This is a genomic window from Candidatus Paceibacterota bacterium (assembly GCA_036517255.1).
Lineage (GTDB): Bacteria > Patescibacteriota > Minisyncoccia > Phycocordibacterales > WO2-35-19 > DATDXE01.
Genome location: DATDXE010000006.1, coordinates 1 through 100,816, shown reverse-complemented (window position 1 = coordinate 100,816; position 100,816 = coordinate 1). Strand labels below are relative to the sequence as shown.

Genomic DNA, 100,816 nt, shown 5'->3' with positions numbered 1-100,816 from the left:
ACGAATACCCTCCCTTTATCCCCTCCCTTATTTTTTACTGCTTGACTTTTCATACTCAATTATGCTATAATACACTCGGATTTCAATTCGGGCAACTAGCCCCACACGGAGAGCAATATGAGAAAAGCTTGTGCAATTCGTGATCTTGAGATACTGAAGCAGGAAGTATCTCAAGCCCCCGGTGGAAGTGAAGGGGTTTCGAGGGTGCAAACCCTCATTCAGAATCTTCGAGAAGACTGCATCGGGGCAACTGCAGCCCTGCGAGCAGGTCTCGAGATTCGCCGCGAATTTTGCGGCTCCTACTAGTCTGTGCCACGAGCACACCGGCCCCGAGCAATCGGGGCCGTTTCCTATTTTAGATAAAGCTCGCGGTTTCTTTTGTGCCCATCGAAGTCCACAGCATAGTGCATTGTTCCGTTACTATCAGAGAGAAAATATAAATAATCAGTATTAGTCGGAGCGATGGCCGCTCGTATCGAATCAAGTCCTGGGTTTGAGATAGGTGTCGGAGGCAAACCTTTATTGGCATAAGTGTTGTAAGGATTATCCTCATCCTCCAAATCTTCTTTTGTCAAAGTAAAACTATTTTTGCCGTTATAATATTTAAATGTCGCATCAGCCTGCAAAGGCATTTCTAGTCGTAATCGTTTCCACAATATCCCGGCCACTACCCTCCTGGTATTTATCTGTCTCGCTTCTCCTTCTACGATCGAAGCCATAGTTACTATCTCATCCAAGCTTTTACCGAATTTTTCCATATCAGGTACCAGGTCGTTTATTTGTCTAGCAAAATTTTCTCTCATCTGTGCAGCTATGTCCTCTGGCTTTTGATTTGGCATGAAAAAGTAAGTGTCAGGAAAAAGGAAACCTTCGTATTTTTTAGCGATAGAGATAAATTCTTTTTTATTAAATTTTGGAAGTTGTTCCCATAGTATCTCTGCCATTTCCGAAGAGTTTAAGCCTTCGTGGATGACGATGCGTATGGGGGAAAGGCCATACTCACCATTGGTCACAATATTCGACACTTCGAAGACACTTTTTTCTTTTGGAAAATAATAATCCCCCGCGATCACTTTCCTCTCCCCTCCTTGTAGCATGACAAAAAATTTGAGCCAAAAAGAAGAGGTCACTACTCCCTGACGCTTGAAGGTGTTTGAAATGGTGTCCAGGTGCTCTCCTTGTTCTATGGTTACTATAGTATGCTCTGGAAAATATCGTGGAGCTTTCCACAGGAAACCGTACATCAGGATCCAAACTGAAAGTAATACGAAGAGTACTTCTCCTATCCTCCAAAAGTATCGACCGAGTAAAGGATGTGTTTCGACTGCTTTCTCTCGCACTTTTTTTACACGTGCTATATTCTCCCATTCTTTTTCTAGGGAATGTAGTTTTTGGATATAATTTCCAATCAGCCCGAAAGATTCGTTCTGGCGGGTTTTTAATTTTTTAAATATATTCATTTGAATTATGTAGGTAAATTGGCTGGAGCTTCCGATTTCTTAGATGGTATACGCTCAAATGTCGGTGTAGTCACTGTTTGTCCTGGGAAATGGAAGATGGTAGCCAGCTCCTCGCTATTTAATACAAATGTCGCCTTGCCCTTATATGGTGGGTAAAATATTTGCCTCGATTTGTAGGCTTCTAGGACATGTTTCTTTAAAAACTCTCTAGTTTTTCCTCTAAAATCTTGCCATGGATAATTGAAACCGGTCAGTCCTCCAGTAGGAGAAAAGCCATTCAAAGCAGGAGAACTATATTGTTTGAATGAGCCGAGCATACCTCCTATATTTGATCCGTTAAATTTATCCTTCTCTGCTATATAGAGGCTGCGTATACCGACATCGAAAGGAGTCTTTGATAAACTTCTTTCTAAAGCTGATATCACATCTTTTTCCCCTTCTGTTGCTTGACGACTTTGTTTTTCCTTATCTTCTGGTCTAAATTTTTCTATTATTTTTTTGATTTCTTTGTCGGAATTATCTTTCCACGAATCATCCTGCTCTGAAAATACCTCCCAACGTCTATTCTTAGTGTGTGACCTGACTATTATTTGTATCCACACTCTATGCCCCTCTGTGAGTGACCCCATAAACTCGATCATTGTGGATAAAGGGTCAATCTTGAACTCCTCTTTTGGATCTTTATCTAGTCCGTAATCTACGTATGTTTTTATGGGGTATGCGTCAGCTTTTTTTAATTTCCATTCGCATCCCCAAACGACATTTTTCTCTTTGTTATATGATACAGGTAAAGTGTAATCCTCGACTTCATAAATTTCTATACCAGGGTATTGGGAATAAATTTGCGACTCTATGGCGTTTTTATATTTCGGCCTCGTCCACACGAAAAAACGTATTTTGCCTCCCTCGGAAACAAGTTCCAAGGAAAACCAATCACGAGTACTGCATTTCCACATTCTTTCTATCCAAGTTTGTTCCCCTCCCGCTTGGGAAAAAACTCCCATGATCACCTCCATAGCTACCGGTGATTTGAATATTTCTTTAGGAAGTTTTATTTCAAGAAGTACTGAGCCAAGTCCGGCCCAATACACTCCCCTACGATACGAAACCCACATATTAAAAATAGCGATACCCGTAACAATAGGTAACCAAATAAAAGCGCTTTGATAGACGATGTTAAAAGCTATTTGCAAGCTATCAAAAATTCCGAAATCTAAAAACCCACTAAACATGCTATTAATAATAGCATGTTTAGGCCAGTGTATATGTGTTATCCTTCAACTTTTTAAAGTTTTTAGGATTTTGAAGGTTGACTACGATGGTATTTTCTTTCACATACCTTTCTTTCAATACTTTTTCTACTACTTTTTCTTTGGAGAGTGGACCATTCTTTTTCAAAATATCTTTGATGACGTCACGCACGATACCCATAGAATATCCCCATTCTTTCAGAGCATAAAGGCCGCGACCAACAAGGACGAAGCGCTCATCTTTTATAAGTTCGTTGTGAGTCGTGGCCACATGAGCTTTTTTATTGAATATTTCACTGATAAGGCGAGCTACTTCACGGAAGTGTATAGGAGAGCCATGCCTACGGATCACGAGGTAAGCATAATCCCTGATACCACGCGCGCTGATGTTTGAGGACTTACTCTTGCCCCATTCGCCGAGAGGGTTTTTACCCAAGGCACGAGACATTTTGAGCCAACGGCCGATTATTTCTTCATCTTTATATTCTTGAGAGACATCTTTTATGTGGTCTAGGAAGGAAGAAACTATCTCTGACTCAGGTACGATTTCGTCGTCCTTCAATCCTGAATAAAGTTTGCGAAGGCCTTCGTGTATTTTGCTTGCAAGCTCTTTGTCGATGTGCCAACGATGTTTAAATTCCTCATCTTCTTTTTCTTTTACGAAATCTTCACCGATGATAAGCATGAAATGGATGTTGTTCTGCAAGCTCTTGTCTTTGGAAATGTGAGTGAGCAAATCCTCCTCAGAGATGATTCCTCCAAGTTTCCTGATTACTGATTTCAATTCTTCAAAATATGATTTTTCCTTTTCGTATACAGAAGAACGTCTGATATTGCCTATCGAATAGTTTTCGATTTGGCGTACTCTTTCTCTAGTGATGCCGTATTTTTTGCCGATGGCTTCCAGAGTCATCTTCTTGTCCCCGTTTAGGCCAAAGCGCCCGGAGATGATGTCTTGAGCCCTAGAAGGCAAGGCAGAAAGAAGCCTCTTTACAATAGGCTTAGGATTGAAATCGATGCTTATTTGTTTGGTTTTTAAGCTTGTTTTCATGCTATTTTTACTGCTAGTTTAGTCTTGGTAATTATACCACATTATTATACAACATTCAGTACTCCTATTTGTATCATATAGGTAGAACTCCGTCAAGCTACTACTAAATTCAGCACTTTGTTCTCTACAAATATGACCTTTTTGACCTCTTTTCCTTCTAGCCACTTAGCTATTTCTGGCATAGCCAAGGCTATTTCCCTCACTTCCTTCTCCCCTGCTTCTGGTCTTATTACCACTACCCCTCTTACTTTCCCATTTATTTGTACGGCAATCTTTACTTCTGTTTCCATAATTTTCTTCGGGTCAAATTCTGGCCACTTTTCCAAATGCACTGATTTTTTATGTCCCAAGCTGTGCCAAATTTCCTCTGTAATATGCGGAGCAAAAGGCGCTAAGAGTTTGAGCAAAATCTCATAATCTTCCCTCGTCACGCCGTATCCTTTGGAGGAGGCGGATTCCATCTCATTCACTAGAATCATCATACTGGAAATAGCGGTGTTGAAAGACATACTCTCTATATCTTCAGCAACTTTCTTAATTGTTTTGTGCACCAAAGTTTCTAATTTAGGATTTAAAAGTCTTTCCTTTTTTTCTTCTTTCCTTCTTTCAATTTTATCTTGCAACTTCCACACTCTTTCCAAAAATCTACGCACTCCTATCATATTGTCCGTATTCCAAGATATGGCGTCTGCAAATGGGCCCATGAACATCTCATACAGACGCAAAGAATCAGCGCCCCAAGTCGCTACTATATTGTCCGGATTGATGACATTGCCGAACCTTTTGCTCATTTTCCTACCATCCTCCCCCATGATCAGTCCCACAGATTGCAATTTCTTGAATGGTTCTCTGGTAGAGACTACCCCAATATCAAATAGAAACTTATGCCAAAAACGAGCGTAGATGAGGTGCCTAGTGGCATGCTCTGCTCCGCCTACATAGTAGTCAACTTGGTTCCAATATTTTTCCATACTCGGATCCACCAATTTTTTACTATTATCCGGATCCATATAGCGCAGGTAATACCAACTCGAACCTGCCCATTGCGGCATGGTATTAGTTTCTCTTCTGAGAATTTTCAATTTAGAATTTCCAATTTTCATGGGGACTTCTACCCATTTTTTAATATCAGCCAAAGGTGACTCACCCGTTCCAGTCGGCTCATAACTTTTCACTTTGGGTAATTTGAGTGGCAAATCTTCTTCTTTCAGAGGTATCACTTTGCCTTCTGCATCTTTCAACACAGGTATCGGCTCCCCCCAATATCTCTGCCTCGAAAAAACCCAATCGCGAAGTTTGTATTTCACAATTTTCTTACCAAATTTCTCAGTAATTTTTTTACGAGCCTCATCGCTTTTCATTCCATCGAATTCTCTAGAGCCTGAGAGCTTACCATCATTTGCATATTGTATATTCCACTCATCTTTATATTCTTGAATATTCCAAGATTCAGTTTCTTCATTACAATATCCAGCAACGCTACCAGAGTTATAGATTACTGTTTTAATTTTAAGTTTATATTTTTTTGCAAAAACAAAGTCGCGCTCATCGTGCGCTGGGACAGCCATTACAGCACCAGTACCATAATCAGCCAAAACGTAATCGGCGATCCAAACTGGTATTTCTTCATTGTTTGCTGGATTTATTGCTTTGATCCCCTTAAGCTCAACACCAGTTTTTTCTTTCGTAGCGTCAGTCCTCTCGATTTCTTTTTTGTTTTTAATTTTTTCAATATATTTTTGCACTTCCTTCCAATTTTCAATCTTTCCATCTTTCCATGATTGAATTATTTTATGCTCTGGTGCCAACACTATATATGTCACTCCAAAAAGTGTGTCAGCTCTAGTAGTGAATACTTTGATTCTTGATTCTTGATTCTTGATTTTAAATTCAATCTCAGCTCCTTCCGAGCGCCCAATCCAGTTCCGCTGACTTTCTTTGATCGATTCCGGCCAATCTAGAAGTGGTTTGGCAAGTTCAATGAAATGGCTCTTCTTTCCAAGAAACAAAGTATCCCAGGCATGTTTTTGAGCAATGGTGGTAACAAACTCAGTTACTCTATCTCTTTCGACCCAAATAACATCATGATTTGAGTCTTCTTCATTAGTTAATTTCTTTCTTTTGCCATCCTTCAGTTCGATATACATTGCTTGATAGTGACCATAACGATTTACTCCTTTTGGCGGATGGTAAAAAGTAGCATCATAATTTCCAAGATTACGTATAAATTTGAAATTCTGATATCCTGTTTCTTCACGAACTTCTTGAAGAGCCGCCTCATCCGCAGTTTGTCCATCTTCGATACCTCCAGTAACAAAAGTTCGCCACGCAACTTTCTTCCATTGTAAAGTGATAAATTTATCTTCCTTCCAATGTTTGACGAAAACCACGACACCATTACGCTCAGCATCTGGTAAACCTTCACGATATGCAGAAACACTGCCAACATCCTTAAAACATGGCACCGTAGGATTTCTTTTATCATAATAGACTTCGACCCCAAGCCGATCGAGCCAAATCGGGAGTTCGGAATTGATCATTTTGCCTGGTACGAAATCCTTTTCATCGATCCATAGAACTTCATTATGATCGACTTCTCCTTGAGTTAACGAATCCGTCACAATGGGGACCCGTTTGTCGCTTCTTAGTTCAAAATACACCGCTTGAGCTATGGCTATGCGATTCTGGCCTTTGTGTACAGTGTAGTAGTGAGCTTCAGTCGGTCCTCCCAGAATACGTTTAAATTCCAAATCAACATATCCTGTTTCTTCTCTCACTTCCCGACGCGCTGTTTCTTCCACGGATTCGCCATCTTCAATACCGCCGATAATAACAGTATCCCAACCAAATTTTTTATTTCGGATAATTAAATATTTTTTATTTTTAGGATCATACACAATTGCATGGGCAACGCTTCGTTTTATAACAGGCTTGCCAGGCTGGTGCGGATTTACTTTATCGATGAGTTTAGGTACCTCATAATCAGTCTGATCAAGATCTTGGAGCAACCGATCGGCGTAATCGGTTATTTTTAAAACCCACTGGCGCATAGGCTTTTTCTCCACCGGAGTGCCACAACGCTCACATTTGCCATCCTCCACATCTTCATTAGCAAGGACAGTCTTGTCTTGGGGACACCAGTTGACGGGCTCATTACTCTCATAAGCAAGATCTTTCTCCAATAACTTAAGAAAAATCCATTGTGTCCATTTATAAAATTTAGGATCAGTTGTATTCACCTCTCGCGACCAATCATAATCGAGCCCCAGAAGTTCAAGCTGCTTCTTATAGCGCGCGACATTTTTCTTGACTGCAATTTCCGGATTAGTCTTAGTTTTAATAGCGTAATTCTCAGCAGGTAGACCGAATGCGTCAAAGCCCATCGGATGCAGTACATTGAAGCCGCGCATCCTTCTCTTCCTGGCCATTATATCCGTCGCTATATAACCTTTAGGATGACCCACATGTAGCCCTTCACCAGAAGGATAAGGGAACATGTCCAGAATGTAGTATTTAGTTTTCTTAGATTTAATTTCTGTCTTGTAAACTCCCTTTTTAGCCCAAAATTTCTGCCACTTACTTTCTATTTTCTTGTGGTCGTAAGATTTCATTTAAGTATTAAAAATATACAACAAAACTGATTTTAAATCACCCCCTCCGCCTTACAGGCACCTCCCTCTTAGTAAGAGGGAGGAAATCTCACTTCGATCTCAAATTCTGCTTTATTGTATCTAAAACATCTTTAATAGACTTCTCAATTTGATCATTAGAGAACCTCAAAACGAGAAACCCCATATTGGCAAAGAAAACATTTCTAATTTTATCGTATTCCCTAACTTCTTTTTTATTATGAATTGCTCCGTCGACTTCTATTCCTAATTTCTTTTTAGGACAATAGAAATCTAAAATATATCCTCCAACACTAAACTGACGCCTGAATCTGTAGCCCAGTTGGTCATTTCTTAGATACCACCAAAGAATTTGCTCTTGAGGGGTTTGGTTCTTCCTAAGTTCTCGTCGGTTATTAAGAAGATTTTTTAAATTATAAACTCTCTCCATACTATAGTTGTGGTACGTATTGCTTCCTCTTACTAAGAGGAAGCAGTCCCGAGGCTTTGCGAGGGGCTGAAGGAGTGAATTATCTTACTGGTTTTGCTACTGGATACAAATTTGGATCAATCGTTCTTTCGAAACAAGTTTTACCTACGCTATGAGTCCAATTTTCTTGCACTGGAGTGTATGGTTTGCTTATGAGGCTATTTTCTTTTGAGTCGAGGTTGAAAGTGGCGCACAATTTAAACTCGTTACCTTTTATGAGCTGATACTCGTATTCATACCCAGAACCTTGAGGATCGACAGGAATTATAAATCCTGAAATAGGGTCAGCCATTTGAGATAGGTTTTGAGGCATTGTGCCTATTCTCTGCCAATAATTTAATACTTGCCACTGGATATTTTGGAGGTCAGATACTTTTTGACTGTCGTATCTCACGAGTCTCTGTGTCTGTGGTGAACCCATAATGGCAAAGCCTAAAATGATGGAAGCCAAAACTAAAACTGCGCTCACGATTGCCCAAACTTTTTTACCGGAAATTAGCCTCTCTCGGATTTCTTGTAAATAGAATCCGAAAACTCCTCCGGCCACTATCAGGACCACGACTGCTTTAAGAATAAAGGCCAGAGTCAAATCTTGCCCATCTAAGAATTTATAAAGCACTGTTACCAAATCCCCTACTAGGATTATTCCACCGACAAAAAGAGTGATATATGTCAGCCACTTCTTGATGCCTGCCTGCTTTTTCATCGGGTCGAGAGTATAGGATTTCTCAAGTAACCAATTAAGTAAAATAAAAATAGGAAAAACTATTATAAGGATGGCTACCTGTAGACTTATGAGTGATCCTGAATAGTAGTAATTATAGGTTTCTATCGCTGGATAGGCTTCATTAATTATTTTGAAAAGTAGATTGGTTAAACTTATAGCGATAGCATACAAACCGACCATCGAACCTAGATGTAAAAAGAAATCTTTTGCTGTAGTCATAATGTATTTTTATGTGGATAAGAACTTACATTGTAGCATATTTGTGCTAGTTTTGTTGAGGAGGTGCTGCTTTGTTTCGAGAAAGAACAGAAGAAGAAATCATTTCAACGGTCAGGCAAATGTTTACCCTGCTTGATCGTGGCGGACACCAGTCGGTGGAATATACCGACGCAAAACAGTCGTTGACGATCTGTGGCCAGCTTACTCCTGGCAACGTGCGGCGCTACAACGCCCTACTCGCTCTAGGTCAAGCGAACTGTGCTTTCGTCCTGTTTTTGAGAGAGCTTACCCAATCCGGAGCTGTCGCCGTCGACCGATGTGATCTCTCTCAAGACCTGATGCACGTGTATAGTCGGATTGCGCCGGCGACTGCCCACACGGTTTCGGCTTGAATTCCTTTCGAAAAAACCACGTCAGGTCGTTTCGGCGGCCTGACGTGTAGTTTTTATATCAAAAATTCGATCACGTCCCCATCTTGCACAATATACTCTTTACCTTCTGTTCTGACCCAACCTTTCTCACGAGCGGCGGCAAAAGAACCAGCTTCAATAAGCTTGTCGTAAGCTACTACTTCAGCTCTTATAAATTTATCTCTAAAATCAGTATGGATGACTCTTCCAGCTTCAGGCGCAGTCGAATCCCTTTTTGTCGTCCAACCCCTTGTCTCATCTTTGCCCGTAGTAAAAAAAGTGATCAAATCTAGAAGTTCATAGCTTTTCTTGATCAAATTATCGAGTCCAGTGCCGAAAATAGGATCTACTTCTACATATTGCGCAGGCTTCCCATCCGATGAAGTAGGCAGTTTTTCTATAATTTCCTTCCTATTTTCCGCAGCTTCCGAAGTATTCAAAACATACAAAATAGGTTTGTGTAAATTAGCCTTCTCTAGTTCCAAATTTATAATTTCAATATCAAAAAGCGGGTCGACTTTACCGGCCACGTGTAAAATATCTTTATCTTCAAAAATTCTCACTACTTCTGCTATAGCATCTACCTCACGAATATGCGAAAGAAATTTGTTGCCTAGGCCCTCCCCTTCCGCCGCTCCTTTTACTAGCCCGGCGATGTCAGTAAACTCGACAATCGCTGGAATTTTTTTAGCCGATGCTGATATTTCAGCTAATTTATCAAGCCTCTCGTCAGGTACAGGTACTATTCCCACACTCGGGTCAATTGTGCAAAAAGGATAATTCTCAGCCGGCACACTTTTCTTCGTAAGCGCGTTAAACAATGTGGACTTCCCCACATTCGGCAAACCGACGATTCCTATACTTAGTGCTGAAGACGACATTTGAATTTGTTATTGTCTGTCCAATTGAGTTCGAGCCACTGCTATACTCAGGGTAGAAGACGACATAAATTTGACTTAATCTGATAGTCCCATAGACTTGCAATTCTTTGCCATTGCCCATTACTTTATCTACAGTGCGTCTAATGATGTCTTGTTTTGCTTGAAAATTCAAGTTCTGAATAAATTGGACTGACTCTTTAGCAAACGCTTCCACCTCGTTTTCATTTGGCAGTTTAGTTTCCTCGGGAGGATTTTCTTCCAGACGGGCTTTCGCTATTTGGTTTTCAAACATGCGAATCTTCTCTCGTACCGGAGCAACGTATTCTTCAAACTTTTCCAGAGAAATAATTTCTTTTGAATATGCGCTGGCGAAACGATCCTCCTGTACTTGTAATCTTGTAATTTCTTTCTTCGTGCTGTTTATGTCAATTGTTGATCCATGAGGCATACGATTTGGGCGGTTTTTTCGGAATCGTTCAATTTGTTTGCTTAATAACTCAGGAGATTTAAAGAGTTCTTCAATATTCTTCCACAAAAGAACGTCAGCAATCTTGGCGTTAATTCCGGGTTCAGCACAAGTAGGAGGTAGCGGGAATGTATGGACTCGATTCTCACAACGATAATATAGATGTTTACCTCTCTGCACACCTTCCCCTGCCCTCCTTGCTCCACAAAGACAATAAATTCTACCTGCTAACAGATACTCATTTACTTTATTCCTGCCCAATGTCTCAAAATTCTTTCTCAACTGCCACCCCACACGATCAAATAAATCTTTATCTATAATGGCTGGAACTTTTATAGGATACCATTGGGTTTTTGGCCTCATTTTTCTACTAGTTTTCTTTACTTTTTTGTATCCTTCCGTTTTATAAGGCCTCTCTGGAATGACGGCATACGATGCGCCCCAATATGTAGTCCCGATAAACACCTCGTGCTTTAACAATGTGCTTAGTGTGCTTGTGTTCCATACTCCTCTTTTACTTTTGCGAGGCTGTATACCAAGCTTCTGGAGTCTCTTAACAACAGCTCGAAGAGTTAACTTCTCATCCCCCACCCAAGTGAATACATCCTTTATGATTTTAGCTTCATACTCATTGACTATATAATGTCCGGCAACATAATCCGCATTTCCACGCTTACCTTTATTCCAAATGTAGGTATACCCGTACGGAGCTTCAGTAGTCAGAACATGTCCATTTTTGACCCGATTAACTTTCCCAATACGAAATCTCTCAGTTATTTTTGCTTTCTCATATTGAGCAAATAGGCCTCGTATACCAAACATAAGTTCATCCGTCTCATTTTTTATAGGAGGCATTGTTACAAATAAGATATCAATTCCCTTCTGCTTCAATTCATCAATGACGATTTGTTGATATAGAAGTCTGCGACCGAGCCTGTCTGGGTCGTATATAAGTACTGCTTCCCAAATCTTATTTCTTGCATCATGCCGGAGCTGATCTAATTCTGGCCGAGCAAGAATATCACCACTCCATCCTTCGTCTTTATATTCTCGAACAATTTTAAAATTGTTTTTCTTAGCAAATTCATTTACTTCAGAAAGCTGCGCCTCAATTGTCTGCTGATCTTCCTGATTTGAGGTGGAGACCCTTGCGTACACAGCAACCAACTTTTCTTCTTTTTGTGCATCCTCATTCATATTGTTTGTTATTATAATAATAATTCTTGTTGAGGGATAGGATCGTTTTGAGCCGCACCTTTGTTTCTATTTTTGAGAACCTCCTCAAAAAAGATATCGAAAATGCTATTTACCTTTTCTTCGACATACTCTAGATCATCTGGCCAGTATGTAATTTGGATTCCCTGGACCAACTCAGAGTCAAAAGTTACCCGGTCTTTCATGTCCATGGTATCGAACACAGAGACGGATAATACCGGCGGACCTAACCCTTCCATATAGTTTTGATCTGTTTTTTCCATAATGTTGTTTTAGTTACTCCCCATACTCTTTTCTTAGTGCTCCTAGCCTATTTAGGAGGATCTAGGCGATATGAAAAATAGAAACACGAAGAAATGGTTGTTGAGAGTAAAATGCTGTTAAGACGAACCTTGTACAAATATTTTGTTAACAAACTATCTCCCTATAAATCTTGGCTTTTAATCCAAAGGTCTCATTGATTCAAGATGCTCTTTTAAGGCCCAATCCACTATCTTAGACATGGTCTCGTGAGTTTTCTTAGAAAGCTCTTTGACTTCCTCTTTTATACCTCTATCAACACGGACTAAAACTGTATCTCTAAACTTATGACGCTTCCTAGGTTTTTTCTCTTTAGTTTCGACTAAAGAGCCCTTCTCCGGGTTATCTTCCATTTATTCTATTGTTAGAACTAATAATTCTTCAGAGAGCTACTATTTCTAGTCTACGAGAGCATAAGCTAGAGATTTTTCCATATACATATTCATATTTTGTCTACATTTTAACACAGCACCAAAAGACACCTAATTTACAGTGTAGATATTATAAAATAGCAAAATACCCTTATAAAATAGGGTTTTCCGGCTCACCTAGAAATATGATCTTGCCATCTACAACTTTAACCTTACCTTCCTTTACAAGCCGGTTATGTATATCACGAAGGGCTTCGCCGTATTCTCTCAAGCTTTCTATGGTCTCGTCAGAAAATATTTGTGGTTTAGGTTCTTCCTTTCTCATTCTTGAGATACTACTCTTGGAATTTTATTTTGTAAATCAGAAATTGATAGTCCTCTGGCCAGTCTCATTTCCATGACTATCTTGGTGTATTTCTCATAATCTGTTCTAGTTATAGGTTTATATATTGCTTTCATCATGGTGACTAAAGCTGTTGCACTAGCCAAAAGTTCTTGTTCGGTCATTTTGCTATACTTTTCTTCCCCAACTTTTTTCCTCATCAGTTCCTTGAACTCCAGTGAAGTTATGACGCCACTTGTCCAAATCCTCATGGGCAACTGGTTGAGCATCAATATCATACTTTTCAATAAGAGGGTGCTTAGTGTTATTGGCTCGGTGGACATCAAACTCTTTCTTCAAAAGATGGTCCACAGCTGAATTAAGTGCAAATGGGAATCCTGGTGGCCTGCCAACTCCAAGCTTACGATCATAATAAAAGCAGCGGGGACATTGCAAAAAGAGGTCAATTTTGGACCTAGATAGCTTAAAAGGCTCTTCCGATTTCGGATCATACATTCCTCTTATTCTTTGTGCATTGTGATATTCGGACATATTTTATGGTGTTAAACTTTGTACTAAGAAATTATAATGTTTTTCATCTTCCACTTTGACCATCTCAAGTATATCGGAGATTACTGATGGGGTTTCAGAGAGAAGGGTCATATCAAAATCCTGCACTCCACTTTCGTATCTTGGATGAGAATGGGTCTCTACAAAACGGTTAATTCTTGTCTTCTTTGTTTCGTCAAAATCTATTTCCTTTAAACGATTAAAGATATTAGGTTCTCTTGTCTTAAGAATTGGAACTCGAAATGCCAAAAAGCTCTCAAGAAATTTGCGAGCAATATTTGGCAAGGGATACAATTTTTCTAAATCAGCCTGTTTCTTATCAGAAAAGTTATATAAAACACTAAAAAGGAAGTGGTACTCAGATTCGTAATCAATAAGTAGCCTATCTATGGGTATTATTTGCGACTTTCTGATGCCACCATCTTCTCTACACACCACCATGAAAAATTCTCTGTCACCTTTCTTGCAATAAGAAAACCAATTCTTAACTTGTCTAAAAAAATCAAAATGATGCGTCAGTATAAAGATTTGGCCTGCATCCTTAATTGATTCTTTTAAGAAACTGAAAGCTTGGAAAATTGCACTAGAATCAAGGCTAGAGACGGGATCGTCAATCACAATAACACTATCACTAAGGTTAAAGCCATCTTCTTTTATTTTTGTAATAAAGTAAACAATCCCAAGTGCTGTTTTTTCACCCTCGCTTAAATTCTTTGCAACAATTCCATTACGAGTAATCTGATACCCATCTTTTGCGTCAGTGGCTTTGAGTTGAATGTCCGCACGTCCCAGAAATTTCTCCAGACCTTCATTAATTTCTTTAGCAGGAACATGATGATTGATCAGACTTTCTTTTAGACCTTTTATTTCCGCTTCTTTCATTTTTACACTTTTATCACAAGTTTTGTGTTCATTTTGTAAAGTTGCGTATTCTGCCTCAGTAGAGTTATGGGTAGGAATAAATTCTGCAATAAAATGAAACTCCAAGGTCTCTTTATCCATGCTAGTTTTCTCTTCAAAATTAGCAGTCTTTTCATTGTTTTTCGCTATTATTGAATTTATTTTAGAGAACGAAGTGGCATTAACAGGTTGCCATTCTTTTAAAGTGGGCTGGGTAAAAAGATTTTTCTCCTTTTGTTCCAAAGCAATAACAATATCTGCTAGTCTTGTGTTGAATTCCTTTATAGTTCTTTCCGCTGCTTCTTTTTCCAGTAAGAAGTCAGGTACAAGATCCTCGTATAAATTTGAGGAGTCTGGAAAAGATAGTATTGGTTCAAGTCCATTACTCTTTTTCTTTAGAAGCTGAATTGTTTCTATAGTCTTCTGGTACTCTTCATTGAAATGGCTTTCTAAAGCATCGAGTCTTGCAGATGGAATTTCTTGATCACAGAACGCACAATTTTTTAGTTTCTTATTTTTATGAATACCTAATCCGTGTTCGACCCATTTGCTAATATCTGTATCAGATTTTAAAGACTCAATAACTTTTGATGTGATAGCCTTTGCAAGAATATCTTTTACCTCATTCTCTAACTCTGATAAATCTAAATTTGGAATTGTTATGGCCGCAAGCTCTTTACCACTAACTTGTGAAATTGATTTCTTTAGAGCTACAACCCTTTCTTCGTCAAGTTTAAGAGCATCTGGGTCTTTTAACTTTTCTTCATTATCCCTAATAGCTTTTTCTAAATTATCTTTCTCGTAATTCCTATATTTATCTGATCTAGCAGTTGTCAGAACATTTTTTATTTCTTTAGCTGTATTGGATAAAGATTTATCACGATGTTCTTTTGTTTTAATTAAAAGTGATCGTTTCAATTCCACATCCTTAACAAGAGGCGCTAATTCTTCTTCAGTCTTTATTATTTTCTCCTTATCCTCTTTATTTTCTTTCCCAAGAAAAAATATCGGCTTTGGACCGCCATGACAAAACACGCTATCTTCAACAAAATCCTTATTAAATACTCTTATCTCTTTGAAAGCAGAAAGATCTTTGTTGCTGATAGAGGAACTATTACTTAATTTGAATTCAAATTCTGGTGGATTGGTTGGGTCATCATATGGATTAATCTCAAGCTCAAAAGCTCTCAAAACTCTTGAGAATGTTGTTTTTCCAGAACCATTCCATCCATATATAAGATTATATTTAGTAAATGCTGGTAGATCGGCTGCTGGACGAAAATTAACAAATGATGGACATTCCTTTATTACCTTTATGCTCTGAAGAGATCTCATGGTGGTTTATCAAGTTAGATCACTTAACCCACCCCTGCACCACTTCACGGAAACCTCGTGGCTTCTGCTCCAGCGCCTCCCAATCTTCCTGCTTGATGTAAAGCATCTGATATTTGGCATTTTTTTGATTGGCGTTTACGTCTTCACACCACTGCTCTAGGCGCTTAATCTTTTCTATATCGTCCAAGTCCTCACGACCTTTTGTCTCCACAATGTAATATTCTTTAGGCGAAACTTTGATTATAAAGTCTGGGTAATAGTTGGAAATATCTCCTGTAGCATTCTTATAATCAATTCTAAAATTGACCGCAAAATAATTCTTTACATACGACACAATGTCCTCGCATCCTTCTAGGAAGTTGGCAAACTGTAGCTCAAAGTGACTGTCTCCCACAATTTTACTGAACACACTCTTCTTAGGAACGATGTAGCCTTGGTCTTTCACTACGAAAGGACGGCTCTTGCTGACCTTAATGTAGTCTCGTATTTCAGCTTCGCCTTTATCTAATACGGTCAATTCATTTATACTTTTCTTGAATGTTTCTTGTATAGTTCTTGACGCTTCGATTTCAGAGAGATTACGGAGAGAGTTTAGATCCTCAAGTTCAATTGGCTTCTCAAAAAGATAGTTTTGAATAAACTCTTTTACCTTGGCATAGAGGATATCGTAGCCACTTACCAGACGAAGATCTTTCATGACAACTTGGGTAAAATATCCAATAACACTCTGATAGTTTGGAATAAAGTTGCTGTCTAACTCTGTCTTGTGAGTTATATCGCCACTTGTGATATCTCTAAAGACGATCTCTCTTTTTTCTTCTTCGCTAAATTCTTTGATAGAGATTTTCGTGTGTTTAAAATCTTTGACTTCAAGATTGGAAAGATTTTTATATTCTCGGTATATGCGAGGAGTAAGGATAGGGATTTCTATATCTAGATTCTCAATATCCTTTTTCATATTCTCTCTATCAATCTCTACAACTAGAGGTGCTTTAGGACCAGAACCTTCACCCATTTTTCGGTGTTCAAGCTCAACACCCTCACTCTTAATAGATTCCACGAAGTCCATAAAAGCATCTGTCCCAACAACACTGACAAGTTCTGCTAAATCTGGGTCACGATACATGCGGCGAAGTCCACGACCAAGTGTTTGTTCTGGTAGAATATTACTCTTTGAGCTGTAGGCTCGAAGACCAACAATCGTAGTCACGTTTCTTACATCCCAACCTTCTTTGAGCATCAGTACGGATACGATTACCTTATATGGGCTGTCGAGGCGATCAATGGTATTGGCATCATGTCGAAGTTTCTTTAATTCTTCTTCTTTTTTACCACTTACGCTCTCTGAGATTTCTCCATTGTCTTTGGTATGGATAACTAGGACCGCACCTCTCAAATCTGAGTATGTATTCTCTAAATATTCAGCAACATCATCACAGTTTATAGTATCGTCTGTCATAACGAACAAAACAGATTTTTTATTGAGTTTTATATGCTCATCATAGACTTTTTTCCACTCCAAATAACCTAAGTGAATGTAGTCTTTATATTTCTCTGTAAAGTTAGAGCTCGTATGCTCCTGCAATTTGGCACGACTGGCTGGGTCTGGTAATACAGGATGTTTGACCACATTTTGATGAATAGCTTCGACAAGTGGGTAATCACTCACTGTTTGGACGAATATAGAGCCATTTGTATGCTTCGGGGTAGCTGTAACGTCAATCTGTAGTGAAAGTTGGCTGCCTTTCATCTTGAGGCGATTATGCATATCTTCAATAGCTTTGAACCATGCCAAACGAGGATCGTGAATATGATGCGCTTCGTCATTTAATACTACGAGCTCATCTACATTGCGGACAATGTCTCCAAGATCTAATTTGGAATCGTTTGTTGCTCCTGTGGGTTTTGTGCCAAGAAAATAATCAGTAGTATCTGCATCTTCAAAACTAGATGCTTCGGTAGCTCCTTCGTAAACACGATGAATATTTGTAAGAAAAATATTTCCTGTTTTTCTGATCGTTCCTATTTCGTCTTGGATATGAAGTGTCAGCTGAAAATCATCCCTCCAATTTTGTCCCATATATCCATTGTCAGGGAGAATAGGATCTTCAAAGAATATTTTAAGACTATCAAAGTCTGTGCGGATACGATCAAGCACAATGATGTTCGGAGTAACTACAAGGAAATTACGAGCCAATTGAGAATCACTTTCATATGTTTTGTGGAAGTAGCTCCATGCCAGAATAAGACTTAAAACTTTAGTCTTTCCAGCGCCTGTTGCCATTTTAATAATGTATCTGGTCCAAGTCTCATCAAACATAGCAGGAGATACAGCCCCAGAGACATCGAAACGAATGAGCTCATACTTATCTCTAGCTTTTATTACTTCGTAAAGCCAAATGATTGTCTCTACTGCTTCACGCTGTGCAAAATAATACTTAAAAAGAATTGTCTCTCCTGTAGCTGCTGTTATTGGGTGATCGGTTAAGAACCACCATTTCAGCAGCGCTTTACTTGTCTCACTTGCTCCTTCATAACCAGATAAACGCCAATCTCTTACTTTCTTGCGAATCTCTACAACTAAAGGCGGCAATAGTTCACCCATTTTCTTATCTCTAAGACTTTCGTCAGCCGGAAACCACCTAATAGCTGGGTCTAGTATTTCGTATGGTGATTTGGGGAATTTAGGGTGAAGAGCCATGGTATTTATTAAACGGTAATATCAATAATTTTCATCGTATCATTGCCGAAAATATCCACGACCTTGATTGCGATTTTTCTTTTACCCGGGACAACTTCCATAGGTGGTGTAGTGAGTATTAAATCTCGTTTCTTTTTAGTACGAAAATCCTGCCATTCATTTTCAAATACATAATCTCCAGTCCAGACTTCTTCTACCTTTCCTTCCTCATTTGTCTTTTGGATAATCTCTTTCTTGCTTTCAAAGTTGAAGTCTACAGCCCAATAGTCAATCCAATCTGTCCATTTCTTAGTTAGGACCTCTCGTGATAAGACGTTTTCTTTGTCTTTAGTAATCTTAATGATCTGTCCGTTGTCGATAATGAGTTTCTTTCCCCCGGCTTTTAGATTTTCTTCGACCTCTTTCAGAGAATCTTGGTTATAAAATACGGAGAAATCTGTAAGCTCTATAGCCACTGACCCTTTCTTCACTATAGGTTTTACTTCGATATATGAGACATCATGAAAAACTATTTGATTCTTCTCTATAGCTCTTTTATCGAAAACATCTCGTGGAATATACTTAAGTCCAAGATCAATACCTTTACTCTGTGCTTCCTCTTGAATATTAGGGAATAGACCCATTTCAAACTCGAAGCCTAGAACATCAATCTTGGTGATCTGCTTTTCAACTGCTTCTTTAATAACTGCATCAACGAATAACCTTGATACAGGAAGATTAATTGGGCCAATAGCTATAAGCCTAGAATTTTTCTTTCCATGGAATGTCTTAAACCCATCAAACGCTTCTGCTTTATATGCAGATAGAATTAAAGCTACAAAATCTCTTTCTTTTTGAGCTATCTGTTGCGCCTTTTCCTCTTCTCGTAGATTAGGATTGATACCTACATAGTGTTGTCTCTCATATTTACCGAGGTTAAGTATTTCAAAAGCACGATAATTCTTATTTTCTTCTTTTAATTGTCTCTGTACTCCGATCATACGCTTACGAGTGGTATGTATAGAGAATTTACCGAGATCGCTACCAATCCATTTTCGTCCAAGTTTTTCAGATACTGCAAGTGTAGTACCAGATCCAATAAAAAAATCTGCTACAATATCACCTTCGTTTGAGGAAGCATTAATTATTCTTTCAATAAGAGCTTCGGGTTTTTGTGTTGGATAATCCTGACTTTGTGATCCTAATTGACCGGTAATGTCATCCCAAATTGTATTAATTGGATTTCCAGGTTGTTCATCCAGATACCTTTTTTTATAAACTTTATTTCCCATAAATATGAGTAGGCCACCCTCATCATATTTTTTCATCGTTTCAATTGGACATCTCCAACCATTTGGTGGAGGAATAGCAGTTTTATAGTTGTAGAAATAACCCCTACTCCCCTTAGGTTTTGTAAAATGATCAAGCCTATATACTCTACCGTCAGGATCTTTTTTATTATAAAAATCGTTTATATATTCCTCTGAGTATTCTTGGTATTGCCTATTATTAGTTCTATTTTCATTTTTTTGATAATGCAAAATTCTATCATCTACCATTCCGAGTCTATTACCGTCATTATGCGAATCACTCCTTTTCCACGTTATTTCATTAATATAATTCTTTTTGCCAAATATCTCATCGAGTATTAATCGCATATAACTGTTCACTCTCCAATCACAGTGCACATAAATACTTCCGTCTTCAGCAAGCAAATCCCGCATTAAACAAAGTCGTTCATAGATCATTGCAATAAAACTATCAGCGCCTTTGCCCCACGTATCTCGATAAGCCAATTCCTCAAGTACATTTGGTCTTTTGGTAAATTCTTCATCACCAATCTCTATATTCATAGAAAAATCAGCGCCTACATCAAATGGAGGGTCTATATAGATAAGTTTTATGCCTCCTTGCTTCTCGATCTCTTGACGCATTGGACCATTCTTCAAACTAGAGAGAATTAGTTTGTTATCTCCCCAGATTAGCTTATTCGTCCAATCTGTAATCTGTCTTCCTCTGTCATCAAAAAGGCTTGTTTGCAGTTTTGTTTCTTTATCGCTTCTAGGTTCATCAACTTGTTCAATGATTTGGAAAGGAAGGACTGTATTAGTTACTTCATCAGTTTTGCCATTCCATACAAGCTCTACTTCCTGTTTGTCTTCAAATAGGAGAAACCGATATTTGTCCGGCAAGGGCTTCCCGGATTCAATATATTTGAGAATATCCCGTTTTTCATTATCTTGAAGCGCCATATCATTTAATAATTTATTTCATATTAAGAAACCCCATTATTCCACAAATTAGGCCATTTTTCCAGTGTTTTTGCTTAAGCTCTAGCTTATGGACAATGTAGCCAAATAAGCGTAGATTCTGACTATTATTGGTAGATTTAAGAATAAGATTATGAAAAAAGCAAAAGTGGTCAAAATAAAGACAAAAGGAAAGAAAAAGGCAACATCTGGCAATCCTGTATGGACAGATGAATGTAGCCTTGTAGAAGTAGAAAAGAATAAGTGCACTATAAACTTTCCTGATGCGGAATATGTAAAAGATGCCTTTGATGAAGATTTAGGTTTAATTGCTGTATTAATAAGAGAAGGAATTTATTTTGGTAAAGTATACAGAAAAAATTCAGGATTTACTTACGAAAATGGTCAGAGGGGTACAGAAATTGTCTACGAATTTAAAAAGAATCAGGCAAAGAAAATAAAGGAGGTTGAGAAGGCATATTTTACTGGCAGAATTAAAATTGAAGCAGTCGAGATGTCCAGACTTCTAATAATAGCTGTAATAAACTACTTTGACCCAAAAGGTTGGAAACCAAAATTTCTTTCTAAAGCGCAAATAGAGGCGAAAAGATAAAATATTTAGGCGATATTTACTCCTTCACTAGCACCTTCCTAGGCTCTTCCATATCGCCATCTTCAACAACATTGTCATCTTCTAGTATATCAATAAGTCTAGCAGATCGAGCATAGCCTATAGCAAATTTTCTTTGGAGCATATCGACAGATACACTACCCAGCTCTATCGTTGCTTGTTTTGCTTTTGCATATAAATCATCCTCGTCTTCTGGATTAAAATTTGGGAAATGATCTTCTGATTTTATTAATACTTTGCGAGGCGTTGCTCCTTCCCCAGGACCTATCACTTTCTCTATTTCCAGTTTATCCATAAGTTCAGCTGCTTTGGCATAACCAATACGCATTTTTCTTTGTAGGAAAGAGGTGGAAGCTTTACCTGCTCTAATTACAGTATCCTTAGCTTCGTCATATATCTCCTCCCATGCCCCTCCATTAACTTTTAGTCTACTGCCAACATGTTCGCTTATCTCTTTCAACTCCAACATTATGTCTGTATATTGCGAATTCTGCCTATCACTCAAGGTTTTGATAGTTTCTGTAAGTTCCTCTACCTTTAATTTAAGCTCATCTGGGTTCATGGGACCATTATAGCAAAAATCTACATATCAATCATAATAGTTTTCTCTCTATAAGTATTTCCACTCACTAAAAATACTTTCGATTTCGAAACTTTGAAATATTCTGCTACAAGTTCTAGTACTCTCGTGTTCGCCTTACCCTTCTCCGGTGGTTCACTCACTCTAATTTTGAAACACCCAGGCAGAACCTCTTCAATCTTTTCAGTCTTTGCCCCGGCAATAACTTTCACTTTTATAATTTTATCAGCCAATTATTAATTTAGGATTTTAACTTCTTTTTCTTTCTTATCGGATTCATCATTTTGTTTTTAACCACACCTTCCATTCTGGGTGGAGTAGTGAGATGGAGATTTCTCTTGAACTCGTCTTTTGAAAGTTTTGTTTTGCCTTTTTTCATAAATAAAAAATTGATGTCAACTATGACTTGAAATTAGGTTCCACAGAAAGCAAAATGTTACTGCTTTTTGATTTGTTTCCAGAGCCAGATGCCAGCAAGAACTAGGTCTATCATTACCACTAACCAAGTGATAACACATAAACCATTGTATGCTCCTCCGTTCATCATGCCTCCGTAATTATATCCGTACATCATATATTTAAATAATAGCACAATTACTCTGTCGTTACTCCGTCAAAATGTTCAGTATCGGCTTCTGCTTCAGTTTTTGTTTTGTGGACTACTTGATCTCGATGATGAGGTGGCATGTAAAGAGTGTAGAGCTTCATTGAGTCAGCCCCGGTATTAATGACATTATGTTTGGTGCCGGCAGGAACAATAATCACATTACCGTCACCAATATCGTGCGAGATGTCAGAAAGAATTGTTTTCCCCACGCCTTTCTCCACTCTTAGGAATTGATCGACATCATGCACCTCTTCGCCGATTTCTTCTCCTGGTAAGAGTGACATGAGGACAAGCTGGCTATTTTTATCGGTATAAAGGACCTTTCTGAAGTTATCATTCTCCAGAGAGAGTTTTTCTATGTTTGCGGTATAACCTTTCATATATTTATCCGAATAATCTGCGTAACTTTGGATACTTTGAACAGAGCGGGAGATTAGAACACCAATTTTCGAGTCCCCAGATACGGCCTGCGCTTATGGAAGAAAGAACCAATAAAGCAGCTGCATAAATGATATGGTCGTCTACAATCAGAGAATGGGCATCTGGATGCAAGATGCCTAGAGGAAGCCAGTATAGGATCATAAGTAGAGCTCCTAATTTACCAGAAAGACGAACACTAATTCCTAAAATAAGAGAGACGCCGAGAAGTGTAAGTCCCCACTCGTTTACAAAGTTAACTATGGGTAGAATGTTGGGACTGGCAAGATAGTGATAGAAGCCGACAAATGTTTTGGCTCCGGCTAGATATCCGGCTGCTGAGAAATTAGGATCTATCACATGACTCCAGCCAGCGTATAGAAACATCCAACCCATTGTTATTCGAAGCAGGATCACCGATACTTTTTGAGATTTTGGCATAGAGTTTTTATTATTTCCTAGAAAGACGATCTTTGATTTTTTCAACCAAGTCGCCGATCTTTAGATCAGCTTTTACTAAATAGTAAGCTGGTTCATTATCTGCAATAGCTTGGTTAATTTTCTCGTCGTCCGGACTAAGATTCGTCAAGAGTATAATCGGGACATTCTTACCCCATTCGTTTGTCTCCCTCAATTTTTTCATCATTGTTATACCATCCATGTCAGGCATTTTGATGTCTAGTAAAATTAGGTCAGGGTGTTCTCGCAAAGCAATCGCCAACCCACTTGCGCCATTTTGCGCATCAAGAACTCTAAAACCTTCAAGGTTAAGTTTGTCGTGAAGCACATTTCGAAGTGAGGCATCATCTTCGATTTCTTCAATTACAAGCACTTTTTTGTCTTGCCCCAAGTTTATTGAGAAGTTATCTTCTGATTCATTTATCATAATAATTATTGTATCATATTAGTTATAATCTATTTCTTTTTCACCCCATCCAAAGGAAGTGTCACATAAAAACTCGTGCCTTTATTTTCTTCTGATTCAAACCATATTTTTCCTCCAGAATTTTCAACAATTGACTTGACAATGTATAGACCTAAACCCGTTCCATCGGTATCTTTGTCTCTGACATTATCAGCTCGAAAAAGCTTAGTGAATATTTGACTTTGCTGACTTTTAGGTATGCCATAGCCCGTGTCCGTTATTTGTATGCAAATTCCTTTATCATTAAGGGAAATAGAAAACTCAATTTTCCCGCCTTCCGGTGTATACTCCAGAGCATTAGTTAAGAGATTTTGGAAAACCATGCGAAGAAGCTTTGGATCAGCCAAGAATGTGGGGACATCTTTACTAAAATTCTCCATAAAATTAAGTTTTTTCTGTTCAATTTTTAGTTTCAATTCATCTAAGACACCCCTAGCAAGCGCAACTATATCAGTTTGTTCTGGTTCGATCTTAAGTGTTCCGAGTTCAATCCGAGAAACATCCAAAAGAGTATTGACCAGATCAATCATCCGTTGGTTGCCCTTATAGACTTCTTCAAGATATTTCTTTTGGTCGGGCATAACATTGCCAACATCACCCTTTAAAATCATTTCGGTGTACCAGCTAATGGTGGTCAAGGGCGTCCGAAGTTGGTGGCTGGCCAGCGAGACGAATTCCGTTTTGGCTTTATCAATATCTTTTTCTTTGGTGATATCACGAAAAACTTCAACAGCGCCGATTATCTTTTGGTTAAGAATAATAGGGGTTGTTACCATTGCAACAGGGAATTTAGTTTTATCTTTGCGTACATACTGGTAGCTCGAACCCGTAGTAGTAGTAGTAGTAGTAGTACCGACAAGCGCAAGATAGATTAGCCGTTTCTCGTATGGTATCACATTCCCTTTTTCATCTTCAATTATAACTGAATCGTAGAACACTCTACCTATCATATCTTCAGCATGTAAACCGAGCGCCTTTTTGGCCGATTGATTTATAAGTATTATTTTCCCTTCGGTGTCAATCGCAATAACGCCATCTCCAATACTTGCAAGAAGCGCTCCTTCTTTCGCTTTTACTATTTCAACTTTGTCTTTTTCAACACCCAAATCGTCAAGAACATTTCTGGCGGCTATTTTGGCGTCTTCCAAATTTTTCTCTATTTGTTTTCGATCGGTGATATTTTGAAATAAAGCTACAAATGAATTTTTTTGAGGGCTAAAAACGGAAATTAAAAACCATCTTGAGAGAGGTGCGACATACGTCTCAAATCTTTCCGGTTTCCCAGTCAAAGAGACTCGGCCGTAAATCTCAAACAATTCCGGATTAGAAGCACCAATGCTCGGAATGAGTTTTGAGACTTTCTTCCCCTCGGCGTTTTTCAATCCCGTCAGCTTTTCAAAATTTTTGTTAACCTTGATGTAAATCCAATCAACTGGGTTTTTCTGCACATCAAAAACCATTTGACAGTAAGCCAAACCGTCAGTCATGTTTTCAAATATTGACTTATAAAAAATCTCGGGAGGTTGAGATGTCATTTTTATCGGGTGTTTTTGTGATTGCCATTGTGATTTTTCCCGTTTCCATTCTTACTGTCACCGTTTTTAACCTGTTTTTTCAAGTTCACGATCTCTTTTTTAAGTTCAACCATTTTTAATTCTCTGTTCACCATGGTTTTGTTAGATTCTTCTAATTCTTTAATCCTGCCTGCCAGCTCTTTTGTCCCTTCGGCCAATTTAACCTCGAGTCCTTTATTATATTCGGCCAATTTTTTCTCAAGATTCTTTCTCTCTGTAATATCTTCCAAGGCTAATATTATCAATTGTACCGAATCTATCTGTCTGGCATTGAGCATTATTGTTTTCTTGCCGATTGTTTCAAAATCATGCGTGACCTCATAATCTTTCACAACTTTTTTCTTTGGCAAAATTTCCTCTAGTAATTTCTTCAGCTCAGGAATATTCCACTGGCCATTTCCTAAGTTATAAAGAAGAATATTTTCCGTTTGCCTTGGTGTAACTTGAAAATTTTTGTAAAAAACCTCGTTCACCGAAATTACCCGAAGATCGGCATCAAGAATTAAGAAAGATTCTCTGGCAACCTCTGCCAGAGTTTCCATATAATGCAGAGCAAGCTTTTTTGATTCTTCTAGCTCATCTTGTTTAACTTTTTTGTTTTCCATTTTTTTATTGCTTTACTTATTAATAATTTATTTGTTTTGTATTTCTAATATCTTTTCGATTTTCTCCACTACATCATGGAGCTTCCAATCTGACTTGATTAAATAATGTATTGGTTTATGTGTCACCATATCTTCTACTAACTGTTCTTTAGTCGCACTTAGGTTCGTCAAGATGATGACCGGAACTTTTTCTCCCCATACATCTTCACGAATCTTTTTAAGAGCCGTCATGCCATCCATCTCCGGCATAATAAGGTCAAGTAATATAAGGTCTGGATGTTTTCCGATCGCAACCTCGACCCCTTCTTTGCCATTTCTCGCTTCAAGGGGGATAAGGTTTTTCAGACGAAGAATATCCACAACAGCGTCACGCAGGCTTTTTTCGTCTTCTACCACTAGTATTGTTTTTTGTGTTTCCATAATGTTTTATTTAGATTAATAAATTATTCTCTTCTTAAAGAAAAACTAACTTTTTTACCAAGTATTTTCTCGTACTTGGACACCAAGACCGCAATGACTTTCGCCGGAGATTCCGTTATGGCAAGCACCCTGCCATTTTTTTTATCGATTTGGAGTCCTGAAATGTTTGATGCGATAAAGAGAGCATCATCACCCACACGCTGACGCATTTGCATAATAGTGTCGCTTAAGATTTCGTAGAAAGTGCGTTCATTATGAGGAATATTTGAATAATCAAATGGAGCAAATCTCGATTTGCGGCGTTTAATTAAGACACGACCGAGCAAAAGCGCAAAGAAGCTTATAATTAAAGTGATGCCTCCGTAAAGAAAGAAGTCGCTTTGAAAAAGACCTAGGATTTTTCGCTCTACTTTGAAAGGAAACTGGGTAATAGCAGGAGCCAATTGACCTCCATAAATGATCGAGGTTTTAGCGGTATAAGTTCCTGAAACTGTCCCGAGAGGAATTTGTATTGACTTTATAAAATTTGCCGTAGTTTCTACAGCTACAGTCTCGCTAATTGAATATATTTCCTTTCCCGTACTTGAAAAAATCGAATACTCAATGAGAACATCTACACGTTTACCCCCGCCAAAGTTTGATAATCTAACCGAGATGGGTAAAATTTCTCCGGGTGCCACCCTAACTTGGACTGGTTCTGAAATAACATCGAATAGCGGCGGATTTTCGATAAAAATTTGATCACTATCATCCGTTACTTCAATTTCAGAGAATGCTCCTGTAGAAGAGGTGGTATTTTCTAGTTCATTGAGCACAACAACAGAAGGAATAAATGGAATAACCGGACCTAATGCATTTGTCCTCCCGCTAGCACTACTACCCTGTGATGTGCCAAGAGAAGCGATTGAAGAGGTAGTGTTCTGCCTCCAATCAGTCTCTACATCACAAAAGTTTGGGCAATCAAATGTGATCGTACCGACCAATTCGCCCGTGGCAGTGCCAGAAAACTTGCCTGTAGATGGGTCAATAGAAACATTATCGAAATCAATCCAACCAAGTTGTTCTCCCCATGCTGAGCCGGCAAGGTTACCGGAGCCGTCGTTCGTTACTCCGCCCTGTGTTGGATTGAAATTTATCCATCCTTTATTTTCTGACCATGCATATCCAGAAAGGATATCGTCTTCCACAGTCACATCTTCAAAATTAATATACCCGACATTGTCACTCCATGCGTATTTATGGGAACTTAAAACCGTACCGGCTTCAACATAAGAGAAAGGCAAGAATAGACCGAAGATAAATATAAAAATTATAAATTTAAATTTTAACATAAGATTATTGTGGGGTATCCAAAGAAGTTGTAGCCTCTGGTAAAGGTTCAGGTATTGGATCGATCGTGACCACCGGTGTACTTGATCCAATTGGTTCAGGATTACTAATATCAGTTCCGTTATTATTTGACGATGATATAGTTATGGGAGTCATATTGGCATTTTGCAAAAGTGAATTCATTTCGTCACCATTCAGACAAACTTCATTTCCATCAGATTTTTTAATACATAGCTCATCAGTATGTACTTTCTTTGAAAATATTTCATCGAAGTATCCTCGGATTATAGACAATGTATTTTCTATAAATCCCTTTTTTTCTGGTAAATAGAAGTTCTTAACGAAGGCCAAAATTATACCGACACTTTCTTGGTTGTAAGCTGAGAGAGATTGGCCGATTACCGGACCAGTACCGGAAGCTTTCATGGCAATACCAGGTAAAGAAGAAGGTGTCAGATAATCACCTGGTAGAATATTGCCATTCTCTGTCGTCACTTTTACAGGAACTCTTCCGGATAATGCTACAGCCACAGCTTTTACTCCTTCCTTGTCTACACCTCCAATTATTGTTCCAGGTCTTGTAGAAACAATGCCTATGACATTTTGATCATAAGCCTCAATGCTCTTTTTTATTCCCGCCTTAAGACTTGAGTCAATCGAGACAACATCTCCCGCTTCCAAACCCTCATCATTAGTAGTATATATTTCTGCTAAGTCAGCACCGGTATCTACCACGATAGCGCTCATATCCCACGCAGAAACATCGGTATCACCCGCTGAAGCAGAGATGCAAAGTGCGTACGCTTGAACAGAAACACCGGGATCAACTGCAATATAGTTGAGCTGTAAATTGGAAAACCTATTCCCCGCACTTGCAGTATTGGCATATAGGGTACTCTGTAAAATAGTACCGGTGCAATTGGTCTCACGGATTGCAAGAGAGACAGGTTGATCAGTGCCGTTACTTGAAGTAAAAGTGACTCCTGCTCGCACAACAACATCTCCCGTAACAGTAGAGGGTGTAATGGAGATGGTGGTGAGAGTTGTAGTACTATTAGTAATATTCGTGAAAGTGTCGTTGAGCTTAAATGAAGTGACGTATTGCAAATCAGATCCTGCACCCCCAATACAAACACCGTTTTTTGCAAAACAACCACCTGTAATATTAATTCCATTGGCAAATGTTGAAGTCGCAGTGGTAGAAGTAGCATTAATATAGCCAAACAATCCGATTAATGTTGTTGTCGCTACCCCACAATTAGGAGAGATTGGAGCACAATCTGGTTCCAGAGTCTCACCCGGCTGGTAAATTGTGGCGCTGGCTATTTGCGGATAATAGACGAGACTAATAAAAAGAAAGCATAGGATCTTTTTTATAGTTTGTTTTTGAGATAATAAATAGCCCATATCTTTTGACAATATGGGCTTCTAGAGCCTCTCTGTTTAAAACACATTAAATTTTCTTGGGAAGTATATGTTCCGCTGAGTGAAAATCCTCTTTAAGCACTGTGAGATCTTCTATTGTTTGAATTTTCCCACACCTCTTGCACTTTATTTGAATTTCACCATCAAAAATAGCCCCCTTGCAAAGGAGTTTGCCGCAGGAACAATGATAATCATGTGACTCCTTCATAAGAATCGAGAGTCCAACAAAATAAGGCGGACTTCCAGAGTCTCATTTGAGTCTATATTGGGCTATCAATAGATATTATACGACAAATAAGAAAATTTGCATACATAAGCTTCTGTGGACAATGACTATATACTGATGGGAGAGTATGGAGCCTCAAGGACTTCAAACTACATCCCACCAGTATACAGGCATCATCTACCCGAATAAAAACCAGCGAAGTATCCCACACTACATGTATAGTGTTGGTAACACAAGTAGGTGTAAATTTGCCAGATATTAAAAATAGTGTTAAAATTTCTTATGGAAATTCGGCTATGAATGACCAGTCAGTAACCCCTTTCGCAACTTTTATTCAACCTTAAACTCGAACATCATTCCATCCTCCAAATGCTCGGCGATATGACAATGGGCCATCCAAGTTCCTAGGTTTGTTGGATTCAATAGAATCTCAATAGTTTGCCCTGCTGGGACAAGGACTGTATCTTTCCATACTAAATCTGTCTGCCTAACACCGTTTACTGAAAGAACTAAGAATTGTTGCCCATGGAAATGGATTGGATGTTGCATCGGATGCATTGATTTTGGATCGTTAAATATTTCAATCTTTACAGGTTCTCCTTTTTTGAAGGTCCAGTTAATATCTTTATTCACTTTTCCAGTACCCCGATCTGTAATCTTCCATTTCACATTATCCATGTTAGACATAGAGCCCATCATATTATTTGTGTCTTCCCATTCGATACCATCGGAGCTGCCACCCATCATCATTCCTCCACCCATCATAGTGCCGTCTGACATCATATGGCCGCCACCCATCTGCATTTGCATTGGAGCTCCACTCATCTCTATGGAAAGAGCTATTCGCTTATCTACTGCCTTGTTAAAATATGAACGAAGAGGATTAATGCTTTGTGTGGTTGCAGTATGCTTTTTAAGCATTCCAAATTCTCCTGCGTAGGAAACACTAACAGGATCACTAGATACATTTATTGAACCTAGTGTGTAAGTTTGGTCTGGTGTTTTATTCTGAATTACAAAGGTACCACTTTTATCAAATAGCACCTCTACAATAGATCTTTCTGACGGACCAATTATCACTGAATCTTTCCATTGATCTTTTTCGTACGATCCACCATCAGCTCCGACTAACTTAAGTTTGGTGCCAGCAATAGCAAAATTGAAAGGTCTGGCATTGGCGGAATTTGTAATGTAAAAACGATCAACTTCTCCCTTCTTAACAGAAAGTGAATAGTTAGTCTCACCATTTACTAGCATCACATTTCCATAGCGACCCATGAGTGTGTGGTCAGCAGTTTGTTTGCTTAAATTTATTTTGTCGTTTTGGATAAGAATGTCGTCTAGGAAAAGTGGAATTTCCTGATTAACGGGAGACCAATAATTCTTGTTCGTCGGAACTACCAAAAAGTTTCCATAAAGACCAAGCTCTTGTTCGTAATCTTCTCGAACGTGAGGATGATACCAATACATACCCGCATCAGGGAATTTTAACTGATAAGTAAATGTTTCCCCGGGCTTTATTTCTTTTTGGGTTGTTTGTGAGCCATCAAAAGCGTTATCCATACGAATACCATGCGAATGAAGCAAGGTATTCATATCGGTATTATTTTTGAAGTTGATCATTACTTCTGATCCTTGGGCGACTTTAATAACTGGTCCAGGAATTGAGCCGTTGTAAGCGAGCATTTTATATTTCACTCCATTAATTTCTTTTTCAACATAGCTCGCTGTGAGGTCATAAGTATCGCCGTTTTTAAGTTCAACCACTTTAGATTCTTTTGCTAAAGATGTGCTAGAAATACTAGTTGAGAAAGATTTGTTTGAGTGAACACTAAAATACCACCAACCTCCAAGTATAACGACTACAATTATGACTAGAATGTATATTATCTTATTCATAGTAATTATTTAATTTTGTTTTCATCTTTCGGGAAATCAGCACGGAATGATATTACTCCTAATGCCAGAAAAAGTAATGCTTCTATCCAGTTATGTTTTTGAAAAGCCTCAATGAGCGCTATTCCAAAGAAGATTATAAATACTGCAAAATTTGTGAATTTAAAATTTTTCATGATTATTTTTTATACTGCTACTAAGTCTCTTTCAACTCGCTTCAACAACACAGCGTTAGTTGCCACAATAATCGAGGATACACTCATAAGAAGTGCTGCAAATTCTGGACGAAGCATAATACCAAAATTGGGGTAGAGAATGCCGCCGGCAACTGGTATGGCAAGGACATTGTAGATTGAAGCCCAAAAGAGATTCTGCTTCATTTTGCGAACCGTTGCCTTGCTCAAGGTGATTGCTCGAAGGATATCTAAAGGATCAGATTTCATAAGAACCACCTTTGCTGTTTCTATGGCAACATCAGTACCTGCCCCAATAGCAATGCCCACATCAGCTTGGGCAAGAGCTGGCGCATCATTAACACCGTCGCCAACCATTGCTGTAAATTTTCCTTCTTCTTGAAGTTTCTTAACATAACTCGCTTTGTCCGCAGGCATCACTTCTGAAAATACTCTTTCTATTCCAATCTGACTAGCAACTTTTTCTGCAGTCAATTTATTGTCTCCAGTAATCATGGCGATTTCTATCTCTAAAGTCTTCAGACGCTCTACCGCTTTTATAGCATTAGGTTTTATCGGATCTTCTGCTCCAATAACAGCTTTGATAGCTCCCTCTACCGCAAGTATCATAATAGTTTCTCCTCTTTCTAAAAACTCATTTATTTTTTGTTCTAATTCACCGAGAGCAACACCGCTATCTTTCATGAGTTTGACTGTGCCAATGAGAACATTTTTACCATCTACTATTGCTCTCACTCCAAGGCCTGAAAGATTTTCAAACTTATCAACTGAGTTTGATAATGCAAGACCTCTATTTTTAAGTTCATCAAGGACCGCACTAGCTAGAGGATGAGATGACTTGGCTTCAGCTGAACCTACTATACGAAGTGCTTCATCAGCGTCATATCCATTAACCGTAGCTACATTAGTTATTTTTGGCTTTCCTTCAGTGAGAGTTCCTGTTTTATCTAATACAATTGCTTGAATTTTTGATACTTGTTCAAGGGTTGGCGCATCTTTTATAAGAATATTATGTTTAGCTCCGAGCCCAGTACCGACAGCTACAGCAGTCGGAGTGGCAAGCCCAAGGGCGTCAGGACAAGCAATCACGACTGTTGCGATGGCAAAAGAAAGAGCGACCATGAGAGTTGAGCCTGCTACAAAGTACCAAATACCAAAGACAAGAAGTCCCGATCCGATTGCCCCAATAACTAAGTACTTTGCAAATTTATCTGCGATTCTTTGTCCGGGAGCTTTTGAATTCTGTGCTTCTTCAACCATCTTCACGATTCTAGCAAGAGCAGTATCCTTACCGATTTTTGTTGCCTTAAATCTAACCGAACCAGCAGTATTAATTGATCCTCCTATTACTTGATCTCCGACTTTTTTAGCGGTAGGGATTGATTCTCCAGTGACTAGGGATTCATCAATAGAAGTTTCGCCGAGAGTAATTTCTCCATCAACAGGAACTTTATCTCCCGGTTTAAGAATGATTATGTCGCCAAGTTGTATATCGGAAGTGGAAACCATTATTTCCTTGCCATCCTTAAAAATCCTAGCTTGAGGTGGCACAAGATTAAAAAGGGCTTGGAGAGCATCTGTTGTGCCTCGCCTCGATTTCATTTCCATCCAGTGGCCGAATAGTACGAAAGTAATGAGCATTGCAGCCGCTTCATAATATGAATCTGCACTTCCGATCAAAGTTAGCAAAACACTGAAGCCATAGGCCGCCGTAATGCCAACAGCAATGAGTACGGCCATATTAAGAGTCTTGTTTTTCAGAGCGACAAAAGTTGAATATAGAAAAATCCAGCCTGAATAGAAAAACACTGGTGTCGTTAAAATGAAAAGAAGCCGTGGAAGTGGTATGGGAGATGGAAGATTGAGCTTAAGAAATTCAGTTCCCAAGGGCGAATATAGAATAATCGGAATTGTTAGGATAAGAGAAAAGAAAAACTTGTTCCGGATATCTATTTCCATTAGGTGGGCCATCTCTCGGCCAGCAAGACCCGTGTGGTCCATACCCATCGTCATAGACATACTCATTTTGAATTTCTGCCAAAAACTCATTTTGGAAGAGCTCGGCATTACATGTCCAGAATGAACACTGTGATCATGGTGGTTGTGATTCATATATTTTTACTTTGGATCTTGATTAGAATCATGATTATGGTGACGGCCATGACCGTGATGCATAAAAAGGTGCATTGAAAAGCAGCCAAGGAGAAATGCGAATGGCAGATATGGAACAAGATGTTGCCCATGATCAATCACAAGATATAAACCGACAATTATTAGGAGGGTAATCAGTATAGAACGAATAGTTTTATGATTCATATTATTTTTTCTTCTGCGCTAGCTTATAAATTTTAAGAATTTCGTCTGTTGCTATCTTCTCTTTTCCTGTTTTCATTTGATGCAACACGTGAGTTTCTAAGTGATTCTGTAATATTAAATTTTCAACACCGGATAACGCTTCTTTAATGGCTCCCGCTTGGGTAATAATATCAATACAATATTTTTCTTCCTCTACCATCCGAGTTAAACCTCTAGTTTGACCTTGGATGATGTTAAGCCTTCTTATTACCTTCTTTTTAATTTGAGCTTTCATGCCTAAAGAATACCCCCATAGGGTATGCTTGTAAAGTTTTATCTTACTGACTTTACTCCAAATTTTCTTTAATTTTAATTCTCACCGCTTCCAGTAGTGCAGGAGAAGTCACAAAGTTTTTGTCAGTCTGATAATTATGTCCATACCTCTCATCTACAAAAGTCACTCCGGCAAATTCTCTAGGAGAAGCGTATCTTGGGACAACATGACCGTGTAGGTGCATAGTCTCATTTCCTAAAAAGGCATAATTAAACCAATCGACTTGAAATGACTTTTTCAGGGCTCTTTTTAACTTTTCTAATATCATAAACAGCTCCTCTTGTTCTCCCTTTCTAGCATCAGCTAGGTCCAGAATATTTTCTCTCTTACACCAAATAATGCACCTACCGAGGTAGCCTTGATTAGTATGTACTTGAACTGACCAATAGTTGTAGTCCCTGATTAAATATCTTGAATAATCTTCCATGAGGCCAGTGTAATGAAGATTTAAGAAAAATGAAAGTCCTATATCAATCTAAAGTAATGATCCAATTATCTCCATTTCCCTTTCTAAAACCATAGTCTACTCCCCTTCTAAGAGGCGGTGGGAGCGGTATTGTTAGTTCAAACGGAATGGCTTTATTACCCTCATGTTGTATTGCATTCGCCCTATTCCTATGGATAGTGACATGTTATTAGAGTATAGAGAATATGTAGAAGAGTCAAAAATAGATGCAAACGCCCCGTGTCACACTCGACACGGGGCAGGCCACTTCCAGCATTAGCAGCCGATAGACCCGACCGAAACTGGCGATATCTTCTGTTCGAGCAAGAGTGCTTGAAGCTCGGCGAAGAGATCTTTTCGATCGCTTTCTTGCAGGAAAAGCTCGACACTGAACCTTCCGCCATTGTCCAGTTGTGCGTGGATGTCAGTATTTTCGGGAAAGGCTTCCTTCACCTTCCCAATAAACGAAGCGGGGTATTCGAACCTTCGATACATGGTGGTGTACTCCTTTTAATACTCTACAACAGAATAAAAAGGAAAGCTAATGCGAAAACTTACAAATTAGTTGTTTTTTGTTTTCTTAGTGGAATTTTTGATTGCTTTTTCGATATCGTCGCTTGAAAAGGTTTTATCTGAAAATAAACCTTTATATATGAGGTCGCCCTTTGCACAAAAGTTGTCGGAAATTTCGCCGGTGAAGTTGGTGTGCATTATTTTTCGGACGAATTCTATTTTATCTCGCCCTTCGATCTTGGCATCCTTCGCAATACCCATAGCGAAACAAAGTTTTTGATAAGCCGCCTCTTTGATCATGTCACCCAACGCTATACCACCTGATTTTATAAAGTCTCCTATTCTGCCTTCTGTAGTTATATCGGCAAAGCCATTATCGCTGTGTGAAATGAAAGCGATTGGTTTATTGTAAGAATTGACTGCTGTCGCGATGTAATATTTGAACTGTGTCGGCATATTGCCTCCATCGTAGCCGCCGATAAGAATAGCGCTAGCATTTGGATCTTCGACGACACTTTCAAATTGCTTCACATTTATGCCGTTGATACATTCGAAATAAGCTACATTTTTGTCAAAGCTAGTAAAAAGTGAGAAGTCCCTTTTCTTCAAATTTTTATAGATGTCATATAGGTCAGTCACCATACTTAATTTACCGGCAAGAGGATGTTTCTCCATCGGAGCAAAAGCGTTGATACCATGTTCGTCCTCTTTGATCACAGTCGAACCATTCATAAGTTTATCCCCGAAGGCTATTTTCACTCCAGCTGATATTCTCTGATTCTTAGGCTTTTCAAGTCTTGCAAATATAGCCTTAATAGATTTTATAAAGTTACGATCAAAGTCTGATGAACTATAACCTGGTTTCTGAGCTCCAGTCAGTATGACGTCTTTTTCAAGACCAATGAGCATAAATGAAAGAGCCGAGGCCGTGTAGGCCATGGTGTCTGTGCCATGCAGCACTACTACCCCATCGTAATCATTTATATGCTTTGAAATTACTTGGGCAAGTTCTGCCCGATGAGGATGTTCTACGTCGGAACTATCAAGATTGAATAATTCGATATAATCCAAGGAAGTAAGTCTCTCTAAATTTTTAAACTTCATATTTAACAGGTCGCCGAGAGGTCTGCGAGTAGGGGCGAGAGAGCCGGCGGCGTTTACCTCCATATAGAAGGTGCCCCCCATACTTATGACTAGTACTTTTTTCTTGGAATTTTTAGACTTGCAATAATTTTGGACCTGATAACGAGGTGAGACAAATTTATTTGGTTTGAAGAACGATTCAAGAGAAGCCGGTAAATTCCTGAATCTATCGCGGATTTGATTTACAGCATTACGAGAAAATCCTTCCGGTATCTCTTCCGCCACTGAAGTAAGTAATAGGCGGGCTACGTCTTGTAAGAATTCTAATTTCTCTTCTCCTTGGGCATTATTCAAGGCATATCGCATTTTTTCGATCGCTGCTGGCTTGGTCATTGGCCCTAGCGATATTGCTCCTGCTCTCACGGCAGCAGCGCCTACATCATAAAGGCCCATGTCAGAACTGCCTTTCTTATTGTTGGTGATTACAGCTACTGCTTTACCCTTTTCATACACAGCTCTGTATATAAGAGGAATCATCTTTGATGGTACATTGCCAGCTCCGAAAGCGCCGATCACAATTCCTTGAATAAATTTATCTTCCACAAGGTTACTGAAAGTGCTCAAGTGAGTCTCTGAAACTAAATCAAAGTAAGCTAAATTTTCATTATTGTTCAAAGAAAAGTTGAGCTGTGAAGGGCGACGAGGCTTAGCCATAGACTCAAGTTTTATAGTCCAACCCACATCACCAAGTTTCGGTACTCGAGGAGTGATCATAGGGTTGTTTGAACGGGTACCTCTATTTACCGTAGCCACTGCTCTTGAGAGGCTGTCATCAAAAAGTATACCGACTTCCCCGAAGCTCGGGGCATTTACATCAGTGGCACCCATGGTAGCTACTTTGATAGCATTGGGCAGGTTCAATCGGAAATCAGTATCCCACTCCTCCACGTTTAGCGTCGAGCCGATAAATAAAATAGGTGTTCCCATACCACGCAGAGCATACGCTGTGGCGGATGCGGTGAAAGGCATAGTGTCAGTACCAGCGATAACTACAAATCCGTCGTAAGTGTTTTGATAACGATGAATGGTGCTTGCGATACTGCCCACCTCGCTTGGTGTAAGGTCTGCACTATCTTTCTGCGCCAGTGAAATATAGTCGATTCGAGCTGCACAGTCAGAGAGATACGGCACCATAAGCAGTCCCTCTTTTAGGTTTTCATTTAAATTCTCGTGCTTTTTAGGTATGCCTGCTCCTCCGACTGCAATAATGAGTACCTTTCCTTTCGCCAGTGAATTTTCAGAAAAATTGTAGGGCTGGTTTATTTGGATGTTCATATCCCAGCATCTTAATCGTGCCAAAAAGTCTTGTCAAATTGATTTAACTATATTTGTACAGTAGACTTATCTTTAGTTAAGTCTAGAATTAAAAAGATGTTAAATAGATACTATTCAACAACCGAAACAGCAGAAATACTCAAGATAACCAGAGTAACTGTTTTTAACTGGATCAAATCAGGCAATCTAAAGGCTAGAAGGTTTGGTCGTAGCTACCTTATACCGGTTATGGAGATAGAGCGCGTACAGAAACCTTCTTTTGTTCCTCCTTCACGTGAAGCCCAACTTCGTCAGTTTTCAAATCTTCTAGCGACAGATTATTCAGAGCTTATAAAGTCACTTAATTAAAATGCAGACCGACTTTTTAAAGGTATATACTTATGTATGTAACGATATCTTGGGAAGATATAAACTACTTTTTGGAGCTGAACTGTCAGACTTACAACCGAAAGAGATCGAGAAGTGTGCCCATAGTATTAATCTAAAACAAAAGAGTAGAGGCCCTATCCCCCACACTACTCTGGAAAAAGCCGCCGTATTGCTCTACGAGTTACTTCATAGGCATATATCAAATTCAAAGAGGGATAGATTCGCCTGCATTGCTTTCTTATTATTCCTGTATGAGAGAGGATTTTGGATAGAACTAAATCACAAAGAGTTCTATGCTCTTATAGAGTGGATAAAATTTTCCCCTGATATTGCCCAGAAAGAAACCGTAGCAGGAATTTTAAAGCTTCTGAAAGCTAGTTGCTATCCTTTAGACAATATCTAATACCACCCCCTACCCCACAACTTCATTTGATTGAGGATTCTTTGTTTTTTGGAGTTGGAAGCATTTTTAAGGCCACCGATTTTTTTGATGGAGGGGTGGAAACCGGCAAACCAAAGGATACCTTTTCTTATTTCATTAGTGGTATCGCCAAAAATAATTCTAGTTAAGAATGCCGGTGAATCGGAGGTGACAAATACACGAGCTGTCCGGCCTTTCAGCAACTTCGTCCATATAAAACCACAACCAAAACCATCTTTTTTAAATTTATAGGCAAATCCTGGCAACCACATCCGGTCAAACAGGCCTTTAAGGAGGGCTGGCATAGTCGACCACCACGATGGATAGATTATTACAAAGTGGTCGCACCACTTTATATCTTCCTGCAGTTTTACTAAGTCAGGCTCAAGTTCCTGTATGACTTTATATCCTTGATGCAAGATCGGATCAAATTTTAAATCAGCCAAATTCACCCTCCTCACTTCCGCACCCTTACTTCTTGCTCCTTCAGCGTAAGTATCCGCGAGCTTTACATTAAAACTTTCGTTATCAGGGTGTCCCACCAGTACTAAAATTTTCTTCATGCATTAATTATACCTCACTCTATTTCATTCAGTCTAACAACTTCCTATACCCACACCACTCGCAATCCTTAGCAGTACATTTTTCGGTGCCGATTTTTCCACTCCAAACTGAATCAATGAGTGATTGGATCATCTCTTTTGTTTTTTTGATATCACTTTCTGTAACCGGTAAAGTTATGGTAGGACACCTACCTTTTGAATCAGGTGAAATGAAAACAAGCGATGGGGTAACCTTTTTTTCTCGCCATTTAGAGCTTTGACTAAGCAAAATTTTATAAAAAACTAATTGTCGAAAATAATTTCCATCAGTATTTTTTGTTTCGCCCCTTATCGCCGCTTCTGACATGGCCTGTCTGGTTTTGTAATCAAAAACACAAACTTCTTTTTCATTATCTACTATAGTGTCCAGCTTTCCGTGGAGTGGAATATGAATTTGTTTCTCAGCATAGTTTCCTTCAAAAACTCCTTCTACCCAATGTTCGGTAAAAATATCGCCTTCCAAGCTGAAATGTTTGGTCAAAGCCAGAGCGACGAGCGGTAAATCCTCTAACAGTTCTTTTTTCAAAGCTTCTTTTTCTAGAACCGGCAAGAGAGAATTTTCTAGGTATTCCAGAGTAGCTTCTTTCAAAGTGCTCTCAATTTTTTTGGCAATATTTTTATTATTTCTATCTTCCAATTTCCACACTTTTGATATGGCTTCGTGCATAGCCGATCCTTTTTCAGCTGAAGTACTTGGGGCTTGGGGCATTTTCAAAACACTTTGATAAAGGAACTCATTCGGACACTTTATAAAATGATTAAGAGCAGTTACGGACAAACCTTTTTCTAACAAAACATGTTTAGCTAAATCAACAAATTTCAAATTACCTACTCTATTATTGTTTTCGTTTTTTAACCCTGTCTCTATCTTAGGTATTTCTGTATCGCTTCTTTTTAAAACAATTTCTTTAGTGTGTTTTTTATCTAACTCTTCGATAAAACGTATGGGTGAGAGTATTTTTCCATCCGATTCCTCACTAGGTACTAAAATAGCAACATGCTTCTTTCCTCGAGTCAGAGCGACATAGAAAAGTCTTCGTAAATCACGGATATCATTATCTCCAGTTTGTTTTTTGGGTAAGACAAAAGAAGAGCCTCTGCTTTTACCTATCCAAGCTTCCTCCGTGGCGTAAGGAATAAAAACATAATCAAATTCTTGACCTTTACTCCCATGAGCTGTCATCGCTTTTATTGGTACGTCAGGTGCACCGACTGTTACTTTCACTGGTCGCGACTCGGCCGAAGCACGGTAAGAGAGCATCAATTTTAAAAGAGAACCTGGGTCCTTTAAATCATTTTCTCGAACCAATGATTCTGAAAGAGCAGTAATTCCCCGCCAAACATGTACATATGAAGGGTCTTTAGCCACAAGTTCGATAAAACCCGATTTTTCTGCTATGTGGATAATAAAACCGGCCGGCGAATCGTCCAGGAGTTTTGATTGAATAAAATTTAAATTGGGGAGGACTTTCTTCAAGTCAATTTTTAAACCACTCTTGAGCGAGCGGATGAGTTTTACTCCACTTTCAAAATGCATATTCCACATCCCAGCAATAACTGTTTTTGCAAGAGCTTCGGTGTGGCTAGGATCGGAGAGGTACTCTATCAAATCAAAAAAGAGTCGACCGACTGGGTGATTAAAAATATCGATACTTCGTTCGGAAGTAACACTTATACCCTCGCTTTCAAGTAGGCGTATTACTTTGTCCAAATCCCTGTTTCTCCTCACGATTATCGCGATTGATGCAGTGGCTTCTTCTTTACTTATTCTTTTTATTTCCTGTACCAAATATTTTTCGATACCTTCTGAATTCTCACTTCTGACGATATCGATCGGCCGAGCCTCCTCACCACTTTTAGAATTTAAGTAAACTCTCAAATCTTTATATTCATCCTCTTCATAATTATTTTCGACCATCGAGAAGCTTGCGTCCAGGATACTTTGATGCGACCTGTAATTGGTATCAAGGGAAATTACTTTCATTTTCTTCCAGCGTTTTTGGAGTAGTAAAAAGTTTTCGACCGAAGCTCCCTGAAAGCGATAGATGGCCTGCTTTTCGTCGCCAACAATAAAAATGTTTGGCGTTTCGAAAAATTCAGCAATGAGAGCGATAATCAAATTTTGAGCATCGTTGGTATCCTGATGTTCATCGACATGGATGTATAAAAATCTTTCTTGAATTAAGCGCAGGAGCAACTCATCTTTCCTAAGGGCTACTAGAAGTTCGATAATAAGGTCACTAAAATCCATTTTCCTCTCTTTCACTTTCTTTTCTTCATACTCTGCGTAAACATCAGCAAAAAGTATCGTCCGTTCACATTTTTCGATAAATTCTTCGGCTTCGGCCTTAAATTTTCCTTTACTTACTCCGCGAGTGGAAATGGAGCCTTCATCATTTTTTATTCTCTCTATCTCTTCCTTCGCGTACTTTACGACATCTCTTGGAGTAAGCGCTTCTCGCTTAGCCTCTTCTATCGCTTTTGTTATTCCGTATAAATAAGCATCAGGTCTCCCCGTCGGCCGAAGTTTTTTGAATTTTGAATTTTCTAAAATAGAAATAATAATCGATTCTTGTTCGATATCAGTCAGTTGTTTCCGATCGCTGATATGAATAAAATGATCGGGATATTCGGCTATCACCGAAGAAGCGAAACTGTGGAAAGTATGGATGCGTACATCGTGGGCGCGGTTACCGATTATTTCATAAAGCTTACTTCTCATAGCTTTCACTCCAGCGTCAGTATAAGTGATGGCCAGAATGCCGTTTGCTGGGGTATCAGTCAGCCGTAAAATATTAGCAATACGCAGAGTCAAAATGGTAGTCTTCCCCGTCCCTGGACCAGCTATGACCATGACAGGCCCATCGATCGTATCCACAGCCTCCCTCTGCTCTTTATTGAGCTTCTTATAAGCCTCCTTAAACTCGTTAGTCCCTACTTCCATAAGAGGATTTTAGCATATCCACACTAGTACACAGTTTAGACACAGTTTCGATGGTTTTGGATGTAAAAACAGATTTGCGACTATGATAAAATGGGCTCATGGATCAGAGCGAGTTTAAGAAAAATAAATATAAGGATGGAGTGAAATCGGGAGTGAAGGCTGGCAACAGTGTTATTTTGGGAAGTGGTTTGCGTATACCACCTCACAATCTTGAAGCCGAGAGAGCTCTCCTTGGTTCTATTATGCTTCGCCCTGACGCGATGTATGAGGTGATGGAAGTTTTAAAACCGGAATCATTTTATTCAACCAAGCATCGCATTATATATGCTTCGATGCTCGACCTTTTTACCAAACGCTCTCCTACCGACATGCTCACTGTAGCTTCGAGGCTAGCAGAAAAAAGTGAACTTGAAGAAATCGGTGGTAACTCTTATCTGGCAGACTTAGTAAATTCAGTTCCTAGCGCCGCAAACGCTCAATACTATGCCGCTATTATTCAGAAAAAGAGTCTGGCTCGCAATCTTATTTCTGCCGCTGACCATATTTCTAATCTTGGTTTCGACGAAGAACAAGAGATAGATGAAATTCTCGATCAAGCACAGAAGCGCGTCTTCGAAGTAGCCGATGTCGGCAGTATTCACAAATTCGTAGAGCTAAAAGGTGAGCTTGATGAAGCCTGGGAAAGACTCGATCGATTGCACAATTCGACTGATGGTTTGCGTGGAGTGCCTTCCGGTTTTAAAGATCTCGACAACAAACTTTCTGGCTTTCAAAAGTCCGATCTTGTTATTATTGCCGCTCGTCCTTCAATGGGTAAAACCTCTCTGGCTCTTGATATTGCCCGCCAAGCCGCCGTACTACACCAAGTACCAGTAGGCATTTTCTCTCTTGAAATGTCCTCTCAGCAACTCGTCGATCGTATGCTTGCCGCTCAAGCAAATGTAAATTCTTGGATGTTACGCACGGGAAAATTATTAAAAGAAGATGACTTTACCTCTATCAGGCATGCTATGGATGAACTTTCCAAAGCACCTATCTATATCGACGACCAGCCAGGAAATAATATTTTGAAAATGAGAGCTGTAGCAAGGAGACTTAAAAGTGAAAAAGGTTTAGGAATGCTCATAGTCGATTACTTACAGCTCATGATGCCAACTCAAACAAGAAATAGTGACAATATGGTACAGCAAGTGACAGAAATTTCGCGCTCGCTAAAGAACCTTGCTCGTGATCTCGATATTCCTGTCATCGCCCTCTCCCAGCTTTCGCGTGCGGCCGCCCAGTCGGGTGAGAAACCGAAACTTCATCACTTACGCGACTCGGGATCCATCGAACAGGATGCTGACGTGGTCATGTTCATACATAGAGAAGATAAAATGAAAGATGATGCGGAAAAAACTAACATCGCCGAAATCCTGATCGAGAAACATCGCAACGGCGAAACCGGTAAAGTAGAACTTTATTTCAATGAAAAGAAGGCTACTTTCCAATCACTTGATAAAGGTGAATTTGGAGGAATAGAAGGAGAGTTTCGAAATTTCTAAATTAATCTGATTATCCTGAATGAACGCAATACAGAAGCTCACAGAAATATTCACTCATTTCCCTGGAATAGGGCCGAGACAAGCGAGGAGATTCGTATACTACTTACTTACTCGCTCACCTTCTACTATGAGTGAATTGGCTGGCTATATTTCGGCACTCAAAAACGAGGTCAGTCAGTGCCTTGATTGCAGGAGGTTTTTTGAGAAACGTCATGGCAAAGCCGAACTTTGTGATATTTGTGCTGATGGCAATAGAGACAGAAGTATCTTAATGCTAGTCCAGCGGGATATTGACCTTGAATCGGTAGAACGGAACGGGGTATTCAATGGAACTTATTTTGTATTAGGTGGTAGTGTACCGATTCTGGAAAAAGAACCAGAAAAAAGAATCAGAGTACAAGAACTGGAAGAAAAGATGGAAAAAAGTAAAGATTTAATTAAAGAAGTTATATTAGGGGTAAATGCAAATCCGGAGGGAGAAAATACTGCTGAATTTGTTATAAAATCATTAGAAAAATTGAGTGCCGAAAATAAAATAAAAATCTCTCATTTGGGTAAAGGCCTTTCCACTGGTACTGAACTCGAGTATACTGATCCTGAAACTCTTAAAAATGCTCTTAAGAATAGAAACTAAATGCAAAAATCTTTTGCCTACATATTAATCGTTTTCGGTGTAGTCGGGCTCTTAGCTTCCTCCCAACTTATGTGGGATACAGTGAAGCTTGCGCAGGATCCAGGCATAGATTTGCCCTGCAACTTATCACCCTTTGTCAGCTGCACTTCCATAAATACTAGTTCTCAATCAAAAGTTTTTGGTTTCCCTAATCCGATTATGGGTATCGCTGGTTTCTCGGCCATCATCACAATTGGTTTACTTTCGCTTTTCGGAGCGATACCTGACAGAAGATTCTGGAAAATATTTACTATCGGCATGACTCTCGCCACAATTTTCATTCACTGGCTGATCATTCAAAGTATCTTCGTTATCGGCAACCTCTGTCTTTACTGCATGATCACCTGGGCAGCTATATGGCCAATCTTTATTTTTACTATTTCTAATTTCTATCCAAATTCTTTAGTATCAAAAAACAAGCCCGCCTTTTTGGCAGGATGGTATTTGCTTATTATTCTTATCATCCTCGTCAAATTCAGGGAATATTTCTTCTAGGGTGGGGTTATCCTATTTTCTCTATCTTCACTTCAAAATAAGGCTGCTTGTGACCGTTTTTCTTAAAATAACGTGATTTTTGTTTGTATTTGATAACTGTAATTTTAGGGTGACGAGCAATTTTAATTATAGAAGCTGTAACAGTGGCGCCCGTTATAAAAGGAGCTCCTATGTTTAGGTTATCACTTTCTACACCTTGGCTTTTTAGTAGGACTTTTTCAAAAACTACAGTATCCCCTACTTTATATAAATCCCTATCGTTTTTATTTACTTCCCCTTTTATTTTCTCAATCTTGATCAAATCCCCTTCACTCACTCTATACTGTTTACCTCCTGTTTCAATAATCGCAAAACGATCACTATCTCTCAAAGATTTAGTGGGTTTGGCTTCAGCTACTTCTTTTGGAGTATCAGCTAATGGAACCTTTTTTGCAGGTTTTTTTATTGCCTTTTTTTCTGCTGTCGCGGTGGCCATAATGGGTAACACTTTAACCTATTTCTCAATTTTATGCAAACGTCTTGAGCGACCCCCAATGAATCAAGGGTCGCTCGGGTAATCCTGCCAGTTCCGGTAGAAGTCCTTCCAATATGAAAAGAAAGTTCTCACCAGACCCAGCTTCCGTATCCTGTATAAAAAACTTTGGCGTTTGGCCATATTTTAGTCACCTCTATAGTTAAGACTACTCCTCGAAATCAGGCTTGTCCAACATGGTGAGATCGGAAGTGAGAGATTCTCCAGTAAGCCGCATCATATCTTTATCTACCTTCTTGAACTCTTTGTTGGAGAAATTGTAGTGGTTTACAACGGTGCCTAAGGCCGAACCCAGTTTCGTATGGTATTCCTCATAAGTTTTCAAGTGTTGCTGGAGTTTTAAGACATTTGCGATAATATCCTGTGCCTTTTCCTCAATTTTCATGGCATTTAAGCCTTGTAATACAGTTTGGAGATAGGCTAAAAAGCTGGTTGGTGAAACTATTATAACTTTGTATTTTGAAGCAGCTCTCTGAATCAGATTTTCGTTATTCTCCTCTTTTAAAGAACCTATTTTATTAATTAAAAGATCGTAGTAGATAGCTTCGTGGGGAATAAACATGAAAGCGAAGTCCATGGTACCTTGGCTGGGTTGAATGTATTTGGAAGTCTCTTGAATTCTGTTTTTCAAATCGTTTACAAAAACTTTTTCCAATCTTTCTTTTTCTGATTCATTCTTTTCTTCTACCAAGCGATTATAATTTTCAAGAGAAAATTTAGAGTCAACCGGAATTATCTTGTCTTTGACGAAGACAGCCGCATCCACAATAGTGCCGTCTGGAAAAGGATACTGCATCTCAAAACTACCAGGCGGAAGGACATTTTTGAGCAAAGTTTCGAGGTAATATTCGCCTAATATTCCTCTTTGTTTGGGGTTTTTTAATATATCTTGCAAGCTCTGAAGTTGGTCAGTAAAAGAAATGACCTGCTTATTAGTTTCATCCAATTTAGTCAATCCTTCCGTAACATCACGGATGATTTTAGCTGATTCAGAAAACTGGGAACGCATGGAGTCATTCATCTGCTTTGTCGTCTCCCCCATTTTCCTATCAACCGTGCGGGAAAGCTCGTTCATTTGCTCCAAGAGAAGCTTCATCGCTCCATCACTGTTGCTAGCACCTTTTCGTCGAAGTAATAAAAATCCAAGTATAACTACCCCAATGCCTAATAAAATTATTAAACTAATTTCCATGTACACATTATACAAATTTTGGGACAGAAGTCTTGGCGGGACGAGCTTGCGCTCGCCCCGTCAGGTAACAAATGCGATCAGGTAGTCGCTACGAATCCCTTTTTCCAGAGGAACCATTTCGATTTTCCAGCGATATCTCCAAAGGAACTTGCTCTTCCTCCGATAGATAACGGGAAAGCTAATAGCCTCACCCTTCTTCACCGGATCGAGAACCACTACCGGTAGATCCTGTTGCCAGATCAGAGGATTAGTCGCGGCACCAGTGTTCAGGTGGTGCACCAGAAGTATCGCGCCAGCGTGACCCAACCGTTTTTCTTGATCAAAATGCATGCTGTGGATTCGAAGCAATGGGTGAAGACCCAAGCTTATGTTTGCGCTACCTGCGCGAAGAACGACGGACGTAGTGTCGGGTAATAGCTTGAGCACTGAAGAAAGACCTCCTGTTTTTGTACATTAAGACCGATCGAGATAAAAATCAAAGAATTGTGGGGATAGAAAATAATTGATAGAATTCTGTAATGCAAGAAAAAATACAAGAACAAATAAAAGATGCTATGCGAGCAAGAGATACACTAAGGCTTACTACCTTACGCGGAGTCTTAGCCGCTTTTACAAACGAGTCAGTGGCTCTAAAACGGACACCGCAAGACAAGCTTTCCGATGACGAAGCGATAGTTGTACTTCGCCGATTAGTCAAACAAAGGAAAGATTCGATAGAACAATTTGAAAAAGGAGGTAGGAATGATTTGGCTGAAAATGAGAGAGCCGAAATGAAGATACTGGAAGAATACCTCCCCGCTCAAATGGGAGAAGATGCTGTCAGGAAAATCGTGATAGAAAAAATGGAGAAATTAGGGATAACCGATAAATCTAAAGCAGGACAACTGATGGGAGCGGTAATGAAAGAAACAGCGGGACAGGCTGATGGAAATGTGGTAAAACGAATAGTGGAGGAAGTCCTTTCATGAAAAAAAGACTCGAAGGCAAAACTGTAATTGTAGTCGGTGCTACAGGTGGCATCGGCAGGGTTTTGTCCCGAGTTTTTCACCAGCTCGGGGCAAACGTGGTGCTCGCAGCACGTGGTATGGATAAGCTGAAACTACTCGAGGGCGAACTTAGTTCCGATAGAGTTCTTGTTGTGCAAGCCGATGCTACACAAATCTCTGATGTTAGGCGCTTATTTCAATTAGCGCAGGATAGATTCAAAGAAGTTCACTGTGTAGTGATATCTGCAGGCACATGGGAGCGGTTGTCGCTCCGTAATTCTGTCGAAGAGGCTCTAGAATCAGCGGAGAAGCTTTTCCGTTCGATATTCCTGCCTTCCTATGTCGTTGGGTTTATGGCCCAGGAATTTTTCCGGCGCCAAGGCTTCGGGCTAATCGCTAACATTTCATCTCACGCGGCGATAAGACCTTGGCTTCTTGGCAACTTGAGCTATGCTGCGATGAAAGCCGCAGCCAGGCAGTTTATCCTCGCACTCAGGCACGAACTTCGAGAAATGGGGGTGACGGTAATCGACATCCAACCAGCGATCGTTAACACTCCGGAAGCAGCTGATCTGCTGAACACGGAAGTGAAAAAACGAAAGGCCGTACAGCCCGAATTAATCGCGGATCTCATCGCAAGTCTAATCGGTCGGAAAAGAGTACCGGCCGAAGTGCTTCTCGACAGCAAACTTAAACTCTAACGGCTCGGGCAGTATGAAAACTGTCCCGAGCCGTGGTCTTATTCATGCTTCCTCCTCGTATATCTTTCGTAGGTGGTCTCGGCTTCTGGTTCCTGACTCCGATTCCATTCAGCGAGAAAGGACTCTTTCCGATCTACTTCCCACTGCTCAAGCTCCTTCCTTTTCTTTTCAGGATTAACTTCTCCTGAAAGAAAAGATAGAAACTTTCGAATCCTGTTTAACATAGTGCATTCCTTCCACTTATACTATCTCATATTTATTCATTGAGAGATAGGCTTTCCTCAATTTTATAATCCCCTACGCGAGTCCTCGTGATACTAAGAGCACAGGCACCACAGCCTAGAGTGTTGCCGAGGTCGTTTACGATACTGCGAATATAAGTACCAGAAGATACATGGGCACTGAAACTTCCCATGTACAAAGAACCATGATAATTTTCTAAAAACTTTTTCCACAACACTAGGGCTACATGCTGACGAAAATCCCCTTTTACTTTTGAAATATCCATGAGGAGGCGGCCTAAAAGTTCTTTCGGTAACAATTTTTGTAAACCTTTGAAATTAATTTTGTGAATAGTAATTTTTCGAGAAGGAATTACTATTTTATCTAGCTCAGCGATCCGTGCCCATTCGTGCAGAGCTCGTCCCCCCACCGTCTTCGACGAAAAGGGAGGATATTTTTGATCTCTCTCGCCCACATAAATCTGTATTACTTTTATTATTTCACTCTCACTTAAATCTATGACTGGCAAAATTTCTTTAATCTCCCCCAATATGTCATAAGTATCACTGGAAAAACCAAAAAGTACGGTGAAGTCGTACTCTTTGTCTAAGCTCAAAAATTCTTCCTTCCTTTTTTGTTCTGTATCCAGGCCTGTAGCAATAAGGAGTACCCCCTCTGCCATAGGGTCGAGTCTGCCTAAATATGTCATCTTCTCCCCCTTTAGTTCTGGCTTGGCCGCCTTGAGCTTTTGGAGAGCTTCCAGAGGGGTTTCCCCTCGTTGTTTATAAATATTAAAAATCATCCCAATTCCTCATGAGAAAGAGCAATCGCGAGTAGTTCTTTGGCCACAGCTCTATCTGCCTCAGGTTTGAAAAAAGCTTTAGCCTTTTCTGCCATTTTACTTCTCAAGACTTGATCGTCTATGATTCTTTTGATCTCACCAAAAAATACGTGAGAAGTGAGATTGGCTTCTTCTATCACACTTGCCGCTCCACTTCCTGCATAGGAGAGCGCGTTGTTTAATTGATGATCACCGTTTGAATCAGTAATAGGTATGATGATCGAAGGTTTGCCCCAAGCAGCGATTTCAAAAATAGTAGAGCCAGCTCGAGAAATGACGAGAGTAGCCGCTCCAGCCGACATTTGTTCTTCCAGTTGGTTGAAATAAGCAAATGGTTTATACCTCTCTCTGTGACGATTATTTAAAAGTATGGCATCGGCTGTTTCTTTTACTACCTTAAAATTATTTTGCCCAGTCTGATGTATTACTTGATAATTTTCTACAAGTTGAGGTAGCGCATCCATGATCACATTGTTTATCATCTCAGCCCCACTTGATCCACCGCGTATCACGATAGTCGGAACACTTTCTTCTAATTCAAAAAACCTATGGGCTCCATTTGTCGCTGGTTCTAAGATAACGTCCCTTATTGGCTGACCCGTGTGTACTACTCGCCCCCTTTTTACTGCTTCGGGAAAATATTTTGCCGCCTCTAGCCAAGAGAGGGCCACTCTAGCGGCAAATTTTCCAGCCCATTTATTGACTCTGCCGGGCACGCTATCTGACTCGTGTATAACTACAGGTATACGTAAAATCCTAGCGGCCAAAAGTGTAGGAAAACTGCCGTACCCGCCTTTGCCAAAAACCACATCGGGATAGACATCAAACACATCAAAAAGAGTAGACACGGCTCCCCATCCCATTTTGAAAAAATCGATTATATTAAGAAAGGAGAAGTACCGGCGTATTTTACCTGAAGTAGTTTTTCTGTAATTAATATCGTTGTCATACAAAAGGCCTGGATTGTATGGGCTGGGAGCAAAAAAATACATATCAGGTTCTAGCAACTTATTCTCTTTGGAAATTTTATGCACTGCTTGAGCGATAGCTATGATCGGATAGAAATGTCCACCTGTTCCCCCACCTGTAAAAATTATTTTCATTGTATTTTTTTTAATGCCATTTTTTTATATCCTCTTGCTGTTTCTTGAAATATTCATAATTATTCCAGCTTCTACAAGGGTGATAAAAAGGGCTGTACCCCCGTGGCTTATAAAAGGTAGCGGGATACCGGTGAGAGGTAGGAGTCCTATCATCCCACCCACATTTACAAACATCTGGGACATGATAAGTATAACAATGCCGACAGCCAAGAGTCCACCGAAAGCATCTGGAGCCCTTGCGGCTATTTTCAGCCCCTTGAAACAGAAAAATACGAACATAATAATGATGATGGAAGCTCCGATAAAGCCAAACTCTTCCGCTGCCACAGCAAAAATAGAATCACCGATAGGTTCGGGTAGATATGAAAATTTTTGAATACTCTTACCAAATCCTTTCCCGACCACTCCTCCCGAGCCTACAGCGATGAGTGATTGTTGAATTTGATAGCCGCTTGTAAGTGAGTTGGCTCCCGGATCAATAAACGTCATGATCCTTTCTTTCACATAAGGCCTCATGTAGGCTACTGTCGCTATACCGAGGACACCTATGAGGCCGACCGCTATAATATGCGACCATTTGCCTCCACCCACGATAAACATAGCGAGACCAGCAAATATCATCACTGCATAAGTATCAGTGTCTGGTTGAGCAAGGAGTACCGCTCCTGCAACAGCCAGTATCGCAAAAAATGGTAGGAGCCCACCATTTAGAGTTTTGATCCTATCTTTAGCTTTAGAAATGAAAGCTGCAAGGTAAATAACGAAACCTATTTTCAAAAGTTCTGAAGGTTGGAAGGATATAAAGCCGAGATCGATCCAACGAGTAGCCCCACCATGGGAAAGGCCAATGCTAGGCACAAATACAAGGAGAGTAAGAACGATAGAAAGAGCGAAAAGGATAAAAGCATTTTTTCTGTATAACTTATAATCGATTTTTGAAAATATGAGACAAGCGATCGAACCCAGGAATATTCCGAAAAAGGTTTGATTGAAAGCGACACTCGAAAATTTTATTTGGTTACTGGCAAGCACTCCCAAACTGGCTGAACTAAATATAAAAAAACCAAGCACTACCAAAAGTGCGGTAATCCCTAAAAAAGATTTGTCTACTTTACCGGCACAAAAATTCATTAACCTATTATAGCAATAGTAACACCCAAAATGGCACAGATGACAGAGAAGACCCAGTAGCGCATGACTACTTTATAGGAAGGCCAGCCGATGGCTTCGAAATGGTGGTGGATAGGAGCCACTAGAAAAACTTTTTTACCGTTCCTTAATTTTTTAGAAAGAATTTGAATGATGTCCGAAGCCACAGTGACTACAAGAGGCAGAGCGATAATAGGCAATACTATGACTCCGTAACCATCGCCAAGAGAATCAGTCATAAAAGCCACAATACCGAGAGTAATGGTAAGTCCCATCATACCAGTGTCCGACATATAATATCTAGCAGGAGGGATATTGAACCAAAGAAAAGCCAAAATCCCTCCTAAAACCGTGGCACAGAAGGCAGCAAGATCGTATTGTTGTTGGTAGAAAGCGATGCCAGCATAAGCAGAAAACATGGCGGCAAATACCCCCCCAGAAAGACCATCAATGCCATCGATCACTCCCCCAGCGTAAATGGCCATTATAACTAATATAAAAAATGGAATGAAAAAGGCACCTAAATAAATAGGTGGAAATATTTCAGGCATTCCAAGAGTACTGACATCAAGTTTGAAATAAAACCACGATGCACAAAGTAAAGCGATGAGCCCTACCACAGAAAGTCTTTTAGTCAGAGAAAGCCCCCCTCCTATATAACTTCCAGCGGGAACCTCTCGAGTTACTAAATAATCATCAATAAGGCCGACAAGAGCACCAAAAATAAGGGCGATAAGAGGTACCCAAGTTTGACTACGAGAAAGGAAGTCTAGATTTATAAAAGTTTCTGTAGCCACAAATCGAGCCAGCAACCAAATAACCATGACCGTAATAAGGGTCGAACCCCACACCACTATGCCACCCATACGAGGAGTCTTTTTCTCTTCATCTTTATGTAGTGAGGCTGATATGGTCGCTTCTCTCCCATCGATAGTTTTCTGAACACTCCTCTTCTTCCACATTTTATGTTTATAGAGAAAATCGGTGAGAGGTGGAGTGATCAAGATGCCTACCACGAAAGCAGAGACTGCTGGTAGAAAAATTTTGACTATATCTATTATCATGGCTTTATTGAATCAAATACTTCTGACTGGCTTCTATTAATTTCAGCATATCACTAAAACGGCCTTCTTGGGTAGAGCCGAGAACGGAGATGACGATAGGGTGCCCCAACCCAGCGTCGTAAGCCATCACCAAGTTTCCTCCAGCCAATTTTGTATATCCAGTCTTCGAGGCGATGGGCGAAGGAACAGAATTTATTATTTCATTCGTATTTTCAGCATTGTAAAAATCATTACTCAAATCGCGAATAGAAAGTAAAGGATAACGAGTAGCCTCGAGCACATGTGGGTATTTTTTTATTGCGTATTCAAATAGTAGCGCTACGTCGCGGGCTGAGCCATATGCCCCGCTTTCATTTTCTCCTATATCCAAACCGTGTTCGTTTTTGAAAGTCATGCTGGATAAGCCGAGTTCTTGAGAGAGCCTATTCATACTACCAATAAAATTCCTCCTCGTGATTTCTCTATTGTCTACCGTTCGTAAATTTCCAATCGCTCCCATGGACGCAGCCAAAGCGTGCGCCCCATCGTTTGATGATACGAGGAGAACGTAGTCGATAAGGCTTCTGATATTCCAAGAACTTGAAACTTTGAGCAAAGAGTCGCCTTCCGGAGAAAGGTCCTCAAGCTCTATGGTAATTTTTTTATCATCTAATGAATTTTGAGCGAGAGTAACAGCTGTCATCACTTTTGTCAGTGATGCTAAAGGTAATGCCTCGTTAGCATTTTTTTCAAAAAGAGATCTACCTGCGAGCACGTCCCACACAAAAGCACTTCTTGCTTCTATTTCCACACCATGAAAATAATCGATAGATACTTTCTCAGAATTTTTGTGTGGAATACTTAAAGATCGGAAACCTATCAAAAGCATGGAATAGAGAGCTATCGATATAAGGCACGCAAGAATAAGAGCCCTTTCAAAAATATTAGTCCTCCAGTTTATATCCAGTATTTTATCTTTCATGTTTATTTTCTATGTTTTATTCTTCCGTGTTTATTGAGTTTTCTTTTTTAGAAACTTCGTCTATTTCTTTTTTTACTTGATCATATTCAGGCAGATCATCTATTTTACTTAATCCCAGGAAAGAAAGAAGCTCGCTTGTGGTTTTATAAAGAGGCCCTCTAGAGCCTTCCCTACTTTCCGTACGTTCGACTAATCCACGAACCATGAGTGAACGCAGGATAAAGGTAGAATTGACTCCTCTTATATAATCGATTTCCTTTCGAGCAATTGGCCCTTTGTATAAAACTATGGAAAGAGTTTCCAGCCCAGCTTTACCTAAGTCCTTACCTATCTCATCCTTGACCATCTTCTCTATTATAGGAGAGGCTTGTTTTGAAGTTACCAGGGAATATTCTGTCGAATTTTCAAGGAGAGTAACGCCTCTGCCTTCCAAATTCTCTTTCAACTTATGAAGCCCATCTATTACCTCATTTTCTTTAACATCCAAAATACTGCAAAGCTCCCGTATCTCCACAGGCCCATTCTTCTTAAACAACACTGCCTCAATTTTTGCCTCTATTTCCATTTCAGAATTCTAAATTAAAAATCGTAAATTTCCTAATGGTATGTAGGAACCCCGATGGATTCCGACTCGATTTCGATGTCAGCGAAGTGGGCTTGTTGATTGACCCGGACTACCCCTTGTTTTACAAGTTCAAGCATAGCGAGGAAGCTTACGATCATTGTCACTTTATCTTCCTTGCCAGCGAAGCTTTTAAAACTCATTCTGATGCTTTTTTGTATCCTGTCAGTAAGGCTAGCTATGGTCTCTTCCAGGCTGATTATTTTCTGCACTATCACTTTCGGGATAAATTCTACTTTCGGGATATTTGAAAGCACACTACGAATCGAAAGTAGCAGGTTATTTGATGTAACTTCTTGAGTCGGATGAAAAACTTTATAAATTAACCTACTTTCATTCGCAAAATAAAGTGGCTCCTCTCCAAAAAGTTTACTTATGTGAATAGATAATTCTTTAAATCTTTTATTTAGCACAAGCCTTCTCTCCAAATCTTCGATATTACCCTTCTCCTCTTGGGTCAGTTCAAGGGTGGGTAAGAGTGATTTTGATTTAATGAGAAGAAGGGTCGAGGCAATCAGTATAAAATCAGCTGAATCAGCAAGAGGAAAATTTTCATATGATTTTGTATGCTCTATAAACTCATCGGCAACTTGCGATAAAGATAAGTCATTTATATGAAATTTCCTTTTTTCTATAAGGTCTAAGAGTAGCTCAAGAGGCCCTTCAAATTCACCCGATTTTATCTTAAATTCAGTCTCCACAGTTTTATTTTACAAGCTTTTTGCTAACTATGCTATAATGATCTAGGAAACTGCTCCCGGTAGAGAGCAGAGGCTCAGGTTGAAGAAGAGAACTTACATCAATTCGCAGTTTCGACGGTGTCACCCCCCAGCGGGGTGGCGGAGGGTTGGGCGGTGTCGGGGATTCGTCCCCTCACCGCCCTTTAGCTTGTATAGAATTTATTCTGAAAGTCTAGTATCAATCCGATTCATATCGCGAGGGAAAGCTGTAGCTTCTCTGATATTTTCTAAGTTAAGCATTTTCATCGTGATTCTTTCGAGGCCAGTGGAAGAACCTCCGTGTGGCGGGAAGCCATATTTATGAGCCTGCAAGTAGTAAGAAAATTTTTCTGGATCGAGTCCTCTGGATTTCATCTTTTCTATCATTTCATTGTAATCGTGAATACGCTGGCTACCACTATTTATTTCTAAACCTCTAAAAATCAAGTCGAAGCTTCTGTTTTGATAAGTATAAAATGCTCTTTTTTCTACTGGATAATCAGTAATAAATACAAAGTCTGAACCGTATTTCTTTTTAGCCCACTCACAAATCTGCCTCTCATCTTCTGGAGACATATCACTTGTATCTTCTATCGTCCGATTAAATTCTTTCGAAATTATTTCTTGTGCTTCAGCCAAGGTGAAAGTAGGAAATTCTTCTGGGGCTTGTGGTATTTCCGCACTGAAATATTTTAAGATATCGGCATGTCTTTCTGCCACCTCTTTCACAACATCAACGATAACGTCATGTAAAATTTTCATCACATCGCGATGATCTTTGATAAAACCCATTTCGAAGTCCATCTGAGTTAGTTCGCTCAAATGCCTTGGAGTAGCATGCTTTTCTGCCCTAAATATTTTTGCAAAAGTAAACGATCTTTCAAAAGCGTTGACCATAATCTCTTTGTAGAACTGAGGACTGGTAGCGAGGTAGGCAGTTTGATCGTAATAATAATTGACCTTAAACGCTGCGGCTCCCCCTTCAGCATCGCCCCCCACTATGGCTGGAGCTTGGAATTCCACGAATCCTTGTTTCTGTAATGAGTTTCGATAAGCTTCGGCAATAGTAGCTTGAAGCCGGAAAATATTTCGGCTGCGTTCATTACGTAACGTAAGAGGTCTATGATCCAGAAGGGTGTCCAAGTTAAGCTCACTTTCAAGTTCAAATGGTAATGTTTGAGCCATGTTTAAAACTTCTATTTTCACAATCTGCAACTCTAAATCACCATTAGCTTTTTCTGCCTGAATATTCTTTTCAGGCCTTTTGTTGACGATACCTTCTATAGAGACAGCGCTTTCAGTACTAATTTCTTTTGCAACCAAAATAGCCTGGCTATCAGGCAAAACGATGCATTGCACTGAACCAGAACCATCCCTAATATCAAAAAATACCATTTTACCCTGATCGCGACGCACTGAAACCCAGCCACAAATCAGTGTCTCACTTCCTATCTTACTTCCCAAATCTTTTATATAAGTTCTTTGCATTGATGTTGAATTACTCAAAAAAGATAGTACCATATTTGTGGGAGACCTCAAATGTTGCACTTGTTTATATGCATTCTCGTGGTTATGTTCGGTCAAAGTTTAGCCCTCGAAGTAATAGGGCCAGTAGTTTACTGGAACTTCTTCACCTTGTGGGCATCATTTTGGTCTCTCTTTTTTTTGATACTGTTCTGGTACAAAAAAGAAGGCCAGCCTAAGTGACCCCGATCGCTCGTTTCACTTCAGCCATCTTGGCCTCCGCGACAGCGGAGGCTTTCTGTTTTCCTTCTTCAAGAACTTTTTTTACGCGATCAATGTCGGAAGCTATTTCTTTGCGTTTTTCGCGGAGAGGCTTGATAAACGATTTGATGTCAGCGGCTAGCATTTCTTTTAAAATTTTATACTTACCTTTATTTTCCGTATAAATTTTATCAAGCTGTTCATTAGTTCTGAAAAGTTGATGGATTTTGAATACATTTTCAGGATATTCAGCATTTGAATCAGTCACAATAGACATTACTTTATCCTCGACCTCATCATCCTCGGCGAAAAGTGGAATATAATTTCCATAACTCTTACTCATTTTTCTACCATCGGTGCCAGGCACAGTTTCAACACTTTCTATAATATGAGCTTCAGGCAATTTGAATAGCGGGCTACTTTCTTTACAGAAAATTCTATTAAATTTTTCCGCAGTATCTCGAGCAAATTCGACATGCTGTTTTTGGTCTTTACCTACTGGAATCAAATCAGGATCGTAAAGTAAAATATCCGCCGCCATGAGCATCGGGTAACTGAATCTACCTATACTTATTTCATCTTCTCCACCTTTAGCAATGGCATCTTTGTAGGCATGAGCACGCTTAAGATAAGGAAGAGTGGTTATGGTATCAAAAATCCAAGCAAGTTCTGTATGTGCAGAAACATCAGATTGTTTAAACAAGACATGTTTTTTTGGATCAAAACCAAGAGCAAGATAATCGATCACTACATCTTTAGTAAACTCTCGCATCTTTTCTGCATCTTGAACAGAATTGAGAGCATGATAATCGACGATGACAGCATAAACCAGACCGTCCTTTTGCATATCGATCATCTGCTTCATCATGCCAAAATAATTTCCAATATGTGGCTTACCACTAGGTTGTATACCTGAAAGTATAGTCTTCATAGATTTATATTACCAAATAATTACTTCTTTGCACTGTGTAGATGGTCATCTTCTACACACTAAAAAACTTCTGGCTAAATTCGAGTCCTTTTTTGAGTGCCTCGATTGAAATATTTTCAGAAGCAGAGTGCATACCGCAATCTTCGTTAGCTAGAGGCACCATCACTTGAGGCACTTTAAGTAGAGTGTCAAAATCACGAACAATAGGCAGAATAGCGCCACAGTTTACATTTACCACCTTTTGCTTGTATACAGATTCTAAGATTTTTCTGGTTTTTTGATTAAATTTATCACTAAGATTTAACATTATACCCGAAGCCGATTCTCCAACCTTAAACCGCACCCGAGCATATCTTGGAGTTTGCTTAAGAATGTATTTTTTAACTTCTTTCACAAAATCATTTGGATCCTCGTTAGGCTTGGACCGTAGATTCAGCTTTGCAACAGCTTTACATGGAATACTATTTCTAAATCCAGTACCAGTGTAACCTGAAGAAAAGCCAGTTACTTCCACAGTTCTATCAAGACCTACCCGTTTATCGTATCTTGTTGTTTTGACTTTGAACCCATTCTTTTTTCCTACAAGATCAGTTAAGCTACCAACAATTTTAGCTAACTCTTCGGCTGCATTGGGAGTGACTCCACCAAAAAGACCTGAATGAACGTCATCAAGAGCCGTTTCCAAAATTACCTCCATATTGGCAACTCCTCTAAAACTACATTCAAGAGCAGGTAAATTCTCTGGCGCCAAAGCACCATCAGAAATCATGACACAATCACACTCAAGTTCTTTTTTATATTTCCGTATAAATTTTGAGAGATTAGGAGATCCAGTTTCCTCATTTCCTTCTATGAAGAAGGTGACATTGTAACTCAATCTATTTTCTTTTATCAGACCAGCTATTGAATACAGGTGAGTAAGTATTTGCCCTTTATTATCTGTAGCGCCTCTACCATACAACCTTCCTTGTTTTTCCGTTAGAATAAAAGGATCAGTCTTCCATCCATCTTCTTTTTGTGCTGGTTGCACATCATAGTGGCCATATATAAGAACAGTTTCTTTACCAACCTTATATGGAGTTTTGGCTATAATTATAGGGTTATCATAACCAGTAATTATTTTGGCTTTCATTCCAGATTTTGAACAATATGAAGCAAGCCACTTTGAGGCCTTTTTTATTGAATCTTTGTAGATTGGATCCGTCGACACACTTGGTATGGCGACAAATTCTTTCAACAATTTCTTGAATTCTTTTGTCATTTGATTTGATTAACTAATAATTTCAAATGTAAGTTTGGGCGCCGCTTTCGCAGCGCCCATGGGTACTACCACTTCTTGTATTCGTGATTCAAGGTAGTAGCCTCCTTTCTTGGGCTATATGAGCCCATGATGATCGGGACCAGAAATTAAAACTTCTCCAGTTCCCGAATCTTTTGAGACTGTGGGCCACTCCGAACCGGAACGCTCCACGTCGACCCCATCAACGCTGATTGAATTGATGGGAATTCTTTCTCCATCCGGACGAACGTCCGGAGCAGTTTCTGGTGTCATGACTGCCTCCTAAAAACAGGAACCCTTCATTTCTGGAGGGTTCCTGTGTATCTTCGAATGATTTAAAGTAGTTAAGAATTATTCAAATGCACAAAGCGACTCCCCAGATTATTTTTTCTGAAGTGATTTAGCCAATAACGCTTTGTGATACAAAAATTCATGTGTGCCCCTAATATACTCTCCACCCAAATTTTTGTCAAATTTTTTAATGTGAACATCTCAATCTACGGAACTGTTCGTACGAACAGTATAATGTAGGACTTAGAGTAAATTTAGGACAAAGGAAACAATTTTTGGTAAATCTTTAGCAATATAATAATGCATTTCATATCCAACCTGCTCTTTATCTAGTATCCCCACCGAATAGAGAACGCTCAAATGTTTAGACGTAGTACGAAAAGAAAGCTTGATATCTGAAGATAATTTTCCAACTGAACTCCTTTTCTTCTTTTTCAAAATTTTTATAATCAAAAGCCTCCTCTTACTAGCAAGTGCTTTTAATACTTTTTCTAATTGAATCTCATCCATCTTTCTATTATACTCTTCGTACGAACAGTTCAATAGGGGTAAGATGTGAATTGATGTTTAGTATAGAGAGGAGAGGGTTCTTATTATTTTTAGGTCATCGAAGGAATAGCGACCAGAGAGCTTGTGGAAGACGGGAGTGAGTTTGTCGGAGCCGAGATCGCGAAGAGTGGAGGTGATAAGGTCGAAGGATTCGGTGGCTTCGGGAGAAAGTTCCCGATAAAGAAGATCATTTTCTATATTTCCTTTTTCAAAAAGTTGGCATATATGAGAAATTATGGTTTGTCTGGTGAGTCCTCGGATGGAAGCCACCTCCTCTGCCCTTTTATCCTCCTTTATCAAATTAAATGTTTCCTCCAGCGTAGTGAGGCCATTATTTATTGCCTTTTGTTTTTTCTTTTTTTTGGAAGTGTTTTCTTTGTTAACTTTGAGGCTTCCGCCGCAAGCCAGGACAAAGTTCGATTGCATTTTCAATAACTCTGACTCAGAGATATTTCCAAAAACTTTCCCTGCTTCTTCCGAAAGAGATTTTAATTCCACATCCTTCCTCAAAATTTCAGGGTGCACCTGAAAAGCTTTTTGGCCCATCTCAATTTCTTCTCCCAAAAGGTAGAGTCCTGAAAGCTTCTTAACTCTAGAAAGGGCTACGTAGCCTTGGCCGTATTCAAAGATGCCCGAAAGATCAATGAGAGCGGCATCTAGGGACATACCTTGGCTTTTATGGATAGTGATGGCCCAGGCCAAACGAAGAGGCACTTGGATGATTTTTGCTTTTATTTTGCCCCCTTCTTCGACTGCCCACTCCATCGGGAAAACCTCTATCCTCTCGCCATCTTTCAATTTAACTATAGGAAAACCAGAGTCCATATCAAAATCGATTATTTCGCCCAAAGTACCATTTACAAAGCCTGAAGCAGGATTATTTTTGGTAAACATAACCACGGCTCCCACCTTCAATTCTAGTTTTTCAGGAGAAAGGCAGCCTCTTTTCAAAGCTTCTACTAAAGAATCTTTTCCTTGGGAAGACATTTCGAATGTTTTCGAATCTTCCCTGTCGATCATATCAAGGTGCTTTTGATTTATTCTGTCGACATCGGCATTGTGAGAAAAAAGTTTTGGAATTTCGTATTGCACCTCCTCATGTAGGCCAAGTCGATTACTTAAAATTTCTATGTGCTCCTGTAGAATAGAATTCTTGCGTATAGCAGAAAGTACTGAAAGAAAATCAACATCATCCTGCCTATGCTGTTCGGTCAAGTAACAAATAATTGGGTTTAGTTCTTGCCATGTTTTTGAGTTGAATGCAAAGTTTACGTTGCCGCTACCCCTCTCAGAATCCCTATTTACCGGAGGTAATTGGAAAAAATCACCCACGAGTACCACCTGTAGGCCCCCAAAGGGCTTACTACTGCGTTTTACCAGCCTACAGACTTGATCAGCCGCCTCCAAAGTCGGAGCGTCAAGCATGGAGATTTCGTCGATAATAAGTACCTTAGCCCTGTCGATTTTTTTAGCCACATATTCTTTGCCTGCGATCGCATCATATTCATACTCGTTTAAATATTTTTTTATACCGATGCCCGACCATGAGTGTATGGTGTAACCACCAACATGAGTGGCTGCAATTCCAGTCGAAGCTGTGGTAGCCGGCTCTACATCATGTTCTCGCAAGTAGGTGACATACTCATTTATGGTGTGCGTTTTACCGCTTCCTGGTTCACCAGTAAGAAAAACATTGGCCCCTGTTTTTAAAATGTTTAGAGTCTCTTCTTGAGTCATAAAGATACGATAACAAAATAGATCTCACCCCGCACTCTTTCCTTATGAAGGAGAGGGAACAAAATCAGGATTTGGGAAGTTCGATGTAGAATGTAGAGCCTTTACCTTGGCCCTGGGAAGAAACAGAAATGGTGCCTCCTTGAGCCTCCATCATTTTCTTTGCTATATAAAGCCCGAGGCCAGTGCCGGTGACATTGGTTTTGTGAGCATCTTTGGTACGGACGAATTTATTAAACAATTTTCCGACCTCGGCAGGATCAATACCTATACCTCCATCTCGTACGCACACTCTGACTTTGTCATCCACCTCATCGATCGAAATTTCTATAAATGCATCTTTCTCATCCTTAGGTGTGTACTTTATGGAATTGTCGAGCAGGTTTCCGATAATCTGTTGTATTTTATTTTTATCACCATAGGCTATACAAGTACTACCAGGTTTTATTTTATCTATAAGTTTGATACCAGCCTTCTCGATATTTGGGAGAATATTTTTTGCTGTTTCTTTTACTAGCGCGCACATATCAAACTTTTCTTTGTTGTATATCATCCTACCCTGCTCAATGCGTGATATATCGAGAAACTCTCCGACAATAGTAATGAGATTTTCAGTTGACTTCATGATTACATCCACCGGCTCCTTCACACGCGGAGAAAGCGCACCATAATCGCCCTCCAGCATAAGTGAAGCATAACCTTTAATAGCAGTAAGTGGACTCCTGATTTGATGTGTAGCCAGCGACAAAAACTCCGACTTCAGTTGATCCAACTCCTTCAACTTTTCATTCGCCACTTCAATTTGAGTATTGAGTTCTTCTAGAGAACCTGCGTACTTCTTCCAAGAGTAGATGATAATAATCTCGAGAATAAAGATGACAGCGGTAAGAAATACGATAAAAATAAGAAAGGGTTGAAGTGTCTGACGTGTAATCGTAAAAAAGTCATCGGCTTTAATATCTGTAGCCAGTACGGCCACAGTATTACCAGAATCATCTTTAATCGGAGCATAGCCTGTAAGTACAGTTCCGTAAGCATCAGTGTAGAGTTCTCGGCTTGTCAGTGGACTATCGTAAGCTTCGAAAGCTTCGGAAATATCAACTGCTTCGGGATAATCTTGTCCAGGCCACTGAAGCTTGTCTGGACCATCTGGCTCTATAAGTCCATCCCGATTTACATCAACAAAGCGTGTGGAGTCGGCACTATCATTGGCGTAAGGGTCAATAGAATCAGCATCAGCTACGAATTGCATTGCATTTGGATCATTAGCTTTCTTTCTAAAAATATACATGAAAACAATATCCTCATTGCTGTATTTTACTTTATTGAGTCTAGTAGTTACACGAGCCCATTCAGGTTTTTGCCAATCCGTTTCTGTTTGAAGAGCCGCTAAGTCATTCGAATCAATATTTGCCGCTGCTGTTATAGATATGGTTAAAATGCGTTGTCTTAAATTATTAGTGAGCAACTCGACTGTTTGTGTATAAAGTACTCTGGAAGCAAAAATCACTATAACAATAGATACGGACAGAACTATAAAACCGCTTAGGACTGGATTTTTTATCTTTCTATGAGAAATCACAATATTTATTGTCTTATATATTGAGAAACTTGTCTATATCATCCTTTCCTAGTTCTTTTAAAAATGGGGCAAGACGTGGACCAAAATTTGTACCAAATAATAATTGGTAGATGTTTTGGAAAAAATATTGTTGCCGGAGTATATTTTGAGCTTTCGTCAAATCAATTAATTTGGGTATTTCATACAAAGTAGTTTCAAATTCTTCTGCGCCAATATCCTGTTTTTTGTTCAACAATTTCTTCAATTTATGGAGTAGTTCGATTTCATCAGACTCAAGGGTAGCTATACGTTCATCATTGCGTTCTTTTAGAAGATAGTGTAAATTCTCTGCTTTAATCTTTACAAATCTTGCATTCTTTGTTATTACTGAATTCACATCTGCATATACTACGTCACCGTACTTATGTAACCCGTCTATATTTTCTGGCTTAGTAGCTTTAACTCTTAATAATTTTTCTACATCTTTGTGCTGTGTACTAGTAAATTCATCTACATCCATTTTATATTTCAGTAAAGTCTTACTTTTTAAAATTGGTTTAGCAACATAATTATAAATGTCACGTTGAGGAAGTGTCGGCATAGCGACCACCTTACCATCGATACTTAAACTTGAGGCACCGTGGCCATACCCACCGTAAGGTTGAGTACCTCTTTCTACGCCTGGTGCATGTAGATGAGTATTATGAATAAATGTTGCTTGACTATGAAGTGTTTTGTTTTTTATTGGTTTGCCCACAATACTTAAAGCATAGTCACTTGTTCCATATAGAGTTAGATACATTGCATTTTGTGCATAATGTGGATTTTCAAAATATAATTTTAATTCTTGATCATCTGTATATTCTTGAACAAATACTAGTGGTGCAAATATCTCTTTAAAATTTCCTCCTTCGATTAATGGTTTAGATATAATCGTTGGTTCCACGATAGAGTTTTGTGTCCGAATAATTCCGGCTGTTGATGGATCGAGCCACAAACGATGTTCAACCAAAAAATCTTGAATTCTCACAAGGTCTTTGGGATCGCTAATCGGACCTACACGACAAGATTTATCTCTATAATCACCGATTTTGATCTCCCGAATATGGATCCGTAGTAATTCGATAAAATCTCGAAAAATATCCTTGTGTACTAAAATAGCATTCGGTGCAGCACAATCTTGTCCTTGGTTATAAAATTGAAGTGTGATCACTGCTTTTACCGCAGAAGATAGATCTGCATCCTTACTTACGATCACCGGATTATGTCCTGAGCCATTCGATATGAATAAGGTTCTTTTATCAAATACGTTGCGCAACTGATCTGCATGAGCGGGTATTCCTGTAAATATTACTACGTCAGTGACAGGGTGACTTTCTTTACTTTTTGGGTTTATTTTTAATGCTGATCTTTCTTTTAAAAATTCTAATCTTTCTTTTGGAGAAATAATAATATTTGGAAACAAGGTTTTAATGTTAAAGAGCTCCAGCATTTGAGAAAAGAAGTGGCGCATACTATGAGGGATACGAAAATATACAGCACTTGCCATTAGTGACGGGATCACAACAAAACAACTGAATGCATAGAGGGGTTGATTCCTAGGTAAAAAGGATGTTACTTCGCCTATACGTAAAAAAAAGAATTTCTTGTTTTCTTCTATGTTTCTGAGTAAATCTAGAGTTCGGTTGATTTCATCATGAACAACCTCATAGCTTTCATACGCAAGCAAAATATCAATGAGTTTATCACGCCGATCCTCGATAAGATCAGCAAACTCTTGAGCCCGTTTATTGATTTCAGAAAAATCGAGAGGAGTGTATGGTCCTTTTGTTGCGCTTAATACTGCAAAAAGTTTCGTAAACCAAGATTTCTGTTTCAACATTTAAAATTATTTATGAAATTGCATCAAAATGATTCCTAGGATAGCGAAAGACATACCAAAATACTGGTATAAAGATACTTGACCCCACTCCTGAAAAATAAATAGGCCCACAAGCACTGTGATTATTGTGAGTAAAGAGTCAATCGTACCTGAGGTAATTGCTAGACCAAACTTTGTGGTGACAAGCCCAAAGGTAATGAATACAAGTGGCGAAACCGCAACAACAGCAAGAAGCCAAAAAGAAAATTTATTATCTTTGGCGGCCCAAACAGTACTTAGATAATTTGCCAACACAGCAAGAAGCACAGAACCTAAGATATAGAACCAGACGTTTACTTTATCCATTGCAATATTATTTTACTACTTTAACAAATATAATACACCCCTCTCTTCCAACTTAATTTCTAGTATCCACACTATATCCACAGGTTGTAGTATACGTAAAGTTATGGTATAGTGGGCATAGAGGTTTTATGTACAAATCTGCGACACTTTTCGTTTTCGTGATCATTTTTTTCTGTGCGACTCACGTGAGCGCGCAGACGGAAATTCAACTCCAGAGGGTACAGGGGACAGTGCTTCCTCTCGATTCCCTCGTAACTGTGCTGGGCACGACTCCTGAGGGAATCGTGTTCACGATTAACGAGGGAGAGACCCTTTACTCGAAGGTGGCAATCTTCGATGAGATCGTGGGCGTAAAAACCATCTGCGATTTCAGGGCACTGGATTCACCAGTGCCGCGGAGTGACTTCCTCCGAGAACCGCAAATGTACGACGACGGGTTTTACTTCCTCTCATCAACCGAGGGGTCGGCGAACCCCACCTCCGCATGGAAATGCGGCTGGGATGGCAAGATCGAGATGTTGGTGAGCAAGGGCTCAAACATTCCGATCCGGCTCATTAACGGTAGCGAGATGTCGGCCATCCCGACTCTCCTTTACGCACCTATTTCGGTTTCAAATCAGAAATCAAGCTCGACGGAGGTATACGCAGTGATGGCACTGAGTCGCAACGGCGAACCAGTTGCCCAAGGCTTGTTCCACCGGCAAACCGGGACGGCAAGTCCTCGGTGGATCCAGGTGTACGATCTCTCAGCAGAGAACTTGACTGAGATTTCAGCTGGCATCGGGTCGTGGACCGACGGCAACACCCTCATTGTCGCTGTAAATCCAGCGAGCGAGAGGATCGTAGTAAGAATCAAGGGGATAGAGAGAACGGTCATCCTAAGTCGAACTTTGCCCAGTGGGAATTTCAACAATCCCATCTGGATAAAGTCGAACATGTTGGGAGGTGTGGATATTTTCCACACAATCAGCAACCAGGTTCGCACCATGTATTGTACGGTGTCGAGTTGCTTCGATCCCGTTCCGTCAAACATGACGAACGGCAAGATCGTCGGGCCGACAAGGTACGGCGAACCCTGCTTCCCGACTAGCGTCAGGGAAGCGACAGGGGGAAATAGTATCCCTGCTCCACTTTTTCTCATTTGCGAGAATGAGAAAGTGTACACTTTGCTCCCCGGGGGTAAGTACCCGGACGGAGTGACGGCCAACATCAGTGAGTTGGCCAACAGGTACACTGTAAATATCGCCGGTACCGAAACCTTTGTTTTTCGTTACGGAGACGGAACGATTTGGAAGGCTCAAATACCGGCGTATGAGCCTCCCATGCCTCCCCCACCACCTCCGCCACCAGCTGGGATGGTGATTAGAATAGACTCCGACGATCAAAAATCGGTCCATCTGGACCGCCGCAAAAGGTAGCCGACTCGCAATAATGGTTACCCCCGCACCTTAGATCCGCGCCTGCCCTCACCGGCTAGCGCGGATCATTTTTTTACTTTAGAAAGCTTCAGAATTTTATTTAAAAAAGTAATCTGAGATTTTTGTAAGATATAAAAAGTTACGACTCGTGAGTTTGCGGCCCACGAGTCGTGTTAGGAGTTTTGTGTAAGCGTCGCCCTAGTGGACGACCGCATCATCAGCGAGAGAAATACCTCGAGAAACAGGTACTGGTAAGTGCATACCTCTATTGACCCCGTAGATCGCTACTTCTGTCCGGCTCGAGAATCCGAGCTTTCCAAAAATAGAGTGGATGTGGTTCTTGACCGTTTGTTCAGAGATAAACAACAGCCCCATTATCTCTTTGTTCTTCAGACCTTGGGCTATCAGCCCCACTACTTGACGCTCACGAGCTGAAAGCGGCACACGGCCGCCAGAATCACTCGGAGGTTTGAGGAAAGCAGAAACGATCTTAGAAGTGGCCATCGGATCAAGCCAAATATTTCCCGAACAAACTTTCCGAAGAAGATTCCGGATCTCATTCGGATCGATCTGCTTCATGACTATGCCGAAACAGCCGAACTTAAGTGCCTCGGCAAAAATATGCTGATCTTCACAAACGGTAAGAAGGACCACCTTGATCCTTGGGTTGTCCCGCAAAAGAGTTTGCAGATCAATAAACTCAAGGTTGGCCATCAGAGGCTCGAGTAACAGGACATCGAGGTCAAACTCTCCTAGACGCCCGAGAAGATCTTGGCCGTCGGAAAATTCTGCGACAACCTCAAATTCTGCTGAAGCGAGAATCTCCCTCATCGCCAAACGAAAGATAGGCTGATCATCAGCCAAAGCTACCTTGATCATACTTGTCTCCTTGTATAGAAAGTGTGGTCATCCTGATGTAGTGAAAGAACGACCCGAATACAGTCTACCACATTATAATAAATATGTAAATGCGTAGAAGATGACCATCTACACTTTATAGAATTCTAACTACGCCATTATCTGCATCGACCTCAATAAACATGCCAGTCTTAAGAACTTCTGTAGCAATTTTTGTACCAATTATACATGGCTTTTTTAGTTCTCTGGCGACAATCGCAGCATGAGAAGTAATTCCTCCTTCGTTAGTCACAAAAGCAATCGCTTTCTTCATTATTGGAAAGAAATCTACTGTCGTCATTGGGGCCACTATAATTTCACCCTCTTGCATTAAAGCTTTGTCTTTCTCTAATAAAATCAACCTAACCTTTCCTCTTACAATACCTTTATAGGCCGAATTTCCTTTAATGATTCGCATAGTTTTTGAGCGGCCTTCTTCAAATTCAACTTTCCTCTTATTCTTTTTTGAAAAAGATATGATCTTATTTTTTAAGTTCAAAAATCCATCCTCATACACCCAACTCCACCCTTTTTGAATTACCACATCTTTTTCAGGATAAATCTGATAATACAAGTCCAATGCATTAAAAAGTTTGCTGTTATTTCTCCATTTCTCAATGATTTTCTGTTCTTCTAGAGAAGATTCTGCGTATCGTGTTTCAAAGATTACTTTGATGATAAAGAAGTAAGCCATCATGGCTGAGAATTCTTCTGTAAAATCTTTAAACGAATCACTTCTTATTTCTTTTGTTAGTTTATCTCCCAGATCATTCATCTTCTTAATGTACACCTCAGCGTCTTTTATGCTTTTGTTTTCTAAAATCTCAACTATTTTAATATGACTTTTTTTATCTACATAAGATTCTCCTAAAGAATTCTGGACCACAGTTTTGTATCCTATACCCAATTCTTTTTCCCAAATTTTAGTTCTACCTAAAATTTTTAACTGGGCCTCATGCCTACTAGCAAGCCTACTCCACCTTGAAACCATTTCTACGCCATTAAATAGATCTTTTTTAAGAGTGGTGATCGGGCGACTCTGTAATATACTGAATTTTCCATTTTCATAAGCCCATTCTATGTCACACGGAAAACCAAAGTGCTTTTCAATTTTTAAAACAAGTTCTGAAAGCTCAAGTATACGATCGTCAGTCAAACACTGTTTGTTTTCTTGAATATTTTTATTAATTATTTTTCGAGGTTCTTTTTCTACAACATAACTATCAGGCGTAATAGAGCCCGAAACCACGACTTCACCGAGGCCTAAACCTGCTTCGATAATAAGCTGGTTGCGATCTTCAGTAACAGGATGTACAGAGAAGGCTACGCCAGAAACTTCAGATTGGACCATTTTTTGGATAATGACCGCAACAGAGATTTTGCTACCACGCATACCCTTTTCAAATCGATAGAAAATAGCTCTCGGTGTAAAAAGTGAGGCCCAACATTTTCTTACATTATTAAGTAAATTCTCTTTATCAGTATTGAGAAAACTTTCTAATTGCCCGGCCCAAGCATTTTCGGAACCATCTTCTGCTGTAGCAGACGATCGAACAGCTAAAAATTTTGAGCCTAAAATATTAAATCCTGTAATAACTTCTTTTGATATTTCTTCTGGTATTTCTGTATTTTCAATCAGATCTCTTATTTTTTCAGAAGCAAATTCTACAGTATGGATGACTTCATGATCAACCGTAGCCAGAATAGCTTCGATTTCTTGAACCAAATCTGTTTCTTGAAGAAAATAGTCAAAAGCACTCGACAGAAGAACAAACCCATCTGGAATGGGAATACCTGCTTGAATCATTTCTCCTAAAGATGCCCCCTTACCGCCCGCTATGTCGGTATCTTTTTTATTTAAGATATCAAATTTAGCTGTAAATGCCATTTTATACCCCTTCTTCTTTTAATTTGAGGGCGGCGGCGTGGGCGGATTTAGAGAGTTTTTTAGGAATTTTGATTGTAAGATGTGCAAGGATATCACCACGAGATTTGTTGTAAGGCACACCCTTACCTTTTATGCGCAAAATATCCCCAGTCGAGGCGCCTTGAGGGATTTCAAGCTGTGAAATACCGTCCAAAGTTTCTACATTATACGTACCCCCCAAAAGAGCGTCAGAAAGTTTGATATCAAAATTCATCACTAAATCAGCACCCTGTTTTATAAATGTTTTATGCTTACGCACATGAATCTTCACATACAAATCGCCAGCAGTACCGTGTGGCAAAGCCTCACCCATACCAGCAAGACGAATCATTTCACCATTGTCGATGCCCTGCGGAATTTTTATTTTAATGTCCTCTTCTTTTTTCAAAACCCCAACCCCATTACAAACAAAACATTTTTCTTTTGGAACTTTGCCAGTACCACCGCATTCATCGCATACACGGTTCATCTCAAAGGAACCAAAGATAGAGCGCTTCACTTCGTGAATTTTGCCTTTGCCGTTGCAAGTTTTGCAGTCGATTTTTTCAGACGAGCCAGGTTTAGAACCACTTCCTTTACAAGTGGTGCACTCCGAAACTTTACTTAACACGACAGTGCGTTCACCACCAAAAATAGATTCTTCAAACGAAAGTTCAATGTCGATAGAAATGTCTCTCCCTCGCTGCGCTCGGGACCTACGGCCTCCACCACCAAAAAATTCTCCAAATATATCACCCAAGTCAAATCCTTCACCAGAAAAACTAAAGCCGCCACCATTACTTGGGTCAAATCCTGTCTGACGCACAAAATCCTCCCAATTGCCACTGAAGCCTCCAGTATTACCTCCTCCAGCCTGCGCAAAAGCATCACCATAAGTATCATATTGTGACCTTTTTTTATCGTCGGAAAGCACCGAATAGGCTTCGTTTACCTCCTTAAATTTATCGGCACTACCACCACTTTTATCAGGATGGTATTGATGAGCTAGCTTCCTAAAAGCCTTTTTTATTTCATCTTTGGAGGCTTTCTTTTGGACACCTAAGATGTCGTAGTAGTTCTTAGCCATACACTCTTCATTATATCAGAAAATTATGATTTTGTCTCACCCGGATTTTCCTTCGGGTCGCCAGCTTGTCCTGAAGAAGTCTCTGATGGAGGAGGATTTTTGGAAAGATGTTCACCTATTTTCTGCATCTCAGACGAAAGTTCTTCCGTAGCTTTCTTTATATCTTCTACACTTTCCCTATTCTTTGCTTCCTTCAATTTTTCTATATTTCCATTTATACCTGTTTTTATTTCATCGCTTATTTTTCCTTCTGAGTCTTTTAGAGCTTTTTCGGCAGTATATATGAGTTGCTCAGCCAAATTACGAGCTTCAGCAACTTCCTTTTTCTTTGCGTCATCGGAAGCATGAGCCTCAGCATCTTTTTTCATTTTTTCTATTTCATCTTGGGAAAGGCCAGAGCTACCTTCAATCTTGATTGATTGCTCTTTACCTGAGGTTTTGTCTTTAGCTTTCACATCCAAAATACCGTTGGCGTCGATGTCAAATGTGACTTCCACCTGAGGAACACCGCGCGGTGAAGGAGGAATACCATCAAGAATAAACCTACCTAAAGTCCTGTTGTCAGCAGAGAGAGGTCTTTCACCTTGCACCACATGTATCTCGACACTGGTTTGATTATCAGCCGCAGTGGAAAATACTTGGGAACGTGAAGCTGGAATAGTAGTATTGCGTTCGATTAGTTTAGTAGCTACTCCTCCCATGGTTTCTATGCCAAGAGAAAGAGGAATAACATCAAGAAGAAGAATGTCTTTCACATCACCACCGATAATACCTCCTTGGATAGCAGCGCCAAGAGCCACAACTTCATCAGGATTAATAGTCTTATTAGGATCCTTGCCAAAAAACTTTTTTACCTCCTCTGTAAGTTTAGGCATTCTCGTCTGTCCACCGACGAGCACCACCTCATCTATTTCCCCCACTTTGAAAGGTGAGGATTCTAAAGCACGCTTGGTAATTTCCATCGCCCTCTGTATAAATTCATCGGCAAGTTCCTCGAGTTTAGCTCGATTCATTTTGATAAGTAGGTGACGAGGACCAGAAGAATCGGAAGTGATAAAGGGAATATTTATTTCAGTATCTGTAGCTGTAGAAAGTTCAATTTTGGCTTTTTCAGCCGATTCATCCAAGCGCTGAAGAGCCAGAGCATCGCCACGCACATCGATACCGCTCTCCTTTTTAAACTCATCGGCAATCCAATTTAGTATCTTTTGGTCGATATCTTTACCTCCTAAGTGTGAATCGCCATCAGTCGCTTTTACTTCCACCACATCGTCACCTACTTCCAAGATAGAAATGTCAAAAGTACCACCTCCAAAATCAAACACAGCTATTTTTTCATCTTTCTTTTTATTAAATCCATACGCAAGAGCGGCAGCAGTCGGCTCGTTGATAATTCTTTTGACATCGAGGCCTGCTATCTGTCCCGCATCTTTGGTAGCCTTACGCTGTGCGTCATTGAAATATGCAGGCACAGTGATGATAGCTTCAGTTATTTTCTCTCCCAATTTCGCCTCCACATCGGCTTTTATTTTAGAAAGGATCATAGCTGAAATTTCTTCCGGACGAAGATTTTGTTCGTTCATTTTTACTAGTACTCCACCAGAATCTGATTTGGAAACTTCGAATGGTACCGAACCTTTATCTTTTTGCACTGCCGGCTCGTCAAAATTGTGACCAATGAATCGTTTGATGCCAAAGACAGTATTTCTTGGATTGGTTACTGCCTGCCTTTTAGCTAAAAGGCCGACCAATCGTTCGCCTGTTTTGGAAACAGCGACAATAGAAGGAGTCGTGCGAGCTCCTTCAGAGTTTTCAATTATTTTAGGTACTCCAGCTTCCATCACCGCCACGGCGCTATTTGTAGTACCTAAATCAATTCCAATTATTTTTGACATAGTATTTGAATTAAAAGATTAAAAGAAGTAATAATGGAAAAATTGATAATCAATTCGATTAGAATTATAAAGCTTTCACTGATTTATGAGTAGTTGACATATTAGAAGTAGGGTGTTATTTTAAATTTGGAGGCCCCATCATGTTTTGGATTCTGGTATTACCTGTTTTACTAGTGCTGATTTTGTTCATTCGCTGGTGGTCTCAAACCAGCGACCAAATGGCCAAGGACTTGGACGAAACCCACGACTAGGCTAGGCCAAAACTCTCCAACACCGCCGAGGACGCCATGTCGTTCTCGGCGTTTCTCGTTTATATGTTTTAGTTACTTTTATATTCCCCTACTTTCACTTTAGCAGTGCGGACGATACGACTATTGAATAGGTAGCCAGGTTGAGTCACCTCGAGAATTTTATGATCATCTTCTTCTTTTTCAACAGGAAGCATGACGATAGCTTCGTCACGAGAAGGATCGAATTTTTCGCCTAGAGGATAAATTCTTTTTATTCCTTGGGCTTCAAGCGCCGAAAGAAGTTGAGTATAAATATACTCGATGCCTTTGGTCCACTCTTTTGGCAAGCTACCCCATACTTCCTTATTAGCCATCGCCATATCGAAACTATCGAGAGACGGTAGAATCTCCATAATTAAATTTTCATTGGCAAACTTAGCAAATTCCTTTTTCTCTTCTTCCAAGCGTTTCCTTGCATTTACGCTATCAGCTCGTTCTTTCTGCCAGCCAGTCAAATATTCCTGAGCTTTTTCTTCGCTTTCTTTCAATTTAGCTCGAAGTTTTTTTACTAAATCAGTAGGGCCTTCGGCTTCTCCGTCTTCAGTTGTTTCTATTATTTCCTCATCCATAAATATAGAAGGGATTATCTCTTACTCCACTGCGGAGCTTTGCGGGCTTTCTTTAAACCAAATTTGCGTCGCTCTTTGGCACGAGGATCACGCTTTAGAAAACCGACTGACTTTAGATTTTTACGTAAATTTTCATCATACAAAGTCAGAGCTTTGGCCAATCCCTGTCTTAGAGCTTCAGCCTGAGAATGAATACCACCACTTTTTATATGAACTACCACTTTAAAATTACCTGCTTTCGCCGCAGTAATAGAATCGTGGACGACATGACGCAATTCAACAGTAGGAAAATAGTTGTCAAGATCGCGCTCATTGATTTCAAAAACTGTTTTGGAAGCTGGAGTGATACGCACACGAGCAACGGAAGTCTTGCGCCTACCTATACCCTCGACATATTTATCTGTAGTTTTCGCGATCACCATAATTTTAATTTTCAATAACTAAATTTTTTATAATACGGGGACGGAGTTTATTTATAGGAAGCATACCATATACAGCTTTCCTGAAGACTTCCTTCATTCCCTTATCAGCGACCAATTTCTTCATAGTCGTTTCCTTCAGACCACCTGGATAACCTGAGTAATTTTTATATTCCTTAGTAATCATTTTTTTATTAGTGACATCAGCTCGAGAAACATTGGTAATCTTTACCTTAAGATCAGGGTATTTATTCCGAGCAAAATCAGTAGCAGTTTTACCCATTAGGATCTTAGCAGCCTGTGAAGCCACTCTACCTATTTTTTTTCCTTGTGCATCAATGATGTATTCCATGATTTTTATACAAATTCTATAACCGCCATGGGACTACCGTCAGATTTTCTGTTGCCCAATTTTACAATCCTGGTAAAACCACCTCTTCGATCTTCATATTTTTTCGAAATTTTACTTACAAGGATTTTGGTAGCCGCGCTTCCGATGACGGTAGCCAGGCTACGGTGGGCGGCCACTGTAGCTTTTTTACCACTTGTCACCAATTTCTCGACAAAAGGTCTGAGCTCCTTAGCCTTCGGTTCTGTAGTTTTTATTTTTTCATGCAAAACTAAAGAGCGCGCAAGGGAATTGAGTAGAGCTTTTCTCTGCTTCCTAACCCTACCAAATTTTCTGTTTGCATTACCGTGTCTCATGCTTTATTTCAATGTAATACCGTGCTCACCTAATACTCTTTTTATTTCAGCTACGCCCTTTGCCCCAAGGCCTTCGATTTCAAGAATGTCTTTTTCCTTCTTACGAGCAAGCCCCCCCACTGTCCTTATATTAGCACCAGTAAGAGCATTCAAAGTCCTCGAGGAAAGATCGACTGATTCTATACGAGTTTTTAGGAATTCAGAATCCATCTCTTCAGCTGGTTTATTAACAGAATTTTCGGTATTGCTATTTTCGTTTTCCAAATCTAGCCCGACAAAATCCTTTTCTTCAAAACCTACAATAGCTTTGAGCTGGTTGATCATTATCTCGATGGAACGAGAAAGAGCTTCATGAGGAGTAAAAGTACCATCCGTCTCGATAGTTATGCGTAGTCTGTTAAAATCAGTCCTGTCCCCAACACGCATATTTTCTACTTCATAACTAGCTCTTTTGATGGGAGTAAAATTGGCGTCCAGTGCGATAGTGCCGATATCGACTCGCGATTTAGAAATAGCATCACGAGTGACGAAGCCAAGCCCCTGCTCTACTGTAAAATCAATATTTAACTCCGTGTTCTTATCGGTGACAGTAGCGATAACAAGATCTGGATTTAATATTTCTACCTGGCCCGGAGCATCTATCATTTTGCCAGTAACCTCATTTATCCCTTTCACTTTTAAGCTCAAAATTTGAGGTTCGTTCGAGTTTATACGCAGACGCAACTTCTTGATATTTAGCATTATAGTCACAGCATCCTCCTTTATGCCAGCAATGCTCTGAAATTCATGGTCAATACCGGCTATCTTGATAGAAGTTACCGCTGCTCCTGGAAGAGATGAAAGAACTATACGACGGAGGCTATTGCCCAAAGTGAAGCCATAGCCTGGGTGAAGACCGTCTATTTCATATATACCTTTAAAACCCTCTTCGAGGACAATGCGAGGCTTCGATGGCAGTACTATAGTATTGTCTGTCATGGGATGGTTAAAAATTAAAAAATTATAAATGGAAAAACAATTGTACTACTATCTTTGATAAAATTCAATGACCTGTCCCAAATCGAACATCAGGGCATTTTCTGGTGCCACAGGTTTACCTTTTACAGTGGCGGTCTTCTTTTTATCATCATAAGAAAGCCATGGTAGTAATTCCCTCTCTATACCCTTTTCTAATATAGAGGCGAACAGAGGACTGGTCTTACTTCCCTCTCTTAGGCCAATCTCGTCGTCCACATTCACTCGACAAGAAGGCACTCTAGACTTCCTGGCATTTACAGTAATGTGTCCATGAGAAACCATTTGTCTCGCGGCACCATGGGTAGGCGCAAAGCCAAGACGCCAAACAACATTATCTAAGCGTGATTCTAAAAGTGAGAGGAGTTCTGAGGCGGGGATAACTCCTTTTTTCGAAAGAGCTTCTTTCACATAATTTTTAAATTGTTTTTCGCTCACTCCATAAAAAAATCTAGCCTTCTGCTTTTCGGTAAGCTGTAAGCCAAAGTCAGTTTTAGGACGACCTCCACGACGTGACTTTTTTTCTTCAGAGAGAGCAAACTTTTGAGTTTGAGTTTTCTCAAATATTGGAGCACCAAGTCGACGAGCTATTTTATATTTTGGACCTATTCGCATAAAATTTTAATTTAAAATTTACAATTTTTATTTAAACTCGACGAGGCTTTTTAGGCTTTGGGCCATTGAAAGGTACAGGGGTAGAATCTTTTATAGATATAATATTTATACCCTTTGAAATAAAACCACGGATACCTGACTCTCGTCCTGAACCAACCCCTTTCACTACTACAGCTACCTCTTTCATACCGAGAGTTTGAGCTTTGGCGGCCAAAATTTCCCCGACCTTTGCAGCAGCAAAAGGAGTGCCTTTTTTAGCACCTTTAAAACCCAAAGCACCTGAGGAGGAGAATCCTAAAACATTACCTTTCTTGTCGGCTAGGACTAGTTTGGTGTTATTATATGTTGATTCTACGTTCAAAATACCGCTATCAAAATGCTTCTTGACTGAAGTGATTACCTTTTCCCCTTCTGGAGACCCATCTTTATTTTCCTCTTCTTTTTTTACAATTCTTTTCTTACCCATGTTTAATTATTTTTTATCAACTGCACGACGACCGGTACCCATAGTCTTACGAACATTGCCCCTGCGAGTACGAGAATTTGTCTTAGTCCTTTGACCTCTTACCGGCAACGTTCTTAAGTGCCGAAGGCCTCGATAAGCTTTTATATCCTTGAGACGCTTTACATTATTTGCCACTTCTCTCTTTAAATCGCCTTCCACAGTAAGGCCTTCGATTATTTTCCTCAAGTGATTTTCTTTTTCAGAATTTACATCTTTCGGTTTGGCGGCATGTTCGACTTTGGCTTCAGTCAAGATTTCTTGAGCACGAGAACGACCTATACCATAGATAGCGGTAAGACCTATCTCTAATCTTTTATTCTCAGGTATTGTGATTCCCAGTATTCTCATATTTATCCTTGACGTTGTTTATGACGAGGGTTCGACTTACAGATGACATAAACCAAGCCCTTTCTTCGGACGACTTGGCATTTGGCGCACATCTTTTTTACTGAAGCCTTTACCTTCATTCTTTAAAATTTATTTAATCCAAATTACAATCTTTTAATGATCCTTGCTCTGCCCCCATACGGATCGAGAGCGAGTTCAACCTTATCACCTACCATTACCCTAATTTTATGCAAACGCATCTTGCCGGACAGATAGGCAAGCACCTCCTCTTTATCTTGACCCAGATCTATCTTAAAAAGCGTGTTTGGAAGAGCTTCTACCACTATTCCAAGAGAAATTTCAGGACTTTGGGACATAAATATAAATCAAGATCTAGGAGTTTTATATGATAACAAAGAGGGTTAATTTAGTCAACATTTAGATGTATCTTGGCCAAATCCTTAGGAAAAGCCCCTTTCCATATAGGGCGAACAGAAGCAGAAGCTTTATAGACCGCAGGAAAACCGGCCATGACAGTGTTTAATTCATCCTTGTCTTTGCCTGCTAAATTTTCAGCAATGGTAACACCAGGGATAACGGCATATACAGTAGCCTGGCCCTCTATATTAAGAGGCAATGTGTCCGTGCTAGAAACTAACGATGGGGTAAAACCAGAATAATAAGAAGCTTTTAGGTTTTTATAATCTCTGATTTCTAGATCAAGGCCTTCCCAAGAAGAAAGATAAGAAGAACCTATAGCGGAGGATATGGATTGTTTATTTAGAATAATCACCTGGGCAGTTACCTCCCTCCTCAAGATGGCAGTATCTCCCGTAGAGTCACTTTGTGGTAAATCTTTAAATACGTAGACAATAATACCGTCGAGGAGAACAAACTCTTCTGGGATCTGCGACTCTATCTCTTTCTGAAGATCTACCTTTAGTGAAGCATCGAGTTTTTCCAAAGCAGTGACCTTATCAGTTAGAGCTACTTTTTTCATTCTACCAATAAAACCTCCTTGTATTTCTCCTATAGAATCCGCATAAAAACCTTTGAAACGAGCTGGGTCATTTTTGAAACCAGGAACCGTAAAACTAGTCTCTGCTACATTATATTTCTCACCAGATTCATCGGCCACCAAGGAAGTAACAACAGAACCAGGACCAGATGATGTTTTACCAGGAACCACGATAGACTCGGGAATTCTAAACACCAATCCATCCTTGGTTTCGAATCGAGTCCTCGCGATAAGACGCTGGGATTCAGAACTAAAATTATTGTATACAGTGATCTTACCTTCTGCTTTTTTCTCCACCATTTCCTCTCCATTTGCAGACACTTCTGTCTCACCTTCACGCTTCAGGGATATTATTTCGTAATGGAGAGCTGGCGTATTAGTAGAGTTCGAGACCAGAAGAGAAGCTTTGTAAGCTTTGAGTGCCAGATTAATTGAGACTGATTCAGACTTTGGAGTAATCGATATATTAGCGGAAGTAAAAATGGTCATCATTCCGAAAATAAAACCGACAATAACGAAGAAAGCTAGCGTGATGGCAATTTTACCCTTCTTTGCTTTTCTGGCTTTACTAGGGAATGCTGGTGGCACAAAAAAAGAAGATGGTGATGACACATTCACTCCTGATTCTTCTGGAGTATGCATTTCGACAGCTGCTGGTTCGAGCTCTTTTTCTTTATTTAAAAATACAGCTCTACCTCGCCTTCTAGCTCCACCACCCATGACGGGGACATCGCGTATACTTCGTCTTTCTGGAGGCACCACATCTTGAAAAAAATTTTTGGGCATAGTATTAGAACTTAACTTGATACATATTATAGCGTACCTACGGCTGAATTGAACACAATCTTTTCCACATCGATATTTTTCAGCAAAGCAACTTCATGATTTTCTCCAAAAATGGCATCGTAAAAGATATCCGCCATTTTTTGATTATGACAAACTAACTTTTTTTCTCCTTGAGTATACAGCTCCGTGCAAGCCTTTATGACCAAAGTCTTCCACTCACCTACAACTTTATCAAAAGCAGATTTTACAAGTGCTGAAACTTCAGGAGTAAGTGCCTGCTCATGAACTAGTCGTATATAGGAGAGAGCAATATCACGAGTAGTATTCGATTCTTCCATAACCTTTTCTATTATATCTTCTTCACCTATATCAACAAACTTAGATTTGTATACAAGAGACGAGCCTGGAGTTATCGAGGTGATACACGTATTATCAGCTTCCACGTTAATATATAGTACGGGATTATTTTTTACAGTTTTGTTGATATATAAAGCAAGGGATTTGGGTAAAGTTATTATTTCTGGCTCTAGTTCAGTATGAAATTTTACATCTTTCTTCAATATATCAAGTATCCCCGCCGCGGCAGTATATATAGAAGCTCCGATCATAATATTTTTTGATTTTTTACCAGACGGCTCAGGTACAATATAGCCATTCAAGGTAATGGAGTTAACAACTGTCTCTATAATAGTTTTCTTGTATGTATAAGCCGCGACTGGATGTGCAGAGGGTAAACCTCCAGTATCAATATTTCTCAAAGCTTCCTCCATATTTTTTTGGGAAAGAATGGTTGCCACAGAAGAAGAACCAATTTGTATATTATTTTTTTCTTCCACAACAAACCAGGGGTAGAAAATAACGACTTGGGAACTTTTTATTTTTATTCTATCTGTATCACCTATTTTTTTGCGTGTGGCTTCTACGAGCTTTGCGAAAGCTTTGTTCAAAATGTCAGAAAATTCTTTTATTTTCTCTTGGGTCAAGCCGTCCTCGGCTACAATCCTGTGGGACATCGACACTTCACTTAAAGCCGAAAATTTGTCCCCTTCGATTGCAAGTAAATGTAAATCCAAAGACCTATCGCGTACTTCCACGACTACATGAAAACCATTTTTATTTTTTTTAGATCCTGACAAAAAAGCCACTCCTAAATTATAGCAGATATCACACTATTCAAGTATTGCTTTGATGCGGCGGATGCCTTGGGAAATGGCTTCTTCTTTGAAGATTTTGAAAACTCTATCCTTCCGGCTACTGCCGTCAGGACCTACAACACTAGCGAGCTCGCTAGTGTTTACGGCATGCGGTCCACCGCAAAATTCTTTGGAATAGGCAGACTCGAGCGAGTCGCCAATATAATAAACAGAAACTTCGTCCCCATATTTATCGCCAAAAAAGTGTAAGGCTCCCATTTTTTCCGCTTCTTCTTTTTTCATTACTATTTTATTTACAGGCAAACCGCTCTTTATCTTCCCATTCACAATATCCTCTACTTTTTTCTTTTCCTCGTCTGTCATTTTCGCTGAATGTGAGAAATCGAACCTCAACCTCTCCGTAGTAATATTGCTCCCTTTCTGCTCCACATGGCTTCCTAACACATCCCGTAAAGCCTGATGCAACAAATGTGTGGCAGTATGATACTTCACCTCCATCTCGCTATGCCCCGCTAATCCCCCCTTAAATTTCTGCTCCATTCCAGATTTAGAAATCTCTTGGTGCTTCTTAAACTCATTTTCAAACTCCTGAATATTTAATTGGGGAAATTTATCCCGTATAACATCTAGAGGTAATCCATAAGTATTAAACAAGCCAAATGCCGTCTCTGGATCAATGTTGTTTAGTTTATCGAGTTCCTTTTTTCCTAAATTAAGAGCAACTATAAATTGTGATCTTTCTTTATCAATAACCTCCCAAATGATATCTCTTTTTAATTCTGGAAACTTTACTATTGTTAAATCGAAAGCAAGTTTTATTTCTACCGCTTCAAATTGAGCTAAAATCCTCCTCAGAATGCGGCGCAATACAGATTCAGCTCCCTTATTACCTGGATACACACCATCGCTAATCATAAAACTCACAGCACGAGCATGATCTACAAGTATTCTTTTTTTTCTAACACCTAATCTCTCAGATAACAGATCGATTAATTTTTTAAATAGATCAGTATCAAAAACAGTAGGTACTTTTTGCACTACTTTAGCCAAGCGTTCGAGACCCATACCCGTGTCTATGCCTTTTATTTCAAGAGGTCGAAGATTTTTATTCTTATCTTGGTAGAATTCATTAAATACAATATTCCAAATCTCTATACCATCCACATAAATCTCCGTCGTTGGTCCACACGGTCCTTCTTCACCCGTAGGTCCCCAGAAGTTATCTGCTCTGCCAAACTTTTTCACTTCTATACTCTGATCTATACTTTTCCAAATCTCCTCGGACTCTACATCGGCGGGTACTCCCTCTTCGCCCTCAAAAACCGTGACATAATCGATTTTCAAGTTCATCTCCTTGGTTACGAAATCGTATGCGTATTGGATGGCTTCTTTTTTCCAATAGCCACCAAAACTGAAATTCCCTAGCATCTCAAAAAAGGTGAGGTGCCTCTCATCCCCTACTTCTTCAATATCTGAAGTCCTGACGCATTTTTGAATCGATGTGGTATTTTTCGAATTAAAATCTACCTCCGGATCTTTCTTGCCAATATAATACGGCTTAAATTGTTGCATGCCTGCTGTAGTGAAAAGGACTGAGGAATCTCCTTCCGGTACAAGTGAGCTAGAAGGAACAATTTTATGCCCCCTTTCCTCGAAGAATTTTAAAAACTTTTGACGTATTTCAGTAGAAGTCATTCTTAATATAATACATTTTTAAAACATAAAAAAAAGGCCGGGAAGCTTAGGACTTGCTTCCCGGCAATTTCGTTTGAAGAAAAGACTCCATCTCCTCGCTTCCATACAAGGAGAGGACCATCTCTAATGGTACCCTTAATTAAGGTGCAAGTCAAAGTTATCCACAACTAGAAGATGAATCTTTTCTTGCGATGGAAAGCAATTGCGAAGCGATGAGATTCAGAGTTGGCAAGGAGAATTTCTTTTTTGTATTTAGAAGCAAATTTCTGATCACCCAAAATATCTTTGGGTTTGTGTCTTTCATCTTTTACCACACTAACTATCTTCAAATCTTTACTTTTTTCCATTTTTGCTTCTTTTAATACTCTCTCTGTAATGTTCAGTTGGGCGAGCCCCCCATCAACAACAACCAGATCTGGACTTGGCCATTCAGGGTGATTGAATCTGCGAGTCAATACTTCGGAAAGAGCTTTGGTATCATCTGCCCCGAGCTGACCTTTTATTTTAAACATCCGATAATCGCTTTTCTTAATTTCCCCGTTTTCGACTACAGTCATTACTCCTACAATATTCGTGCCCGATGTATGAGAAATATCGTAAGCCTCTATCCTAAGATTACTTCCCTCTTTCTTTGATTTTATTAAAGCAATATCGTTTATATGCTGAAGAGCAAAAATTTGTTTTTTGACCTTATTGGCTTCTTCGAAATTTTTTTGTTTTGCCAAGACTCGCATCTCTTTTTCCAACATCTTAAGCAAAACTTTCTTCTTGCCTTGGAAAAACAGTTTGATATTTCTTATAGTTATTTTGTATTTTTTCTCGGAAATTCTGCCAGTACAAACACCCGGGCAAAGACCAATTTGGGAATTAAAGCAGGGTTTAGTATTGGGCACACAATTATCTCTAAATGGAAAAATTTTGCGAACAATTTTCAAAGCTACTCTTAATTCTGAGCTGTTTGGGAATGGGCCAAATATCCCACCCTGCACCCTCCCCTTGATTAAGGGGAGGGAATTCAATTCTCTTTCTCTATGTATTAAAACTCTTGGGAATTTCTCCCGCGTTATCACGACATAGTTCCAACTTCTTTGATCTTTACCTTTGGTGTTGTAAATAGGGTTATGTTTTTTTATCAGCTCTGCTTCTAGAATTAAGGCTTCTAAAACAGAGTCGGTCTCTTGGAATTTAATTCTTATTTTTTGCAACATCATTTTTTCGATGAGCGGCCCCCGCTTCAAAGCAATATCTCCTGCAAAATAGCTCCTTATTCTGTTTCGAAGTGAAGTAGCTTTGCCAATATACATAATCTCCCCCTTTTTATTGAGGAAAAAATAGACCCCTGGACTGCCTGGTAATGGTTTTGGCTTTATCACACGAGAATGCTATCATATTTTTATACAAAATTATGTCTAAAATAAGTCTGGAACCATACAAAGGAGTGCGAGATTTTTACCCAGAAGAGAGGGCGGTGCAAAACTATATTTTCAGAGTGTGGCAAAAAGTAGCTGAAAGTTATGGTTATGAAAGATACAACGCTTCGATACTCGAACCGCTTGACTTATACAAATCAAAAAGTAACGAAGAAATAGTAAACGAACAAATCTATTCCTTCAAAGACAGGGGCGATCGAGAGGTAGCTCTCAGGCCAGAAATGACTCCGACTGTAGCCCGCATGATCGCAAATAAAATAAATGAAATTCCATTCCCTGCTCGCTGGTACTCCATAGGTAGTTTCTATCGCTACGAAAAACCGCAAAGAGGTAGGCACCGAGAATTTTGGCAATTGAATGTCGACCTTTTTGGTAATAAAAGTATTTCCTCTGATATAGAAATAGTCTCTATGGCTCCAACTATTATGAAAGCTTTTGGGGCTAAAGAGGAGGATTATGTACTCTACGTAAACAGTAGAGAATTAATGGATGATTTATATGATTCACTAGAAATACCTGTGAAAGATAGACAAGCGATATCGAGAATAATAGATAAAAAAGATAAAATTTCTGAAGAAACATTTAGAGACAGCTTAAAAGAGTTGGCAAGCGAGAAAGCTACAGAACAATTAACTTCATTATTAAATTCGAAAAATGCTATATTTGAAAAATTAGGCGACAAGGAGTCAGCCAAGTATTTACTCGATCTTTTAGAAAAACTCACTAAAATCGGCATAAAGAATATCGAGTTCAATCCCAACTTAGTGCGTGGGTTCGATTATTACACGGGTATCATATTTGAAGTGTTTGATACTAATAAGGAAAATAATAGATCCGTATTTGGTGGTGGGAGATACGATGAACTTGTAGAAATGTTTAGTGGTAAAGAAGTCCCAGCTGTGGGCTTCGGTATGGGAGATGTGACAATACAAAATTTTCTAGAGACTCATAACCTACTACCAAAATTTGAATCAACTACAAAAATTTGGATTTGTTTAGCTCCTGATACGGCAGCAGAAGAAGCAGACAAAGTGGGAAATAAATTGAGGAAAATTGGCATAAACACAGCTATAGATATTTCAGGAAGGAAACTTGGAGATCAAATTGCGGGAGCAGAAAAAAGAAAAATCCCTTATGTATTAGTGGTAGGAAAAGACGAACTAGAAAAAGGACAGTTTAAACTGAAAAATATTGAAACTAGGGAGGAGAAGGAATGTAGCTTGGAAGAAATAGTTAAGATGATACAATAATGGCCGCATGCGCAAAGTAGTATTCGACATAGAAACAAGGAATTTTTTTCAAGAAGTCGGTTCAAACAATCCGGTTGATTTGTCTATATCAGTTGTCGGTATCTATGATTCTCATACCGATTCTTATTCCACCTATTTGGAAGAAGAGTTACCACGACTCTGGCCGATACTGGAGACGACCGATATTTTAATCGGTTTCAATTCAGATCATTTTGATATCCCTTTGTTGAATAAATATTACCCTGGGAATTTAGATAAAATAAAAAGCCTAGATATTTTGAAAGAAATTCACAAAGTTGCAGGAAGAAGAATGAAACTCGATCAGTTGGCTGAAGGAACACTGGGTGTAAATAAAAGTGGTAATGGACTGGAAGCTCTACAGTGGTGGAAAAAGGGTGAAATAGAAAAAGTAAAAAATTACTGTCTTCATGATGTACGAATCACTCGCGATTTATACGAATATGCTCGCAAAAACAATAAACTCATCTTCAAAGAAGGTCCAAATTTAAACGAAATTAAACTCGACACTTCCACCTGGGAATCAATCGTCGACCCCTCCATCATGAATCGCACCCTCCCCTTTTAAATACGAAGGCCCCAGGGGCTGGCGTCAGGATGGCGTTCACGACGAGCTAGGAAGAATTGAGAAAAACCGAATACGGCAAGGAGCACTCCAGCGATAAGGCGGAAATAGACCCAAGCATCTTCACCTAGTAGACGCCAGACTAATTCATTACTTATAGCTGTCAGTATAAAAGCTATTCCCCATCGTAAAGAAAGTATTCTCCAACACTTGTCACTGACATGGAACATAGTTTGGAAAAGAGGCTTCAATAAAGATTTATTAAAATACAAACCACCTAAAACAAAAAGGCCGAATAAGCCATTATACAATGTATACTCAGCTACTAGCCAAATAGGATCGTGCATAAATAAAGTCAATAATCCAAAAAATAATATAAAAACGCTAGAGAGAATAGAGAACATCGGTAAACGTTTGTCGCGCACTAAGGATGCAGAGAGAGCCACAAGGGTACCAACCACAAGAAAGGTAGTGCCAGGAAAAAAACCAAGAAATTCGGTCCCGAAGAAAAAGGCGATGACAGGCCCGAATTCTATGAAAAACGAGATGACAAAACTTCTAGTAAGCATATTTTTGAATTATATGATATTACTCGTCTTTAAGCTGTTTTAAGAGAAACTGTCCGAAAGATTTTATTTGGAAATCGTCGTATATAGTGAGAGTGGTAACAGAAGGAATAATCTTTTCAAAATCAGATACAATTTTATCTAGTTTAGTTTTATCTTCTAGCAAATCAGTCTTGGTCAGAACGACAATTTCTTTTTTATTCAAAAGTTCTTTATCAAAGTGTGAGAGTTCACTTCTAATTATGTTGTAAACATTTATAGGATCTTCATTTTCGAGAGAAACTAGATGAACTAAAATTTTGGTACGGCGTATATGACGCAGAAATTTATGACCCAAGCCTTTTCCTGTAGCAGCTCCTTCTATAAGACCAGGAATATCAGCGATGATGAAGCCATACATTTCACCCAAGTTTGGTTCAAGAGTAGTAAAAGGATATGCACCCACTTTACTATTGCTTCTAGTAAGCTCGTTCAATAAACTAGTTTTACCTGCATTCGGTAAACCGATAAAACCAGCATCCGCCACAAGTTCGAGCTCTATATAAAATTCGGCTTCTTCGCCTTCAGTACCTGGGGTTGATTCCCTTGGACTTTGGTTTGTCGAAGCTTTGAATGATTCATTACCCCTACCTCCATTACCACCTTTCAAAACAAGAACCCTCTCTCCATCCTTTATAAGGGAAAATTTTCGGCCAGTTTTTTTATTGGTAATGATAGAGCCGATTGGAAGTTCGATATCCAGGTCTTTACCTTGAGCTCCGTGAAGGCTTTTACTACCTCCCATTTCACCATTACCAGCATCGAACTCCTTCTGGGCCTTATATTTCGAAAGCAAATGAGTATCCCGCACAGATACAACGTACACATCACCTCCCTTACCACCATCGCCCCCAGCTGGGCCACTCCACTCTTTTCCCTTCTCGTGAAGCCAGCGTACTACGCCATTACCCCCTCGGCCTGCCTTTGCGAAAATAGTTATTTCATCAGTAAATGCCATGTAATTTTCTTGCTAGAAAAAGTAGAGTATCACCCCAGCCAAAAGAAGTCGATATACGATAAAAACGTTGAAGGAATTTCTGGAAAGAAATTTGATCAAAAATTTTACAGAAATAAGACCTGAAAGAAACGCTACAAAAAAACCTACCCAAACAGTAGGATCAGAGTAAGAAAAAGAAGGAGAAACAGAATCAAAAATAATTTTTAATCCAGCGCCGACAGAGATAGGGATATAGAGAAGAAACGCAAATTTGATAGCTTCTTCTCGGGAAAGGCCGAAAAAAAGGCCACCGGAAGTAGTGATGCCTGAGCGAGATATACCAGGGATCAGTGCAAAAGTTTGAAAAATGCCAATGAAGAGACCTTTGAGTGCGGTAACTCCATGAGGTTCATTATGTTCTTTTGGAATCCTATCAGCAATAAAAAACAAAACACTACCAGCAATAAGAGCATACGCAACAAACCGTGGGTTATAAAACAACTCACTTATTTGAGATTGGAAAAAAAAGCCCATAGTAGCAGCTGGTATGGTTCCCCAAAAAATAGCCGAAAGAACTTTCTTTGATCGCATAGATGGCCCTTCAGTAAAAATATCTACCACAATTCTGCGTATATCACCCCATAGAGCGATTATAACAGCGAGAAGCGTGGCACAATTTACAAATATAGCAAAGGATAAGGAGGCTCCGTCTATCGGAATCCCTAAATAACGCTGAGCAAGTATAAGATGGCCAGAGGAAGAAATAGGCAAAAATTCGGTTATACCCTGAACGAGACCTAAGAAGATTGAGTCCAAAAAAGACATGCTATAATTTTAGCATGAAAGATGCTCTACTTATACCTTTCTCTATTATAATAGCTGGAATTCTCATTGGTGGAGGATTGTACATGTCAAAAAATTCTGGAGATATTGAAGAAAAAACGATAGATGAAGCGATAAAGCAGGCTTCAAATATGGAGGCAATAGATCCAAACGACCATCTTCTTGGAAATCCCAGTGCACGAGTTATTATAGTAGAGTACTCTGATACCGAGTGTCCATTCTGTAAAGAATTTCACAAAACTCTAAGGGCTATTATGACTGAATACGGCACGAATGGTGATATGTCTTGGATATACCGACATCTACCAATTGCCGAACTACACTCCAAAGCTCCAAAGGAAGCAGAAGCTCTTGAGTGTGCTGGGGAATTGGGCGGTAATGCAAAGTTTTGGGAGTACACAAATCGTATTTACGAAATTACACCTTCAAACAACAACCTTCCCGCTTCGGAACTTACAAATGTAGCAAAACAGGTAGGTCTTTCGTCAGAAAAATTTAATGCCTGCCTTGAAAGTGGTAAATACGCAACAAAAGTAAAATCTGATGTAGATGATGCCTTTAAAGCAGGTGCCGAGGGCACTCCGTTTTCAATAATTATCGATACTAAAAATGGCGACACCTATCCAGTAAATGGAGCTTACCCATATTCTCAACTCAAAAATATTATTGATTTAATATTGCAATCTTAAAATATAATTACTAATTTTATTTTAAATATTCTGGAGTATTAGCAACCATAAAGTCCATTACCTGACGCATGACGAAGGTGGCGCCAGTAAGATTAGTAGAAGGACCATGTTCCATAACTACAAGGTAAGCATAGCGAGGATTTTCATACGGGAAGAAACCCGTAGTCCAAGAATTGACAAATGATTTCGAAGTCCCAAGTTGAGCAGTTCCAGTTTTACCAGCGATAGCGACAGAACTCATATCAAGCCCTTTTGAAGTACCTAGAGTAACCGACATGCGCATACCTTCACGAATAATTTGGTAATGTTCTTCTTTGCCACTTATCCTCTGGCCGATCGGTACTGAAGTAGTCGCTTTCTTTTCGAATCCTGGAGTTACTAAAACCCCACCATTTGCAATAGCGGCAATAGCACGCACTATTTGAAGAGGTGTCACCTGCATACCATATTGACCTATAGCAGTGTTATATGTATCCCCCAGCCGCCAAGGTTCCCCGGGAAAATTTTTTTCTTTCCATTCTGGATTGGGAATATTGCCAACAGCTTCATCTAGAGTACCTACACCAGTCAACTGACTCAGACCAAATTTCCTAAAATACTTTTCTATTTTTTCTATACCAAGCCCTTTCTGTGAGGCGAAACCCCCTCCCACTTCATAAAAATACACATTCGACGATACAGCAATCGCTTTACGCATATCAACAGCACCGTGGGCTTTCCAATCAAGAAATATGGAAGGTTGATCTGGAAAATAAGGGTTCGGCACGACAAGTTTACCAGTACTTACTATTTCTTTTTCAGGAGAAATGACTCCCTCCTCAAGAGCTCCAAAAGCTAGAAAAGGTTTAACAACTGAGCCGGGAGTATACAGCCCAGAAATAATACGATTCAAGAAAGGTTTGGCATTGTCCGTAGAATAGGTTCTTATAGTCGAAGAAGCCTGGCCATCAGTCATAAGCTGTGAATCGTATTCAGGGTAGCTCGTAAGAGTTAGTATTTCACCTGAGTTTACATCCATAATAATACCAGCCCCCCCCAGGAAACCTACTCTTTCAGAAAGACTTTTTATTTCTTGATACATCTTTTCCTGTATCCTTAAGTCCACAGCTAATTGTAAACTGTCCCCAGCTAAAGAAGGGTCAATGAGGCTCTCACTCACCAAATTTCCAGAAACATCATTCTCTGAAATCTTAAGACCATTACGACCAGCAAGTACTTCGTTAAATAAAATCTCTACACCATCTTGTGGCTCATATTCTTCCCTGAAATAAAAACCAGATGAATCTTTAGCAGGATATTTTATAAAACCAAGTAAATGGGAAAAGCCGAATTTTTCGAGATAAATTCTTCTGGGAAAATCTTCCGACTCTTCGACAATCGAATTTGAAACAAGTATTTTTCCGTTACGATCATATATCACTCCACGAGGAGCAAGTATAGGATCATGCCGTAAGCTATTGTTCTGACTTATCTCTGCGTAAACTTTACCTTTACTTATACCCAAATCCCAAAGAGTATATACGAAAAACAAAACTGCTACGAAACATATAACATAGAAAGAAACAAAACTTCTAAAAAGTATGGGACGTTCGATCCTCCCTTCAAATTGGTGTTTATCGAAATCAGGCAGATTTCTAGAATCAAGAAAAACCTCATCTGGATAAATGAATGAATACTTCTTGCCACTAAAGGTCGATAATATTTTTTTCTTTATTTTAGAAAGCATCGAATCGTATTTTGTCTCTTAATGAGATGAAAAGGATCGTTATCCCAAAACAAATCATGGTCATGACGGGAAAGTCCAAAAGAGAACCACCAAAGTATACGACATCTAATACAAATCCAGCAAAAATACTAACGTAGATTCGCTGAAATATAAAAATAGATATTAGAGCCAGGGGGAAAAATAGCCACCAAATTATAGATAGTGGAACAAAGACAAGAAAGAAAAAAATTACTGGGGAAAATATATTATTCATAATTAATCCCCTGTTTCTATGAATAAGACAGAATTACCAAGAAGGTTAAAAGGGGGGGACAGAAAAACTTTAGAAAAAGAAGCTGCTTGATCAGGCTTAATCGACACCACAATTGCGACAACAAAATCCTGTGAGCCTGGCAAGGAAAAAACATCACCTTCCCTCATTTCCATATCAAGAGGCACTTCGAGAGCGAAAGCATTACCAGTTCCAGTAAGCTCAAGTACCACCCCACTCCTTTCGGCAATCGCAGATGTCTTCATACCTGGAGAATAGTGGGTAATAACCTTAGAATTTTTTTCTTCAACTTCTCCAACCACGCCAAGAGAAACTTTGCGAGATAGAAGCACTCGATCACCTACCGACACACCATCAAGCGACCCTTTATCGACCACGACTGTTCCAAAAGGAGTTTGTGGGGCAGCTAAAATTATTTTAGTCGGAATATAATTAGCCTCTTTCTGATCGAGTGCCTGTCGAAGTGTCTGATTTTCTACCTTCTCTCGATTAAGATCAAAAAATTCTTGCCTCAAATTTATTGCTTCCTCTTTCAGTCTATTATTTTCTTCTAAGATGGGAGAGTACGGAATAAGCACCTTAGCCCAAGAGAAAATACTACTTCCGGTGGACCGAAGAGACTTTGAGATCGGGGAAAGAACCTGAATAAACAAAGGAGCAAGATCACCTTTCCATAAATAGAAAACTGTCGTACAAATAATGACCAAAGACAGAATGCCGTAAAATTTATTACGTGCTCGATCGTTATATTTATGTTTGATGAGGGGGTAAGTCATTGTCTTCCGATATGAGTACTTCTTGGTACATACCCATATTTTCAAGGATTATACCGCAGCCGCGAGCTACGGTCGCCACAGGGTCAGTCGCGACGTGTATCGGAATTTTTAACTCTTCCTCTAAAACGTCGGCAAAGCCTCTTATGAGTGCCCCGCCACCACAAAAATAAATCCCTCTTTGCATAACATCAGAAAGAATCTCAGGAGGAGTGGCCTCAAGTACTTCTTTGCAAGCTTCGATAATAGCCGCAATAGAAAATGATATAGCTTCGCGCACGTCAGAATCGGTGATCACCACTTCACGAGGCAAACCAGTAACTAAATCGCGCCCTTTGACTTTGCATTCTTCTCCAATTCCTTTCATCACCAAATTACCAATGGATACTTTGGCGTTTTCAGCAGTTTTTTCTCCAATCAAAATCTTGAACTCACTCCTGACATAACTTGATATGTCACTGTTTAATTTATCGCCAGCTACTCTCAAGTTTTTTGAGGAAACAACCCCTCCGAGCGAGATGACCGCTATGTCAGTCGTACCTCCGCCCATATCTATTATCATAGAGCCCACCGGTTCAAGTACCGGCAAACGCAAGCCTATGGCGGCAGCCATAGGCTCTTCCACGATATAAACTTCACTTGCTCCAGCAGAACGCACCGCATCTCGAACCGCACGAGTTTCTACATTTGTAATCCCGGAAGGTACACCAACTACAACTTTGGGGCCAAAAATTTTCTTCACTCCTCTTTCAGCTTTATTGAGGAGGTAAGCAATCATTTCCTCCGTAACTTCAAAATCAGAAATCACTCCGTCGACAAGAGGCTTCACAGCTACGATGTGAGCAGGTGTACGTCCAAGCATATTGTGAGCTTCAGTGCCCACAGCCACAACCTGCCCAGTCTTCTGGTTCACCGCCACAACAGAAGGTTCATTTATAATTACCCCTTTCCCTTGGACATAAACTAGGGTATTTGCAGTCCCGAGATCAATACCAATTTCATTGTGAAGTAGTCCTTTAAATCCAGCTATTTTTGAGAGTAACCAGTGCATGCTAAACAAGCCTACACGATAGAATGAAGCTCGTCCATGTGGATATTTTTTACTTCACCCGTCTTCCTATCTTTTATTTCCAGGGTGTTTTCTTTTAGGCCTTTTTCACCGACAATCACTTGTATTGGCACTCCCAAGAGATCAGCGTCAGCAAATTTTTCCCCAGCTCTCAAATCGCGATCATCATAAAGCACTTCTACCTTTTCTGAAAGTTTTTTATAAATTTCTTCTGCTTTTACTTTCACTTCTTCAGTCTCACCTAGTCTAAGCAAGTGAACATCGAACGGAGCCACTTCCTTAGGCCAAACAATACCTTTTTCATCAGAAAGAGTTTCTACAATAGTACCTAGTACACGAGCTGGCCCTATACCATAGCACCCCATGACCACAGGCATATCTTCACCAGATTCATTTTTAAATTTACACGACAAGGGTTCGGAGAATTTAACACCCAGCTTAAATATATTACCTACCTCTATAGATTTTTTCTCAACGAGTTTTGATTTGTCTATTTTTAGATCGAAAAGAACTTCATCATTGTAGACTTCTTTATTTATCGCAACCTTACTTTCTTCATTAATATAGACTGTATCCTCTCCGGCATCAGAAACTGTCTGGAATTCGTGCGAGTATTTACTAAAAACTCCACCTGAAGCAAAAGTCTTGTAAGTATTTTTTCCTATACCACATTTTTCAAAAATATTTACATAAGCATCAGAGACTTTTTCATAAAATTGGTCGAGTGACTTGTCACTCTCATGAAAAGAATATAGATCTTTCATTACAAATTCGCGGGTTCTTATCACCCCACTACTAGCCCTGATTTCATTTCTAAATTTATTTTGAAATTGATATACAGAAAACGGCAAATTCCTATAAGAAGGAACGAATTGCTCCACCATATTCGTAATCGGTTCTTCGTGTGTCGGCCCAAGACCGAGCTCCCCACCATTTTTTAAATTTGTTTTAAACCAAACATCGATAATTTCATCGTTCCATCTATTTGTCTTTTCCCATAATTCTTTTCTCTGTAGTGTCGACATAAGCACTTCCTGACCACCCAAAGCATTCATTTCATCGCGTATAATATTTTCGATTTTATGTAATACACGAAGGCCAAGAGGCAAATAGTCATACACCCCAGCCATTTCTTTATTTATAAATCCAGCTCTAATAAGAAGTGCTGCATTTTTACTCACTTCATCAGACGGTGCTTCCCTTCTCGTTTTAGTAAATAGTTGTGACTGTCGCATATTCAAAATATTAGCAAAGAATCCTATTAAAACAAATTACCAACATCACGAATAGTAATGAGAATCATCGCAAGAATAAGGAGAACGAAGCTTATAGAATTTGCGGCATTGAAAACACGAGTGCTGATGGGCGAACCTTTTATAGCTTCGATAATAACAAACAGTACACGTCCACCGTCGAGTGAGGGAATGGGTACTAAATTTATGATAGCTAAGTTGATCGAAATGAAAGCTGTGAGAGTGAGAATGTAGACGAAACCCAAAATCGATGCGTCACCGACAATACCTACGATTCCGACTGGGCCAGTAACTTGCGATAAATCAGCTCTACCACGCACGGCATCAAACAGGAGGGATCCTAAGCCTTTGACTGTCTCCTTAAACATAACAAGCGTGATTTTAGCTCCTTCCCACAAAGCAGTATGCGGTGGAAGTTTAAGGATACCGACCATATCCATACTTATACCTATGACAAACCTCCTGCTTGCGACATTTTCAGTCGGAGTCAACTCTATGATCGAATCAAATCCACCTCTTTTTATATGAAGTTCTATTGGCTCACCTGATTGGCTTATAAAGCTCGATAAAGTGTCAGGATCAATCTTTTGTAAAATTACATTTCTAGACTCATCTTTATACCCAAAATTAGTTACGATATCGCCCGTTTTAAGCCCCGCTCTAAAAGCAGGCGAATCAGACATAACAGAAACTATTGTAAGCCGAGGCTCTGATACTCTAGCGCCCAATTCATTCTCAACCGAATAAGGCATACCGATCATGAAGCTCCCAGAAAAAAGCAACCAGGCCAAAATCATATTGAAGGTGACACCAGCGACAAGTATCACGACCTGCCAAACTTTACTGACTTCGGTAAATTTTTTCTTTTGCTGTAAAGTAAAATTGGATTCAGAATCATAATTTTCCCCAAAAATTTTTACAAAACCTCCAAATGGAATCCAATTCAGAGTAAAAGCTGTTTCTCCTTGCTTAAATAAGGTCACCATCTTGGGAGGAAAGCCGAGGCCAAATTCATCTACTCTCACACCAGCTCTCTTCGCAGCAATAAAATGTCCCAACTCGTGGACGATGACGAGGACGCTCAAGACAATAATAAAAATTATGATGCCCATTAAATTTTAGGAGAATTAGAACAGCTAGATTAATTAGAAATTTCTAAAACCTTCCTTTCTAATAATTCGTCTAGTTTAGTGTTGGTATCATCCACTATTTTTTGCAGATCATCTTTTAGTCTAAACTTTTCATCTTCACCCATACCTCCCTGTTTTTCCTTAGCTTGGATTTCATCCCAGACTTTATCACGTATACTGCGGAGAGAGATCCTAGCTTCTTCGAGTTTTTGTTTGGCAACCTTCACAAATTGTTCTCGCCTTTCGCTTGTAAGCTCCGGGAAAATAATCCTTAGACCTTTATCATCGACATTTACCGACAACCCTAAGTTTGAGGCAATAACAGCCTTCTCGATTTCCTTACCTTGCGATTTATCCCAAGGCTCGACTCTTATTGTTCTTGGATCTTCGACTAGCACTGAAGCAAGTTCTCGAAGTTGCATCCGCGAGCCATAGGCTTGCACCTGTACCGAATCGAGTATTGAAGGAGAGGCTCGACCAGTACGAATTTGGGAGAATTCTTTTTGAAGCCATTCCTCTACTTCTTTTACCTTGTCCTTTGTCGGTCCGAAGTTAAACATAAATACAATATTACAGCGAAACAGCCAAATACTCCAGTATCATCTTCATCGAAGCTCCTCGGCTACTTAAATATTTCTCAGCTTCAATTACTTTCTCGGCCTCGATATTTGTTGTTTTAGATTCTAGAAATCTTATGAATTCTCTAGCTCTTTCCTTATCTTTACTTTTTATGATCGGGGTTATTATTTTAAATCTTTCAGCTACCGTGCCTGGCATAAAAACTTCGTATTTTTTATTTATTTCTGATTCCTTTTCTTTTTGTATTATCCGGACACGAGAAAGAAGTGTGGACAGGACAGAAGCGGTATTTGGTAAAATAAGGAAAAAATAAGTTCCTTGAGGTGGCTCTTCAAAAAGTTTCAATAAAGCGTTTTGGGCTTCAGTAGTAAAAGTAGAAGTGATATCGATTACCGCCACTTTTCTATCCCCTGCGATCGGCTTCATCAAAGCCCAATCGGTCAAAGCTCTGGCCTCATCCACTCCTAGAGTTTCAAATTCTTCGTATTTAGCATCAGCGTTGCCTCTTTTAAGAAATCCTAAATTGGAAAGTTCTTTCCAAACTGAATCAGCTTCCACTCCTGACAAAATATAAGCATGATGCACCTTATCCCAAGTTTGAGGTAAAAGACTGTTGAACATAATCGTATTGTATCAAACAATCAGCCCCCACAACTTAGTGGGGGCCGAAAAACTTCAGAAAATCTCATGCTCGATCAAGTCGCCGTTGTCGTAGCGATTTCGCTGATTGTGTCCCAAGCGGCTTCCAGAGGGTTGTTAGCCTGTGTGATGGGACGGCCGACGATGATGCGATCGGCTCCAGCCTCGATTGCTTCCGCCGGAGTCATGCTACGTTTCTTGTTCTGATCGTCCCCGACAACCTTTGCAAAGAGAGGACGGATTGCCGGCGTGTTGATCGTCATGACATTGCCTATAACCGCTCGCAGTGACGGAGCTTCTTTTCCAGAAGCGATGAAGCCATCGAGACCAGCTTCAATGGCTCGCTTGGCAAGACGATCGACTGCTTCTTCGACAGGGCAACCATATATAGCGTAGGACTCGTCGTCGTCGAAAGTAGTCAAGGCCGTCACACCAAGGACTTCTACTCCACTCGGTATTGCAGCTTTGAAAGCACGCATAGCATTCAAGCCAGCGTCACAACAGACTGTCACGAATTTGGGTTGGTAAGGACCCAAAAACATACCGTCGATGGTCAAAGTTTCGCTGATATCCTTGAACTTCAGATCAGCGAATACATCGAGACCACAGTTGTTGATCTGACGGATAAGGTCGTACCCGCAGATACGGAGCGCGGAGTTCACTTTCAGACAAACCCCTGTCCCTTTCAGTTTAACGGCCAGAGCGATAACCTGACATCGTACCCAATCTTCGATACGAAATTGGCCAGGTTCGGGCTTGAAGTCGGCAGCAACGATCAATCGTTTCGCCGGTGTTAGTGTCTTCATATTCTTTCCTTTCGTGGTTGAGAGTATTAGTAGTTGGCGTTCAAACGTGCCCAGTTGCCAGGTTCTTTCGGCTTGATGGCTTCGGAACCCGCTTGGCAAAGCCAACATTTTTCCGGTTCCCACATCGGGATCGGGTGATTGATGAGAGCCACGATCTTCCTACCATCGATTTCGGCAAGGCCTGAACGGTTCACCAGCGTCAGGACAAAAGGTAGGATGGTCCCTCCTTTTTCCTCCGAAGCACGGACCGTGAGCTCGATGCTTCCACCAGTAGTGACTACGTCTTCGCAGAGAAGCACATATTCGCCTGGTTTTACGCATCGTTCAGGGTCGCTAAACACCATCATCTTTTTTCCGTCTTCCTCCGCCTTTGCGGGAGAAGCCCAGTTGCAAGGCCTTTCCCTCAAGATGCCCACCACATTGTGTAGCAGTTCAGAGAGCTTCGTCGCCCCTGTTTGAGGACCGACGACACGATCGATCCGTTCAGTGTTGCCTCGCTCTTGCACGAAAAGCTCGGCGAGGTCGTAAGCGGCATTACGAAGAAAATGTTCGTGTGGGATCACCTCTCGGCTGTTGAAAAAGTCGGGAGAGTGGAGCCCCGAAGTAAGTAGTGGATGGGGACGGTTTACGTTCCCATCATGAATGAAAAGAGCATCCAGTTCTTGGTATACCCGTATCCAGCCAGCCTGGTCTCGTATCATACGATTTCCTTTCAAGTTTCATTATCGGAATTATAGGTCCGACTCCAAATTCACAATATATTATAAAAAAGAAAAGTAAAGAAGAGATATGATTAAAATAATATTCCAAAACAAAAACCACTTTCAGATAAGAAAGTGGTTTTTGTTTTTGAGAAACTGAAATTATTCAGCAGCTTCGTCTCCTGCATCTTCCTCGACATCAGCTGCAGCAGCTTTAGCTACGCAAGCAGCACAAAGGCCGTCTTCATTCAATTCTACGTCAGTTGCTCCGCAAGTACATGTTCCAATCATTTATTTTGATTACGCTTTTAATAAAAACAGAACACCATGATATATCCTCAAAGTTATTTTGTCCAGTTTTAATTTCATTAAAATATGTTATGCTCATCCCAATATGAACGAAAATCTAAGCAACGAGAAAAGAATCGTATCCGTGATCGCGCTGCTAGCTATAGCTATCGCCCTATTCTTTGCCTACGATACTTACATAAGTGAAAAAGGGAAAGCTTGGAATGTTTTCCAGGATTATCTTACTGCTTCCAGAGAGCATGATTTAGAAAGAATGAAAACACTGGCTCACCATCTTTCCTCTGTATGTGAAGATTCCCCTGAAAGTGATGATTGTAAAACTAGGATGGACACAGTAGCTTTAATAGGTGGGGAATTCAATAAAAGCAATTTTAAAAATGTTTGGAGTGATGAAAAACAACTTGTGTTAGTAACTAATTGGGATGAACAGGACACGGAAGATACTATTATTAGAATGCGTCAGATAATATATTTTCTAAAATCAGAAGGTGAAATAAAATTAGTGGCTTTCAAACCATGGCAAGGCACCTTCATGGTGAAGGATAAAGAAAATCCTCGCCCTGTCGAAGAACTGCAATCAATGATCAAAACATATACCGACGACCTCGACTTCGATGGTATGGACGATTATTTAGAAGAGTGTCTCTCCGATAGCCAAGAAGAAACCTGTATCAAAACCGATCCGAAATTGCGTGATAGTGATGGCGATGGCTTCTGGGATGGAGTCCAAGCTCAATTTGAAGCGAAGTAGGCTATTTTATTCTCTTAGTCTTGAGCCAAACAGCATACTTGCTTGCCATATCTTCGAAACTCTTTGAATTATCGGTAATGTTTTTCTTCCCTGAAAGCATCCTTATCTTCGCATTCAATTTAATCGGTCCGTTTAGTTGGGGAACCTTCTTCAGTCTTAGAGCCCTGTCTTTTGCTAATTTGAGTATTTGAGGCAAGCTCTTAGTAGTGTTTTTGAGCCAGGCGTTAGCTGATAATTTTTTACCAGTCATTATTTTTACAAAATCTTTAAAATTTTTTGACGCTCCGAGCTTCCAAACTCTTGCCATCTCCTCTCCTACTTTAGGGTTATCGACAATATATCCATACTTATCGTAAAAGTATTCTCTCCATTGAGTGAGGGCGAGTTCTGCTAAGCCATAGCCGTGATAGGAGCAAGTTGAGGACCAGCTATAGATATGCGGTACAGTTAAAATTCTGAGTGAATCTTCAGAATAGTCCTGATATTTCTTCCAAATTTTTTTAGCAGCTTTGATTACCTTATCGGTTGTGAGTTTTTTCTCTTCATAAACTATTTTCTCGAAATTACAGATAGCCATAATCGAATTTAAACCAAGAGGTCTCAAAATCGAAAGGCGTTCGATTTTTCTTTTAAATAACTCAAATGGATATATTTCTCCTTTCTGATTTTTAGCGTATCGCGACCTCCACTCATAACTGCTATACAAAGTATCGAGAAACATACTGTGAGTTTCTGCCCAGGCAGTCGACATGGGAGGATATTCATGATTAAGACATACTTCGGTCTGTTCAGAGTTAAGTAAATGCGCCGCATGACCTCCTTCGTGGAACAGTGTGTTGTAGCCTGGCACAGCAGAACCCACCTGACCATACACAACATTACAAGTAAAATTAGATAAACCAGTGATCCGTTTTCCATCTTTATAATGAATAGGTACGGGCCAATGACAAAAGCCATTACTATACTTACCCTTTCTGTCGAGCAGATCTAGATTGATGGAACTTCCTCTGAAATCTATCCCTAATGCAGCAAATGATTTACCCCATCGTATTAACGCTTCTTCGAACGGGAAATACTGATCTTCCTCCATAGTGAAATCGCCTGCCATCATATAAGAAAAGTTCCACGGCTTTCTAAGTCCCGGTATTTTCTTTTCAAGTTTTCTTATACTTGTAAAAGCAAATTTGGTTTTTTTATATAGATGATCAAATATTTTGAAAAGCTCATTTTTGGTCATCCCCTCTTCTGTAAAAATCTTATATTCATAGAAATCAGCGAATCCTAAACCGATAGCATACTGGTTTAGGAGGCCGACATACTTAACGTAATTCTTTATATTACTGTAAGCAAGCTTTTCTCCTCCGAGAAAAAAGGCCTTACGCAAATTTTCATCTTTTTCGGTGCGCAACATACCACGCATTTTATGTGATGAGGCTTCCACAAATTTATTGCTGTGTGGATCTATATAGCCTTCTTTTCTAGTAGTAGCCACTTTACCCATCTTCGTCTCTAACTTCGATATTTTGTCTTTCAATATATTCAGATGCTTCGGTGTTTGATAACAATTAAAAAATTTTGTCCAAGCATTGAGTTTTTCTTTATCCTCTTTAGTTAATTTATTATTCTCGATCAAAATTTTGACTTGATCAAAAAGTTTATGGTTTGATTTGAAAGTATCAAGTTCCTTCAAGGCAGTGTCCTTCTTTTTATCAATAGAATGATCCCCCATATAAGAGATCCAGAAGTAATTTTCATATGCGGCATGAAGCCTTAGATACTCCTTATTTAGGTAAATGAGCAACTTCTTAGTTTCGTTTTGAATTTTTGATATTTTACTTTTCTGCATTCAGCTATTCTATATCAAATCTGAAGTAAATAAAGGCTAGAGAGAAGAGGCCTCAAATCAGTACTTTCGGATCACTCCTTTGACGATGGCAGCAATTTTTAAATCGTATTCAGGATAAATCGGCTTATATTTTTTGTTGGCTGGTTCTAAATAAATTTGGCTACCCTTTTTGCGAAGAAATTTCATGGTCCACCCACCATCGACTTCAGCGATGACGATATCGCCATCTTTGGCATCATCTTTGCGCTCAGCCACAACAAAATCACCTTCGTGTATTCCCTCTTCTATCATAGAGTCCCCTTTTACTTCAAGTAGATAAGTCGAGTCAGGATTTTTCACCAGCATTTCGGAGATACTTATGGTATCGAGCGCCTGTTCTTCAGCCACTGATGGCATGCCGGCTTCAACAAGGCCAAGGAGTGGTACCTCGCCCACGAGTCTCCGAGGCAAAATTCTGCCATTCGAATCCTTCTCTACCACTCCTTCCTCCACTAATTTATTAATAAGCTTGTATACAGCATTTTTAGACTTGAATTGGAAAAGAGAAAGCATCTCCTTATACCCTGGCATACGTTTATGCTTCCGATAGAAGTTTATTATTTTGTTTTTATTTTCTAAAAATGGCATTGCAAATACATTTCAATCTAAAAACGAAAGGTGGAAAAAGCTCCGAACCAACTGCCACTTACAGCTTGCCTATTCAAATTATAAAGTTGGCAAAGCAACTCTTTATGCTTTCTCGCTTCCCAAGCATACGACCTCCCTCTCACAATCTTAGCATCGATCTTGTCATTTAAATTCTCCAACTCTCTCCTGATCCTCTTTTTCAGACTTATTGTGTTCATAATATTTTGACTAACTTACTAATGTAAATATTATAAGTGAACCCTAGTTCACCGTGCAAGTAAAACCTGTGGATAAATAAAAACAAAACCCGCCCCCTGCGGATTTTGTCCTGCAGGAGGCGGGTGAACTTACCCATGTACAGCCATCAGAGTATCTTGAGCTCGAGCAATCATCCCTCGAGCGAAAGCGTCGGCAAACTTGTTGGCGATCTTGTAGATAAGGCTGCGGCTACCTCGAAGTGGTCGGTCAAGAACGTACGTGCAGATGCCTCTTAGTTCACAATCGAGATTACTCCCATGCAGGAGGTAGCACTTCGTCCCGAAAACCTCTTGGAGAGTTTGGGGCACGAGTTCATCGCCCCAATACTTGTCTTCGAAACGAATCAGGACGCAGATTCTCATCTTCGTCCTTGTGTCGGCTCCGATGAAAGTCATGAGGCCGATTCTTTCTGGACTCGGCACTCCATTAGGATCCATGCTGAAATTGAGACCAAGGGAATGAAGGACCTCCACATCTTCCCTCTTTATCACCACATCACGATGAACTAAATTTTCAATCATCCAATTCCTTTCATTCCGATTCCGCGCCTGGAAAACGCAAAAAAGTTGACGGATGTTTCAAGAGCCCGTTCACTGGCTCATTTTTTCCAGTTGATTTATAACATTAAATTCACAGGAAGAGAAGCGAAACCCGCGTCAGTCCATG

General features: G+C 39.7%; 107 protein-coding genes. 14 read left to right on the top strand and 93 right to left on the bottom strand.

All coding sequences use genetic code 11. The annotated features are described in order from the left end of the window. Positions 1–350: 350 nt before the first annotated feature. From mltG to VJH67_01720, 6 genes are all read right to left on the bottom strand, one after another. Positions 351–1,460 carry an endolytic transglycosylase MltG gene (mltG, locus tag VJH67_01745; GenBank protein HEY4515893.1) on the bottom strand — a complete coding sequence of 370 codons (1,110 nt, stop codon included), beginning with the start codon at positions 1,458–1,460 and terminating at the stop codon, positions 351–353. A gap of 5 nt (positions 1,461–1,465) precedes the next feature. Further along, the gene (locus tag VJH67_01740) at positions 1,466–2,692 is read right to left on the bottom strand and encodes a hypothetical protein (protein HEY4515892.1); all 1,227 of its coding nucleotides are present in this window, start codon (positions 2,690–2,692) and stop codon (positions 1,466–1,468) included. A 19-nt stretch (positions 2,693–2,711) separates the two neighbouring features. After that, positions 2,712–3,761, bottom strand: coding sequence for a sigma factor-like helix-turn-helix DNA-binding protein (locus VJH67_01735; protein HEY4515891.1), 1,050 nt, complete (start codon positions 3,759–3,761; stop codon positions 2,712–2,714). 92 nt (positions 3,762–3,853) lie between these two features. Continuing rightward, on the bottom strand, positions 3,854–7,372 hold the full coding sequence (gene leuS / locus VJH67_01730) for a leucine--tRNA ligase (GenBank protein ID HEY4515890.1): 3,519 nt from the start codon (positions 7,370–7,372) through the stop codon (positions 3,854–3,856). Positions 7,373–7,460: 88 nt separating this feature from the next. Beyond that, positions 7,461–7,820, bottom strand: a complete 360-nt coding sequence (locus tag VJH67_01725; GenBank protein HEY4515889.1) for a DUF559 domain-containing protein — start codon at positions 7,818–7,820, stop codon at positions 7,461–7,463. Between the two features lie 79 nt (positions 7,821–7,899). Next, positions 7,900–8,805, bottom strand: a complete 906-nt coding sequence (locus VJH67_01720; GenBank protein HEY4515888.1) for a DUF5671 domain-containing protein — start codon at positions 8,803–8,805, stop codon at positions 7,900–7,902. 71 nt (positions 8,806–8,876) lie between these two features. Here VJH67_01720 and VJH67_01715 point away from each other — a divergent pair, with 71 nt between their 5' ends. Further along, positions 8,877–9,197 (top strand): hypothetical protein, encoded by a 321-nt coding sequence (locus VJH67_01715; protein ID HEY4515887.1) that lies wholly within the window; start codon positions 8,877–8,879, stop codon positions 9,195–9,197. Positions 9,198–9,250: 53 nt separating this feature from the next. Here the strand turns inward: VJH67_01715 and VJH67_01710 are convergent, their stop codons facing one another. The 10 genes from VJH67_01710 to VJH67_01665 all read right to left on the bottom strand — a co-directional run bounded on the left by VJH67_01710 (position 9,251) and on the right by VJH67_01665 (position 20,507). After that, complete coding sequence (locus tag VJH67_01710) at positions 9,251–10,096, bottom strand: DUF933 domain-containing protein (protein ID HEY4515886.1); 846 nt, start codon at positions 10,094–10,096, stop codon at positions 9,251–9,253. Continuing rightward, positions 10,029–11,759, bottom strand: coding sequence for a recombinase family protein (locus VJH67_01705; GenBank protein ID HEY4515885.1), 1,731 nt, complete (start codon positions 11,757–11,759; stop codon positions 10,029–10,031). Before VJH67_01705 ends, VJH67_01710 begins: the two co-directional genes overlap by 68 nt. Before the next feature lie 11 nt (positions 11,760–11,770). Beyond that, complete coding sequence (locus tag VJH67_01700; protein HEY4515884.1) at positions 11,771–12,040, bottom strand: hypothetical protein; 270 nt, start codon at positions 12,038–12,040, stop codon at positions 11,771–11,773. Positions 12,041–12,217: 177 nt separating this feature from the next. After that, complete coding sequence (locus VJH67_01695) at positions 12,218–12,430, bottom strand: hypothetical protein (GenBank protein HEY4515883.1); 213 nt, start codon at positions 12,428–12,430, stop codon at positions 12,218–12,220. A gap of 169 nt (positions 12,431–12,599) precedes the next feature. Beyond that, on the bottom strand, positions 12,600–12,773 hold the full coding sequence (locus VJH67_01690; GenBank protein ID HEY4515882.1) for a hypothetical protein: 174 nt from the start codon (positions 12,771–12,773) through the stop codon (positions 12,600–12,602). After that, a complete protein-coding gene (locus tag VJH67_01685) occupies positions 12,770–12,955 on the bottom strand; it encodes a hypothetical protein (protein ID HEY4515881.1) in 186 nt (61 codons plus the stop codon). The genes VJH67_01690 and VJH67_01685 overlap by 4 nt, the downstream gene beginning before the upstream one ends. A 4-nt stretch (positions 12,956–12,959) precedes the next feature. Continuing rightward, entirely contained in the window at positions 12,960–13,322 is a 363-nt protein-coding gene (locus tag VJH67_01680; GenBank protein ID HEY4515880.1) for a hypothetical protein, read from the bottom strand. A gap of 3 nt (positions 13,323–13,325) precedes the next feature. Then, positions 13,326–15,575 carry an AAA family ATPase gene (locus VJH67_01675; GenBank protein HEY4515879.1) on the bottom strand — a complete coding sequence of 750 codons (2,250 nt, stop codon included), beginning with the start codon at positions 15,573–15,575 and terminating at the stop codon, positions 13,326–13,328. 19 nt (positions 15,576–15,594) lie between these two features. Then, positions 15,595–18,276 carry a DEAD/DEAH box helicase family protein gene (locus VJH67_01670; protein HEY4515878.1) on the bottom strand — a complete coding sequence of 894 codons (2,682 nt, stop codon included), beginning with the start codon at positions 18,274–18,276 and terminating at the stop codon, positions 15,595–15,597. Positions 18,277–18,284: 8 nt separating this feature from the next. Then, entirely contained in the window at positions 18,285–20,507 is a 2,223-nt protein-coding gene (locus VJH67_01665) for a site-specific DNA-methyltransferase (protein HEY4515877.1), read from the bottom strand. Between the two features lie 151 nt (positions 20,508–20,658). On the opposite strand from VJH67_01665, the gene VJH67_01660 reads away from it, so the two are divergent. Continuing rightward, positions 20,659–21,117, top strand: coding sequence for a hypothetical protein (locus tag VJH67_01660; GenBank protein HEY4515876.1), 459 nt, complete (start codon positions 20,659–20,661; stop codon positions 21,115–21,117). A gap of 16 nt (positions 21,118–21,133) precedes the next feature. On the opposite strand, the gene VJH67_01655 is transcribed toward VJH67_01660, so the two are convergent. From VJH67_01655 to VJH67_01560, 20 genes are all read right to left on the bottom strand, one after another. Then, on the bottom strand, positions 21,134–21,697 hold the full coding sequence (locus tag VJH67_01655; GenBank protein ID HEY4515875.1) for a DNA translocase FtsK: 564 nt from the start codon (positions 21,695–21,697) through the stop codon (positions 21,134–21,136). A gap of 20 nt (positions 21,698–21,717) precedes the next feature. Next, positions 21,718–21,948 (bottom strand): DUF167 domain-containing protein, encoded by a 231-nt coding sequence (locus VJH67_01650; GenBank protein ID HEY4515874.1) that lies wholly within the window; start codon positions 21,946–21,948, stop codon positions 21,718–21,720. A gap of 8 nt (positions 21,949–21,956) precedes the next feature. Then, positions 21,957–22,094, bottom strand: a complete 138-nt coding sequence (locus VJH67_01645; GenBank protein HEY4515873.1) for a hypothetical protein — start codon at positions 22,092–22,094, stop codon at positions 21,957–21,959. Positions 22,095–22,151: 57 nt separating this feature from the next. Beyond that, positions 22,152–22,289, bottom strand: coding sequence for a hypothetical protein (locus VJH67_01640; GenBank protein ID HEY4515872.1), 138 nt, complete (start codon positions 22,287–22,289; stop codon positions 22,152–22,154). A 20-nt stretch (positions 22,290–22,309) separates the two neighbouring features. Beyond that, a complete protein-coding gene (locus tag VJH67_01635; protein HEY4515871.1) occupies positions 22,310–22,702 on the bottom strand; it encodes a cupin domain-containing protein in 393 nt (130 codons plus the stop codon). A gap of 4 nt (positions 22,703–22,706) precedes the next feature. After that, positions 22,707–23,180 (bottom strand): DoxX family protein, encoded by a 474-nt coding sequence (locus VJH67_01630; GenBank protein HEY4515870.1) that lies wholly within the window; start codon positions 23,178–23,180, stop codon positions 22,707–22,709. A gap of 10 nt (positions 23,181–23,190) precedes the next feature. Further along, a complete protein-coding gene (locus VJH67_01625) occupies positions 23,191–23,625 on the bottom strand; it encodes a response regulator (protein ID HEY4515869.1) in 435 nt (144 codons plus the stop codon). Positions 23,626–23,654: 29 nt separating this feature from the next. Next, complete coding sequence (locus VJH67_01620; GenBank protein ID HEY4515868.1) at positions 23,655–25,199, bottom strand: ATP-binding protein; 1,545 nt, start codon at positions 25,197–25,199, stop codon at positions 23,655–23,657. A gap of 2 nt (positions 25,200–25,201) precedes the next feature. Beyond that, positions 25,202–25,843: a PAS domain-containing protein gene (locus tag VJH67_01615; GenBank protein ID HEY4515867.1), complete on the bottom strand. Its 642-nt coding sequence runs from the start codon at positions 25,841–25,843 to the stop codon at positions 25,202–25,204. 27 nt (positions 25,844–25,870) lie between these two features. Then, positions 25,871–26,263 carry a response regulator gene (locus VJH67_01610; GenBank protein HEY4515866.1) on the bottom strand — a complete coding sequence of 131 codons (393 nt, stop codon included), beginning with the start codon at positions 26,261–26,263 and terminating at the stop codon, positions 25,871–25,873. Between the two features lie 23 nt (positions 26,264–26,286). Continuing rightward, a complete protein-coding gene (locus VJH67_01605; protein ID HEY4515865.1) occupies positions 26,287–27,594 on the bottom strand; it encodes a hypothetical protein in 1,308 nt (435 codons plus the stop codon). A 4-nt stretch (positions 27,595–27,598) separates the two neighbouring features. Next, positions 27,599–28,999 carry a hypothetical protein gene (locus tag VJH67_01600; protein ID HEY4515864.1) on the bottom strand — a complete coding sequence of 467 codons (1,401 nt, stop codon included), beginning with the start codon at positions 28,997–28,999 and terminating at the stop codon, positions 27,599–27,601. A gap of 574 nt (positions 29,000–29,573) precedes the next feature. Further along, positions 29,574–31,142, bottom strand: a complete 1,569-nt coding sequence (locus VJH67_01595) for a multicopper oxidase family protein (GenBank protein HEY4515863.1) — start codon at positions 31,140–31,142, stop codon at positions 29,574–29,576. A 5-nt stretch (positions 31,143–31,147) separates the two neighbouring features. Continuing rightward, positions 31,148–31,315: a hypothetical protein gene (locus VJH67_01590; protein HEY4515862.1), complete on the bottom strand. Its 168-nt coding sequence runs from the start codon at positions 31,313–31,315 to the stop codon at positions 31,148–31,150. Positions 31,316–31,324: 9 nt separating this feature from the next. Continuing rightward, positions 31,325–33,445, bottom strand: coding sequence for a copper-translocating P-type ATPase (locus VJH67_01585; GenBank protein HEY4515861.1), 2,121 nt, complete (start codon positions 33,443–33,445; stop codon positions 31,325–31,327). A gap of 6 nt (positions 33,446–33,451) precedes the next feature. Further along, positions 33,452–33,649, bottom strand: a complete 198-nt coding sequence (locus VJH67_01580; GenBank protein HEY4515860.1) for a DUF2933 domain-containing protein — start codon at positions 33,647–33,649, stop codon at positions 33,452–33,454. A gap of 1 nt (position 33,650) precedes the next feature. Beyond that, positions 33,651–33,923 (bottom strand): metal-sensitive transcriptional regulator, encoded by a 273-nt coding sequence (locus VJH67_01575; protein HEY4515859.1) that lies wholly within the window; start codon positions 33,921–33,923, stop codon positions 33,651–33,653. 52 nt (positions 33,924–33,975) lie between these two features. Beyond that, positions 33,976–34,389, bottom strand: a complete 414-nt coding sequence (locus tag VJH67_01570; protein ID HEY4515858.1) for an HIT domain-containing protein — start codon at positions 34,387–34,389, stop codon at positions 33,976–33,978. A 294-nt stretch (positions 34,390–34,683) separates the two neighbouring features. Further along, positions 34,684–34,902 (bottom strand): hypothetical protein, encoded by a 219-nt coding sequence (locus VJH67_01565; protein HEY4515857.1) that lies wholly within the window; start codon positions 34,900–34,902, stop codon positions 34,684–34,686. 66 nt (positions 34,903–34,968) lie between these two features. Next, positions 34,969–37,338, bottom strand: coding sequence for an asparaginase domain-containing protein (locus VJH67_01560; protein HEY4515856.1), 2,370 nt, complete (start codon positions 37,336–37,338; stop codon positions 34,969–34,971). 96 nt (positions 37,339–37,434) lie between these two features. On the opposite strand from VJH67_01560, the gene VJH67_01555 reads away from it, so the two are divergent. Then, complete coding sequence (locus tag VJH67_01555) at positions 37,435–37,686, top strand: helix-turn-helix domain-containing protein (protein HEY4515855.1); 252 nt, start codon at positions 37,435–37,437, stop codon at positions 37,684–37,686. A 1-nt stretch (position 37,687) separates the two neighbouring features. Next, on the top strand, positions 37,688–38,110 hold the full coding sequence (locus VJH67_01550; protein ID HEY4515854.1) for a hypothetical protein: 423 nt from the start codon (positions 37,688–37,690) through the stop codon (positions 38,108–38,110). Here the strand turns inward: VJH67_01550 and VJH67_01545 are convergent. Both VJH67_01545 and VJH67_01540 read right to left on the bottom strand, forming a co-directional pair. Beyond that, the gene (locus VJH67_01545) at positions 38,107–38,691 is read right to left on the bottom strand and encodes an NAD(P)H-dependent oxidoreductase (GenBank protein HEY4515853.1); all 585 of its coding nucleotides are present in this window, start codon (positions 38,689–38,691) and stop codon (positions 38,107–38,109) included. The two genes, VJH67_01550 and VJH67_01545, sit on opposite strands and share 4 nt — an antisense overlap. Before the next feature lie 28 nt (positions 38,692–38,719). Further along, positions 38,720–41,674 (bottom strand): ATP-dependent DNA helicase, encoded by a 2,955-nt coding sequence (locus tag VJH67_01540; GenBank protein ID HEY4515852.1) that lies wholly within the window; start codon positions 41,672–41,674, stop codon positions 38,720–38,722. A 98-nt stretch (positions 41,675–41,772) separates the two neighbouring features. Here VJH67_01540 and dnaB point away from each other — a divergent pair, with 98 nt between their 5' ends. The 3 genes from dnaB to VJH67_01525 are packed head-to-tail and all read left to right on the top strand — an operon-like array spanning position 41,773 to position 44,386. Further along, positions 41,773–43,218 (top strand): replicative DNA helicase, encoded by a 1,446-nt coding sequence (gene dnaB / locus VJH67_01535; protein ID HEY4515851.1) that lies wholly within the window; start codon positions 41,773–41,775, stop codon positions 43,216–43,218. Positions 43,219–43,237: 19 nt separating this feature from the next. Continuing rightward, positions 43,238–43,852 (top strand): toprim domain-containing protein, encoded by a 615-nt coding sequence (locus VJH67_01530; GenBank protein HEY4515850.1) that lies wholly within the window; start codon positions 43,238–43,240, stop codon positions 43,850–43,852. Beyond that, complete coding sequence (locus VJH67_01525; protein HEY4515849.1) at positions 43,853–44,386, top strand: vitamin K epoxide reductase family protein; 534 nt, start codon at positions 43,853–43,855, stop codon at positions 44,384–44,386. It abuts the gene before it with no gap. 7 nt (positions 44,387–44,393) lie between these two features. On the opposite strand, the gene rplU is transcribed toward VJH67_01525, so the two are convergent. From rplU to VJH67_01510, 3 genes are all read right to left on the bottom strand, one after another. Further along, positions 44,394–44,756: a 50S ribosomal protein L21 gene (gene rplU, locus VJH67_01520; GenBank protein ID HEY4515848.1), complete on the bottom strand. Its 363-nt coding sequence runs from the start codon at positions 44,754–44,756 to the stop codon at positions 44,394–44,396. A 310-nt stretch (positions 44,757–45,066) separates the two neighbouring features. Continuing rightward, positions 45,067–46,110 (bottom strand): DNA recombination protein RmuC, encoded by a 1,044-nt coding sequence (locus VJH67_01515; GenBank protein HEY4515847.1) that lies wholly within the window; start codon positions 46,108–46,110, stop codon positions 45,067–45,069. A gap of 60 nt (positions 46,111–46,170) precedes the next feature. After that, positions 46,171–46,440 carry a hypothetical protein gene (locus VJH67_01510; protein HEY4515846.1) on the bottom strand — a complete coding sequence of 90 codons (270 nt, stop codon included), beginning with the start codon at positions 46,438–46,440 and terminating at the stop codon, positions 46,171–46,173. 188 nt (positions 46,441–46,628) lie between these two features. Here VJH67_01510 and VJH67_01505 point away from each other — a divergent pair, with 188 nt between their 5' ends. Continuing rightward, positions 46,629–47,078, top strand: coding sequence for a GatB/YqeY domain-containing protein (locus VJH67_01505; protein ID HEY4515845.1), 450 nt, complete (start codon positions 46,629–46,631; stop codon positions 47,076–47,078). After that, entirely contained in the window at positions 47,075–47,797 is a 723-nt protein-coding gene (locus VJH67_01500) for an SDR family oxidoreductase (protein ID HEY4515844.1), read from the top strand. The genes VJH67_01505 and VJH67_01500 overlap by 4 nt, the downstream gene beginning before the upstream one ends. Positions 47,798–47,835: 38 nt before the next feature. Here the strand turns inward: VJH67_01500 and VJH67_01495 are convergent, their stop codons facing one another. The 17 genes from VJH67_01495 to VJH67_01415 form a co-directional block, all read right to left on the bottom strand. Next, the gene (locus VJH67_01495; protein ID HEY4515843.1) at positions 47,836–48,021 is read right to left on the bottom strand and encodes a hypothetical protein; all 186 of its coding nucleotides are present in this window, start codon (positions 48,019–48,021) and stop codon (positions 47,836–47,838) included. Positions 48,022–48,053: 32 nt separating this feature from the next. Continuing rightward, positions 48,054–48,821 (bottom strand): hypothetical protein, encoded by a 768-nt coding sequence (locus tag VJH67_01490; protein ID HEY4515842.1) that lies wholly within the window; start codon positions 48,819–48,821, stop codon positions 48,054–48,056. Further along, positions 48,818–49,963, bottom strand: coding sequence for a UDP-N-acetylglucosamine--N-acetylmuramyl-(pentapeptide) pyrophosphoryl-undecaprenol N-acetylglucosamine transferase (locus VJH67_01485; GenBank protein ID HEY4515841.1), 1,146 nt, complete (start codon positions 49,961–49,963; stop codon positions 48,818–48,820). The genes VJH67_01490 and VJH67_01485 overlap by 4 nt, the downstream gene beginning before the upstream one ends. A gap of 24 nt (positions 49,964–49,987) precedes the next feature. After that, positions 49,988–51,094, bottom strand: coding sequence for a putative lipid II flippase FtsW (ftsW, locus tag VJH67_01480; GenBank protein HEY4515840.1), 1,107 nt, complete (start codon positions 51,092–51,094; stop codon positions 49,988–49,990). After that, entirely contained in the window at positions 51,094–52,176 is a 1,083-nt protein-coding gene (locus VJH67_01475; GenBank protein HEY4515839.1) for a hypothetical protein, read from the bottom strand. Before VJH67_01475 ends, ftsW begins: the two co-directional genes overlap by 1 nt. Before the next feature lie 4 nt (positions 52,177–52,180). After that, positions 52,181–53,137, bottom strand: coding sequence for a hypothetical protein (locus VJH67_01470; protein HEY4515838.1), 957 nt, complete (start codon positions 53,135–53,137; stop codon positions 52,181–52,183). 16 nt (positions 53,138–53,153) lie between these two features. Continuing rightward, positions 53,154–53,702, bottom strand: coding sequence for an SMC-Scp complex subunit ScpB (scpB, locus tag VJH67_01465; protein ID HEY4515837.1), 549 nt, complete (start codon positions 53,700–53,702; stop codon positions 53,154–53,156). A 32-nt stretch (positions 53,703–53,734) separates the two neighbouring features. Further along, complete coding sequence (locus VJH67_01460; GenBank protein ID HEY4515836.1) at positions 53,735–54,460, bottom strand: ScpA family protein; 726 nt, start codon at positions 54,458–54,460, stop codon at positions 53,735–53,737. Positions 54,461–54,658: 198 nt separating this feature from the next. Then, positions 54,659–55,966 carry an aspartate--tRNA(Asn) ligase gene (gene aspS / locus VJH67_01455; GenBank protein ID HEY4515835.1) on the bottom strand — a complete coding sequence of 436 codons (1,308 nt, stop codon included), beginning with the start codon at positions 55,964–55,966 and terminating at the stop codon, positions 54,659–54,661. 211 nt (positions 55,967–56,177) lie between these two features. Next, entirely contained in the window at positions 56,178–57,134 is a 957-nt protein-coding gene (trpS, locus tag VJH67_01450; protein HEY4515834.1) for a tryptophan--tRNA ligase, read from the bottom strand. 52 nt (positions 57,135–57,186) lie between these two features. Beyond that, positions 57,187–58,395 carry a M20/M25/M40 family metallo-hydrolase gene (locus tag VJH67_01445; GenBank protein HEY4515833.1) on the bottom strand — a complete coding sequence of 403 codons (1,209 nt, stop codon included), beginning with the start codon at positions 58,393–58,395 and terminating at the stop codon, positions 57,187–57,189. A 114-nt stretch (positions 58,396–58,509) separates the two neighbouring features. Further along, a complete protein-coding gene (locus tag VJH67_01440; protein ID HEY4515832.1) occupies positions 58,510–58,686 on the bottom strand; it encodes a hypothetical protein in 177 nt (58 codons plus the stop codon). 261 nt (positions 58,687–58,947) lie between these two features. After that, positions 58,948–59,214, bottom strand: a complete 267-nt coding sequence (locus tag VJH67_01435; GenBank protein ID HEY4515831.1) for a helix-turn-helix domain-containing protein — start codon at positions 59,212–59,214, stop codon at positions 58,948–58,950. 57 nt (positions 59,215–59,271) lie between these two features. Further along, complete coding sequence (locus tag VJH67_01430; protein HEY4515830.1) at positions 59,272–60,990, bottom strand: helix-turn-helix domain-containing protein; 1,719 nt, start codon at positions 60,988–60,990, stop codon at positions 59,272–59,274. 64 nt (positions 60,991–61,054) lie between these two features. Further along, positions 61,055–62,569, bottom strand: a complete 1,515-nt coding sequence (locus VJH67_01425; protein HEY4515829.1) for a HAMP domain-containing sensor histidine kinase — start codon at positions 62,567–62,569, stop codon at positions 61,055–61,057. 13 nt (positions 62,570–62,582) lie between these two features. Then, on the bottom strand, positions 62,583–64,430 hold the full coding sequence (locus tag VJH67_01420; GenBank protein HEY4515828.1) for an aldehyde dehydrogenase family protein: 1,848 nt from the start codon (positions 64,428–64,430) through the stop codon (positions 62,583–62,585). Between the two features lie 6 nt (positions 64,431–64,436). Beyond that, positions 64,437–64,775 (bottom strand): hypothetical protein, encoded by a 339-nt coding sequence (locus VJH67_01415; protein HEY4515827.1) that lies wholly within the window; start codon positions 64,773–64,775, stop codon positions 64,437–64,439. Between the two features lie 422 nt (positions 64,776–65,197). Here VJH67_01415 and VJH67_01410 point away from each other — a divergent pair, with 422 nt between their 5' ends. Next, positions 65,198–66,193: a hypothetical protein gene (locus VJH67_01410; protein ID HEY4515826.1), complete on the top strand. Its 996-nt coding sequence runs from the start codon at positions 65,198–65,200 to the stop codon at positions 66,191–66,193. A gap of 198 nt (positions 66,194–66,391) precedes the next feature. Here VJH67_01410 and VJH67_01405 read toward each other — a convergent pair whose 3' ends face one another. The 18 genes from VJH67_01405 to VJH67_01320 form a co-directional block, all read right to left on the bottom strand. After that, positions 66,392–67,072, bottom strand: coding sequence for a response regulator transcription factor (locus VJH67_01405; GenBank protein ID HEY4515825.1), 681 nt, complete (start codon positions 67,070–67,072; stop codon positions 66,392–66,394). Between the two features lie 115 nt (positions 67,073–67,187). Continuing rightward, positions 67,188–68,978, bottom strand: a complete 1,791-nt coding sequence (locus tag VJH67_01400; GenBank protein ID HEY4515824.1) for a PEP/pyruvate-binding domain-containing protein — start codon at positions 68,976–68,978, stop codon at positions 67,188–67,190. Position 68,979: 1 nt separating this feature from the next. Beyond that, positions 68,980–70,083 (bottom strand): DnaJ C-terminal domain-containing protein, encoded by a 1,104-nt coding sequence (locus VJH67_01395; GenBank protein HEY4515823.1) that lies wholly within the window; start codon positions 70,081–70,083, stop codon positions 68,980–68,982. 23 nt (positions 70,084–70,106) lie between these two features. After that, complete coding sequence (gene dnaK / locus VJH67_01390) at positions 70,107–71,978, bottom strand: molecular chaperone DnaK (protein ID HEY4515822.1); 1,872 nt, start codon at positions 71,976–71,978, stop codon at positions 70,107–70,109. Between the two features lie 319 nt (positions 71,979–72,297). Then, positions 72,298–72,837 carry a nucleotide exchange factor GrpE gene (locus VJH67_01385; GenBank protein HEY4515821.1) on the bottom strand — a complete coding sequence of 180 codons (540 nt, stop codon included), beginning with the start codon at positions 72,835–72,837 and terminating at the stop codon, positions 72,298–72,300. A gap of 14 nt (positions 72,838–72,851) precedes the next feature. Then, positions 72,852–73,253, bottom strand: coding sequence for a 30S ribosomal protein S9 (gene rpsI / locus VJH67_01380; protein HEY4515820.1), 402 nt, complete (start codon positions 73,251–73,253; stop codon positions 72,852–72,854). 10 nt (positions 73,254–73,263) lie between these two features. Continuing rightward, the gene (locus VJH67_01375; protein HEY4515819.1) at positions 73,264–73,608 is read right to left on the bottom strand and encodes an uL13 family ribosomal protein; all 345 of its coding nucleotides are present in this window, start codon (positions 73,606–73,608) and stop codon (positions 73,264–73,266) included. A 5-nt stretch (positions 73,609–73,613) separates the two neighbouring features. Further along, on the bottom strand, positions 73,614–73,961 hold the full coding sequence (rplQ, locus tag VJH67_01370) for a 50S ribosomal protein L17 (protein HEY4515818.1): 348 nt from the start codon (positions 73,959–73,961) through the stop codon (positions 73,614–73,616). A gap of 3 nt (positions 73,962–73,964) precedes the next feature. Further along, positions 73,965–74,939 (bottom strand): DNA-directed RNA polymerase subunit alpha, encoded by a 975-nt coding sequence (locus tag VJH67_01365; GenBank protein ID HEY4515817.1) that lies wholly within the window; start codon positions 74,937–74,939, stop codon positions 73,965–73,967. A gap of 48 nt (positions 74,940–74,987) precedes the next feature. After that, complete coding sequence (gene rpsD, locus VJH67_01360) at positions 74,988–75,590, bottom strand: 30S ribosomal protein S4 (GenBank protein HEY4515816.1); 603 nt, start codon at positions 75,588–75,590, stop codon at positions 74,988–74,990. A 31-nt stretch (positions 75,591–75,621) separates the two neighbouring features. Beyond that, positions 75,622–76,056, bottom strand: a complete 435-nt coding sequence (gene rpsK, locus VJH67_01355) for a 30S ribosomal protein S11 (protein ID HEY4515815.1) — start codon at positions 76,054–76,056, stop codon at positions 75,622–75,624. Positions 76,057–76,062: 6 nt separating this feature from the next. Further along, a complete protein-coding gene (gene rpsM, locus VJH67_01350) occupies positions 76,063–76,443 on the bottom strand; it encodes a 30S ribosomal protein S13 (GenBank protein HEY4515814.1) in 381 nt (126 codons plus the stop codon). Between the two features lie 2 nt (positions 76,444–76,445). Next, on the bottom strand, positions 76,446–76,562 hold the full coding sequence (gene rpmJ, locus VJH67_01345; protein HEY4515813.1) for a 50S ribosomal protein L36: 117 nt from the start codon (positions 76,560–76,562) through the stop codon (positions 76,446–76,448). 24 nt (positions 76,563–76,586) lie between these two features. Continuing rightward, positions 76,587–76,799, bottom strand: a complete 213-nt coding sequence (gene infA, locus VJH67_01340; GenBank protein HEY4515812.1) for a translation initiation factor IF-1 — start codon at positions 76,797–76,799, stop codon at positions 76,587–76,589. A 50-nt stretch (positions 76,800–76,849) separates the two neighbouring features. Then, positions 76,850–78,226, bottom strand: coding sequence for a hypothetical protein (locus VJH67_01335; GenBank protein ID HEY4515811.1), 1,377 nt, complete (start codon positions 78,224–78,226; stop codon positions 76,850–76,852). Between the two features lie 26 nt (positions 78,227–78,252). Next, positions 78,253–79,371, bottom strand: a complete 1,119-nt coding sequence (locus VJH67_01330) for a hypothetical protein (protein HEY4515810.1) — start codon at positions 79,369–79,371, stop codon at positions 78,253–78,255. Positions 79,372–79,395: 24 nt separating this feature from the next. Further along, on the bottom strand, positions 79,396–81,075 hold the full coding sequence (locus VJH67_01325; GenBank protein HEY4515809.1) for an alanine--tRNA ligase-related protein: 1,680 nt from the start codon (positions 81,073–81,075) through the stop codon (positions 79,396–79,398). 167 nt (positions 81,076–81,242) lie between these two features. Continuing rightward, positions 81,243–82,448 (bottom strand): GIY-YIG nuclease family protein, encoded by a 1,206-nt coding sequence (locus VJH67_01320; protein HEY4515808.1) that lies wholly within the window; start codon positions 82,446–82,448, stop codon positions 81,243–81,245. Between the two features lie 32 nt (positions 82,449–82,480). Here VJH67_01320 and hisS point away from each other — a divergent pair, with 32 nt between their 5' ends. Both hisS and VJH67_01310 read left to right on the top strand, forming a co-directional pair. Then, positions 82,481–83,755 (top strand): histidine--tRNA ligase, encoded by a 1,275-nt coding sequence (gene hisS / locus VJH67_01315; GenBank protein ID HEY4515807.1) that lies wholly within the window; start codon positions 82,481–82,483, stop codon positions 83,753–83,755. A 7-nt stretch (positions 83,756–83,762) separates the two neighbouring features. Then, a complete protein-coding gene (locus VJH67_01310; GenBank protein ID HEY4515806.1) occupies positions 83,763–84,341 on the top strand; it encodes a ribonuclease H-like domain-containing protein in 579 nt (192 codons plus the stop codon). Here VJH67_01310 and VJH67_01305 read toward each other — a convergent pair. The 3 genes from VJH67_01305 to VJH67_01295 are packed head-to-tail and all read right to left on the bottom strand — an operon-like array spanning position 84,338 to position 86,705. Then, complete coding sequence (locus VJH67_01305; protein ID HEY4515805.1) at positions 84,338–84,907, bottom strand: septation protein IspZ; 570 nt, start codon at positions 84,905–84,907, stop codon at positions 84,338–84,340. The two genes, VJH67_01310 and VJH67_01305, sit on opposite strands and share 4 nt — an antisense overlap. 19 nt (positions 84,908–84,926) lie before the next feature. Further along, positions 84,927–85,901 (bottom strand): GTPase ObgE, encoded by a 975-nt coding sequence (gene obgE, locus VJH67_01300; GenBank protein ID HEY4515804.1) that lies wholly within the window; start codon positions 85,899–85,901, stop codon positions 84,927–84,929. A 12-nt stretch (positions 85,902–85,913) separates the two neighbouring features. After that, positions 85,914–86,705: an undecaprenyl-diphosphate phosphatase gene (locus VJH67_01295; GenBank protein ID HEY4515803.1), complete on the bottom strand. Its 792-nt coding sequence runs from the start codon at positions 86,703–86,705 to the stop codon at positions 85,914–85,916. A gap of 14 nt (positions 86,706–86,719) precedes the next feature. Between VJH67_01295 and VJH67_01290 the strand changes: the two genes are divergently transcribed. Continuing rightward, positions 86,720–87,412, top strand: a complete 693-nt coding sequence (locus tag VJH67_01290) for a thioredoxin domain-containing protein (GenBank protein HEY4515802.1) — start codon at positions 86,720–86,722, stop codon at positions 87,410–87,412. A 16-nt stretch (positions 87,413–87,428) separates the two neighbouring features. On the opposite strand, the gene VJH67_01285 is transcribed toward VJH67_01290, so the two are convergent. The 10 genes from VJH67_01285 to VJH67_01240 form a co-directional block, all read right to left on the bottom strand. Further along, on the bottom strand, positions 87,429–89,138 hold the full coding sequence (locus VJH67_01285; protein HEY4515801.1) for a penicillin-binding transpeptidase domain-containing protein: 1,710 nt from the start codon (positions 89,136–89,138) through the stop codon (positions 87,429–87,431). A 255-nt stretch (positions 89,139–89,393) separates the two neighbouring features. Then, positions 89,394–90,185, bottom strand: coding sequence for a rod shape-determining protein MreC (mreC, locus tag VJH67_01280; GenBank protein ID HEY4515800.1), 792 nt, complete (start codon positions 90,183–90,185; stop codon positions 89,394–89,396). Beyond that, positions 90,160–91,233 (bottom strand): rod shape-determining protein, encoded by a 1,074-nt coding sequence (locus tag VJH67_01275; protein ID HEY4515799.1) that lies wholly within the window; start codon positions 91,231–91,233, stop codon positions 90,160–90,162. Before VJH67_01275 ends, mreC begins: the two co-directional genes overlap by 26 nt. An 11-nt stretch (positions 91,234–91,244) precedes the next feature. Beyond that, the gene (locus VJH67_01270) at positions 91,245–92,486 is read right to left on the bottom strand and encodes an aminoacyl--tRNA ligase-related protein (protein ID HEY4515798.1); all 1,242 of its coding nucleotides are present in this window, start codon (positions 92,484–92,486) and stop codon (positions 91,245–91,247) included. 26 nt (positions 92,487–92,512) lie between these two features. Beyond that, the gene (locus tag VJH67_01265; GenBank protein HEY4515797.1) at positions 92,513–93,616 is read right to left on the bottom strand and encodes a site-2 protease family protein; all 1,104 of its coding nucleotides are present in this window, start codon (positions 93,614–93,616) and stop codon (positions 92,513–92,515) included. Between the two features lie 29 nt (positions 93,617–93,645). Then, positions 93,646–94,194: a ribosome recycling factor gene (gene frr, locus VJH67_01260; GenBank protein HEY4515796.1), complete on the bottom strand. Its 549-nt coding sequence runs from the start codon at positions 94,192–94,194 to the stop codon at positions 93,646–93,648. A gap of 10 nt (positions 94,195–94,204) precedes the next feature. After that, positions 94,205–94,834 (bottom strand): hypothetical protein, encoded by a 630-nt coding sequence (locus VJH67_01255; protein ID HEY4515795.1) that lies wholly within the window; start codon positions 94,832–94,834, stop codon positions 94,205–94,207. Between the two features lie 74 nt (positions 94,835–94,908). Further along, entirely contained in the window at positions 94,909–95,658 is a 750-nt protein-coding gene (gene pyrF, locus VJH67_01250) for an orotidine-5'-phosphate decarboxylase (GenBank protein ID HEY4515794.1), read from the bottom strand. Between the two features lie 26 nt (positions 95,659–95,684). Continuing rightward, a complete protein-coding gene (locus VJH67_01245) occupies positions 95,685–96,359 on the bottom strand; it encodes a hypothetical protein (GenBank protein ID HEY4515793.1) in 675 nt (224 codons plus the stop codon). 162 nt (positions 96,360–96,521) lie between these two features. After that, the gene (locus VJH67_01240) at positions 96,522–96,650 is read right to left on the bottom strand and encodes a hypothetical protein (protein HEY4515792.1); all 129 of its coding nucleotides are present in this window, start codon (positions 96,648–96,650) and stop codon (positions 96,522–96,524) included. Positions 96,651–96,753: 103 nt separating this feature from the next. On the opposite strand from VJH67_01240, the gene VJH67_01235 reads away from it, so the two are divergent. Continuing rightward, positions 96,754–97,419 carry a hypothetical protein gene (locus VJH67_01235; GenBank protein ID HEY4515791.1) on the top strand — a complete coding sequence of 222 codons (666 nt, stop codon included), beginning with the start codon at positions 96,754–96,756 and terminating at the stop codon, positions 97,417–97,419. Between the two features lies 1 nt (position 97,420). Here VJH67_01235 and VJH67_01230 read toward each other — a convergent pair whose 3' ends face one another. From VJH67_01230 to VJH67_01215, 4 genes are all read right to left on the bottom strand, one after another. Then, positions 97,421–99,265 (bottom strand): M3 family metallopeptidase, encoded by a 1,845-nt coding sequence (locus VJH67_01230; protein HEY4515790.1) that lies wholly within the window; start codon positions 99,263–99,265, stop codon positions 97,421–97,423. Between the two features lie 57 nt (positions 99,266–99,322). After that, positions 99,323–99,892 (bottom strand): transcriptional repressor LexA, encoded by a 570-nt coding sequence (lexA, locus tag VJH67_01225; protein HEY4515789.1) that lies wholly within the window; start codon positions 99,890–99,892, stop codon positions 99,323–99,325. A gap of 17 nt (positions 99,893–99,909) precedes the next feature. Next, a complete protein-coding gene (locus tag VJH67_01220) occupies positions 99,910–100,110 on the bottom strand; it encodes a hypothetical protein (GenBank protein HEY4515788.1) in 201 nt (66 codons plus the stop codon). A 129-nt stretch (positions 100,111–100,239) separates the two neighbouring features. Beyond that, positions 100,240–100,671 (bottom strand): hypothetical protein, encoded by a 432-nt coding sequence (locus VJH67_01215; protein HEY4515787.1) that lies wholly within the window; start codon positions 100,669–100,671, stop codon positions 100,240–100,242. Positions 100,672–100,816: the final 145 nt, after the last annotated feature.

Bases quoted from the DNA above. Each gene is read 5' to 3' on its own strand.
- VJH67_01685 (HEY4515881.1), bottom strand. From the start codon at position 12,955: ATGACCGAACAAGAACTTTTGGCTAGTGCAACAGCTTTAGTCACCATG.
- VJH67_01555 (HEY4515855.1), top strand. From the start codon at position 37,435: ATGTTAAATAGATACTATTCAACAACCGAAACAGCAGAAATACTCAAG.
- VJH67_01510 (HEY4515846.1), bottom strand. From the start codon at position 46,440: ATGCATTTTGATCAAGAAAAACGGTTGGGTCACGCTGGCGCGATACTT.
- VJH67_01620 (HEY4515868.1), bottom strand. From the start codon at position 25,199: ATGACATCTCAACCTCCCGAGATTTTTTATAAGTCAATATTTGAAAAC.
- VJH67_01550 (HEY4515854.1), top strand. From the start codon at position 37,688: ATGCAGACCGACTTTTTAAAGGTATATACTTATGTATGTAACGATATC.
- VJH67_01660 (HEY4515876.1), top strand. From the start codon at position 20,659: ATGAAAAAAGCAAAAGTGGTCAAAATAAAGACAAAAGGAAAGAAAAAG.
- VJH67_01500 (HEY4515844.1), top strand. From the start codon at position 47,075: ATGAAAAAAAGACTCGAAGGCAAAACTGTAATTGTAGTCGGTGCTACA.
- VJH67_01325 (HEY4515809.1), bottom strand. From the start codon at position 81,075: ATGACTTCTACTGAAATACGTCAAAAGTTTTTAAAATTCTTCGAGGAA.
- VJH67_01230 (HEY4515790.1), bottom strand. From the start codon at position 99,265: ATGCAGAAAAGTAAAATATCAAAAATTCAAAACGAAACTAAGAAGTTG.
- VJH67_01680 (HEY4515880.1), bottom strand. From the start codon at position 13,322: ATGTCCGAATATCACAATGCACAAAGAATAAGAGGAATGTATGATCCG.
- VJH67_01575 (HEY4515859.1), bottom strand. From the start codon at position 33,923: ATGAAAGCTCAAATTAAAAAGAAGGTAATAAGAAGGCTTAACATCATC.
- VJH67_01560 (HEY4515856.1), bottom strand. From the start codon at position 37,338: ATGAACATCCAAATAAACCAGCCCTACAATTTTTCTGAAAATTCACTG.
- dnaK (HEY4515822.1), bottom strand. From the start codon at position 71,978: ATGTCAAAAATAATTGGAATTGATTTAGGTACTACAAATAGCGCCGTG.
- ftsW (HEY4515840.1), bottom strand. From the start codon at position 51,094: ATGAATTTTTGTGCCGGTAAAGTAGACAAATCTTTTTTAGGGATTACC.
- VJH67_01525 (HEY4515849.1), top strand. From the start codon at position 43,853: ATGCAAAAATCTTTTGCCTACATATTAATCGTTTTCGGTGTAGTCGGG.
- VJH67_01590 (HEY4515862.1), bottom strand. From the start codon at position 31,315: ATGAAAAATTTTAAATTCACAAATTTTGCAGTATTTATAATCTTCTTT.
- VJH67_01375 (HEY4515819.1), bottom strand. From the start codon at position 73,608: ATGGAATACATCATTGATGCACAAGGAAAAAAAATAGGTAGAGTGGCT.
- VJH67_01570 (HEY4515858.1), bottom strand. From the start codon at position 34,389: ATGGAAGATTATTCAAGATATTTAATCAGGGACTACAACTATTGGTCA.
- lexA (HEY4515789.1), bottom strand. From the start codon at position 99,892: ATGCCATTTTTAGAAAATAAAAACAAAATAATAAACTTCTATCGGAAG.
- VJH67_01635 (HEY4515871.1), bottom strand. From the start codon at position 22,702: ATGAAAGGTTATACCGCAAACATAGAAAAACTCTCTCTGGAGAATGAT.
- VJH67_01475 (HEY4515839.1), bottom strand. From the start codon at position 52,176: ATGATAATAGATATAGTCAAAATTTTTCTACCAGCAGTCTCTGCTTTC.
- dnaB (HEY4515851.1), top strand. From the start codon at position 41,773: ATGGATCAGAGCGAGTTTAAGAAAAATAAATATAAGGATGGAGTGAAA.
- VJH67_01405 (HEY4515825.1), bottom strand. From the start codon at position 67,072: ATGATCAAGGTAGCTTTGGCTGATGATCAGCCTATCTTTCGTTTGGCG.
- VJH67_01700 (HEY4515884.1), bottom strand. From the start codon at position 12,040: ATGGAAAAAACAGATCAAAACTATATGGAAGGGTTAGGTCCGCCGGTA.
- VJH67_01470 (HEY4515838.1), bottom strand. From the start codon at position 53,137: ATGAAAGATAAAATACTGGATATAAACTGGAGGACTAATATTTTTGAA.
- VJH67_01285 (HEY4515801.1), bottom strand. From the start codon at position 89,138: ATGCTTTCTAAAATAAAGAAAAAAATATTATCGACCTTTAGTGGCAAG.
- VJH67_01695 (HEY4515883.1), bottom strand. From the start codon at position 12,430: ATGGAAGATAACCCGGAGAAGGGCTCTTTAGTCGAAACTAAAGAGAAA.
- hisS (HEY4515807.1), top strand. From the start codon at position 82,481: ATGTCTAAAATAAGTCTGGAACCATACAAAGGAGTGCGAGATTTTTAC.
- VJH67_01610 (HEY4515866.1), bottom strand. From the start codon at position 26,263: ATGGAAACACAAAAAACAATACTAGTGGTAGAAGACGAAAAAAGCCTG.
- VJH67_01435 (HEY4515831.1), bottom strand. From the start codon at position 59,214: ATGGATGAGATTCAATTAGAAAAAGTATTAAAAGCACTTGCTAGTAAG.
- VJH67_01310 (HEY4515806.1), top strand. From the start codon at position 83,763: ATGCGCAAAGTAGTATTCGACATAGAAACAAGGAATTTTTTTCAAGAA.
- trpS (HEY4515834.1), bottom strand. From the start codon at position 57,134: ATGAAGACTATACTTTCAGGTATACAACCTAGTGGTAAGCCACATATT.
- obgE (HEY4515804.1), bottom strand. From the start codon at position 85,901: ATGGCATTTACTGATGAAATAACTATTTTCGCAAAGGCAGGCCGAGGG.
- VJH67_01530 (HEY4515850.1), top strand. From the start codon at position 43,238: ATGAACGCAATACAGAAGCTCACAGAAATATTCACTCATTTCCCTGGA.
- VJH67_01670 (HEY4515878.1), bottom strand. From the start codon at position 18,276: ATGGCTCTTCACCCTAAATTCCCCAAATCACCATACGAAATACTAGAC.
- VJH67_01430 (HEY4515830.1), bottom strand. From the start codon at position 60,990: ATGACTCAAGAAGAGACTCTAAACATTTTAAAAACAGGGGCCAATGTT.
- VJH67_01705 (HEY4515885.1), bottom strand. From the start codon at position 11,759: ATGAATGAGGATGCACAAAAAGAAGAAAAGTTGGTTGCTGTGTACGCA.
- VJH67_01625 (HEY4515869.1), bottom strand. From the start codon at position 23,625: ATGATAAATGAATCAGAAGATAACTTCTCAATAAACTTGGGGCAAGAC.
- pyrF (HEY4515794.1), bottom strand. From the start codon at position 95,658: ATGAAGACACTAACACCGGCGAAACGATTGATCGTTGCTGCCGACTTC.
- rpsD (HEY4515816.1), bottom strand. From the start codon at position 75,590: ATGCGAATAGGTCCAAAATATAAAATAGCTCGTCGACTTGGTGCTCCA.
- VJH67_01335 (HEY4515811.1), bottom strand. From the start codon at position 78,226: ATGCCCAAAAATTTTTTTCAAGATGTGGTGCCTCCAGAAAGACGAAGT.
- VJH67_01600 (HEY4515864.1), bottom strand. From the start codon at position 28,999: ATGGGCTATTTATTATCTCAAAAACAAACTATAAAAAAGATCCTATGC.
- scpB (HEY4515837.1), bottom strand. From the start codon at position 53,702: ATGGAAATAGAGGCAAAAATTGAGGCAGTGTTGTTTAAGAAGAATGGG.
- leuS (HEY4515890.1), bottom strand. From the start codon at position 7,372: ATGAAATCTTACGACCACAAGAAAATAGAAAGTAAGTGGCAGAAATTT.
- VJH67_01235 (HEY4515791.1), top strand. From the start codon at position 96,754: ATGAACGAAAATCTAAGCAACGAGAAAAGAATCGTATCCGTGATCGCG.
- VJH67_01305 (HEY4515805.1), bottom strand. From the start codon at position 84,907: ATGCTTACTAGAAGTTTTGTCATCTCGTTTTTCATAGAATTCGGGCCT.
- VJH67_01585 (HEY4515861.1), bottom strand. From the start codon at position 33,445: ATGAATCACAACCACCATGATCACAGTGTTCATTCTGGACATGTAATG.
- VJH67_01615 (HEY4515867.1), bottom strand. From the start codon at position 25,843: ATGGAAAACAAAAAAGTTAAACAAGATGAGCTAGAAGAATCAAAAAAG.
- VJH67_01630 (HEY4515870.1), bottom strand. From the start codon at position 23,180: ATGCCAAAATCTCAAAAAGTATCGGTGATCCTGCTTCGAATAACAATG.
- VJH67_01295 (HEY4515803.1), bottom strand. From the start codon at position 86,705: ATGTCTTTTTTGGACTCAATCTTCTTAGGTCTCGTTCAGGGTATAACC.
- VJH67_01675 (HEY4515879.1), bottom strand. From the start codon at position 15,575: ATGAGATCTCTTCAGAGCATAAAGGTAATAAAGGAATGTCCATCATTT.
- VJH67_01265 (HEY4515797.1), bottom strand. From the start codon at position 93,616: ATGGGCATCATAATTTTTATTATTGTCTTGAGCGTCCTCGTCATCGTC.
- mltG (HEY4515893.1), bottom strand. From the start codon at position 1,460: ATGAATATATTTAAAAAATTAAAAACCCGCCAGAACGAATCTTTCGGG.
- VJH67_01440 (HEY4515832.1), bottom strand. From the start codon at position 58,686: ATGACACCAGAAACTGCTCCGGACGTTCGTCCGGATGGAGAAAGAATT.
- mreC (HEY4515800.1), bottom strand. From the start codon at position 90,185: ATGACTTACCCCCTCATCAAACATAAATATAACGATCGAGCACGTAAT.
- VJH67_01395 (HEY4515823.1), bottom strand. From the start codon at position 70,083: ATGGCTAAGAACTACTACGACATCTTAGGTGTCCAAAAGAAAGCCTCC.
- VJH67_01545 (HEY4515853.1), bottom strand. From the start codon at position 38,691: ATGAAGAAAATTTTAGTACTGGTGGGACACCCTGATAACGAAAGTTTT.
- rpmJ (HEY4515813.1), bottom strand. From the start codon at position 76,562: ATGAAGGTAAAGGCTTCAGTAAAAAAGATGTGCGCCAAATGCCAAGTC.
- VJH67_01495 (HEY4515843.1), bottom strand. From the start codon at position 48,021: ATGTTAAACAGGATTCGAAAGTTTCTATCTTTTCTTTCAGGAGAAGTT.
- VJH67_01240 (HEY4515792.1), bottom strand. From the start codon at position 96,650: ATGATTGGAACATGTACTTGCGGAGCAACTGACGTAGAATTGAATGAA.
- rpsM (HEY4515814.1), bottom strand. From the start codon at position 76,443: ATGAGAATACTGGGAATCACAATACCTGAGAATAAAAGATTAGAGATA.
- VJH67_01275 (HEY4515799.1), bottom strand. From the start codon at position 91,233: ATGCACTGGTTACTCTCAAAAATAGCTGGATTTAAAGGACTACTTCAC.
- VJH67_01605 (HEY4515865.1), bottom strand. From the start codon at position 27,594: ATGTTAAAATTTAAATTTATAATTTTTATATTTATCTTCGGTCTATTC.
- aspS (HEY4515835.1), bottom strand. From the start codon at position 55,966: ATGCAAAGAACTTATATAAAAGATTTGGGAAGTAAGATAGGAAGTGAG.
- VJH67_01565 (HEY4515857.1), bottom strand. From the start codon at position 34,902: ATGTATCGAAGGTTCGAATACCCCGCTTCGTTTATTGGGAAGGTGAAG.
- VJH67_01410 (HEY4515826.1), top strand. From the start codon at position 65,198: ATGTACGACGACGGGTTTTACTTCCTCTCATCAACCGAGGGGTCGGCG.
- VJH67_01385 (HEY4515821.1), bottom strand. From the start codon at position 72,837: ATGGATGAGGAAATAATAGAAACAACTGAAGACGGAGAAGCCGAAGGC.
- VJH67_01665 (HEY4515877.1), bottom strand. From the start codon at position 20,507: ATGGCGCTTCAAGATAATGAAAAACGGGATATTCTCAAATATATTGAA.
- VJH67_01215 (HEY4515787.1), bottom strand. From the start codon at position 100,671: ATGATTGAAAATTTAGTTCATCGTGATGTGGTGATAAAGAGGGAAGAT.
- VJH67_01515 (HEY4515847.1), bottom strand. From the start codon at position 46,110: ATGGAAATTAGTTTAATAATTTTATTAGGCATTGGGGTAGTTATACTT.
- VJH67_01505 (HEY4515845.1), top strand. From the start codon at position 46,629: ATGCAAGAAAAAATACAAGAACAAATAAAAGATGCTATGCGAGCAAGA.
- VJH67_01710 (HEY4515886.1), bottom strand. From the start codon at position 10,096: ATGTCGTCTTCAGCACTAAGTATAGGAATCGTCGGTTTGCCGAATGTG.
- rplQ (HEY4515818.1), bottom strand. From the start codon at position 73,961: ATGAGACACGGTAATGCAAACAGAAAATTTGGTAGGGTTAGGAAGCAG.
- rpsK (HEY4515815.1), bottom strand. From the start codon at position 76,056: ATGGGTAAGAAAAGAATTGTAAAAAAAGAAGAGGAAAATAAAGATGGG.
- VJH67_01640 (HEY4515872.1), bottom strand. From the start codon at position 22,289: ATGATGTACGGATATAATTACGGAGGCATGATGAACGGAGGAGCATAC.
- VJH67_01720 (HEY4515888.1), bottom strand. From the start codon at position 8,805: ATGACTACAGCAAAAGATTTCTTTTTACATCTAGGTTCGATGGTCGGT.
- VJH67_01690 (HEY4515882.1), bottom strand. From the start codon at position 12,773: ATGAGAAAGGAAGAACCTAAACCACAAATATTTTCTGACGAGACCATA.
- VJH67_01245 (HEY4515793.1), bottom strand. From the start codon at position 96,359: ATGATACGAGACCAGGCTGGCTGGATACGGGTATACCAAGAACTGGAT.
- VJH67_01655 (HEY4515875.1), bottom strand. From the start codon at position 21,697: ATGAACCCAGATGAGCTTAAATTAAAGGTAGAGGAACTTACAGAAACT.
- VJH67_01220 (HEY4515788.1), bottom strand. From the start codon at position 100,110: ATGAACACAATAAGTCTGAAAAAGAGGATCAGGAGAGAGTTGGAGAAT.
- VJH67_01255 (HEY4515795.1), bottom strand. From the start codon at position 94,834: ATGTTCAACAGTCTTTTACCTCAAACTTGGGATAAGGTGCATCATGCT.
- VJH67_01415 (HEY4515827.1), bottom strand. From the start codon at position 64,775: ATGGATAAAGTAAACGTCTGGTTCTATATCTTAGGTTCTGTGCTTCTT.
- VJH67_01445 (HEY4515833.1), bottom strand. From the start codon at position 58,395: ATGACAAAAGAATTCAAGAAATTGTTGAAAGAATTTGTCGCCATACCA.
- VJH67_01725 (HEY4515889.1), bottom strand. From the start codon at position 7,820: ATGGAGAGAGTTTATAATTTAAAAAATCTTCTTAATAACCGACGAGAA.
- VJH67_01270 (HEY4515798.1), bottom strand. From the start codon at position 92,486: ATGCGACAGTCACAACTATTTACTAAAACGAGAAGGGAAGCACCGTCT.
- frr (HEY4515796.1), bottom strand. From the start codon at position 94,194: ATGTTTAACTTCGGACCGACAAAGGACAAGGTAAAAGAAGTAGAGGAA.
- infA (HEY4515812.1), bottom strand. From the start codon at position 76,799: ATGTCCCAAAGTCCTGAAATTTCTCTTGGAATAGTGGTAGAAGCTCTT.
- VJH67_01580 (HEY4515860.1), bottom strand. From the start codon at position 33,649: ATGAATCATAAAACTATTCGTTCTATACTGATTACCCTCCTAATAATT.
- VJH67_01490 (HEY4515842.1), bottom strand. From the start codon at position 48,821: ATGATTTTTAATATTTATAAACAACGAGGGGAAACCCCTCTGGAAGCT.
- VJH67_01645 (HEY4515873.1), bottom strand. From the start codon at position 22,094: ATGAAAAAAGGCAAAACAAAACTTTCAAAAGACGAGTTCAAGAGAAAT.
- VJH67_01735 (HEY4515891.1), bottom strand. From the start codon at position 3,761: ATGAAAACAAGCTTAAAAACCAAACAAATAAGCATCGATTTCAATCCT.
- VJH67_01540 (HEY4515852.1), bottom strand. From the start codon at position 41,674: ATGGAAGTAGGGACTAACGAGTTTAAGGAGGCTTATAAGAAGCTCAAT.
- VJH67_01485 (HEY4515841.1), bottom strand. From the start codon at position 49,963: ATGAAAATAATTTTTACAGGTGGGGGAACAGGTGGACATTTCTATCCG.
- VJH67_01420 (HEY4515828.1), bottom strand. From the start codon at position 64,430: ATGTTGAAACAGAAATCTTGGTTTACGAAACTTTTTGCAGTATTAAGC.
- VJH67_01365 (HEY4515817.1), bottom strand. From the start codon at position 74,939: ATGACAGACAATACTATAGTACTGCCATCGAAGCCTCGCATTGTCCTC.
- VJH67_01740 (HEY4515892.1), bottom strand. From the start codon at position 2,692: ATGTTTAGTGGGTTTTTAGATTTCGGAATTTTTGATAGCTTGCAAATA.
- VJH67_01290 (HEY4515802.1), top strand. From the start codon at position 86,720: ATGAAAGATGCTCTACTTATACCTTTCTCTATTATAATAGCTGGAATT.
- VJH67_01595 (HEY4515863.1), bottom strand. From the start codon at position 31,142: ATGAATAAGATAATATACATTCTAGTCATAATTGTAGTCGTTATACTT.
- VJH67_01400 (HEY4515824.1), bottom strand. From the start codon at position 68,978: ATGGCATTTACAGCTAAATTTGATATCTTAAATAAAAAAGATACCGAC.